Below are 115,343 nucleotides of genomic sequence, written 5' to 3'. Positions count from 1 at the left end.
ATGCACAAGATGGGAACATCGTTCTGGGAGGCGTGGTGGGCAACGCGTGCGGGTAATGTATTCACAACGCATACGCCAGTGGCTGCGGGTTTCGACTCATTTCCACCCGCGCTTATTTACAAGTATGCGCGCGAGTTTCTCGAAGACTGTCGCATTTCATTGCGCGAACTGCTTGCGTTGGGCCGGCGTGATCCGGCGAACGACGATGAGCCTTTCAACATGGCTTTTCTGGCATTGCGTGGGTGCGCCCAGTGCAATGCCGTGAGTCGTTTGCATGGCGAGGTCAGCCGTCGATTATTCAGTGATCTTTATCCACGCTGGCCGCTTCAAGAGATACCCGTAGGGCATATTACCAACGGCGTCCATGTGCCATCCTGGGATTCAGTGTGGTCCGATCACCTGTGGACCAGCACCTGTGGCAAGGAACGTTGGCTCGGCACGGTGGAGTCTCTCTCAGGGACGGTCTCCAACAGTGATGACAGGGTCTTGTGGACGATGGCCGCCGAGCAACGCCGCGATTTGGTGCATTACACGCGTCACCGTTTGGCATGGCATCTTGGACAACGTGGCGAGTCACCGCTGCACGTCGAAGAAGCCGCGCAGGTGCTCGATCCCAATTGCCTGACGCTCGGCTTCGCGCGGCGATTCACCGAGTATAAGCGACCGAATCTGTTGCTGCATGACCCGGAGCGCCTGAGTCGCCTGCTAACCGATGAACATCGACCGGTCCAACTGATCATCGCCGGTAAAGCCCATCCCAATGACGAGCAGGGCAAGCAGCTGATCCAGGCATGGATGGAGTTTGTTCATCGTCCAAATCTACGAAGGCATGTCGTGTTCCTGGAGGATTACGACATTGAACTGGCCCAACAGTTGGTGCAAGGCGTCGATGTCTGGATCAATACACCGCGACGACCATGGGAAGCCTGCGGCACCAGTGGTATGAAGGTTCTGGTCAATGGCGGACTGAACCTGTCCCAACTGGACGGCTGGTGGGCGGAGGCGTACCAGTCCACCTGCGGTTGGGCGATCGGCGACGACGCCCCCAGCGACGATGTCGCCGACGCCGAGTGCTTGTACCGCTTGCTCGAAGAAGAAGTAGTCCCCACCTTTTACATGCGCGACACGCAGGGAATTCCACGTGGATGGGTGCAACGCATGCGCGCCAGCATGTCGCAATTGGGGCCGCAATTCAGTAGCAATCGCATGCTGCTCGAATACCTGGATGGTTGTTACCAACCGGCGATCCAGGCTTTCCGACGCCGTAGCAAGGATAAGGCCGAGCTCGCACGTGCGCTTCATGCCTGGCAGAAGGCGGTTGCCTTGGGATGGGACAACATTCATTTCGGCACGGTCGATGCGAAACACGACGGCGAGCGGCTGTACATCAGCGTGCCGGTCTACCTGGGGGAGATCGCACCGGAGTGGGTAAGGGTGGAACTCTATGCCGCCCCGTACGATGAACACCCGGCAGAATGCCTGCCGATGAACGCTGTCGGGCCCATTCCCGGCGCCATTCAAGGCTATATCTTTTCTATCTCGGTCTCTGCCACGCGGCCCGTGGATGGCTACACCCCTCGGGTACGCGCCTGGCACTCAGACGCCTTTCTGCCAGCGGAAAATGCACTTATTGCATGGCAACGTTGACGCTGACCCGCCTTCACTCGACCGATCTCAATGTATTTCACCTGGAAGATCAGCACGACGATGACGAGTCCATTTGAATGGGTGATTGCGCACGACCACTAAACACCTAGACACCCTCTGGAAGCTTCGACTGCATCCTTTCTCTTCTATCCAGTTTGCGTCCGTCCACGACGAAGGAACCATCACCCACTGAATGAATGGTTCGTGTCTCTTTGCGTGAATCGTCGAAGTAGGCGGCGAGGCCTTCGAGGACAACAATATTGTGTTTCTCGATGACATCGATAACGTTGCATTCGATATTGGCCACGCACTCCTTAATCAAGGGTGACCTGACATGTTTGCCTTTCACGGGCGTCAATCCGAATGTTGCAAACTTGTCTGTGTCCGCACCGGAACAGGTCCCCACACCAATAACGCAATCGATCAAATCGACGGTGGGGATTGAAATGACGCACTCCTTGGTTTTCAGGAGCGCGGCGTATGAATAGTTCCAGGGGCCGGTGGTCATGGCGAAAGTCGGCGTGAAGCCCATCACCATGGTCCACGAAATGGTCATGATGTTGTTCTTCTGGCCGTCATTTGTGGTGACGAAGACCACCGGGCCTGGCTCCATCAGTGTGAATGCTGTGTTGATTTTCATCTTTTTCAACGTCAGGCACTCCCATTGGCTCTGATCGACAGCTTCCGCTCAGACGGAATCGAATGCTCCATTTTCAGCCAGCAAGGTGGCTATCTGGGCGGTGCTGTCGAGTACGTGCACGTGCTGCGTCACACACTCGGGCAGCAGGCGAAATGGCGGCACGCTGTCAGAGATCGCAATGTGCTCGAAAAGCGGCGGGTCGAACAGTTGGCTGCCCGCCGTAAACAAACCATGGGTCGCCGCGGCGAATAATCGGGTGGCTCCACCCTTTTGACAGGCAAGGCCCGCATGCTTCAGCGTTTCACCGGTACTGATCAGGTCGTCGAAAACAATGGCTGTCTTACCCGATACGTCGCCCACCAAGAGGGTGCCCGTCAGCGTCGCGTGAGCACGGTGCTTTTCCATCAGCGCACTGCCCACTGAGCGTCCCAGTTGTCGTTCGAGGGCCTGACGAAACTGTTCGGCGCGCTTGGCACCACCGGAATCCGGGGACACCGCTACCACGTCGGCGTCGCCGACGAACCTGGCGAAATGCTCGGCGAATAATTCTGTGCACTGCACGTTCCACGCAGGAATGCGAAAGGCATTGTCGAACGCGGCCGGATTATGCACCTCCAGGGCAACCAGACGATCAACGTGGCAGGCTTCAAAAATGGTCGCCAGGTAGCGGGTGATCGTTGGGTCTTGAGGTTGGCTGCGACGATCTTTGCGTCCGTAACAGAGGTAGGGTGTTACGACTTGCACATGGCGAGCACCGGCATCCTTGAGTGCTCCGCAAAAGAACAACAGGCGACACAACTTATCGTTAGCGCTCTGCCGATCATCCCCATACAAGGAATGGAACACCACGACCTCGCGACCGTTAACCGACGCCAGCGGTCGGCATTTATGTTCGCCATCTTCATAGTTGCGTTCTTCATGAAGGGCCAGTTGGCAGCCAAGCCGCTGCGCGACGCGGGTTGCATAGTGCTCACTGCCTTGCAGGGCAAAAAGAAGCGGGCGGTCAGTGAGCATGCATTGGCTCCTTTGAGGCTTATCGAACAGTTGCGCCATCATCGGACAGCGCCATGCCGTAACACTTCAATGCAGAACTCCATTTCGTAGGGCGGGACGTTGCATTCGACGATGTCATGGGCGGCAACTTGCAGATGCACGCCGATAATGTCGGCACGGATCGGTTGCTGGCAAACATGCCGATCAACCAATACCGCCGTGTAGACCCGACGGGCCCCCAGTTGCGCCAGATAGGCACAGGTGCGCAGGAGTGAATGGCCCTCAAAAAGCACATCGTCGACAACAAGCAGGGTTGTATTGGCAAGGTCCAGCGCGCCCAGAAGCGGGTTCTCGGTCAATTCCGTGTGTGCATGCAGGACCTTGAGGTCATCGGCATAGCGCTTGACCTTCAGGGGGTACAGCGGCAGTTCTGGCTGGCCGGTCTGACGCGAAAGATGCTGCTGTAAGCGCTGTGCCAGAGGCTCGCCGCGGCGCTGGATGCCAATCAGTGCCGATTGAGCGGGCGGCAACAATATCGCCGCTTGGCGCGCCATCGCCTGCAGCACGCCATCGAGTTCATCGCTGTCGTACAAGCGCAACCGCTGACTCGCAAGTGGGGCAGACATTGCCGTCTCCTGTCGAAACCGATCAACCGCAAAAAAGTGCGGGGCCACTGCCAACGTAATCCCGCTCGGCTCGGCCCTATTGATATTGATCAAGTACGGAGAAATGAAATGTCAATCCATGAGCGGCGTTAGTCCATTGATCGGTCTTGCGCAGGGATTTGATATAAATCAACGCCTGGGCGACATCAACGGAGGACTCTGAATCAAACGCTGGCGTCTGATCCGGCGCGTCAAGTCCCCCCTGTCTGGAGTCAGATCATGAGCCAATATCAACGCTTGTTACTCATCATCAACCCGGCCCTGCGCCATTCCCCTGCGATAAACCATGCGGCCGCCCTGGCCAAGGCCAGCGGCGCGAGCTTGCATATTGCTGCGTTTATAAAGCCGTTGAAGATACTGTCACTGCTTGACGAAGGCGAGCAGGAAAAGGCCCTGGAAAGCTATCGTCAGGACCATCGCGACTGGCTGCAGAACCAGGCCTCCAAACTCCACGCTCTCGGGCTCGAAGTGACGACGGAGGTGGCGTGGACCGATGACATGAAGCAAGACATTCTTGATCGCGTCACGGAAATGCAGCCCGACCTGTTGATCAAGGAAGTGCAACACGAATCAGCGCTCAAACGCGCGTTCTTCACTCCGCTGGATTGGCATTTGTTGCGCCACTGCCCAATACCGATCTATCTGGTGGGCGGCGGTGGCCATGCCTTGCCGCGCAAGGTCGTGGCGGCGGTTGACGCTTCGGATACGGCGCCTGCAAACAGCGAGCTGAACGAGCGGATCATTCAGCAAGCCACCAACCTGGCGTTGCAGTGCGATGCCGAGTTGCACCTGCTGTATGCCTGCGATCTTTCTGGGGTCTATCTGGCGGACATGGGGGGGCTGGCGCTTCAAGACATCACCAAAGAGTTGCGCACCACCGAGGAACAATCGTTCATTAAATTGGCCGGTCGGTATGGCGTCCCCTCTGACCGTCGGCATTTTGTTCTCGGACACCCGGTCTCGGCGTTGAGCGATTTTGCCAGCGAGCAGAAGGTGGATGTGATCGTGATGGGCAGAGTCCAGTATCACGGCCTGGAGAAGCTGCTGGGCAGCACGACCGAACACATTCTGTACCAGGTGCCTTGCAGCGTTCTGGCCGTCTAGATCGGGCCAGGCCATGTTGAAACGAAACGACAGGCGTCATCGCCTGGGGAGGTTTTTCATGAGTCAAAGCCCCTCATTGCAAACCACGTTGAAGGACCGGAAAGAAGCCGGTCGACGTCTGGTGGAACCGTTGCTCAAATACGCACAGCGCCCCGATGTCATCGTCCTCGCCTTACCCCGTGGCGGCGTTCCGGTCGCCTATGAAGTGGTCAAGGCCCTGGACGTGCGCCTGGACCTGATGCTGGTGCGCAAACTGGGCGTGCCGTCCAACCCGGAGTTCGCCATGGGCGCCATCGCCAGTGGCGGTATCCAGATCCGAAATGAAGAAGCGCTGCGGGCCCACCCGATTTCCCCGGCCGCATTCGACGCCGTGGTCGCGCGTGAAACACGGGAACTGCAGCGGCGCGAGTTGCTGTACCGGGGCGCCCGGCCACCCTTACAGCTCAAGGGGCAGGTGGTGATTCTGGTGGATGATGGCCTGGCGACGGGCGCCTCGATGATGGCGGCGATCCGCGCGGTGCGTATGCAGGCACCTGCTCGTATCGTCGTTGCCGTGCCGGTTGCGCCGCTGGAAACGGTGGACACGCTGAGCTTCGAAGTCGATGAGGTGATCTGCCCACTCATGCCTGAATGGATGATGTCGATCGGGTATTGGTACTTGAATTTCCCCCAGACCTCGGACGAAGAAGTCATTGATTTGTTGCAACTGGCCTGGCAGCGAGAAGCCGCCACCAGCGCCAAGGTTCAGGGGAACGTCGATGACTGAGTCGCACTATCGACAGCTGGACCTGAAGGACGTTGAGTTATCAGCCGACTTGCGTCTGCCGGCCAACCCCTGCGGTCTGGTGGTCTTCGTGCATGGCAGCGGCAGCAGTCGTACAAGTCCGCGTAATCAGTATGTCGCCGAGTCGCTGGCCAGCAGGGGGCTGGCGTCGCTGCTGTTCGACCTGCTCACGGAGCCAGAGCAACGACTGGACAACCTCACCCGGGAGCTACGTTTCGATATCGCCTTGCTCGCCAGGCGACTGGTGGAAGTCATCGACTGGGTCGGTCGGGACGTGAAGTTGCACTCGCTACGAATCGGCCTGTTCGGCGCAAGCACCGGTGCTGCGGCGGCGTTGTTGGCGGCGGCCGTGCGCCCGGAGGTGGTGCATGCGGTGGTCAGTCGGGGAGGGCGCACCGACCTGGCGGGGGCTGCATTGTCGCAGGTGAGGGCACCCACTCTGCAGATCGTGGGCGCCCAGGACCCGGTGGTGCTCGAATTGAATGATCAAAGCAGTCATGCCTTGCGGTGTGAGCAGCAGCTGGAAATCGTGGCGGGCGCGACTCATCTTTTCGAAGAACCGGGCGCCCTTGAAGAAGTCGCCAGACTCGCTGGCGACTGGTTCGAGAAGCATTTGCACGGCCCCGCCTGACAACGCCTGATCGGCCTCACACGCCAAACGGATAGGTTTCGTCTTCCGGTTCGAGTCTCTGGCTTTTCGGCAGCGCCAGTGCTGTCACGGGTTGGGTCTGTTCAATCCAGATCATGGCGTCGAACTGTTCGGCCAGCGTCGCTTCGAAGTAGTGACTGCCACGCTCGGTTTCAGGGCGGTAAATCACCCCGATGGCCCGCTCCAGCAATGGTTTGGACAACACACGGCGCAGTGCTTTGCGCGTTGGGTCTCGCCAGTCGGTCAATGACGCCGGCACACCCGCCATTAGGAACTGGTGCTCCCAACTGTCCGGGCGAGAGGGCCGGATGTCCTTGATGAGCATGTCGCCGTCCCAGTCATCGGCCGCGGCCACCTGGCCACGGTCGGTGCTCATGCCGATCAGAACAGCATCGCGCCCATAAGCACTGCGGCACAGCTGACCGATGTTGAACTGACCCTTCCAGCCCATTTCCGTCGCAGCCGCGTTGCCAATATGAGAATTGTGCGCCCAGACCACGGCTTTGGCTTGTGGACCCCGGTGCTCAAGCAGTGCCCGAAGTGTGTCGAACATGTGCCGGTCACGCAGGTTCCACGAGGCGGTCGACCCTCGATAAATCGCACGGTAATACTGTTCCGCCGCCTGCACCACCCGAGCATTTTGCGCCGCATTGAAGAATGCCTCGTCGTTCTGGATGAGCCCGGCCAATTGTTCAGCCAGCATGGCGTCGAGCTGTTCGATCACCGGTTGCTCACAAGGCATCAAGCCGGCACGTTCGACGAAGTGACCATACAAGGCGGGATCATCCTGCCAAGGGGTCAGACAGCCATAGCGCCGCCGGGCTTCGTGGGCCAGCTGTGGGTCGACCCGGTCCAGATAACTCAGCACCTCATGGATGGAGTTGCGCAAGCTGTATACGTCCAGCCCGCGGAACTCGACGCGACGTTCAGTGGCGAGGGTATGGTTGTATTGATGCAGCCAGTGGGCGAATGCTCTCACGTCGGTGTTACGCCACATCCAGGTCGGGAATCGGCTGAAGATGTGACGTTTCCACGCCGAGTGTGCCAACCCCCGGACATACTGGTCGACATGGCCTGCGTCCGGCCAGTCGGCTTCAACGGCCACAATGTTGAACCCGTGTTGCTCAATCAGCCTTTGGGTGATCGCTGCCCGGGTTCGATAAAAATCACTGGTGCCATGACTGGCCTCACCAATCATCACCACGCGCGCATCGGCATAGCGATCGAACATTTCACCAAAGGCGGATGAGTCCAGCGCCGGCAGAGGCTCGGCGTATTGGCGCAGAAGCGGTGCGATGGCAGCCTGGTCAATGTGCCGAGGTGAGCCATACAGGTTATCCAGCATGTCTTGGGAGGGTGTGTTCATGACCGTCGTCCCCGTAAGGGTGGGTTACCGCCAGCGGTATTGCGCTTGCGCACAACTGCCGGAAATCGATCCGCAGGTCCTTGACACATTGTGTTTAAACGCAAGCTTTTGTGTCGCTTCATCACCTGTTTGAGTATTCCTACACCTTGCTCCAGATAAACAATTGAGTTTCGTCAATAAAGGGTGCAAAGCCTTAAGAGAAGGTGTCGTGATCCAGTATTCGCTGATTGCCGAATATGACCTGACGCGATGGGCGTTATTCTGAATGCAGGCTCGCAAGGCTCATTCTGCTCTGACCTTGTAAATGGTCTGCGTCTAGCTAGGCTCCAGCCTAGGGCTGTCATCAGCAGAGGGAATTGAACGGCAGGTGAAGGACGCGTATTGATCCGCTGAACACAGGGGCGTAGATCATGGAAGCATTTGGCATGAAGAGTTTTTTCAACCGATCACATCTTGCTCTTGCCCTCTGCTTGGCAGCGCTCATGGGGTGTACCCGTACGAGCGAAGAGCCATCGCAAACAACCTCGCCCATGTCCGGTATCGTCATGAACGACCAGGTTTGCGCCCAATGCCATGGACAGACGGGAGAGTCCTTCTCGCCATTGTTTCCCAAGTTAGCCGGGCAGCAAAAAGAGTACCTGAAGTTGCAGTTGGCTGACTTCAAGGACCATGCACGCAGTGATAAAACCGGGACTCAGTACATGTGGGGATTTAACCATCTGACGCAGACCCAGATAGCCGAACTGGCCGACTATTTTTCAAGTCAGAGCCCCATGAAGGCGGATGCCGACACACCCGATGCCCGCGGTGAATTGATCTTTCGCCAGGGCTTACCTGAGGCGGGCATCGCGCAGTGCAGTTCGTGCCACGGTGCTGACGGTCAGGGAGATGGCCCGATTCCCCGCCTGGCGGGTCAACATGCCGCTTATATGAGTCGCCAGATCAAGGTGCTTCAACAGACCGAACTGCGCCCCCGGGACGCCCTGATGAAGCAACATCATTCACTGTCGGATGCGGATGCCGAATCTGTCGCCCATTACATGGCAACACTGGGGGCAAAAAAATAATGGCTTTCGCTGACAGCGCTCAAGTCGTTTTACAGGTACAGGCCGTGAATCACCTGACGGGTATCAAAGGGATCGTTGCGCGTTTCGAAGCCCAGGGATCTGGCCAGCTCGCGCATCGGGGCATTGCTGGAGGCGTCGACCGCATACATCTGGTGGAAACGGTTCTTGCGCGCGGCCCTGATCAAATGTGCCATCAATAGCGTCCCCAGCCCCAGATGCTTCCATTGATCGGCGACTGTCACCGTACATTCACATTTATATTCGCCCGTGGCGACATAACGGCTGACGCCGATCTCGATCAATTGGCCATTTTCGTGGACCAACGCGATGTATGCCAGGCACTGCTTGTTGCCGGGGTCGTTGATCTGCGTGAGAAAGCGCATGTGCCGGGACTCAGGGCACAGCTGTTTGATGAAGCTGTACTCTCGCTCGCGGTCTTTTTCCGTCAGTTGCCGGATCAACACGTGACGACCATCCTTGAGTGCTTCGATCCAGTATTTCCCAGTGACTTTGGAATAGGCTTCAGAGGCCCGATCATCAGGGTCTTTGACAGTGATCATGATGCGATCCTCCAGCCGTCTTCAAAGGTTGGCGCGCAGTGGCAAATCTCGCGATTCACTTCTTTCTACTCCGCTGACTGCGCCTGAATATGATCTGGATCAGCTCTCTTGTGACAGCGCGCTCAATTGCCTGGATTTGATGTAAATCAAACAGGCAAAGGGCGCAACAAGCGCAGTCTTTGAACATGGCCACGCTATGGGCCGGTGTAGAGAGGAGGTGTGTCATGGCCCACTATCAACGCTTGCTGCTGATCGCCAACCCAAACCTGAAAGAGGCCCCAGCCTTGCTACGTGCCATCGCCCTGGCCAGGGCCGGTGGAGCCATGCTGGATGTACGAGCCTTTATAGAACCGGCGCCCATGGCGCCAGTGTGGGAAGAGAACAGAGACGAGGAGGGGGATCAGCGATATCAGCGCCATTATCTCCACTGGAGGGACCAGACACTTCAGCGTCTCAATGCACAGGGATTAGAGGTGAACGTGCAAGTTGTCTTTACCTGCGATCCAGTGCTCGACATCTTGAAATGTGTAGAAGCGCTCAAGCCCGACCTGGTCATCAAGGATGTCACGGCAGACCCGGTACTTGGACGGGTGTTCGTTACACCTTTGGATTACCATTTGCTGCGTGGATGTCCCGTTGCGTTGCACCTGGTCAACCAGGTCCATCATGAGTTGCCTCATCGGATCGTCGCCGCTGTGGACCTGTTTGATACGGTCACACAAATCCATGATGTGAACGATGCCATTATTCAGGCAGCTCATACGCTGGCCGTGCAATGCGACGCATCGCTGCACCTGCTTTACGCCTATGATTTATCGCCTGCATTCAATGGCGATACGCCGCTGATCACCGGCGGCTGGAATGTGGCCTTCATGGATGGGTTGCGAGAGTCCCTTCATCAGGCCTTCAACACCCTGGCTGAGCGCTATGGCATTGCTCCAGAGCGCCGGCATTTTTTCATGGGGCTGCCGATGCCGGTGATCAGTGCAGTTGTCGATGATTACCAGGTTGACGTCGTGGTGATGGGCACCGTGCATCGGGTGGGCACTCATCGATTCATCGGCAGCACTATGGAGCGCGCGCTGTATTCGTTGCAGGGCAGCATTCTGGCGGTGAGACAATCAGATTCCTGGGTCGAAGAAAACATGTGATCGCAGCATTAACGCGCGCCTTGTTTCAGTCTTTTGCAATGAACATAAAAAAGCCCCCACCGGTTTCCCGACAGGGGCAGGGCAGCCTGGGACTCACTCGCCTTTGATTGGCACGACTTTATCCGCTTTCATGGCCTCGGGCTTTTTCGGCAGCGAGATGCTCAGCACTCCCTTGCTGAAACTCGCGTCGATCTTCTCGGCATCGACACCTTTGGGCAAGTTGAACACCCGCTCGAAGGAGCCGTAGTGACGCTCGCTGAGGTGATAACCCTTTCCTTTCTCTTCCTTGTCCTCTTTCTTTTCGCCCTTGATGATCAGGCTGCCGTTGGACAGTTTGATCTCAATGTTTTTCTGATCCATGCCGGGCAGCTCAGCTGTGATTTCGTAGCTTTTGTCTTTCTCGCAGATGTCCACGGCAGGCAGGCTATGGCCGATCAGTTCCCGTCGCCAGAGCGGCTCGACATCAAACAGCCCGCGACCGAATGGCGACAGCCCCGAGCCGCGATTGAAGTCTTCGAACAGGTGATCAACCTGTTGCCGAAGCTTTTCCAGGGGGCGCCAGACGTCTGTTGTCACTGGATGCTGACTGGCTTTGTCGTCGCTATGAACCGGTACTTTTTTTTCACTGTTGCTCATTTTGATTTCCTCCTCTTGGGTAATAGAGATGGATCGCGAACACCCGTTTGGCGGTCCACCACGACAGAACAAACACGTGATACTGACCTTACAAGGCCAGTGTCCCGGACCACAGCATCCAGCCGGCGAAGGCTGCGGCCGTCCAGATAATGATCAACAGCCCGGTCTCAGGGCCGCTGAGCGGTTGTCCCTGGCGAGACCTGATGGTGGCCAGGTAAATCAACGAACCGGGGGCGTAGAGCAAAGCGCTGAGCAACATGTATTTAGGCCCGGCGGCATACAGCAGCCACAGGCAATACAGCGTCGCGACCGAGGCGATGGCCATGTCACGCAGTTGCAAGGCGCGGTGGCCGGCGTAGGTCTGGCCCTGCAAGGTCAGTTTCAGCGCATACACACCGCTGAACAGGTAGGGCAGCAGAATCATCGAGGTGGCCAGGGAAATCAGCGCAAGGTAAGTGGCGCTCGAGTACAGCGTCAGTAACAGGAACAGTTGAATGCAGCCGTTGGTGATCCACAGTGCATTGGCCGGTACACCTTGGGTGTTTTCCACGGCGAGCGTACCTGGCATCACCTTTTCCTTGGCTGGTGTGAACACCGACTCCGCTGCGAGCAGCGTCCAGGCGAGCAGGGCGCCCCCCACCGAAATGATCAAGCCGATGCTGATCAGCACTGCGCCCCATGGCCCGGCGGCAGCCTGAAGTACGCCGGCCATCGAAGGGTTTTTCAGGGCGGCTAACTCCGGTTGTTTCAAAATGCCCAGTGACAGCAGCGACACCGCAATCAACAGCAACAGGGTGATGACAAAACCGATGACGGTGGCGCGACCGACGTTGGCGCGTTCTGCGGCGCGGGCGGAGAACACGTTGGCGCCTTCGATCCCGATGAACACCCAAACGGTGACCAACATAGTGCTTTTGACCTGATCGAGGGTGCTGCCCAGCGCGGGCGAGCCCCAGAAATCGACAGTGAAGGTTTCACGCTGGAAGGCCGCGATCACCAGGCCGATAAACAGCAGCAACGGTACGATCTTGGCTACCGTGGTCAACGCGTTGGCCCGGGCCGCAGTGCGCATCCCTCTGAGGATCATCCAGTGCAACGACCACAGCACCACGGACGCGCCGGCAATCGCCGCTTTGTTATTGCCTTCACCGAACAGCGGGAAGAAATAACTCAGCGCCGCGAACAAAATCACCAGGTAGCTGACGTTGCCGATCCAGGCGCTGATCCAGTAACCCCAGGCTGAGTTGAACCCGAGGAATTCGCCACCCAAGGCACGCGCATAGGCAAACACACCGTTATCCAGAGCCGGTTGACGGTTGGACAAGGTTTGATAAACCAGCGCCAGCGACAACATGCCGACACCGGTGATCAGCCAGCCAATCAGAATGGCTCCGGCGCCAGCACTGGCCGCCATGTTTTGCGGCAGGCTGAAAATGCCGCTGCCGATCATCGAACCGACCACCAGCGCAATCAGCAAACTCAAGGACAAGCGTTTGGGCTCCACCTTTCGCAAACTGCCTGCAAGTGGGTGGGCAGTCGGCGGGATGACCGGTTGGGTGCCTTGCAGGTGCGTAGCCATGGGAGCCTCCACGAAACGAGAGTTTCTGCACACATCGAATGCGATGTGTACGAATGCTGACTCTAATGTCCACGTGTCCGTCCAACGCCTGATTGATTTAGATCAGAAAGAAGGCAAACACCCGATTTGCCCGGGCACAACCATGACTTGTGTTGTATCGAACGCCGAAATTGCGGCGCCCCGGGGACACGAAAGGCATTCGAGTCCTAAGCTCTACCTCGATGAACGACAGATGTTTTTACAGCGAGGCATGCACATCGCTTTTAAGGAACTCACTTCAATGCTCAGTAAGTGGCTGGACCCCGTTCTGTTGCTGCTCACCGCACTGACGCTGCTGGCCGGCGGCATTGCGTATGTTGCGCAAGCACCTGATTGGGCATCGAGGTGCTGGGCCGCGGGAAGTCTGGTGATGTCTGCGGTACTGCTCGTTGAAATCGTCAGGCGCCTGGCCCGGCGCGAGGCCGGTGTCGACCTGATCGCGCTGCTGTCGATCACTGCCGCCCTGGTCTTTGACCAGACACTGGTGGCGGCGGTGATTGCCTTGATGCTGGCGACTGGACGGACCCTGGAGTTTTTCACCAAGCAACGCGCTGACCGTGAGCTTCGTGCGCTCATCGACCGGGCGCCACGTTTTGCCTGGCTGCAGGAGGAGGGCGGCTTGCGCGAGATTCCGGTTGAGCAGGTCCAGCTGCATCAAACATTGTTGGTGCGAATGGGAGAGGTGATCCCGGTCGACGGTCGGCTGCTAAGTCCTGCGGCCATTCTGGACGAATCGGCGCTCAGCGGTGAGTCGCTGCCTGTCACCCGTCGAGAAGGAGAGCAACTGCCCAGCGGCGTTTCCAACGTCGGTGCGCCCATCCTGCTAATCGCCACGCGAACGGCCGCGCAGAGTACCTACGCGGGCATCGTGCGGCTGGCCGAGGAGGCACGTCGTTCGCGCGCACCTTTCGTGCGCCTGGCCGACCGCTATGCCTTGTTCTTCATCCCACTGACATTGCTGATCGCCGGATTGGCCTGGCAATTGAGTGGCGATCCTTTGCGCGCGCTGGCCGTGCTGGTGGTGGCCACACCTTGCCCTTTGATTCTGGCCGTACCGATTGCCTTCATGTCGGGTATTTCGAGGGCCGCGCGGCGCGGGATCTTGATCAAGGACGGCGCGACCGTGGAAGCGCTGGCCGGGGTCAAACAAGTGTTTCTCGACAAGACCGGCACGCTGACCAGCGGCCATGCGCGCCTGCAGTCGATAGAGGTCAACGGACTGGGCGATCCGCAGCGCCTGCTTGCCCTGGCCGCTTCGCTGGCACAGGCCTCGACGCATCCTGTTTCCCAGGCAATTGTTGAAGCGGCCCATCAGCGCCAGTTGCCGCTCAGCGTCCCGCAGACAGTAGAAGAAAGCCCAGGCTCTGGTCTTTGTGGGCGCGTCGATGGCGTGCAGGTGCGTTTCGGCACATTGTCTTTTGTTCACAAAGCGCCCCCTGAAACCGACTGGGTCGCCGCCATGCTGCGCCACATGGATTACCTGGCGTGCAGTGGAAGCTTCATCGACGTGGATGGCAAACTCGCAGGCCTGCTGGTTTTCTCGGACAAAGTTCGACGCGAAACCCCGCAGACGCTGCGTCGACTGCGCAACAGGGGCATCGAAAAGATCGTCATGCTCACCGGGGATCGCCTGGAAACCGCGGAGATGATTGCGCTGTCTGCCGGGATTGACGAGCTGCGTGCCGGTTTGACCCCCGAGGATAAAGTGCGTGCCGTACAGCAAGGTTGCCTGCGCGCTAGCACACTGATGGTCGGCGACGGCATCAACGATGCCCCGGCGCTGGCGGCGGCCAACGTCGGCGTAGCCATGGGGGCGGGCGGTGCCACGGCTTCTGCGCAAGCCGCTGGCGTTGTGCTGTTGGTGGATCGTCTGGATCGCCTGGTCGAGGCGTTGGACATTGCCCGACGAACCCGCTACATCGCACGCCAAGGTGTGCTGGTCGGGATGGGAATGTCATTGCTGGCCATGGCGGCAGCCGCCTTTGGCTACTTGCCGCCGCTGATTGGCGCCGTGGTGCAGGAGGGCATCGACGTCGCGATCATCATTAACGCCTTGCGGGCATTGGGGCCGTTATGGGCGTTGAGGAAACGAGACCTTACCGCAGAGCACATCGATCACCTGCAAGACGAACACCAGCAACTCTCCACCGTGCTGAGCGATCTGCACCAACTGGCCAGCGACTTTGCCCAGCGCCCACTTGCGCAAGCACAGACAGACTTGCAGGAACTGGTCGACAAGCTGCAAACATCACTGGCGCAGCATGAACACGAAGATGAAAACACACTGTACCCGCTGCTGACGCAAAGCATGCCGGGGGAGGATCCGATGTCGGCCATGAGTCACGTGCATCGAGAGATTTTTCGCCTCATCCATTTACTGGTGCGCATGAGCGGCGACTTCAGCGCCGACCCTGCGACAACGCCTGCTGATGAGATTCAGCATCAGCTGATCCGTCTGGATACCCTTGTGCGACTGCACTTTGATCAGGAAGAGGAACTGTTCCGTTATCTGGACGGGCGCTAGAAGGTTGCCAACTCGACTAAATGGGTATTTAGTCGAGTTATGTCGCTAAATACTGCAAACATGCAGATATATACGTCGATAACGCTAAATAGGGGGTTCCATAATGGCTTTAAAGACACCCAGCATAGAAGAACTGGTCGCAGCGCTCGATCTGGAGCCCCATTTGGAAGGCGGCTACTACCGCAGAACGTATCAGTCAGACGATCAAAGCATGGTCACAACAACCGGTGGCCAGCGTTACCGAATGACGTCGATTTTCTATCTGCTAACGAAAGATTCTCCCGTTGGCCATTTTCATCTCAACCAGTCCGATATCGTTCATTACTACCATTTGGGTGACGCCATCGAGTACTCGCTGATTTTTCCGGACGGCACGTTGAAGACTGTCTTGATGGGTAGCGATGTCATCGCAGGAGAATGTTTGCAGCTGAATGTACCTGGCGGCGTCTGGAAAGCTTCGCGGCTTGTAGAGGGATCGGCAGGATTCGGTTTGATCAGTGAAGCGGTGTCGCCCGGGTTTGATTACGCGGATATGGAATTGGGTGCTCGAGAAAAGCTCAGTGAGCGGTTTCCTGAGTATTCGATGCTGATAGAAAGGCTTACACGCGGATAAGGGCTTGAGGTGAATTGAGGGCTGCGAAATCTGCGTGCAACCGGGCTGATCCTGAAATACGTTGTTGCGCGTAATGTGTATTATGTTAAATCAGATGCTATGCTAGAAATGTTCATGAGGCTCATAAGGTACTGATTCGACAAACCCGCTTCTGACGTCCAATCTCTCAACGGGCCATGTCCTTCGTGTTCATGGCGAGTCCTTGAATGAGGTGGCTGCCGATGAAGCTGATTCAGTGCCGTTTCTCTTCAGGTCAGCGTGTGCCGCTGCTCGTGCAAGCTGGTTACGCAGCGCCATTACCCATACTCATTCCGTTCATCTACGTCCAACTTAAACTCAGGCACCGCGCTTACAACACGGCTGCGGCGCACCTGCGCGCGATCCAGGCTTTCTACGCCTATGCCAAAAGCCGAGATCTGGATATCTATCAGGCCATCTTGGCCTGCCACTTTGAGGCGATTCTGTCTTTATTAGACGGTTATGCAATCTGGCTCCAAAGCGGCCGTCAAGCCGATAGTCTTTTCGCCCGAATCGGCAAAGCTACAACGGCACCTTTTCCACAGATTTTTCCGCGCACCCGTGACCAGTACCTGCGGTTGCTGAAGCAGTACCTGTCCTGGTGCGTCACCCGTTACATTCCGCGCGCACGTCAGAACTCAACCACCCTGGCTAACATCGAAGTTGTATTTGCAGATGTCGCCGACGTCATTGAGCGGCGCTTTGAGAGCCATATCATCAATGTTCGTCCAGACCGCACTCGTTACCGCAGCCTGACAGATATGCAACTCCAGATCATTCGCACATTGATTGTCCCAGGAGCTGCGGAGAATCTCAGCATCAATGACCGCGAACATGACCCAGGAGATCCGCGCGCTGAAGAGCCTGCACTGAAAACACACGGCCGGACCGTAGGTATCTCGACACAGTTGTATGAGGTCTACGAGCGCTATATTCAGAGCGAGCGACGCCCAAAGCGTGACGGAAAACCTACGAAATTGCTGTACCGCTATTTGTTCATCTCGGATCGAGGCCGCCCGCTGTCGATCCGCGCGTTGTCGAACGTCCTAGATCGGCTGTTTCTGACCATTGAACTGGCTCATCCGGGGTTGTTGCCTACACTATCCGCGCATGACTTTCGCCACACCTTCGCCGACCAGTTTTTGGCTTATCTGGTCGAGAAGCGTGGGTATGACCTCGAGCGGGCCACGGACGAACTCCGGCGAGTCTGCGGTTGGTCTGACACATCGACGATGCCACGCCGTTATGCAAGTCGTTATCTAGCTGAGTCGGCCAATCTCCACAATGCCCAGCGTGCCTCGGCAGCCTGGAGCCGGCTTGACAGTGAGGGAGGTTCGCCATGACCAAATCAGCCGATCAAGAACACGCGTTACCCTCCTCCTCTTTTGCGGCCTACGTGTTCGAGGGCCCGGCTCAGGTTGCGATTCGAACTCGCACCAATGATCAGCCAAAGTACGTCGATACCCGTCTGCCGGTGTGGGTTAGTGAATTGACGAAATCGCTAGATAGTGAAATCGCTTGGCATCACCCACACCGTAGCCGAGGGCGAACGTGCCCCATTGCGCAGCGCACCAGGTGTGCATTCGATAATATTTCAATACGGGAGATTGAAGAATCCACGGTGCTGCCAGCGATAAGCATCGCTCATAAAGCAGCGGCACGAAAATATCAGCCCAGCGAACCGAGGACATAAAAAATGGCGATGTTAATTTTTGACAGCTCGGAAGATTCCATAGTCGAGGCCCGTGTCCTGGTCGAGGCGCTGAATGAATGGTTGGCGGAACAGCAGCCCAGTTGCCCGCTAAGGTCCGCCCGTGCGCAATGTTGCTATCGGCCCGATGGCACGCTGGATTCTGTATTGACCGTACTAACAGACGTGGTGGTGGATTAAAGAGGTGCACACGGAGCCGGCAGCGAATGAAATCTTTGAAGTATTATGAAAAGAATCGACACGCCACATGGTTAGAGTTGTTTTTTGACCTGATTTTTGTTGTTGCAATTGGCAAGGTTACGCATACTCTCGGACATCTTCATCACGGCCATTTTGAACAGGAGCAATTATGGACATTTTTACTGCTTTTTGTTCCATTATGGTGGATCTGGTCCAGCCACACGATTTACTCAAATAGGTTTGATACAGACAGTAACCTTCACCGCTTGGCAACTTTATTTTTAATGTTGCTGCTCATTGTGCTGTCTGCACGGATTGGGGAAGAATTGGAAGTAAACTATGCGCTTGTTATTGCCTGCTATTTTGGTATACGTGCCATCATCAGTATTATGTACATTTCGTCCATAAATAAATTCGATCATCGTAGTGAATTCTCCTCCAGGCTTGGCTTCGCCCTGTTAGTTAGCGCAGCTGTTAGTCTTTCATCCATTCTTTTTGACCCACCTATGCGTTACCTTGTCGCTTACATTGGGATTTCTCTTGATATTCTGCTCCCTTTATTTTCTTGGGGTAAGCTAAAGCCATTGCCCGCACATACAGAACACTTGGTTGAACGACTAGGTTTACTCACCCTCATCTTATTGGGCGAGTCGGTAATTAGCCTTTCTGGAGGGTTATCTGACATTCAATGGGATCGTTATAATGTGATGGCGGCAATCACCGGATTTATCATGATTTGCAGTATCTGGTGGATATATTTTGATAGCTTTTACTTGTTGAGCAAAAATGAAAGTAGTATGAGTGGACACTCCTTAATCTACTCGCACCTTTTTCTATTTATGGGGCTCGCACTTCTCGCAAATTTGATCAGGCATGCGATCTTGAACGACATTGCGATGCGCGATTTCCAGATTACGTCAATCATCGGCATGGCCTTATTTTTCTTAGGCAAGCAATATGGCTACTTCATAGCGGTACCTAAAATAAGGAAATACATACTACAAAACACCTTGATCGTGTTTTCTCTAGGTGGGTTGGTTATATTCCTACCCCGTATTGAGTACATATTGGTCGGCCTGACAGCAACCATGATCTGTTATGTTTTACTAAACTTCAGGTATCGTTGAATCTTTAAAGTTTGGCCATATCCCGGGTGGATCAGCTATCCGCGCACATCAACACATCCCTACCAACCAAAGCGGGTGGTCGCCTGGAAAGCATGGGGGCAAACACCGCGCGGCGTGAGGCCCGCGGCAAGCGGCAAAAACCTAATCAAAGAAGGCCAGGGTGCGAACTTCGATACTCTCGCGCGGCGGGGCTCCCGGCGGCGTGTTGGGATCTTTGAAGGCGGTATGGGGCGTGAAGCGGGCACGGCCGTCGTGACGTGAGTCATACCCCTTGATCAGCAAGACTTCGTCACGGCGCATGTCCGGAAAATAGTACCAGCGCTGTTGCGGATTGTAGGCCAGGTGGTAGATCTCACCGATACGATCCGGATAGACCAAGTCGGTGGCCAGCAGGTCATTGGGGTCGAGCGTCGAGGCGTCCAGCACGGCCAGCGGTGAGCGCTTGACGGGTCCGCTCATCGGGCGCCAGAGGTTAATCTGGGCCACCGACACCTGTGCGCCGGCCTGATCCTGGCCCAGCATGTCGCGAATACGCTCAGGCCCCGAGCGGTCGGTGTAGTCATTATGCACACGGCTGGCTGGCCCGCGAATATCCCGCCGCTCGGCGTCGCTGCGCCTGGTGTGGTCGAAGATGACGACCCGGCTCGCGCCCGTCAACTCCTTGATCAAGGCCTTGACCTCGTCATAGTAGACGCTTTCCACTGAGGTATCGTCGTAGAGATCGTCGACCACCGTAGCCCGCCGATGGAGTTCAAACCCCTGCTTGTCCAGGGAAAGGCTGTCTGCCAACGGACGACCGTTGTGTATCGTGACCTCGCGCTCCTCCTGCTCAGCAAAGTAGTGCGGTTCACTGTCACCGGTCAGAGCCTCGGTATGCACATAGGGCTTCGCATCGTGCTTGACCAGGTAGGTGAGTTTTGTGATGACGCTGGCGGGCATATCAGTTGTGCACTTCAAGTAACACCTCCCGGTCTGCTGAGCGCATCCGGCGTAGTGTCACCGTGGCGGCGCTGTAACTTGCATGTAGACACCTTCAATCTCGATCGTATGCCTTCGAACGGACACTATCAAATGCAGCCCGAGGTGCACGGCACACGACCGATAGAAAAGGACCTCTCTAACCTCGGCATCGACGACCAGCTTGACCATGACTGGCGTGTCGCACTGCGGGTCTGCGCCGATCATGAGCATCCGATATCCCTAAACTTCCCGCACCGCTAACTAGAGAAGCGGAATGCTATAGGTCACAAAAATACGATTCTGATCTACGTTACGAGATGCTTCGCTGTTGGACTTGCCGTTACGCCAGCCGAACCCAACGCCTTTTAGCGCTCCCGACTGAAGGACGTAGTCCAGGCTAATGTCTCTTTCCCATTCCTTTTGGTTGGCGCCTGACGTCGTTTTAATGTTATCGCCAGAGAGGTACATGACCGAGCCTTTTAGGCCAGGGACACCCAGAGCGGCGAAGTCGTAAGCATACTGACCGAAAGCTGTGCGCTCGCCTGCGCGGGTGAAAGTTTGGATAAAGCGGTCTGTATACAGATACAGGCTTGCTCCACCGGCGCCCTTGTCTGGCAGGCTACCCTGACTGAGTTGAGTGAAGTTGCTGCCATCCGACACACTTTGGTACCCCGCAGTAATCGCGTGGCCACCCAGTGTGTAAATTAACGCGGCACTCCAGGTACGGTTATCGATTTCTCCATCACCGTTTTTGGTGTAGCCACTCATTCTGTAGCCTGACGTACCGGAGCTATTTGCACCTGACGAGTCAGTTTTGAAGTAGCGCAGGTCGGTTTTGAGGGACTGATTGTCCGAGATGGCAAGGGTGTGAATAAATCCCAAAAAATGCTGCGTATAGTAGTTATCGAGGCCGGCGTAGTAGTACTGAGCTGTCAGATCCTTGGTGACTTTCCAATCGCCCCCGGCGAAGTCAAACTGATTGCTTTCACGCGTACCACCAGTAACGGCCAACCCCGTCTGATCGCTCGAACCACGTCCTGTTGCATGTTCAATCCGACCTCCAGTCAAGGTCAGGCGATTGAGCTCGCTCGAGGTGATTTGAACGCCCTCGAAGGTTTGCGGAAGCACGCGCCCATCGTTGGCGACCAGAATGGGGAGTTTCGGAATCAAGGTGCCGTAGCGAAGTTCAGTTTTCGACATTTTGACTTTTCCGGTCAGCCCCAGCCTGCTCCACTCGTCGACGGCACGGTTGTCACTGTCAGAAGGCATCATGCTGCTGCCGACATGCCGTCCTTTGCCGCTATCCAGGTTAACCCCCAGCAACCCCAGGCCATCGACACCAAAGCCAACCATGCCGTCGGTATAGCCCGATTTGAAGTCCAGCATGAAACCCTGCGCCCATTCTTCAGTTTTAGAAGGGGCGGCAACGCCATCGCGGTTGTCGTTATTGAAGTAGAAGTTTCTCATTCCCAAGGTGGCTTTGCTATCACTCAGGAAGTCAGCATGCGCCTGGACACTCAGGGTGATACTAAGAAACACCGAACTTGCAGTTATTGTTTTTCCACTCATTTATATAGCGCTCCATTTGTTATTTTGAAGTAATAGAAGCAACGCAAAATTTTCCAGGTGCGCGTTTTTATTATTCTTAATATCCTGCTAAAGACGAGAAATCGACGATGCCTAGCCCCTCCTGCATCAAGCTAATATCGTTAATGCAAGTTCCAAAGTCGCTCATCGCACCTGTTTCTGTTATGCAGCGCGATAGCGTTAGAGCCGATTGTGTGAGAAAGGCGCAGGGAGTGCCTTGCCTGGGGAAATGGAGTTCTGCGTTGGGGTCTGAAAATTTATCTTATCGTCTGAATTTCAGGACTGGGGCCGGACACAATTGTCGGTCGAGTACCCAAAGGATCAGTGGGCTGACCTGACGACTGTCCTCTATAGCAACCCGCAGCGCGCCGATCACGACGCCCAAGGCCCAGACTGCGGTGTATCTGCGACAGGTACCGAGACGGACGACGAACATGGCGGTTCCCCGCAAAGCCGCCTACTCTTGGTGGATGGTCCCCATGCTTTTGCTCAGGCGATGTATCGGGCTGGAACGATCTGATTATTTTGACCGTCCGCTCATCGCCAATCCGGACCTGCCCGCGCGTATTGCCAGCAACTGGCCCCTCACTCCGGTCGACCCGACCGCAACGGGTGAAGACTGCACCCATTACCCCACCTGTCGTTCCCAAGCGACCGATGCCGCAGCACCTCCTAAACAGGGGCGCTGTTCACGTTTCTCCCATTGAGGAAGATGAGTATGTATCGGCCGAGCACGATTCCTTATCAGCAGCACCGAGGGTTCAGCCGAACCTTCACTCAGGGTCATTTGAGCATTGGATTGTTCTTTCCTTTGGAGGCCTTCGATGGGGACACTCCGAGCATGCTCAACCAGGTCGAATTGGCCAAACGAGCGGAGGCTCTGGGCTTCTGCGCACTCTGGTTTCGCGACGTGCCTCTTCGGGACCCTGGCTTCGGCGATGTTGGCCAACTGTTCGACCCTTGGGTTTACCTGGGCTACATGGCTGCTCATACGTCGGAGATAGCGCTTGGCACCGCATCCATTGCCCTCCCTGTACACCATCCTCTGCACACGGCCAAGGCATCAGCCAGTGTTGATCAGTTGAGCGCAGGTCGCTTGATACTGGGGGTAGCTTCCGGCGATCGCCCAGTGGAGTTTTCGGCTTTTGGCGTCGATCCCGAAAGGCGCGGAGAAATCTTTCGTGAGCACTACGAGGTGATTCGCAGAGCCCACAGCACCAGCTTTGAGCCCATTCGCTGGAGCGGTGGTGAGATGCGGGGCGCAGACCTCATTCCGAAACCCACAACCCAAGTCATTCCAATGTTCGTGACCGGCAATAGCCGCCAGTCACTGGATTGGATCGCGCGCGAAAGCGTCGGATGGATCAACTATCCACGCATTCCGAACATGCAGCGAATGATCGTGGAAGATTGGCGGCAGGAGGTCATGAAGCAATGTGGCCCCGTCTATAAGCCCTTCACTCAGTCGCTCTACATCGACCTCGATGAGACCCCGTCTACGCCGCCCACTCGCATTCATTTGGGGTTCAAACTTGGACGCTACCATCTCCGGTTTTTGCTGGAGTCGCTTGAGGAAATCGGAGTGGACCACGTTATCCTTAATCTCAAATACGGAAAGCGCCCTGCTGCGGAAGTCATTGAAGAGCTGGGTACTCACATCGTTCCGCAATTCGGAGTACAGCCGCGTCCTGAAGCGAATTGATACGCCGGCCGCTTCCACGCCCGTCGAGGTGGTGCGTTTCAACAGGTTGAATCATCAGGCCGTTACCTGCTCAAGGAATATCAGTTGCAACGGCTCTTCGAGCAGGTCATCTGCCGTGGCGGTGAAGCGCTGATACCAATGCATCGAAAAACGCGCAACCGCCCTCGCCTGATGAGTGAAATCAGAACCCCTCAAGAACAATCTTGCCCCGGGCTTTGCCGCTTTCGACCAGCGCATGGGCACGACGCATGTTTGCCGCATTGATCGCACCAAAGTGCTCGCCCACGGTGGTTTGCAGAACGCCTTGGTCAATAAGAGCGCTGACCCGATTGAGCAGATGATGCTGGTTGATCATGTCCGGGGTTTCGTACAGCGAGCGGGTGAACATCAGCTCCCAATGCAACGACAGCGACTTGCGCTTGAGCGGCATCACGTCGAGGCTGTCGGGATCGTCTATCACACCCAGACGCCCTTGCGGCTTGAGCACGTCGATCAGTTGCGCAAAGTGCTGTTCGGTGTGAGTCAGGCTGGCGACATAGTCGATCTCCGGCACGTCGAGCGCTTGCAACTGTGCGAGCAGTGGTTGGCTGTGATCGATCACGTGATGCGCGCCCAACTGCCGCACCCAATCAGCGGTTTCCTGGCGTGAGGCAGTTCCGATGACGGTAAGACGGGTCAACTGTCGGGCCAGCTGCACCAGCATCGATCCGACGCCCCCAGCCGCTCCAGTGATCAACAGGTACTTGCCCTCCCCTGCCCCCTCGGCGACACCGAGCCGGTCAAACAACAATTCCCAAGCAGTGATCGAGGTCAACGGCAACGCGGCCGCATCGGCTGCACTCAATGTACGAGGCTTGTGCCCGACGATCCGCTCATCGACCAAATGGAATTCGCTGTAGCTGCCGGTGCGGGTAATCGAGCCGGCATAGAACACTTCATCGCCCGGCTGAAACAACGTCACTTCAGAGCCGACCTCACGGACAATGCCTGTGGCATCCCAGCCGAGGATTTTCGGCTCTTTTGTGAAAGTTCCGGCGCGCACCTTGGTATCGACGGGATTCACTGACACCGCGCGAACTTCGACCAGAAGGTCCCGTGGGCCAGGTTTGGGCACCGAGAGACTGATGTCGATCAACGCTTGTGGATGGTCGATGGGCAAGGCGTGCTGGGTAAAGGTGATGGCTTTCATGGACACTCACTGTCTGAAGGGTGATGCACTCGTTTGCAGCCATCTTCGACTTCCCAAGTACAAAGAAAAACAAGCAAAATGCGCCAACACTTTCACTGCAGGAGTGAAAATGATCCGCATCGATGATCTTGGTTTATTCATCCGCAGCGCCGCACTGGGCAGTTTCACCGCAGCGGCGCTGGAGGCTGATCTACTGCCTGGTCAGGTCGCCGCCGCCATCAAACGTCTGGAACGCGAACTGGATGTGCGCCTGTTCGCCCGCACCACTCGCAGCCTGCGACTGACTGCCGAGGGCGAGCAATATCTGCCCACCGCCCACTCAGTGCTTGAGACCCTGAAGCAAGGCAAGGAAAACCTGCGTGGTGAGAACGCCACGCTGCGGGGCGTACTGCAAGTGACAGCGCCGTCCGATCTGGGGCGCAACATACTGCTGCCGTGGTTGACGCTGTTCCGCCGTCAGCATCCAGAATTGACGTTGCGTTTTTTCCTGTCGGACCAGATGGCCAATCTGTTTCGCGACCCGGTGGACGTGGCGATTCGATACGGCCCGAACGAAGACGCCAACTACGTGGCACTGCCGCTTGCACCGTGGAACCAGCGGGTGCTGGTTGCCTCGCCGGAGTATGTGCAACGCTGCGGTTCTCCCCAAACGCCGGATGACTTGAGCAAGCATCACTGCCTGCTCTATCTGCAAAATGGCCGGGTCTACGACAAGTGGAACCTGGGCGGGCAAACCGTGCAGGTTTCGGGGCCACTGTTCAGCGATGACGCCGATGTCGTGCGACGCTGGTCGTTGGACGGTGAAGGTATCGCCTACAAATCCTGGCTGGATGTCAGTGCCGATATCGCCGCTGGGCGCCTGCTTGTGCTGCTGCCGGATTACCCCGGGGAAGCTTCTACTTTGAGCCTGGTGTGCCCACATCGCAAGCAGATCAGCCCTGCGGTTTCTCAGCTTTATACGTGGTTGAGTGGTCAGTTTTCTGCGCTGGAGCCGAAACCAAGGAAAGAACTTGAGTTGATGCGAGAAGAACGCATGAAAGAGATTTATGACTTTCTGGATAATTGATAGACCCTACAATTTTCGCAGCCTATAAAAGCCGCCAGCTTTAAAATAAAAGACTTACTTCATTGACGGGAGTATTGCCCAATCCCCCCGCCCTCCTCTCGGTTCAAACCGCCGCGTAACTATCCACTACACGCCGATACTGGCTGGGCGAAGCTCCGATGTGCTGACGGAAAAACCGTGTGAAATGACCTTGCTCGGAGAACCCGAGGTTCTCCGACAAAAGCCCCAGCGTTCCACTGCGCTCACGCTCAAGCCAGGCAAAAGCACGGCGCATGCGCGCGTCGTTAAGCAACAGGGTCGGCGTCATGCCGGTGTCTTTCTTGAACAGCGCAAAGAAGTGTGCCCGAGACAGACCACAGGCCCGCGCGGCGTTGTCGATCGGGTTCGGATCATCGAGGTGCTCAAGCAACCAGGCCGTGCCACGGCGCACGCGCGCATCCCGGAACTCACCTGTGTTGGGCGCACCCAGTAGAGACAAATGCCGCCAGCTGGAAAAGGCCTCGATCAGTTCGATCAGGAAGTCGAACAGCATGAACTCCAAGCGCTCTTTCGGCACGATCCCACAACCATGCGCTTCGGCGACCAGGATGTCGGCCAGGGTGCGATTTCGACTCGACAGCTCGATGCATGACTGGGCGAAAAAGTCCGGCCGACCGCTGAGCGCCAGCGACTGCTGGGCAGTGGCCAGCCAGGCGGGCTCGATGTAAAGCGCCAGGATAAGGGTGGCACCGGCACCCCGCTGCGGATCATAGAAATGCGGCTCCCAGGCGTTGACCAGCACCGCAGTGCGATCACTGAGCGGAACCCGCCGACCGTTAACGTTGAAGTAAGTGTCCTCGCCGGACACTTTGACCAGCACATGGCATTCGGAATGGGTATGGGTGACCAGCGAATGATCCATATTCAGCAAGGCGACCCGGCCAAACCTGCCGTGGAAAACCCGTTGGGCAATCGACATCAGATTCCTCCGCTCGCTTGAAGCGATATTGTTATCGGCCTCAATGCCTATCATCGGGGCGTTTATCTATTACTCAAGCCCGTCGATCGGTCCATGGTTCAGCAACACTTGGCTGGCCACTATCGCGCGCGACTGACCGAGCGTCTACCTCGACTTTCGCAGCCCCCACGTTCGTCGGAAAAACCGCTTTACAAGGCATGGCGTTCTTTGCCGTGATAAACACGCAGGATATCGGCCACCACCGCCAGAGCTATTTCCGCCGGGGCCTTGCTGCCCAGATCGAGGCCGATGGGCATGTGTAAACGGGCGATCTGTTCATCCGTCAGACCACCGATGCGCTTCAGCCGCTCGGCGCGTTTGGCCGAGGTTGCCTGAGAGCCCATGGCGCCGATGTAAAACGCCGGGGTGTGAACCGCTTCCATCAGCGCCAGATCATCGATTCGCGGATCGTGAGTCAGCGCCACCACCGCGGTCGCCGCGTGGCAGCCTCCGGCGGCAATGAACATCGAAGGCAGCACACGTTGCATCTCCACGCCTTCGAGATGTACATGCAGCATCTCTTCCCGGGGGTCGCAGGCGATGACTTCGCATCCGATGGCTCGGGCGAAACTGGCGCAAACTTCAGCGACCGGCGAGAGCCCTGCCAGAATCAGGCGTAACGCCGGGCCAACGCTGATGCGCACTCTTTCGTGGTCGACTTGTACCCGTTCGCTGCCGTGTCCCGCGTCCGGGTCCAGGCGCAAGGCACCGCTGCTCAGCTCGATATGACGCTGCAGACGTCGCTGACCGAGTAACGCCGCTTGCAGACTCTCCAGGTGTGCGATCCATTCAAGGCTGGCAGCGCGGTGTTCGACCAGCACGATCAGCACACCACCACAGGGCAATCGCAGACGGTGGCGTTGCTCGACGCTGTCGCCATAACTGACGATCTGCGCCGGTTCGCGTAATTCACCGCGCGTCAGGCTTTCGAGAAACTCCTCTTCGACGCAGCCACCCGACAGCGAGCCGACGTGTTCGCCCGCGCCATTGGTCACCAGCATCGCACCCGGCGCACGCGGCGCCGAGCCATAGGTGGAGAGCACTGTGCACAGCCATTGGGCCTGCCCGGCGCGAGCCCATTGCAGTGCCTGGTCGATCACCTGAACATCGAGATGACGCATGTTTTCAATACCTCAAGCAAAAGCGTGGTGCTGCATGCGGGGTTACGTTTACGGTAATCTGCGAGCAATCTTGTTCAATTGTTGATTCAACATGTCGCCACAACAGTTTTTGCAACTTGGGCCGCTGCGCCTGGAATATCGCCAAATCCCTGCGGCTGAACCTTCGCGACCGACGCTTGTGCTGTTGCACGAAGGCCTCGGCAGCGCCGAACAATGGAAAGACTTCCCCCAACGCCTGGCCCAGGCCAGCGGTTACGGTGTGGTCACCTACAGCCGTCAGGGTTATGGGCAATCGAGCCCGGTAACCCTGCCGCGTCCGCTGAACTACCTGAGCAGCGACGGCCCTCGTGAACTGCGGCAATTGCTCGATGCCTTGCAACTGCCGCAAGTGGTATTGCTCGGTCACAGTGACGGCGCATCCATCGTCCTTGCCTATGCCGCCGCCAACGATCCACGCGTGTTGGGCAGCATTGCACTGGCGCCTCATGTGATTGTCGAGGCCGAGAGCCTCGATGGCATTCGCCATACCACCGAGGTGTGGCATCAGGGCGAATTGCGCGAGCGCCTGGCACGCCACCATGGGACCAATGTCGACGGCGCTTTTCACGGCTGGAGCGACAGTTGGTTGCACCCGGACTTTTCCCTGGACAATCTCGAAGCGCAGTTGGCGAATATAGAAAAGCCGCTGCTGGTCATTCAGGGTCGCGAAGACCACTACGCCACGCCCGAGCAACTGGCAGTCATCCAGCGACAGGTCCCTGGACCGTGTCGCTGTGTGTTGCTGGATGACTGTCGGCACTTTCCCCAAACCGAAGCTCCCGAGCGGACCTTGCAGCTGATCTGCGAATTCCTGGAGCACCTTCCCGCCTTTATTTGAAATTGCCTTGGGTTTCTGGAATCACCATGCTGCCGATCAGGTAGATCACCGACAGACCGGCAGCGAAAATCGCCAGTACCATGGGGATCTCCGCCGGGCTGCTGCTGACCAGGGACACAAAGGTCGGCATGGTTCCGCCGAGAGCGAAACCGATATTCCAGGACAACCCGGTGCCGCTGGCTCGCAGTTCGGTGGCAAAGCGTTCGTTGAGGAAGATCAGAATCGGCGCGATGATCGCCCCGCCCATGAAGCCTATGCCCACGCAATACAGCGCAGTGCGAGTCAGCGAACCCGGCTCGGCGACCCCAAGGAACATCATCGGCAGGCTCACCAGGTTGATCACACCCAGCAGCAAGAACGTCTTCTTGCGACCGATCAGGTCACTCAGGTAACCGAAGGCCAGTGCCCCGACAATGGTTGCCACCGACCCGTACATGAGCAGCTGCGAAGTCTGCGTATGGGGCACTTTGGCGACCACGTTGAGCAATGTCGGCAGATAACCGCAGGCCAGGTAATACGTGGCACCGCCTCCGAACGTAATCAGCAGATTGACCAGCATCACGGCGCGGTACTCACGACCGAACAGACGCTTGAGTGGCGACACGACCACTACCGCCGGCCCCTTTGTTTTGCGGGCTTGTTGCAGTTGCCGCCAGACCGGGCTTTCATCCAGGTAACGGAACATCACCAGACCGAACAATGTGCTGAGCAGGCCGCAGAAGAACATGAAGCGCCAGCCCCAGACGTCAAATTCCTCCCCGGGAAAGATCTCTGACAACACCAGATAGGTGAATGACGCCAACAGCGCGCCCATGCCGGCACCGGCGCCACCGATCAACCCGGACATCAAGCCGCGATAGCGCGGCGAGATGGATTCGGTGCCGATGGTGTGAGTGGAGGCAACGATGCCGCCAACGAAAATGCCCTGAATTACACGTAATAGCAGGAACAGTATCGGGGCCAATATGCCGACCTGGTGAATGGTCGGCAAAGCACCAAACAGTGCCGTGGAAATACCAACGCCGACCATGGACACCATCAGCGCACGCTTGCGACCATGTTTGTCGGCATACGCGCCAAAGATCGCCGAGCCCAGCGGACGTACCAGCAAGGCCACGGCGAACGAGGCGTAAACGGCGGCCAGCGACAGTGTCGGGGTGTCCGAGGGGAAGAACAGGCGGCCGATGATCGGCGCCACATAGAGCAGAATGAACAGGTCAAACAAATCCAGCGCCCAACCGAATGTCGAGGCAAATGCCGCGAGCAAAGCCTTGCCCGGCGGAATCTGTGGTGTATCGATAGCGGCGCTGGTGGGTGATGCAGTTATTGTTGTTGTCGTCGTCATGGTTGCCTCACACAAACGGTGAATCGAAACGTTCTGCATCCCGGTGAACGGGTGCGGGTATTCAGCAGGTCAGCGGTAATACCTTGATGTGCCCTTTCAGTTGCATTGAAGGGGCGGCAGGCCCTGCTCCGTAAGGTGTACGCCGTTACCAACATACTCCCGGGCCTGTTCGCCGGTACGATTTACTCGCCGATAAACACGGCCGCACGCTTGCTGTGAAACGCTTCAACGCCTTCCTTGAAGTCCTTGGAGCTACGCAGACGGCTGTAGCAATGACCTTCCATTTCGATCGCGACGGTCAGCGGCGCATCTTCGTTGTCGTTGATCAGTTTTTTCGCCGTGCGTTGAGCCAACGGCGAGAAGCGGCGCAATTCATCGACCAACGCGTCGACGGTGCTTTCCAGTTCGGTATCCGGCACGACCTCGGTCGCAATACCCCAGGCGTAGGCCTGGTCGCCCGTGATGCGTTTGGCGCGCATCACCATGTGTTTGGTGCGGGTGATGCCGATGATTTTCTGCAGGCGCGCGGAGCCACCCGAGCCCGGGATCTGACCCAGGTTCTGCTCAGGCAAGGCGTAGCGAGTGGTTTGCGAAGCAATGCGGAAATCGCAGGCCAGGGACAGTTCGAAACCGACGCCGAAGGTGTAACCACGGTTGGCGACGATCACCGGTTTTTCGCAACGTGCCGGTGCCGCGACGTTCCAGGCCAGCTTCGAAACGTGCTCGGGCGAGGCTTCGAGGAAACCCTTGATGTCGCCGCCGCTGGAGAAGTGTTCACCCACCGAGCGCAGCACGATGACGCGCACGTCTTTGTGTGCATCGAGGGCTTCGAAGACCAAGCGCAATTGATCGCGCTGCCCCATGGAAATGACGTTCAATGGCGCGCGGTTGAGGATGATGTCGGCGCGCTCGCGGGACACATCGACTTCAACCTGGAAGCCATCGAACTGAGTGTCGAGAAATTGCTGGATCGCTTGTTGTTGCATGAGAGTGTCCTCTGGATGATTAGCTGATGGCCTTCAAGGCCTGTTCCTGAAATTCGGCCAGCAGCACGCGCCGCAGCACCTTGCCCACTGGAGATTTGGGAATCTGATCGATGAACTGGTACCGCCGTGGCCGCTTGAACTTGGCCAGGCCCGAAGCGATGCAATGGGCATCGAGGTCGCCTTCCGAGACCTCGGCGCGCGGCTTGATAAACGCGGCAATGATCTTGCCCCACTGCTCGTCGGGCAGACCGACCACCACCACTTCTTCCACTGCCGGGTGCAGAGAGAGCATGTTTTCGATTTCCGCCGGGCTGACGTTTTCGCCGCCGGTGATGATCAAGTCATCGACACGCCCCGTGACGAACAGATCGCCCTCCAGATCGAAGTAGCCGATGTCACCGGTGAAATACCATCCATCACGCAATGCCTTGGCGGTTGCATCGGGACGGTTCAGGTAGCCTTCGAACGCCTCGTCACTTGCCAGGTCGGCGATGATCTGGCCTTCTTCCAAGGGGTTAACCTGCACGTCGGCCGTTTCAGCATCGATCGGCACCACGCGCACGCGCTGGTTCATTGCACTGCGCCCTGAAGAACCGGGTTTACGGCTGGCCTGCTGGTCGATGGTAAAGGTGTAGATCTCCGAGCTGCCGTAATGATTGACGAACAATTGCGGCTGGAACGCCTGCTCGACACGACGCATCAAGCCGTCGCTCATCGGCGCACCGGCAAAGCCGATTTTCTCCACACTGGCAACTCGCTCGCGAGCAAAGGCCGGGTGTTCGATGAGCATGTGGTAGAGCGTCGGCACCAGGTAAAGGTTGCTGACTTTTTCCCGCTCGATGGCCTGCAGCGTGGCTTCCACGTCGAACTTCGGCACACAGACGAAATGTCCGTCGATCAGCGCCATGGACAGCAACGAACGCACGCCCATGGTGTGGTAAAGCGGCATGACACCCAGCGTGCACTCGCTCTGGCGGTAGAGGTTTTGCGCCACGTGGGCAACCGCCGCGGCGCGTTCGCAACGGTGCCGACGGGGCACGCCCTTGGGCTTGCTGGTGGTTCCGGAGGTGTAAAGCAGCAGTGAATAGTCTTCGGCATCGGCCTGCAAAATGATGCCGGAGGGGGTCTGCGAACACAGTTCCTCGAAACTCAGGTCGGTGTTGGCGGCACGAAGTCCGGCGGCGATCCGAGGCAGCCTTGTGGCGGCGCTGCAACCGGCCACGGCGGTCACGGTAGCGTCGTCGTAAGCCACTGCCCGGATTTGCGCATCTTCGATGCAGTAACCCAGTTCATCGGCCGTCGAACGCCAGTTCAACGGGGTCATGACGATGCCCGTAAACTGACAGGCCCAATGCAAGGTTGCCATCTGCCAGCGGTTTTGCATTGCTACCAGCAGTCGATCACCGCGTTGCAGCCCAAGGCATTGCAAGCCCCAAGCGGCGCTCTGGATATCGACGAACCAGTCTTCATAGGTTTTCTTCAACGCACCGTCACTGACCGCCACGGCGTGCGGCCGGCGTTCAACAGCAGCGAGGAAACTGCGTCCGAGATCGAACATTATTGTTATACCCCTTTGTTCGTTTGGCGCTGGGCAGCGACTTCGAGCACGGCCTGGACGATGCCGGTGTAGCCGGTGCAGCGACATAGATGCCCCGAAAGCATGTCGCGTACCTGGGTCTCGTCCGGGTTGGGTACCCGTTCGAGGAAATCCACGCAGGACATGAGAATGCCCGCAGTGCAAAAGCCGCACTGCAAGGCGTGATGACGGCGAAAGGCTTGTTGCAGGTCGCTCAGTGTGTCGTCGTCGGCCAGGGACTCGACGGTCTCGATACGCCGCTCGTGTCCCTGTACCGCGAGCATCAGGCAGGAACGCATGGCGACTCCGTCCACCAGCACCGTGCAGGCACCGCAGACACCGTGTTCGCATCCGACATGGACACCGGTGGCACCGAGGTCGTGGCGCAGGAAGTCGCACAGTTGGGTCCGCGGTTCGGCCAGCGCTTCGCGGGAGCGGCCATTGAGTTCCAGGCGAATCGGAAAGGTTTGGTCGGCAGTTACACGCATGTTCAGACTCCTTCGATCAGCTGATGACCCAGCTCGCGAATCAGTTGGCGGCGATAGGCAGCGCTGGCCTGCACGTCGTCTTGTGCATCGAGCGACCAGGCGGTTTGATTAAGCGCGTCCGGCAGCGCCGCACCACGAGGCAGGCTGCGACGTTGCGGACGGTCGGCGACGCCGCCGATGCCCAGTTCGACCTGATCCGCGCCGATGGCCGCGGCCAGGGAGACAATTGCAAAGTCGCCGTGGCGCATGGCGATCTCGCGGAAGCGATAGGTAATGCCTTCGCGTTTGAGCGGAAAACGCACCTCGACAACCAGTTCATCCGCACGCTTGTCTGTGGTGAGAATGCCTTGAAAGAAGTCGGCAGCCTTGACGGTGCGCTTGCCTTTTTTCGACTCAAGAACGATCTCGCCACCCAGCGTCACCAGGCACAGCGGTAACTCGGCGCTCGGGTCGGCATGAGCCACCGAGCCACAGACTGTGCCGCGATTACGCGTCTGGAAGTGACCGATCCAGGGCATCGCCAGTGCCAATAAAGGCACCTCGTCCATCAGGGTCGAACGCGCCAGCAACTGCGCCTGCCGCACCCCGGCACCTACCGCCAGACAATCCTTGCGCAGTTCGATATAGGCCAGGTCAGCCACATGATTGATATCGATCAGCAACTTGGGTTGAGCCAGTCGCATGTTCAGCACCGCCATCAGCGATTGGCCTCCGGCGATGATGCGAGCTTCCTGGCCATACTCGGCGAGCAACTCAACGACCTGACGACGGTTTTCAGCCCGAACGTAATCGAAAGCAGCCGGTTTCATTGCGCACCTCCCTTGCCAAACAGCGCGCCAAGCGAGGCCCGCAGGCGAGCCCACCAGCCGGTGGAGATGGCTTGGCCGCTGACCCGTTGTGACAGGCGAGTAAATATTTGTCCGATGATCACCTTCGAGGCCCCTTGCAACATTCGGCCGCCGACCGCGGCGACTTTGCCGCTGACCGCCACCTGGTATTGGTATTCCAGGCGTGTGTGGCCATTTTCCAGTTGGACGAACCGCACCTTGGCCTGCCCCTGGGCCGACCCCATCGAGCTGCTGCCGGAACCGGACAGACGCAATGAATGCGGCGGGTCCAGATCACTCAGGGCAACCTTGGCCTCGAAGCGCGCGCGGATCATGCCGACGCCGACGGTGACATCTGCGCGGTAGCGGTTTTCGCCTTCAAGCACGAGGTCGTGACAACCGGGAATGATCGCCGCCAGCGTCTGCGGGTCGAGCAAGGTATCGAAGACCTGTTGCGGCGAAGCAGGAATCACCACCGAGTCGTTGGCCCGCAGTGCCGGTCCACCGGCAGGTGCTGCGTCGAGGTTGTCATCGGCCTCCATACCGGCTGGCCGTGGCGGCTCGTCGATGCCGATGAGCGTGCGTACTTTCGATGGCGTCAGTGGCAGGCGGATGTCCGAGCGAGCGAGGGCGTCGGCCACCGCGTTGGCGATACACACCGGCGTGCTCATATTGTTGCCCTCGCCCACACCCTTGGCGCCCAGCGGGGTGAATGGCGATGGCGTTTCCATGTGCAGGATCATCGGTTCGATCACTTCCGGTGCGGTCGGCACCAGATAATCGGCGAAGGTCCCGCTGAGGAAGCTGCCGTCCTCGCCATAGGCGAACTCTTCCATCAGCGCCGCGCCGAGGCCTTGGGTGAAGCCGCCACGAATCTGGCCATCGACCAGCGCCGGGTTGAGCAGGCGGCCTGCGTCATGGCAGGTGACATAGCGATCGATGTGGATCTCGCCGGTCATGCGGTCGATTTCCAGACCACAGATGTCGAAGACAAAGCCGTAGCACAGCGAGCTATTGACCTGATCCTGGTCGTCCGGTGCCACCAATTGCGGCGGGCTCCAGAAGGCGGTTTCTCGCAGACCGCCACTTTCACCTTCCGGCAGCAGGCCCGGCGACCAATGGGTCGCACCGGCAATCCGATGGAATGGCGCTACCGCCCCGCCATTGACGACAAAAATCTTGCCGCCGGCGAAACGAATATCTTCGGGACTGGCCTGCAATTGTTCGGCGGCAATCGCGGCGAGGCGATCGCGGATCTTCAGCGCGGCCTTGTAGACGGCACCGGCCACGGCGCCGGCGAAGCGGCTGGAATAGTTGCCCGAGGCAATCGACCAGGCGTCCTTCTGGGTATCGAGCTCGACGTTGACCACGATGGACTCCAGCGCAACCCCAAGCACTTCGGCGACGACCTGAGCGACGGTGGTTTGATGGCCCTGCCCTTGCGGTGCCGAGGACACGTGCACACTGACGTCACCCAATGGGCCGACGTTGATGGTGGCGGTGGCGACAGCGCCGTTTTTCGGACCGGCCTTGCGCCGCTCTTCGGGTGTCATCGCGGTGGTGATGTAGCCCATGTTGGAAATCGAAGGCTCGATGACGGCGGCATAACCGATGCCGTAGATCCGGCCTTCGGCACGCGCCTGATCACGACGTTCGAGCAACTCGTCGAGTCCACCGTCAGCCGCCGCCAAGGCAATGCCTGCCTGGTAATTGCCGGAATCGAGCAACGCACCGGCGGCCGCGCGATAAGGGAAGGCATCGGCCGGCACCAGGTTGCGACGGATCACGTCCAACGGATCAAGCTTCAACTGCACGGCGATGTGTTGCAACAGCCGCTCCAGGGCGAAATACACCTGCGGGCCACCAAAACCACGGTTCAGGCCGGAAGGGGTTTTGTTGGTCAGCACTACCCGGTTGCGCACTTGCAAATTGCGGATTGCGTAGGCACCCGTCAGGTTGCCGTGCATGCGGTAGAAAGTCGCAGGTTCAGGCGCTCTCAGATAGGCACCGCAATCGTCGATCTGGTCATAGCGCAGAGCCGTGATGCGGCCGTCTGCTTCTACCGCCGCTTCGATTTCGGTCACCCGATTGGTCGCCGAAGAAGCCCCCTGCAAATGCTCCAAACGGTCCTCGACCCACTTCACCGGCGCGCCGACCTTGCGTGACGCCAGGCCCATCATCACCACGTAAGGGAAAACCCCTTGCTTGATGCCAAAGCTGCCGCCGGAATCTTTCGGTGTACGCAAACGCAAGCGGTTGCCGGGCACATTCAGTGCCCGGGCCATGACCGTGTGCAACGCATAGGGGCCCTGGAAATTGGCCAGCACGTCATAAATGCCGGTGGCGCGCTCGTACTGCGCCAGCACCACATAGCATTCAATGGGTGTGCAGGAACTGCGTGGAAACTTCACTTTGAGCGAGACCTTGTGCGGCGCCTGCTCGAACGCCTGCTCCGGCTCGCCATAACGAAAGTGCCGTTCGTTGACCACGTTGCTGCCGACCGCTTCGTGCAGGATCGGCGCCTGCTCGGTGGTGGCCAGTTCAGGGTCGATGATCGGTGGCAGCGGCTCGTATTCAACGCGCACACCTTCGATGGCGTCCTCGGCCAGATAGCGGCTCTCGGCGATCACCACCGCCACCGGCTCCCCGACGTAACGCACCTTGTCGACGGCGACGCACCAGTGCTCCATCGGCTGACGCACTCCCACCGGGAACGGCAGCGCCCAGCGTTTGACGTCTTCGCCGACCAGCACGCCGTGCACGCCTTTCATCAGTAGCGCACGGGAAAAGTCCACCGAGGTGATTCGTGCGTGAGCGTGGGGTGAACGGATGATCGCCGCATGTAGCGTACCCGGAGGAATCGCAGCGTCATCGGCATAGCAGCCGAGGCCGCGCAGCAATGCGGCGTCCTCGACACGGGTCTGACGGGCGCCGATGTGGCTGGTCGGGCTTTCGGTAGCAGGCTGGAAAGTAGTCATTTTTTTCGCGGCTCTTGTTGTTGTGCAGCGCGATAGCGTTAGAGCCGAGTGTGTGAGAAAGGCGCGGGGAGCGCCTTGCCTGAGGACAGGGAGTTCTGCGCTGGGGTCTGGAAATTTGCCTTAGCGTCTGATTTTCAGGACTGGGACCCGACAGAATGGCCGGTCAGGGATGGGACGCTGGATGGCTCAGGAAAGCTTCGATTTCTGCACAGGGCATCGGTTTGGCGAAGTAATACCCCTGAAAAATATCGCAGCGGCTGCCCTTCAGGAAATCCACCTGGGACGCCGTTTCCACGCCTTCGGCGACCACCGTCAGGCCGAGGTGATGAGCCATGGAAATAATGCCTTGAGTGATCGCTGCGTCGTGATGGTCGGTGGCGATTTCCTGGATGAACGAGCGGTCAATCTTGATCTTGTCGATGGGCAAACGCTTGAGGTAGCTGAGGCTGGAAAAACCGGTGCCGAAATCATCGAGCGCAATGCGCACCCCCAACGCCTTGAGCCGGTGCAACGTGTCGATTGCCTGTTCAGCGTTATGCAACAGAAGCGACTCGGTGATCTCCAGCTCCAGCTGCTCACCACGCAGACCATGTTTATCCAGGGTGGCTTGAACACACTGGACGAACTGGCCACGCTGAAAATGCATCGGCGAAATATTCACGGCCATCGAGATGCCCGTGATGCCCTGCTCGCCTAGCTGGCGCAGCTGCGCGCAGGCCGTATCAAGTACCCAAAGGCTCAGCGGGATGATCTGACCACTGTCCTCTGCCACCGGCACAAACACCGCGGGTGAGATAAATCCTTTTTCCGGATGCTCCCAGCGCAGCAACGCTTCGATCCCGACCACCCGACCCGTGCGCGCGTCTATCTGCGGTTGATAATGCAGCTTGAACGACTGAGTTTCGATAGCCTTCTGCAGGTCATTGCGCAGGCTCGCATGCTCGCAAACCCGCTGATTAAGATCGCTGGTGTACCACTGAAAGTTGTTGCGCCCTTGCTGCTTGGCTTTGTACATGGCCATGTCAGCCTGCTGGATCAGCTGCATCGGCTGCTCGATGTGACCATCGCTCAGGGTGATGCCGATACTTGCACTCACATGCAGGTCAATGCCCTGGATGCAGTAGGGTCTGGCAATGCTGGCCATCAATCGCTCGGCCACCGGTACAACGTCCTCATCACGAAGCAGGTCCGGCAGCAGAACGATAAATTCGTCACCGCCCATGCGCACGATGGTGTCACCGGGGCGAACCTGCCGGGTCATACGCTGCGCCACCTCAATCAGCACCTGATCGCCGAAGTAATGCCCGATCGAATCGTTGATGGATTTGAATCCATCCAGATCAATGCACATCACCGCCAGACGACGCTTGCGCCGACGACTGATGTGACAATCCAGCATAAGCCGGTCTTCAAGCGAAACACGGTTAAGCAAACCGGTCAGGCGGTCATGGCTGGCGTTGAAACTCAATTGGCGCTCGAAATGCTTTTGCTCGCTGATGTCCCGGGCAATGCCAAATACCCCGACGATTTCTCCGTTGACCATAATCGGCAGGTTAGAGATGTCCATGGTCAGCAGTTTTTGACTCTCATCGAGAACCCGCGCCTCGAAACGCTGAGGTTCTCCAGCGCGGGCTGCGGAAAAATGCTGACTAACCCGTTCCAGGTCTTCTTCGAGTACCAGATGGGAAAAATGATGACCAATGAAATCGCTCGCAGTGTGCGGTTTCAGCTTCAGGCCCGCCGGATTCACACTCTGGATGTTGCCGGCCAGATCGAGGGCGAACACCGGGTTGGGGTTGTAGGTGAACAATGAACGAAACCGTTGTTCGCTTTCCTCCAGACGTTGGCCGTCGCGCTCATGGCGGATCGCGATGACTGCCAATTGGGCCGCACAGGCCAGTTGTTGAATCTGCGCCTCGTCCGGCGAATGGGCGCGGTTCTGGTACAGGGCAAATGTGCCCAACACGCTTCCTTGATGGGAGAGCAACGGCACCGACCAGCAGGAACGCAGGTTATGCCCCAGCGCCAGGCCGCGAAAACGCTCCCAGTTTGGATCTCGGGCGATGTCTTCGGTGACCACAAGCTCGCGCCGGAACGCTGCGGTGCCGCAGGTTCCTTCGTGTGGACCAATGGCCATTCCATGAATCGCGTCACTATATTCGACCGGCAGGCTGGGCGCCGCGCCGCTCAGCAAGTGCTTGCCCTCGGCATCAGTGAGCAGGATAGAGCAGAAGGTTTCGGGGGCCTGATCGTCAAGCATCTGGCAGATGGCGCAGAGTATGTCGCCCAGGTGATGATCGGTCGCGATCATGCCGAGAATGTCACGTTGCGACTCGGGGAAGGTCTTGCTGTGAAAGCTTGGACGAGTATTCATGGTGTTTCCTGAAGACTCTCGAGGTCGTCCGGTCTTCAGAGAGCCTGAAACAGTGGGCGGCCGATCACTGTCCACTAGTGCGTCGGACGCGCACTCTATAGAGCACCGGCTAACTAATAAAAGGCTCAGATCCAACATAAAAAACAGTATCAGATTGCCGCCGTTTGGCTGACTTCGCTTTCTCGACTCGCGGCAATTTCTCGACCAATTCTCCACCTCCTGTACGGCATCGCGTTCGCTGTACTGGAAATTCAAAGCCACATGGTTGACACCGGCCGCCCGCAGGCTTTCGAGAAACTACAGGATCACGTTGTGCCCGGCGCGCAAATCCAAGTGACTCGGGCACGGGTAAATGGTTGGGGTGTACGGCCGTTTCGATGTTCTGCTGAGCCGCACAGTTCGCAGGCTGCTGCCCGGTTTCCATGAACTTGAACCGATGAACATTTCCATGCCATTAGCCTTCGGACGTGCCGCAGAACATGGTAACGGCCTGCCTATGAACATATGACATGGCCCACTTGTTCAATGATGTGTCTGAGTGGAACCTCTACCGAGGTCTTCTCTTGTATTCATGAAATACCAAGCTCATGAACACAAACCCTGGCAACGAACTTCGCCTACGTGACACCGAAGTACTTTATAGATCTCAGAAACCACCTGCATCGTTGCCTCTTCGATCGTTCCTTCATTACGGCATAAAACCCAGCCGTGATCTGCAATCGCTTGCTCGAACGCCTCAGTACACGCGACATGTTCTTCCAGCTTATGGATCACCGTACTGCTCAGCCCACGCCGTCGTGCTGCTGCCCTTGCCCACGAAATTTCAGGGTTGGTGACAACCCCGACATGCAGGTCTGGCACTTGCACGTTTCGATCAATGTTCAACTGCAGAATCTCTGCAAACGGGATTGTCCGGCGAAACGCGGCATCAGATGGGTACCAGCGATCGATCAAGATGATGCTGTCCGTTGGCTGTTTGGCCAGAACGTGCTGCGAAATCCAGATACGGCTATCAGCAAGGCGCTCACAAACCTCCAACTCCAAGTCGCGGGTGGGATTTCTGACGAGCTTGTTTACCAGGGCCATTGTTTCACCCCGATAGGGATCGCTTTTTTGCTCGGAAAGCCGGATCACCTTTTTGTTGTCGGCCCTCAGTGCTTTCGTAACGGCTTCCAACAGTGTGGTTTTGCCAGTTCCCTTGGGCCCATCTAGAGAAACAAACAGCGGACGATTCATTGTTGAGTATCGATTGATATACGGTTTTTTTTGCCTGATTCGTGCGCAGGAAACGCTTGGCGTGACGACACGAATCGAGTGGAGGGCCTTGTTAACAGGCGTTGATGAGCACTCTAACTTAGTTTCTGCGTCGGGATCACGTCCTGGATAGCCCTGACCTTACTGGAAGAAAGAAGACCAGCAGCTGTTTGAAACGCTGCGGTTGTTTGGGGTATTGAAGCGGACTCATTCAGTCCCGAGGGCGGATTCGAAAAAAGAACATCGCCCAGACGATGTGTCTGGGTGGAACTTCCTTCGCTTGGGGTTATAGTCCCCTACGGAAAATGATCTGAGTGACGTCAACATGAAAACGCTCACGGCCCTTTTCACCTGCCTGCTCGCCAGCATCAGCGCGGCGACATTCTCTTGCGCCAATGCCGCATCACCTTCGCGAACCTACAAGACCAGCTTCGACTGTGCCAGCGCCAGAGCCCCCGTAGAAAAACTCATTTGCCGCGATCCACAACTGGCACAGATGGACGTTGAACTGACGCGTCTCTATCGCCTGGCGCTTACGGATGAACACTCCGTACCGCCTCCCGACAAAGTCATCATCGACCAGCAGTTCTGGATCGACGCCCGCAACCAGTGTGGCGCCGGGTCCGAGGGCAAGGCATGCACGATCCGCAGTTATGCCCAGCGTGCCTACCAGCTGCGTCAAGGCTCGGCCATTGTGCGAACCAAGGATCCAGACCGGCTGACCGAAGGCCCTCAGGTGTTTCGTTGCGCCGGGTTTAACGTGCCGGTTGCCGCGACTTTCTTTAATACGCAGCCGGGTGTCGTGTACCTGAAATGGGCGAACACCTCGGTCACCCTCATCCAGGTGCAAAGCTATTCAGGAACTCAATACACCGGCAAGGATGTCTTGGGGAACTACAGCTTTCGGCAAAACGAAAACGGGGTGTTTTTCCAGAAACCGGGCTCTGGAGAAATGAACTGTACGGCCGAGCCGGTCAGCTGAAGGCTCTGGCGATATCCGGTCTGCATCTGTCGCTCCAACCGCTCTGGGACCATGATCTTGCTCGCTTGATCAGGCGACCGCACATCGCATGCATTTAAGTGACGCCTCAAATGTGTCGACAATACTGTTGATGCGCCCCGCATAAATCATTATATTCCGCCTAGATAACGAGATAGTGTCGACAATCGGCATCGAAGCTAGCTCAGAACAGCTTTTGTAGGAGCCGTTGCTCCAGTGGTTACGGTGGTCACCCTCGATCGCTGAGCAACGGCTCCTACTTTTATTTTTTCGGACACAACCCGGGCGGCTTTTCGCCCAACACGCGGTATGACAGGAGAAACCCAGTGCTTGAGACCTACGTACAACAATTACAAGCACGTGCCGAGCAAGGGCTTCCACCCTTGGCGCTGAATGCCGAACAAACGGCAGGCCTGGTTGAGCTGCTGAAGAATCCTCCGGCTGGCGAAGAAGCTTTCCTCGTTGACCTGATCACCCATCGCGTTCCACCTGGCGTGGACGAAGCGGCCTATGTCAAGGCCGGCTTCCTGTCTGCCCTCGCCAAAGGCGAAGCCAAATCCCCCCTGATCGACAAGAAGCGCGCTGTAGAACTGCTCGGCACCATGCAGGGCGGCTACAACATCGTGACCCTGGTCAACCTGCTGGACGACGCCGAACTGGCACCCGTGGCGGCCGAAGAACTCAAGCACACCCTGTTGATGTTCGATGCCTTCCACGATGTCGCTGAACGCGCCAAAAACGGTAACGTTCACGCACAAGGCGTGCTGCAATCCTGGGCTGACGGCGAGTGGTTCAAGAACCGCCCTGTTCTGGCCGACAAGATCAGCCTGCGCGTGTTCAAGGTCACTGGCGAAACCAACACCGACGACCTGTCCCCTGCCCCGGACGCCTGGTCCCGCCCGGACATCCCGTTGCACGCCCTGGCCATGCTGAAAATGGCCCGCGACGGCATCGTACCGGACGAGCAAGGCGTCACCGGTCCGATGAAGCAGATCGAGGAAATGCGCGGTCAAGGCTTCCCGATCGCTTACGTCGGTGACGTGGTGGGTACCGGTTCGTCGCGTAAATCCGCGACCAACTCGGTGCTGTGGTTCTTCGGCGACGACGTTCCGTTCGTGCCGAACAAGCGTGCCGGCGGTTTCTGCTTCGGCAACAAAATCGCCCCGATCTTCTACAACACCATGGAAGACGCCGGCGCCCTGCCGATCGAATTTGATGTGTCCAACATGCACATGGGCGATGTGATCGACCTGTACCCGCACGCAGGCAAAGTCTGCAAGCACGGCACTGACGACGTCATCACCACCTTCGAAATGAAGACCCCGGTGCTGTTGGACGAAGTCCGTGCCGGCGGTCGAATCCCGCTGATCATCGGCCGCGGCCTGACCGAAAAGGCGCGTGCCGAGCTGGGCCTGCCGCCTTCGGATCTGTTCAAGAAGCCTGAGGCGCCGGCAGAAAGCACCAAGGGTTATACCCTGGCGCAGAAAATGGTCGGCAAGGCGTGCGGCGTAGCCGGTGTGCGTCCTGGCACCTACTGCGAACCGAAGATGACCACCGTGGGTTCTCAGGACACCACCGGCCCTATGACCCGTGACGAACTGAAAGACCTGGCGTGTTTGGGCTTCTCGACCGATCTGGTGATGCAGTCCTTCTGCCACACCGCGGCTTACCCCAAGCCTGTCGATGTCACGACTCACCACACCCTACCGAACTTCATGCGCAATCGCGGTGGCGTATCGCTCAAGCCAGGCGACGGCATCATCCACAGCTGGTTGAACCGCATGCTGCTGCCAGACACCGTCGGCACCGGTGGTGACTCGCACACCCGTTTCCCGATCGGTATTTCATTCCCGGCCGGCTCCGGTCTGATCGCGTTCGCCGCGGCCACCGGCGTTATGCCGCTGGACATGCCGGAATCGGTTCTGGTGCGTTTCAAAGGCAAGATGCAACCGGGCATCACCCTGCGAGACCTGGTCCATTCGATCCCTTACTACGCCATCAAGGCCGGTCTGCTGACCGTGGAAAAGAAAGGCAAGGTCAACGCTTTCTCCGGCCGCATCCTGGAAATCGAAGGCCTGGACAACCTGACCGTCGAGCAAGCGTTCGAGCTGTCTGACGCTTCCGCTGAGCGTTCGGCTGCCGGCTGCACCATCAAGCTCCCGGAAAAGGCCATTGCCGAGTACCTGACCTCGAACATCACCCTGCTGCGCTGGATGATCGGCGAAGGCTACGGCGATGCACGCACCCTGGAACGCCGTGCTCAAGCGATGGAAGCCTGGCTGGCCAACCCTGAGCTGCTGGTGGCGGACAAAGACGCCGAGTACGCCGAAATCATCGAGATCGATCTGGCTGAGATCACTCAACCGATTCTGTGCGCACCGAACGACCCGGACGACGCCCGTCTGTTGTCGACCGCTGAAGGTCAGAAGATCGACGAAGTGTTCATCGGTTCGTGCATGACCAACATCGGTCACTTCCGCGCAGCCGGTAAGCTGCTGGAGCAGGTCGACGGTCAGTTGCCAACCCGTCTGTGGCTGTCGCCGCCGACCAAGATGGACGCACACCAGCTGACCGAAGAAGGTTACTACGGCATCTATAACAAGGCCGGCGCGCGCATGGAGATGCCGGGCTGCTCGCTGTGCATGGGTAACCAGGCACGTGTAGAGCCGAATTCGACTGTGGTGTCGACGTCGACCCGTAACTTCCCGAACCGTCTGGGTGATGGCGCGAACGTCTACCTGGCTTCGGCCGAGCTGGCGTCCGTGGCGTCCATCCTGGGTCGCCTGCCGACCGTCGAGGAGTACATGGAATACGCTGGCAAGATCGACAGCATGGCGGCTGATGTCTACCGCTACCTGTCCTTCGACCAGATCGCCGAGTTCCGTGAAGCTGCTGCGAACGCGAACATTCCGGTGGTTCAAGCCTAACGCTGCAACGCAATGGAAAACGCCGCCCATCGTGAGATGTGCGGCGTTTTTTTATGCCTGCAAGATGGCTATGTGAGCCTGCTCGCGATAGCGGTCTCACATTCAATATCAATATCAATATCAATATCAATATCGACTGACACACCGCTATCGCGAGCAGGCTCACTCCTAAGGGGATTTGTGGTGTGCTTGCCATGCCACTCGTCAGCGCCTCAGCACCTTCCCCCGCCCGGCTCTTCCAACGTTTTATACCCCTCGCAGGAAGATCCGGATGATGAACAGAACAATCACCGCCCTCGCCGTCGCGAGCCTGTTGTCGACGGGCTCGTTTTTCGCCATGGCCGCCGAGAAGGCAGACGTTCCGCCAACCGCCGTTCCCGGCGTCAACCAGGCCCAGGGCGCCGAATCCAATGAGCAGAAGGCCGACAAAAAGGGTGAGGAAGCCTCGGGCTCAAACTCCGGCGCCGATTCGCAGGCCACGGAAAAAGACGCCGCTACGTCGAGCGGTTCGAAGGGCGAAGAAAAAACCGAGTAAACGCAGTCAACGGAGGTACACGACATGCACAACGATGACGATGTGAATGAAGCATCCAACGCCCCTTCCACTGATGTGTCGGGCAAACCGGTCAACGTGGTCGAAAGGGACCTGCACGACACATCAAGAGAAACCGAGGGCGTCGATGAAGCCATCACGCCCTCTTCCACCCGCGCCAAGGAGCAGGACGCTGAAAAGCTCAGCGATAAAATCGCGGAAATAGAACGCAAAGTGGCGGATGGTAATTAGCGACCTGGGGAAACGGGAGGCCGATGGCCGACCTCCCATCCCCTGTCGTTGCTCAGCGTCTGTCATCCGATAGCGGAGTTGGCTCATCCGCCTCCGGCATGTCCCTGTCCGGGTCTTCCCAGTCGTCAGGTCGCTGGTCGTCTGGCCGTGTCAGCGGATCATATCGACCGGGATCGTCAGGATTGGCCATCGGGTCATCAGTGCCTGGCTCCGGTCTGGATGGAACCGCGTCTTGCACCGGGTACTGGTGTTGTTGCTGGAAAGTCGAATCGTCGGACATACCCACCTCACCGCTCAAGGGTCCGGATTCTCCGGGCCGTACAAATTGGAAGTGGACCGAGTTGCAGCGTGCGTTCGAACAGACGAGTGGCTAGCCCTCGGCGCCGGTGGCCGGACCGGTTGCGTCCTTGGCGGCGCAGCACAGCAAGATGTCGGACACGCGCATGATCGGCAGCGGGTCGGTCTGGCGACGTTCTTTAAGCCATTGGCGGCTGCGTCCAATATCCAGTTGCAGATTCAACAACATCATCAGGCTTAGCAGTTCTTGGGAAATACGTCCCTGGCCGCATTCAGGGCAATGAAATTCCTGCCCAACGCCTGCGCAGAGTGTTCGTGCAAAAGGATTTTCACAGATCAAACAAGACATAGTCGGTCTCCACCCAATAAAAAGTAGAGAGCCGCGAGCGCTCAAAGGTGTTCATCGCGGCCGACGAACGGCCCTGCCCCCCTCAGCGGAGCAATGCCGAGAGCGTTAGCGCGCTGCCCAATGCAGCACCACTGGCAGTGTTGTCGAACATGCACCACGTCGCTTCGCTGTCGGTGGTGGCTGTTTGAAGAGTGATTGCCAGGCTTTGCAGCGTGGGCAGTTCGTAGGGGCTGAAGTAAGTTCGGGGCGATCCTTGCAGTCGCCAATACTTCAATCCCGGCCAGCCCCCCGGCAGCGCGTCATGGCTGACGCGTGATGGATCAACCGCGGCCCGGGCAATACGGTGATGGATCAACAGCCGCTCGGCATCGAGCCAGGATTCGTGCCGGGGTTCGAGCACTACGTGGCCGGCATACTGCTGTCTGAGTTCAATGAAAAAGCTGTCAGCTACTGAATGAACAAATGCCAATGAGGGCGGCAACTGCACGAGCAGGCAGTCCAATCGATCATTTAACCCTGAACACTGCGAGATAAACTCGATCAGCCCAATGGAACCTAAAGATTCAGCTCGCTCTCTATTGCAGGACCAGCAGACGGAGGAATTCACCATGATCGACCCAGCAACCGGCATGAGGGCGGGCGAGCGCTATAACGTCGAGTGCCTCGAACGCACGCCGCATTTCCCCGGCTTCTTTCTCGATGGAAAGTATTACCTCGGACCCGAGTTGCAGACGGCGGTCGGCTGGGTTGAAGGGCAGCAGTTTCTGTATGACCAACTCGATCCGACGGGCGAACCGGTGTATCCCGGGCGTGTCGCCGGCACTATTGAAAACCTGACATTGGTCCTCGCCGATGGCACGCGCCTGAAACTGAACGAGATGGCATACGACGCCCCCAGATACCTGCCCACCGAAATGACTGACGACATTCTAAACACCTCCCCGTTGGCGCCCGTCAGGCCCATCCGACCTTCGCCGCTGCTGGTCATCGGCGCCGCACTGTTGATTGGCGGTTGCCTGCTCGCGATTAATCGTCTGGGCCATCGCCGGCCCGTGCGCTAGGTTCGCGGGCAATCATGGCGATTGCCCGCGACCTCGCTTTATAGATACCAGCGATATTCCCGCGCACTGATTTCCTGCATGAACGCCAGGTGATCCTGACGTTTGTTCTCGCAATAAACGTCCACAAACTCCGCTCCCAGCCCTTCACGCAATTGCGGCTGATGCTGCATTGCGCGCACGGCTTCGAGCATTTCCTTAGGAAAGTCGACGCCACTGTTGCGGTCTTCGTTCAGCGGCAGAATCGGTTCCTTGCCGGACTCCAGCCCATGTTCCAATCCGACCAGAATCGCCGCCAATACCAAATAGGGGTTGGCATCGGCACCGGCCAGGCGATGTTCGACGCGCAAGTTCTTCGAGTCCGATTCCGGAATGCGCAGGCACGCATCGCGGTCTTCAAACCCCCAGCTCGCTTGGGTGGCGATGTTGGTCGTGCCGCCCAGGCGTCGATAAGCGTTCTGGTTCGGGGCGAAAACCGGCATGCAATGCGGCAGCAATTGGAGGCAACCCGCCACTGCGTGACGTAACGATTGCTGCTGGTTGGCCGCCAGAATGTTATTCCCGGCCGTATCGTAAAGGCTGACATGCACATGCATGCCGCTGCCCGGATGCTGCAAGTAAGGCTTGGCCATGAAACTCGCACGGTAACCGTGCTTGAGCGCCACGCCACGGCTGCTGCGACAGAACAGCGCTGCCCAGTCGGCGGCACGCAAGCCATCGTCCAGGTGGCCGAAGTTGATTTCGAACTGACCCGGTCCGAGTTCAGCCGTGATCACCGTGCTGTCGATGCCCTGGGCCCGCGAGGCTTCGACCATGTCATCAAGTACCGGCGCAAAGCGCGACAGTCGTTCGATGTGCATGTTGGGTTGATCGTCGGCATCGTCCGTCAGGTCATCGCGGGGAAATTGCGGCAGCCCGTCGCGCAGCTTTTTATCGAACAGGTAGAACTCCAGCTCGAACGCCACCACCGGATGAATGCCTTTGCCGGCAAGCCTGTCCAGGACCTGCGCCAGCACTTGGCGCGGTTCGAACACGATGGGTTTTGCGGTGCCGTCCGAGGTGATCAGCATTTGCCCCAGCGGTTGCGCTTCCCAGGTCACTGGCTTGAGCGTGCCCGGTACCAGCCGACGCACGGCGTCCGGGTCGCCATCGTTGAAGCAGTAGTCGCCAATCTTGAACAACCCGCCTTGCACGCCCAGCAGCACGCAGTTCTGCGGCAGTTTCAGCGCACTGCCGGCCGCGACCTTTTCCAGCATGTCCACCGGGTAGCGCTTGCCGTAGAAATGCCCGGGGATATCGAGGGAAATCAGGTCGACATAACGCACGTCAGGGTAGCGTTGGCGAAAAGCACGCACCTCGGCCAGCAGGTCAGAGCAGGTAGCATCCATCATTGTGGGTCCTTGTCTTGTTATCAGGTGTAAACCCAGAGCACTCGCGTGAGTTGTCCGGTGAGGTTGCCGTAGCGGCAACGGGTATGGCTGTCGAACTGGAAACTGTCGCCAGCCACCAAAGTCACAGGTTCTTCGTCGTCGCCCAGCCACAGCGTCAACTCGCCTTCGAGCACATAGCCGCCCTGCTCCGAGCTGTCACTCATGTGCCGGTCGCCGCTGCTGGCACCCGCTTCCAGATGACTTTCGAGCATGGAAAATGACGCGCGCATTTTTGGCGAAACCAGAATGTCGGTAATGCCGTTGGCGTAGTACAGCGTGCGGCGTTCATCGGGCCGTGTGACCCATGGCAACTCCTTGGGTTTTGGCAGGCTGTAGAAGTACGTGGTCGGTACGCCCAGGGTTTCGCTGATCGCCGTCAAGTCGGCCACGGTGGGCCGTGACAGGCCGCGTTCGACCTGCGAAAGAAAGCCGACGGAGCGGCCGATTTTGTCGGCCAGTTCCTTCAAGGTGTATTTCTTGTGCTTGCGCAAATCGTGAATCAGGATCGCCAGCGCAGCGATTTCTTCTTGCTTGTTCATGCCTGGAATTCCGTTAGATGACTCATCAGATACTGTCGCGCAGTCGATACCAGGCTTTGCCGATGGCTTCCAGTGGCGCGGCGAGGTATTTGCCGCCGGGAAAGCTGCCGTTGTCCAGGCCCTGATACAAGGACAATTCATCGTCCTGGCCCAGAATGGCGTCGGACACCGCACGGGCCGCGGCCAGTGTCGGCAGCACACCATGCCCGGAATAACCTTGCATCCAATAGCGATCACCGGAGCGGCCAACGTCGGGCGTTCGTTTAAGCGTCAGGTCGATGTGCCCGCCCCAGGCGAACTCCAGTTCCACACCTTTGAGCTGCGGGAACACCCGTTCCAGGAACGGTCGTGTGGCACCGGCGATGTCCTTGGGCATGCCGCCCAGATAGGTGCAGCCGCCGCCGAACAGCAGGCGGTTGTCGGGTGTGCGACGGAAATAGTCGAGGACAAACTGGTTGTCGGTGACGCAGACATTACTCGGCAGCAGCGCAGTGGCTTGCTCCGGCGTCAGGGGCGCGGTCGCCACTTGATACGTCCCGACAGGCAATACGCAACTGGCCAGTTGTGGGTCGAGCCGATCGAGATAGGCGTTGCAGGCCAGCACCAGAACGTCGGCGCGAATCGCCCCGCGCTCAGTGTTCACCACGAAGCGGCCACCCTCCTCGCGATAACTCAACGCTTTGCTTTGCTCATGGATACGGCCACCCGCGCGTTCGATGGCGGCGGCCAGGCCGATGGCCAGTTTCAGAGGGTTCAAATGAGCGCCCTCTGGGTCGTACAACCCTGCCTGATAGCGCTCGCTGGCGATCCATTCCGGCAACTGTTCACGGCTGATGAGCTGCAAACCGTGGTGCCCCCACTTGTGACTGGCCTCGCGCTGCCACTCGGTCAGCAGGCCGACACGTCGTGGCAACACGGAGGTCCACACATGGCCGGCGCGATAATCACAATCGAAGCCGTGGCGAGCTGGCAATTCACGCAGTTCCTGCGCCGCCCAGCGCATGCCGTCCCACAACCGCCGTGCACGCTCATAACCCAGCGCGGCTTCCAGCGGTGGCATGTCACACGACCAGCCGAGGATGGCCTGTCCACCGTTTCGACCCGAGGCGGCCCACGCCACGCGACTGGCTTCCAGCAGTGTCACGCGTTTGCCGGCCAGCGCCAGGCGCAACGCGGTGTGCAGGCCACTGAAACCGGCGCCGATGATCAGGATGCCGGTGTCGTGTTCACCGGCGAGTGCGGGCCGAGTGGTCAGGCGATCCGCGCAGCTGTGGGCGTAGTAGCTGGCGACATGCTGCGTGGACTGTTGGAACATACAAGCCTCATGAAATTATGTTTTTATAATTTCATGAAAAACTACAGGATTAATTTCATATGGGCAACCAGCGTAATTTTTCTATGCCTGGGCTGACGCCATCGCGAGCAAGCTCGCTCCCACAGTAGATCTCCATCAGACGCAGATTTTGTGCGCGACCAAGATCACCTGTGGGAGCGAGCTTGCTCGCGATGAGGCCAGCCCAGACCACCCAAAATCCCGACGTGTCTCAGGCATTGGGCGACTTATGCCACGGATACCCCTTCGCACTCTGCTCAAAGGCGTAATCAAACAACCGCTTCATGTACTCGCCATCGAACTGGCGATTGCGCAGGTGAAGAAAATCCGCCCCGATGTACGCCAGATTGAAATCCGCCCCGTCCTGCTGTGCGATTCGGTAGATCCGTTCCAGGTCGCTGATACCTTGCATCTGAATCAATGCGCTGATGGCGCGACCACCAATGCTCAACGTGCGGCGTTTGGTCCCCGACCACTGCGGTTCCATCTTGCCGTTACGAATCACATAAAAATGCCGATCACGGCGCAAACGCGCGCCGGTCACGCTGTTCAGTGCCATGACGGTGCCTGGCGGATAAAGGAAGACCTGTGTAATGACGCCGCCGTCGACGTGCATCTCCTGAAACGGTTGGCCGTTCACTTCCACGTCGATCATGACTGGAGAAACGGCGCCGGGAATACTCATCGACGCGATCAGGATCCGCCGGAACAAGTCGAGCGCTCCTGGTGCGCCGCTGGCAGCAATGGCGCCCATGTTCCAGGTCACGGGCCGCCCCGCATCGAGGTCGGTGGTGCCGATCATCAGCAAGCGTCCGTTGGCGTATTGCGCGGCAATCGCCGCCAGTATGTCCGCAGAAATGCACTGCGCGACGAGCCGCGCCAATGGCTTGCTGTCCGCAATGCCGTCGCTGGCAAGCCGGGTCAGCACACTGCGTGAATGGAAGACGTCTTTGGGGCCGATGGCACTGCACATGCGCAGGATGATGTCGTCGTACTGAGGCCCCAGGTACGCGAACGGGGCCACCAGGGCCCCGGCGCTGATGCCCGTGACGACTTTGAAAGGTGGACGCGAACCATGCAACGTCCATCCCGCGATAATCCCCGCCGCAAAGGTGCCGGCATCACCACCACCGGAAATCGCCAGCATGTTGGCCAGTGGCAAGGTGTCATTCGGCTCCCCTGCCCTGGCCAGCGCTTCGGCCTCACGCAGGTTGGACTGGTGCACATCCCGAATCAGCGGCGCGAGGTCCCGGTCCAGCCAGTAACGCGCCTCGGGAATGCCGGGGACGACCGCCAGTTCCGTCAAGGTCGGCGGCACGGCATCCCGGCGTTGCAGGCACGCCTGGCGCAACATGTTCCACGTTGACGCACCGGGTCCGGGCTGGAATGGTTTCAACACACCTCCTCATGACCTGAGGACGTCAGACACCCTCCGGTCGATCCTTAACCCACTGCCAGAATAATTGGTAACCCACCGCCAGCACCACCGGCCCGATGAACAGCCCGAGGATGCCGCTGGTGACCATGCCGCCCAACGCGCCAATCAACACGACCGGCATCGGCACATCCACACCGCGCCCCAGCAACAGTGGTTTGAGGACGTTGTCCACCAGGCCCGCAACGAACACAAAGACCGAGAAGATAATGGTCCTCGTGTTGGGCCCTTCGGTGGCCATGACATAGGCGATCACTGGCAGCGTAATGAGCGTGGCCGGCAACTGCATGATGCCCAGCAGCAATACGCCGATGGCCAGCAGACCGGCACCGGGGATGCCTTTGAGCACAAAGCCGATCCCCACCAGCATCATCTGGATAAACGCGATACCGACCACACCGAGCGCAACGGCACGGATGGTCGCCGTGCAGAGCTCGGCGATCTGCGCCCCCTTGTCCGGACCGCTGATGCGTGACGCGATATCCACCGCACAACGGCCGCCGGCTTCGCCATGGGCCATGAAAATACCGGCGATGATCAAGGCAACAATGAACATCAGCAAACCTGCCCCGACGCCCGCGATTTTGGCCAACACGCCCAGCGTGACGCCTTTTATTTGCGGCAGGTATTTCACCATCAGGTCGGGCAGATCGGTTGAGGCCTGCAGCCATATCGCCGAGATCGATTTACCCACCAGCGGCCAGGTTGCGACCGTATCCGGTGGCGGCGGGATATGGAAACTGCCCTCCTTCACCAGGTCGACGACCTTGGCCACCGACTCCGCAATCGAGGTCCCCAACAGATAGACCGGCACCACCAGAATCGCGATGGAAATCACCACAATTACGGTTGCAGCACGCCCCTCGCTACGCCCCATCGAGCCCATGAGTCGCAGTTGCAACGGATAGAGGGTGATTGCGAGGATGACCGACCACAGCATCAGGTCGCGAAACGGACGGAAAATCTCGAAGCAGAACAGTACCAAAACGACAATCAACCCGGCACGAATCAGGACATCGAGCATGCTGCGGGTCAGCGATTTTTCGGACAGTGGTAAGGGCACCATGGATGCCTCCTTGCTGATAGCTGCAAAGAACAGTTGGGGAACGGTTAGGGCAGCATAGACGCTGATTTCACCGTGCGACATCCACAATGTGCTCTGTATCGCTGCGCTGCGAAAAAAACCGCAAAAACAGCACATGGACTCAATATCCGCTGCTCAAACCACGCAACCATGGCCCCCTCACTCACCCCGTAAGGACCTCATCATGGCCATTGCGAAAGCAGTTCCCGGCAAAACCCTGCTGACCCCCTCCGACCACACCCTGATCATGATTGACCACCAATCGCAGATGTCCTTTGCGACCAAGTCAATCGACGCCGTGACCTTGCGCAACAACGCCGCGCTCGTGGCCAAGGCGGCTCGTGGGTTCAAGGTCTCGACCCTCCTTACCACTGTGGCCGAGAAGAGCTTTTCCGGGCCGATTTTTGATGAAATCAAATCGGTGTTCCCGGATCACAACGTGATCGACCGCACCAGCATGAACACCTGGGAAGACGAGCGCATTGCCGTTGAAGTCAACAAGTTCGGCAAGCAGAAAATCGTCTTGGCCGGTCTCTGGACCTCGGTGTGTATTGTCGGCCCGGCGCTGTCGGCCATCGACCAGGGTTTCGAGGTGTACGTAATCGCCGACGCCTGTGGCGACGTCACCACCGAAGCCCACGAAATGGCTATGCAGCGCATGATCCAGATCGGCGCTCGCCCGATGACGTCCCTGCAATACCTGCTGGAACTGCAGCGTGACTGGGCGCGCAGCGAAACCTATGACGAAACCGTCAAAACCTCGATCGCCAACGGCGGTGCCTACGGTCTGGGCCTGATCTATGCCAAGAGCATGTTCGGTGCCTCGGAAGCCCATTAAGCAACAACCAGCGACTCCGTAATCGCGGAGTCGCTGCCCGGTGGTGATTGATCGATGACGTTTTCCAAGCGCAAATCCGGTCTGCCTTTCTGGTTATCGGTGATAGTCGCCAGCACGACCGCAACGGCGCACGCGGATGAAGCGATGCAAACCGGGCAAGGGTTCCTCGACGGTGCGACGCTGAATGTGCTCAGCCGCAACTTCTACCTCAACAGTGATTACCGGTCCCCTTCAGCGTCCGGCAAAAGCTACAAGGCGGAATGGGCGCAAGGCTTCATTGGCGCTTTCGAGTCTGGATTTACCCCCGGCATCCTCGGATTTGGCCTCGATAGCCACGCCTTTTTGGGCGTGAAGCTCGACAGTGGCAAGGGTCGTTCCGGCACCGGATTGCTGCCGGTGGACAGTGACGGCCGCAGTGAGAACACCTATTCCAGCGCTGGCGGCGCGCTGAAAATCAAGGCGTCTAAAACCACCGTGGCGTACGGCGAAATGATGGTTGAAACACCGGTGTTCGATACCGCCGACAAACGCCTGCAACCGGAATACGCCACCGGTTTCCTGCTCAACAGCCGCGAAATCGATGGCATGAATGTGCAGGCCGGTCACTTCACGGCGTTCAAGAATCAGGACAGTTCATCGAGCAAGGGCAATTTTTCCGGTTACGGGGCCAACACCGACGCTGGCGGCATTTCGTTTGTCGGCGCCGACCTGTTCACCCAAAGCCCAGTCGGCGGCGCGCTCTATGCGTCAACGCTGACCGACACCTGGCACCAGTACTACGGCAATCTTCACCTCAAGCAGCCCGGTGTCTTCGTCGACGCCAATCTCTACCATACGCGGGACACGGGTGAGGCATTGGCCGGCGCCATCGACAACACTGCGTTCAGCCTGTCCGGCAAATACACGGTCAATGCCCACGGCTTCACCCTGGCCTATCAGAAAGTCAACGGTGACACCCCCTTCGATTTCGTCGGTGGCGACTCCATCTACCTGGCCAACTCGATCAAGTACGCCGACTTCAACGGCGCCCACGAACAATCCTGGCAAGTGCGCTACGACCTCGACCTGAGCACCTTCGGCGTCCCCGGCCTGGCCTTCATGACGCGTTACGTCAAAGGCACGCAGATCGACGGAACCCATGCGCCCCAGGGTGGCGCCTACAACCCCTTCGATGAGGCGACCGGCACCTTCGTACCGCAACAAGGCGACGGCGGACGGCATTGGGAGCGCGACATCGATTTGCGTTACATCGTGCAATCAGGAGCGGCCAAGGATTTGTCGCTGCAACTGTCCCATGTGTCACACCGTGCCAACGCGGCGCAGGCAGGCGATGACATCGACCGGGTGTATGTGGTGATCCAGTACCCGTTGAACTTCGGGCCTTTTTGATCGGGAAGTTGGCGGAAGTACGAAACGCGAAACTTCAACGCAGTTTCAGCGGGTCGACCATCTGCGCCGCGATCGCCATGCCCACCAGGTCCGGCAAGGTAGTGGCTTGCATACGTTTCATCACACGCGAGCGGTACAGGTCGACGGTTTTTGCGCTGACGCCCAGTTGCTCCGCTATTTCCCGGGTGGTGTAACCCTGTACCAGCGGCAGCAAGACATCGCGCTCACGTGGGGTCAGCGTCAGCAACCGCGCCTGCAACGCATCGTGCTCCTGGCTGCCGGAGCGGTTGGCCGCGCAGTTGCTGAGCGCCTGTTGCACGCTGTCCAGCAGCAACTGCTCGTTGTAGGGTTTCTCGATGAAGTCATGGGCGCCGGCCTTGAAAGCGCGAACCACGATCGGCACATCAGCGTGCCCGCTGACAAAGATGATCGGCAGATTCAGTTCACGCGCGCGCATTTCCTCCTGCACGTTCAGCCCGCCCATGCCGGGCATGCGAACATCGAGCAGCACGCAGGCATCGAGCGTGGCATCACAAGCATTGAGAAACGCCACACCACTGGTAAACGGCAAGGCCTTGAGCCCGACCGATTCCAACAACCAGACGGTTGAATCAAGCATGCCCTGGTCATCGTCGACCACATACACCACGTGCTCCGTCACACCTGCCATTACGTTATTCCTGTTGTTGTTTTGTTGGGCCGGCCAGCGGCAGACGGCAGCACATCAGCAGCCCGACCGGTTGGCGCAGGGCCTGCAATTCGCCACCGAAACCTTCGATGATGCTGCGGCTCATGGACAAACCAAGCCCCAGGCCATCAGCCTTGCTGGTATAGAACGGGGTAAATATCTGCTCCAGCTCCGGCTCGCTGACACCCGGCCCCTGGTCTTGCACACTGATTTCCACGGTTGCACTAGCACCCTGCCCCGCGGCCATCACAATCAGTGACGGTTGCCCCGGATGTTGTTCGCGGTTGGCGTCAATGGCATTGCGCAACAGATTGAGCAGCACCTGCTCCAGCAACACCCGGTCGGCATAAACGGGCGGCAGATTATCCGGCAGACAATCCTCGATTGTCACTTGGCAATTGCTCGCCTCCCAAGCACACAAACGCACGGCCTCGCGGGCGACGTCGGTGAAATTCAAGGCTTGCATGCGGCGTTGGCCCTTGCGCAGAAACGCCCGTAGACGGCTGATCACTTGCGAGGCATGGGTGGCATGCTGGGTTATGCGCTGCAGCCCCTGTGCCACTCGTTCGGCGGCCTGAGGATTGGAATCCAGAGTCTGTAAATAGCGCTGGCTGGCATTCGCATAATTGACCACCGCGGCCAATGGCTGGTTGATTTCGTGGGCAATGCCCGAGGCCAGTTCACCCAGCGTTACCAAACGTGCGGTGTGCGCCAGTTCGTCTTGATGACGGCGCTGTTGCACCTCACGCAATTCGCGTTCGGTCATGTCCCGCGCCACCAACGAGTAGTAGCGCTCACCGCCTGCAGATCGGTGCGCCAACAGCACCAGCGACACTGGCACGGACATGCCGCCACCGAGGGGTTGCAAGCGTGCATCGGTGCTCCAGACTCCATCACGTTCGGCGCTGCTCCAGCCATCACGCTGCAGACGTATCAGGTCCGCGCTCGCGAACAGTTCGGCAAGCGCTGGCATCGCCTGTTGCTCCTCGATTCCGAGGATGCGGCGCGCCGCCGGGTTAAGGTAGGTCACTTGCCCTTCAGGGGCGATGAACAACACCGGGTCGATGTTGGCCTCGACGACTTCGGCCAGGCGTCGCTTGTTCTCTTCCGCCTGCACCCGCGCCGTAATGTCCCGAGACACGCTGACCACTTCGACCACCGCACCGGTGTAGGTTTCACGAATCGCCCGGCTCGCGGTTTCGAACCACAGGTAATGCCCGTCTCGATGGCGAATGCGATAGGTCATCGTGTGATAACCGTCCTGCTCCAGGGCATCCCGTGCGCGCTGCACCAGGCTGGCCAGGTCCTGACCATGGAACAGGCCTTGGGCCATTTGCCCGCGCAACTCTTCCGGCCAGTAGCCGAGCAAGGTCCAGGACGCGGGCGAAGCATCCAGAAAGCGCCCGTCTGGAGTGTGCCGGGAAATCAGGTCGGTGGTGTTCTCGATGATCAACCGGTACAGCCGGCGTGCCGTGGCCGCTTCACGTTCGGCCAACACCTGAAGGGTGGCGTCGCGGCAACGGGCGAGCACGCGGTTGTCCTGAGGATCGGGGATAAACGTCCAGATCAGAATCTGTGTTTCGAACTGCGCCTCAACCCCTTCGATGGCACGCTTCTGGTCCAGGCAGGCGCGCACCAGCACGCGGTGATTGACCGGCAAAAAGCCCAGCACATCAGTCAGCGGTTTTTCGGCGAGCAGTGCCAGTAGCGCTCCGTTGAACTCCAGCGGCCGGCCCTGCGCGTCGAGCAACAGACTCGGTTGCGGATCGTGACCCAACAGCGGCGAGCCGCGCAGCATACCGTTGACGCTACTCAGCAAGGTCGTCAGCAAATCCTGGACCCAACCCAGCCAACCAAGGCTCACGCCGTCGCACACCTCCACCAGCAACAACCCCGGCAGTCCCGATTGCAAGGCCAGATCAAACACCTGGCCATGGCTGATTGCGGCCCGACGCAATCGACCGGACAACCAGCAATCGAGTTGCCGCACTTGCGCCAGATCGAGTCGCCCCGCTTCGACCAGCCGATCAAACAACAACTGATCGCTGGCCAGCGAAGGGTCGCCCAGCCCCGGTGGAAAGTGCTGGGCAGCACCCTCATGGCTGTAAATCCGGGCATTGGGTTGCCAACTCAAATAAACCGCGCGGCGCACCTCGGGACATTCCTGCAAGGCACGGCACAACGCATCAGCCCGGGCGGCCAGAGACACACCCTCGCGCTGCAGGCGCAACCAGCTGTGCAATCGAACGGGAGTCAGGGTCATCACAGGTCCGCTTCGTTGGGGAAGCCAAGGATATACCGGCCTTGGCGGTAAGACTGTATTGATTTAGAACGGCTGGAATCAAATATAGTACATATCCTATATGACGTAGGTTGTACTTCCATATCTGTAGCTGAATGTTATATAAAGCAGATCGGACATAAAAGATGCCCTCAGCGGCGACGCTGCAAGGTCATCTATAGAGCTAACAATCAGCCACCGAGTACCCGCACATGTCGATCTATGAACAAGGGCTAGGCCCTGCGGCTGTCAACCATATTGCCTTGTCTCCGCTCAGCTTCATCGAGCGCACCGCCAGCGTTTATCCGGACTACCCCGCCGTCATCCATGGCTCTATCCGCCGCACCTGGGCGCAGACCTACACCCGCTGCCGCCGCCTGGCCTCGGCATTGGCTGGTCGCGGCATCGGCAAGAACGACACGGTGGCGGTGATGCTGCCCAACATTCCCGAGATGCTTGAAGTGCACTTCGGCGTGCCGATGATTGGCGCGGTGCTCAACCCGCTCAACGTGCGTCTGGATGCCGAAGCCATCGCCTTCATGCTGCAGCATGGCGAAGCCAAGGTGCTGATTACCGACCGCGAGTTCCATGATGTGATTCACGCGGCGATTGGGATGCTGGATCACCCGCCGCTGGTCATCGACGTCAATGATCCGGAATACGGCGAAGGCAAGCCGGTCAGCGATCTGGATTATGAAGCGCTGTTGGCCGAAGGCGATCCAGCCTTTGCCTGGCAGTGGCCGGCGAACGAATGGCAAGCCATCTCGCTGAACTACACCTCAGGCACCACCGGTAACCCCAAAGGCGTGGTTTACCACCATCGCGGTGCTTATCTGAACTCGTTGGGCAACCAGATGACCTGGGCCATGGGCAACCATCCTGTGTACCTCTGGACCCTGCCGATGTTCCATTGCAACGGTTGGTGCTACCCGTGGATTATTACCGCCATGGCCGGTGTGCATGTGTTCCTGCGCCGTGTTGATCCACAGAAAATCCTCACGCTGATCCGCGAGCATCAGGTCACCCATCTGTGCGCTGCGCCGATCGTGCTCAACGCCCTGGTCAACATGCCGGAGTCGGCTAAAGCCGCGATTGATCACCCGGTCAACGCGATGGTCGCCGGTGCCGCGCCACCGGCCAAAGTAATCGGTGCCGTGGAAGAAATGGGCATCAAGGTCACCCACGTGTATGGCCTGACCGAAACCTATGGTCCGGTGACGCTCTGCGCCTGGCATGCCGAATGGGATGAGTTGCCGCTGGACGAACGGGCGCAAATCAAATCCCGTCAGGGCGTGCGCTACCCGACGCTCGAAGGCGTGATGGTCGGCGACTCGAAGACGCTGGAGCCGACCCCGCGAGATGGCCAGACCATCGGTGAGATCTTCATGCGCGGCAACACCGTGATGAAGGGTTACCTGAAGAACCCGACCGCCACGGCCGAAGCGTTCGAAGGCGGCTGGTTCCACACCGGCGACCTGGCGGTGTGTCATCCGAACGGGTATGTCGAGATCAAGGACCGACTCAAGGACATCATCATTTCCGGCGGCGAGAACATTTCCACCATCGAACTGGAAGGTGTGCTTTATCGCCATCCAGCCGTCATGGAAGCGGCCGTTGTCGCCCGTCCCGATGAGAAGTGGGGCGAAACGCCCTGCGCCTTTATCACGTTGAAGGCTGATCACCAGGACGTTCGCGAGGCCGACATCATCAGTTTCTGCCGCGAGCATCTGGCCGGTTTCAAAGTGCCGCGCACGGTGGTTTTCACCCTGCTGCCGAAGACTTCAACCGGCAAGATCCAGAAGTACGTGCTGCGCGACAGGGCCAAGGCGCTCTAACCGAATCGACGTTGTACCCGTCAAGCGGCCGGTGTATTTACCGGCCGCTTCGGGCTCGTGCGGGCCGGATTCGGCGCTGCCCTGCCCTTAAATGCCAAAAGCATCGATAACAATAACAAGGTGGAGCCACCCATGATCGACATCCATTCAACCGATACCCAACGCTGCGAACGCATTCGGTCCAATCCGAAATTCCTTCAATTGGTGAGCAGCCGTTCGCGCCTGGCCTGGTCGCTGAGTGCTGCGGTGCTGGGCACTTACTACGCGTTCATGCTGGTGGTGGCGTTTGCCCCGCAGTGGCTGCATGCGCCGCTCGCCGAGCATCGGATGTTGACCCTGGGCATGCCGGTTGGCGCGGCGATCATCATTTTTTCCTGGCTACTGACCGGTTGGTACGTCTACAGCGCCAACACGCGTTTCGATGCACTGGGTGCCGCCATTCTCGAGGAGAGCAAGTAATGACTCTTCTGCGTAAACTTCTCCTTGCCGCTGCCGGGCTATTGCCGGCCTCCGTCGTGCTGGCTGCACCCGCGCTGGGTGCGGTGGAAAAACAACCCCTCAACCTGCATGCGATCGGCATGTTCTTCGTCTTCGTGCTGGGCACGCTGGCCATCACCTGGTGGGCCGCGCGACAAACCAAATCCACCTCTGACTTCTACACCGCAGGCGGTGGCATTACCGGGTTCCAGAACGGTCTGGCGATTGCCGGCGACTACATGTCCGCCGCCACGCTGCTGGGGCTGTCCAGCCTGGTGTTCGCCAAGGGCTACGACGGCTTCATCTATACCATCGGTTTCTTCGTCGGCTGGCCGATCATCACCTTCCTGATGGCCGAGCGCTTGCGCAATCTGGGGCGCTACACCTTTGCCGACATCGTGTCCTATCGACTGGACCAGAACAAAGTGCGGATCTTCGCCGCGTTTGGTTCGTTGACGGTGGTGTGCTGCTACCTGATTGTGCAGATGGTCGGTGCCGGTCAGTTGATCAAATTGCTGTTCGGCCTCGACTACCCGGTTGCCGTGGTGATCGTCGGCGCGTTGATGCTGGTGTACGTGATTTTCGGCGGCATGATCGCCACCACCTGGGTGCAGATCATCAAGGCAGTGTTGCTGCTTGCCGGCGGCACGACCCTGGCGTTCATGGCCATGTCGCAATTCGGCTTCAGCTACGAAACCCTGGCCACCAAAGCCGTCGAAGCCCACGCCAGCGGCTGGAACATCATGGGCCCTGGCTCGATGCTCGCCGACCCGATCAACACCGCGTCGATGTCACTGGGCCTGGTGTTCGGGATTGCCGGTCTGCCGCACATCCTGATGCGTTTCTTCACCGTGCCTAACGCCAAGGAAGCGCGTAAGTCGGTGTTCTACGCCACCGGTTTCATCGGCTTCTTCTTCCTTGTTGTCTGCACCCTGGGTTTTGCCGCGATGGTCATCATCGGCACCGACCCGCAGTACTACGTCAATGGTGAAGTCGGCGGCGCCTTGATTGGCGGCGGCAACATGGTCGCCATGCACCTGGCCAAAGCCGTGGGCGGCAACCTGTTCTTCGGTTTCCTCTCGGCCGTGGCCTTCGCCACTATTCTGGCGGTGGTCTCAGGTCTGGCCCTGGCCGGTGCTTCGGCGATTTCCCACGATCTCTATGCCACGGTGTTCAAGAAAGGCAAAGCCAGCCAGAAACAGGAAATGCGCGTGACCCGCATGGCCACTGTCGGCCTGGGCATCATCGCGATTCTGCTGGGCATTCTGTTCGAGAAGATGAACGTCGCGTTCCTGGTGGGCCTGACCTTCGGCATCGCTGCGTCGACCAACTTCCCGGTGCTGATCATGGCCATGTACTGGAAAGGCCTGACCACCAAAGGCGCAATCACCGGCGGTTTCGCCGGCCTGATCTGTGCGCTGGTGTTGGTGATCCTGTCGCCAGCCGTCTGGGTCACCGTGCTCGGCCATGCTCACGCGATCTTCCCGTACGACCACCCGGCGCTGTTCTCCATGCCGCTGGCGTTCTTCGTGATCGTCGTGGTGTCGAAACTCGACCGCAGCGTGCGCGCCGACAAGGAACGCGACGCTTACGCCGACCAATTCGTTCGCGCCCAGACCGGCCTCGGTGCCGCCAGCGCTTCCGCTCATTGATAGAAAGGGCACGGCCTGCTCTAGCGGCGCCGTGCCTATCGCACAACCTTTTGAGGTTCACGCTATGCCCGAATTCAACGCCCCGCTGCGCGACATGCGCTTTGTCTTGCATGAAGTATTCGACGCCCCGGCACTGTGGGCACGCCTGCCAGCCCTGGCTGACAGCGTCGACGCCGCCACCGCTGACGCGATTCTTGAGGAGGCGGCCAAAGTCACCTCGCACCTGATTGCGCCATTGAATCGCAGCGGCGACGAGGAAGGCGCCCAGTGGGTCGATGGCCAGGTCAGCACGCCAATCGGTTTCAAACAGGCTTATGCCACCTACATCGAAGGCGGCTGGGTGGGTCTTTCCGGTAGCGCCGATTTCGGCGGCATGGGCATGCCGAAGATGCTCGCCGTGCAGTTCGAAGAAATGCTCTATGGCGCCAACTCAAGCTTTGCACTCTATTCAGCGTTGAGTTCCGGTGCCTGCCTGGCGCTGGATGCCCACGCCAGCGACACCTTGAAAAAGCTCTACCTGCCGCCGATGTACGAAGGCCGCTGGGCCGGTTCCATGTGCCTGACCGAAGCCCACGCCGGCACCGATCTGGGGATCATCCGCACCCGCGCCGAACCTCAGGCCGACGGCAGCTTCAGCATCACCGGCAGCAAGATCTTTATCACCGGTGGCGATCAGGACCTGACCGAAAACATTGTCCATCTGGTGCTGGCCAAATTGCCGGACGCACCGGCGGGGCCGAAAGGCATCTCGCTGTTCGTCGTGCCCAAAGTGCTGGTCAATGCCGACGGTTCCCTCGGCGATGCCAACGCCGTAAGTTGCGGTTCGATCGAACACAAGATGGGTATCAAGGCTTCGGCCACCTGCGTGATGAACTTCGACGGCGCCAGCGGTTGGTTGGTCGGCGAGCCCAACAAAGGCCTGGCGGCGATGTTCACCATGATGAACTACGAGCGCTTGTCCATCGGCATTCAAGGCATTGGCTGCGCCGAAGCGTCCTATCAGAGCGCTGTCACCTATGCACGCGAACGTGTGCAGAGCCGCGCGCCGACGGGTGCCATTGCTGCGGACAAAGTGGCCGACCCGATCATCGTTCACCCCGACGTGCGCCGCATGCTGCTGAGCATGAAAGCCATGACTGAAGGTGGCCGTGCGTTTGCCAGCTATGTCGGGCAGCAACTGGACCTGGCGAAGTTTTCCGATGACGCCAAGGAACGCGACAGCGCGCAAACCCTGGTTGCGCTGCTCACTCCGGTGGCCAAGGCGTTCTTCACCGACACCGGCCTCGAAAGCTGCATTAACGGCCAGCAAGTGTTCGGCGGCCATGGCTACATCCGCGAATGGGGCCAGGAACAATTGGTCCGTGACGTGCGCATCGCGCAGATCTACGAAGGCACCAACGGCATTCAGGCCCTGGACCTGCTCGGACGCAAAGTGCTCGCCGACAAAGGCTTCGCGCTGCGCCAGTTCACCAGCGAGATTCGTCATTTCGCCGATCAGCCTGATGCGCCCTACTGCGCTCAACTGCTCGATGCCGTGCAGCGTCTGGAAGACCTGAGCGACTGGCTACAGGATCAGGCCGCGACCAACCGCAACGAAGTCGGCGCCGCTTCGGTGGAGTATTTGCACCTGTTCGGTTACGTCGCCTACGCCTGGCTTTGGGCGCGCATGGCACAGGTTGCCAAGCAAAAGCTGCCCGAAGACGAAGGGTTTTATGGCGCGAAAATCGCCACCGCCGACTTCTATATCCATCGCCTGCTGCCACGCATTTTGAGTCTGGAGCAATCCATCCGCGCGGGCAGTGCCTCCTTGTTTGGCCTTTGCGCCGAACAGTTCTAACGATTGAACCGCACGCGGCGCCACGCTCCTCTCTTTTGGCGTTCGCGTTTTTTATTGATAAGCCCTCGCCCACCTGGCGAGGGCCGCGGGACCTGTCTTTCCATAATAAAAATAAAGGGGCTTCACCATGGACCGCAACACCCGCATCCTCGCTACCCGACTGTTGCTATCCGGCGGCGTCATCAGCCTCTCGGCCCCCGCCGCTGCTGACTTTGTCAAAGACAGCAAGGCCAGCCTTGAGCTGCGCAACTTCTATTTCAACCGTGACTATCGCCAGGACAACGCTGCGCAATCCAAACAGGAGGAATGGGCACAGGGTTTCCTGCTGCGCTATGAATCGGGATTCACCGAAGGGTTGATTGGCGTGGGATTCGATGCGATCGGACTGGTCGGCGTCAAGCTCGATTCCAGCCCTGATCGGGCAGGCTCTGGCCTGTTGAAACGCCACCGCGACACGAGCCAAGGTGCGCAGGACGAGTATGGCGAACTGGGACTGACCGCCAAAGTGCGCGCCTCAAAAAGTACGCTGAAACTCGGCACGTTGCTGCCGAAACTGCCAACGGTACTGGCCAACGATTCACGGCTGTTGCCACAAACCTTCAAGGGCGGTCAGTTGACCTCGCTGGAACTCGAAGGCTTGACCGTGGATGCCGGGCGACTGACGCAGGTCAATCAGCGCGACTCCTCGAACTACGAGGACATGGGCATCACCCGCACTGGCGCCAAGGGCATCACCACACGTCATGTCGATAGCGACAGCTTCGATTTCGCCAGCCTGAACTACAAATGGACCAGCAACCTCGCCACCGGCTACAGCTACGGTCACCTCGACAACTTCTACAGCCAGCACCTGGTCAACCTGACCTACGTGTTGCCGGTCACAACCGGCCAGTCGCTGAAGACGGATCTGCGCTTCGCCCGCTCCACGGACGATGGTGGCAGCAATGTCGATAACAATGCCATTGGCGCGATGTTCACCTACAACCTTGGCGGGCATGCGTTGGGCCTGGGCTATCAAGGCATGAGCGGCGACACCGGCTACGCCTACATCAACGGCACCGACGCCTTCCTGGTGAACTTCGTGCAAATCGGCGACTTCGCCAGCAAGGACGAAAAGTCCTGGCAGGCGCGCTACGACTACAACTTTGCAGCCATCGGCGTTCCGGGCCTGACCTTCATGACCCGCTACCTCACCGGCGATAATATCGATCTGGGTGGCAACCGTCCGGAAGGCAAGGAATGGGAACGGGATACCGACATCGGTTATGTCGTGCAGAGCGGGCCGCTGAAGAATGTCGGCGTGAAATGGCGTAATGCGACGGTTCGCTCGACCAACTTTGGCAACGATCTGGATGAAAACCGCCTGATCGTCAGCTACACCTTGCCGATCTGGTAAGCCGATTCAATTTCTCTGAGGGGGGGTACGCTACCGGCGGGCTCCCCTTTTTACGACTTGGGAATCTTCGATGTGCTGGAGGGCCTCATCGCGGGCAAGCCCGCTCCCACAGGGTTCTTCTTTGAATGCAGAATTTGTGAACAACAGAGAATACTGTGGGAGCGGGCTTGCCCGCGATGGCGGCCTGAAGACCACCAATGTAGGTTAAGATGCCTACAAACCAGGCCCGCCGCGAGACGCCCCGCATGACTGATACCTCCCCCCGCCTGATCAAGAAGTACCCCAATCGCCGACTGTATGACACCCACACCAGCAGTCATTTAACACTGGCGGACATACGGCAATTGGTGGTCGACAAAATTGCCTTTCAGGTGGTCGATGCCAAGAGCGGCGAGGACTTGACGCGCAGCATCCTGCTGCAAGTGATTCTGGAAGCTGAAAGCGGCGGTGAGCCGATCTTCACTACCGAAATGCTGATGGGGATTATCCAGTTCTACGGCCCTTACCAGGGTGTACTCGGCAGTTACCTGGACAAGAGCATTCAGACCGTAATCGACGTTCAGTCCCAGACCGGCGCGCAGTCGTCCGAAGCCTGGAGCGACTTCATGCATCAACAGGCCCCGGTGATGCAGGACCTGATGCGCCAGTATGTCGACCAGTCCAAGGCGTTGTACCTCAATACCCAGAACCTGTTTGGCATGTTCGGCGGTAAGCCCGGCACCGATAACGGGCCGAAAAAAAATGGCGATGGGGAATAAACCCATCGCCATTGGCGCCGCTTGCTTGACGTGACTTACTTGTTACCGCTGGTAGCCTTGGCGCTTGCTTCCGGGGCCGCTTTGGTGGCCGCGGCAGTCGCTGCGTCGAAATTGCTCTGAGCCACATCGGCAGCCTGTTTTACGGCTTTCTGTGCGCTTTCGAACACGGTACCGGCATTCGCCAGGCTCGACTTGAACGCTGCCACAACGGGTTCGGAGCCGGCCGGTGCATTCTTGCCGATGGTTTCAACGAACTCTTGCACCTGTTGGGTGCCCGCTTCGACCTGACTCGAAGTCAATTTGGCGATGTCCGACTGAGTACCGACGATCAGTGCTTGAACCTGACGATTGAACTCGGCCAGACGTTCGGCCTGCGCGCTCGGCTGGGTGAAAGAAGCCTGCAGATCGGCGAAACCTTGTGGATCACGGACGGCCAGCAGCTTGCGAACGCCTTCGAAGTGCTCTTCGGTGGAGTCGCGCAGTGCCTTGAACTGCAACTGGCTGAGCTGTTCAACGCTGGCGAAGACTTTGCCGCTGATTTGCTGCAAAAGATCGAGGTTGGCTTTCTGAGCGGTTTGCAGTTTTTCCGTATTGAAAAAAGACATGCTTGAATCTCCTGGTACTGGAAGGCCCTGATGGGCCTGAGGACGCGATAGCGATCCGGCCAGTCATCGCGCTAGCCTTGATATTGCAGTGCACAAAACCATTTGGCAACGCCTATTTTGTGCAGTGCAAAATATACTTTGCTAAAGCCCTCCTTATACGCTGTAGACTCCTGCTCATCGAACGGCCAGGCTAGCGCTCTTTAACCAAAGGGTTCAGACGGGCCGGCCCCCATGCACCGCGTCAGGAGATTACGATGGGTCAGGAATTAAATATTGCGCTGCAAGATGAAAAATTCTCCGAACCCGCTGGCTTGTTCGAACACCTCAATCATCTGCAACGCCTTAATACCCGCAACGTCCTCGACGCCGTACAGAAGCGCCAGGCAAAAACCTTCGCGCCTTTAAGCCTTGGGCAACTCCGGCAGCCAACGCCTGCTGACTGGCAGGAATACTTCACGGACCTTGGTCAACGCAGCGTGCTGTTCTGGGATACCTTGCGTCAGCGCGGCGACAACACCCTGGCCCACGAACGCGCCGGGTATCCGCTGCTGCTCAAGTTCAATCATGAAACGCTGGTCGCCGGGGAAGCCCTGCCCCGTCCAGTCAACTATTCGTTGTTGCAAATCCTCGGCGGCCCAGGGCAACCGATCGACAGTAAGAAACAGCCCGTGATCATCATTGACCCTCGCGGCGGTCACGGCTCGGGCATCGGCGGTTTCAAACAGGATTCGGTCATCGGCGAGAGCCTGAGAGCCGGCCACCCCACCTACTTCATCTCCTTCAGTCACTCGCCTCGCCCAGGGCAAACCCTTGCCGATATCACAGACGCCCAAGCGAAGTTCATCGAGGTCGTCAGCGCCCGCCATCCGGACAGCGCCAACCCCGTGCTGATTGGCAATTGCCAGGCCGGTTGGGCATTGATGGGGCTGGCGGCTACCCGACCGGAGCTGCCGGGGTTGATCATCGTCAATGGTGCGCCGTTATCGTATTGGGCCGGTGTCAATGGCCGCAATCCGATGCGCTACACCGGTGGTTTGCTAGGCGGTGGCTGGATGGCACGCCTCGGTAGCGACCTCGGTAATGGCCGTTTCGACGGTACCTGGCTGGTCAGCAACTTCGAAAGCCTGGACCCGGCCAATACGTATTGGGGCAAGTACTACCACCTGTTCAGTGAAGTCGACAGCGAGGCCGCACGCTTTCTGGATTTCGAACGCTGGTGGGGCAGCCCGACCCTGCTCAATGGCGAAGAGATCGAGATGATTGTCGACGACCTGTTCATCGGCAATCGGCTGTCTGGTGGCCTCGGTCGCAAGAGCACCGGGCTTGACCTCAAGCTGATCGAAGCGCCGGTGGTGGTGTTCTGTTCGTATGGCGACAACATCACCTCCCCGCAGCAGGCACTGGACTGGATCACCGACGTCTATCCCAGCGATCTCGCGTTGCAAAATGCCGGGCGCACCATCGTGTACCTGCGACACGCGAGCATCGGTCACCTGGGCATCTTCGTGTCCGGTGAAGTGGCGCGGCGTGAACACCGTGAATTGCTCGGTGCGGTCGATGCGATCAATGCGCTGTCGGCCGGGCTGTATGAGATGCTGATCGAAGACCTGCCGGAGAATTCGGCGACGCCGTATGCCGTGCGTTTCGAACGCCGGCGGATCGCCGACATCCATGGCCAGGTGCAGCCGCCCCGTGATGACGATCGGGAATTTGCGCTGGTCCAGCGCGCGTCCACAATCAACAATGGCGTGTACGACGAATTCATACGCCCGTGGTTGCGCCAGCTGATCAACGAACCGAGCGCCGAAATGCTGCGCCGGACCCACCCTTTCCATCAGCAGCAAGTGGCCTGGAGCAGTTTGAACCCGGCGCTGTGGTGGCTGGCAGGCAGTGCTGCTCAAGTGAACAAGGATCGTCACCCCGCCAGCCAGAACAACCCGTTGCTGGTCTGGCAGGAACTGTTTTCCAACCAGGTGCAGGACGCCTTGAACGGCTATCGAGACCTGCGTGATGCAGCACAGGAAATGTGTTTCTATGGCGTATATGGCGTACTCAATAGCCTCGCCGGCAATGCGCCTGGGCGAGATCTGCAGGCGCACGCCGAGCAGCACGACAAGGTCTTGATCGATCGTCTTCAGGACGCGCTGCCCCTGGGCGGTCTGATGGAAGCCTTGGTACGGATCCTGTTTCTGCTGGACCGCGACAGCGACGAGCCTGGCAAGGAAATCGTCGAACGGTTGATCCAGCAATTACAGGTATTGCTCCAGGACTACAGTGCCCAGCCGTTGGACCTGCGCGAAACGTTGCGCCTACAAAAACTGCTGGTCGCCACTCACCCGCAAGAAAGCCTTAACAGCCTGTCCTTGATGCTTGTCGAGGTTGAGGAACGCCAACAAGTGCTGGCGGCCGTCGCCAATTTGTTGCCGGAACTGTTGATCAGCGGCACCCATAACGCGTTATGGTGTGAACTGCACGCACTGCTCGACGTCCCGCTGCCTGGTTTCATCCTGACCCAGCCAGCCGCTGAAGACGATGTCATCGCAGCACCGGTCCCGGTCATGACGCCTGAGCCGATCGTGCAGATACTCGCCGCGGAGCCCCCACAACCGACGCCCGTCGCCAAGGTCAAGAATCCGGTACGCCCCCCTGCCAAGGGCAAAAAAGGCGCGAAGAAACCGCCGGTGACATAACGCTGAGTGGTTGGCGAGAAGCGCGTCAGACGGGCGCGGCTTCTTCCATCTCGAACGACTCGTCAGCCCGATACTGGCCCGGGGTCATGCCAAACCATCGGCTGCACGCTTTGTTGAAGCTGCTGTGGTCATGAAAACCAAGGAGGTACGCGACATGCTTCATGTTGAAGTGAGAATGGCGCAGGTAGAAATCGGCCAATTGCCGGCGCACAGCGTTCTGCACGTCCTTGAATTGCGTCCCGTCTTTTTCCAGGGCCCGTTGCAGCGTGCGCTTACTGATGTTCAAGGCGGCAGCGATCGATTCCATGTCGCATTGCCCCTGTCCATGGCTCAATCGCTCGGTAATCAGCGCCCGAATCCTGCCGGTAATGGACAAGCCGAACAGCAGATCCAATTGCGTCTCGGCAAAACTGTCATGCAATACCGCTAAGGCCTCATTGGCCATACTCAATGGTCGCAGCAGCTCCTGCCCGTCAAACAGAATGCTGTCGTAGGCCGAACCAAAAGTCAGGTCGCAATCAAAAAGCCGTTGATGCACGGAAATGTCTTTCGGTTCGGGGTAACTGAACTCGACGCTCAAGGGTTGCGGTAACTTGCCACCGCCCAGCCAACGGCAGAAGCCGAGCAAAGAAGCCAACCCGGCATCGGCATACTGACGGGGCTTGATGGAACCGGACTGTTGATGATCGAGCGAGGCGAGCCGGTAATGCTGCTGCTCCGGAACAAAAAACAGACTGAACCCGTTACCGATCAATGGGCTGAAGCGCACCAGGCGCTCCAGCGCCCGTTTGAGGTTGAGGCTCGACATCATGGTGTAACCGACGATTTGAAAACTGCCCGGATGAAAGTGCCCGTAGGCCTTCAAGCCGATGTCCGGATCACCGCTGGCCTGGGCGGCCAGTTGCCACAACCGATAGATCACCCTTCGCTCGCAAAGCGCCCCGGGCGTGTTCGCGATCTGCATGTCCAGTCCGGCTTCCCGACACAGGCTGGCAACATCCAGTCCTTCGGCCGAAAGCGTATTGACCAACACGTTGGCATAGCCTGAACTCATTCTGTACATGGGGTCCTCACTGACCTGTGGAACCGGACATCCTGTCCGGAGCCATGACTGATCTACGTTGAATCAAAGAGTAACCGACCGTTCAATGCCATGAATTGATCCCGGTACCGGTAAAGGTCATTGACTGCCAGTGATCCGAAAACACCTGCATGGCACCTATGGACACCAGACAGTCACCTCCCAACACTTCCGCACACCCCGCCAATACCGAACAATCTTCCCATCTTGCAGCGCAAAAAATAAAAGGGAAGCAATCTATGAAGTCGCTTGGTCGTATTGCGTTGGTCACCGGTGGTATGGGTGGGATTGGTACGGCAATCAGCCGACGCCTGTACACCGAGGGATTCAAGGTCATTGTGGGTTGCAGCGCTGATTCAGCCCGCAAGAACGATTGGATCGCCGCTCAGTTGGTAGCGGGTTATCCGTTCGAATGCATCTATGGCGACATCACCGATTGGGAATCAACGCGAAAGGCCTTTGAGGGCGCGCGGGAGCAATTCGGACCGGTCGATGTGCTGGTCAACAACGCCGGAATCACTCGCGATGCCTCCTTTCGCAAACTCACCCCCGAAGACTGGAACGCCGTGATCGGCACTAATCTCAGCGGCTTGTTCAACACCACCAAGCAGGTGATCGAAGGGATGTTGGCCAAGGGATGGGGACGGGTCATCAACATCTCCTCGATCAACGGTCAGCGTGGCCAGTTCGGCCAGACCAATTACTGCGCGGCCAAAGCCGGCATCCATGGTTTCACCATGGCACTGGCCCGGGAAGTGTCCGGCAAGGGCGTGACCGTCAACACCGTTTCGCCAGGCTATATCCAGACCAGCATGACCGCGGCCATCCGCCCGGACATTCTCGACACCATGATTGCGTCCACACCGGTCGGGCGCCTCGGTCAACCCGAAGAAATCGCCTCGATCGTGGCCTGGCTGGCGTCCGGCGAGTCGGGTTACAGCACGGGTGCCGACTTCTCGGTCAACGGCGGCATGAACATGCAGTAGACCTGTGGGCATGGCCCCCAGCTCTCGCTCGATGCTAAAGACTCAAAACTGCCTGCGTGCTTGCTGACGCGGTGCCGAAGTCCGGCGCCGCTGTTTTTTTTCTGCCCGTTTTACGTATATGGGCAAGGAGTTCCATGGACAACAACGCACACACCTTCAACACCTACTGGTCAGGCCAGGTTCCGTTCATTGCATCCTTTGCAGTGCAACAATTACGTGTGTGGGTCAGCACTAATCCGTGGTTTGACGGCCAGGAGTACAACGAGTGGTTCGAGCTGCCGCGCGATGTCCTGGACAGCCTTCAGTCGGACTATCAGCTGCAATGGAGTGACCTCGGCCACCGTATGTTGACCGGTCAGCCCTTCGCCTTTGAAGACCGCCGTTTCGCCAGCGGAAACTGGAGTGATCCCCTGTTCGGCTCACTCGCCGCGTTTTACCTGCTCAACGCCGGTTTTCTGCTGAAACTGCTCGACAAGCTGCCGATCAAGGACAAGAAGCCGCGCCAGCGCTTGCTCTACCTGGTGGAACAAGCCATCGCTGCCGGCGCCCCCAGCAACTTTCTGGCGAGTAATCCCGATGCGCTGCAACGGGTCGTCGACACCCAAGGCAGCAGCCTCCTCACCGGCATGCTGCACCTGGCCAGCGACTTGCAAGAAGGCAAGATGCGCCACTGCGACAGCGGCGCGTTCAAGGTAGGCGTCGATGTGGCCAATACCCCCGGCGACGTAGTGTTCGAGAACGCACTGTTCCAGCTGATTCAGTACTACCCGCAAAGCGAAACCCAGTACCGGCGCCCGGTTTTTGTCGTACCGCCCGCCATCAACAAGTTCTACATACTCGACCTGCGACCGGACAACTCGATGGTTGCCCATCTGTTGAAACAAGGGCATCCGGTGTTTCTGATGTCGTGGCGCAACTTCGACCAGGAACACGCAGGCACCACCTGGGATGATCTGATCGAAACCGGCATCATCAAAGGCTTGCAGGTCACCCGCGAAATCAGCGGCGAGCAACGTCCCAACTGCGTGGGTTTCTGCATCGGCGGCACACTGTTGAGTACGGCGCTGGCAGTACTGGCGGCGCGCGGGGACAAAGAGGTCGGCAGCATAAGCCTGTTGACCACATTCCTCGATTACCTCGACACCGGCCCCATCGACATCTTCGTCGACGAACAACTGGTGGCCTACCGCGAGCGCACCATCGGCGGCGTGAATGGCCCCCTCGGCCTGTTCAAGGGCGAGGACATGGGCAATACCTTCTCGCTATTGCGTCCCAACGATTTGTGGTGGAACTACAACGTCGACAAATACCTCAAGGGCCAGAAGCCGATGGCTCTGGACCTGCTGTTCTGGAACAACGACAGCACCAACCTGCCTGGGCCGATGTATTGCTGGTACCTGCGCCACACCTATTTGCAGAACGACTTGAAGTCAGGCGAGCTGGACTGTTGCGGGGTCAAGCTGGACCTGCGCGCCATTGATGCGCCCGCCTATATCCTCGCCACCCATGACGATCACATCGTGCCGTGGAGAAGTGCCTATGCCAGCACCGAGCTGCTCTGCGGGACCAAGCGCTTTGTGCTCGGCGCCTCGGGGCATATCGCCGGGGTGATCAATCCACCGGCGAAGGAAAAACGTCACTACTGGACCAATAACCGACTCTCCAAAAACCCCGAAACCTGGTTCATGAACGCGCAGCAGCATTCCGGCAGCTGGTGGAATGACTGGTTCGCCTGGCTCGACGAACATGCCGGTGAGCGCCAGCCGTCGGTGCTGCACACCGGGAATGCGCAATACCCGGCGCTGGAGTCGGCACCCGGGCGATATGTGATGCAATAAGCCACGAGCCTGTTCGGCGCCTCGCAAGCCCGCTCAGCAAAAAAATGGCGGAAGGCAGCCGGAGTCGAACCTGCCCGGGAACGGATGCCGTCCCCAACCGGGTTTGAAGCCCGGCCGCGCCACCGGGCGCGATTGCCTTCCTTGAACTCAGTGGTGGTCTTTTTGCGCCAAGGCACTGTCGAGACGGATCTGGCGTTTGTCGCCCAGGCGTCGAGTCAGGCCGATGCGGTCAAAGTACTCCAGAATCTGAATGCTGCGCTTGCGGCCCAGGCCGACCACATCGCGAAACGCCGCGACCTGAATCACCGGGTCGTGCTCGGCCAGTTGCAACAGCATAGCCGCCAATCGACGGATCATCGCGTCGGTGTAGAACAGGTCCCGCACCACTTGATGCAGCAACCCCAGCCGCGCCATTTTGCGCAACAGCAGGCGCACGCTCGCCTCGTCATGCCCCAGTTGACGCACCCATGGCGGATCGAAAGCGGCCTGTTCAAACAACGGTTGCAAGCGCTGCCACAGGGCCTCGTCTTCTTCACTCAGGCGCACTTGATGACCGGGTAAATGCAGCCAGGGTCCGCTGGTGGCGATAGCGCCGCTGGCGAGTAAATCGTCGAGCAGACGGAGGAAGGTCGGGCGTTCCAGCGTGGTGGCGGTGAAGCGACGCAAGCGATCACGGTCCGGGCCCATTTGATCCGGCTCAAGTTCATGAAAGCGTGCGAGGTGTTCCAGCAAAGGGGCCTTCAGGGCTTCCCAGCGGGCCGAACTGAACAGCAGCGGACCTTGGCGGGTCTCGATCAAGCGCACGTCATCGGGTAACACCCAAGTCCCGCGCGGACGGTTGAACTGGCGCTCCAGTTGCCGTGGATCGAGGCCGCTGTCGCTGTTGGCCAACAAGGCCGGCAGGAGTTCCTCCAGCGAATGGCGGGGGGCGAGCGCCTGAAGTTGCGCCAGTCGTTCGGGGCTGCGACGGTGTCGGGTCGGGGCAAACGGATCAAGCACCCGACCACCGCCGAGGGTACGCTGGGCGCTCTGATCCCGCAGGATCAACGGATCGCCTGTCACCGCGTGCACCGGGGCATTCAGCAGGATTTGCGCAAACATTCGCCCACCCGGCGCGAGGTTCGCACCTTCCAGCAACGCCACCCGCCCCGTCACGTCTTGAGTGCCAAGGTGAACATGCACCGGTTGAAAATGTTCGAAGGCTTTGGCTTCGCTGGCCAACAAACGCAGCTTGATGTCCAGTCGTTGAGTCGGCGCAGAGAGCCACTCCGCCAGCAACCATTGACCACGGTGGATGTGCTCCAGCGCCAGGCGCTCTGCACTCAGGTTCAATGCCACGCGTTGGCCGGCAACCGCGGTGTTCGCCGCCTGATTCTGCGCATGCAAACCGCGCACTCGAACAGGTTTGCCCAATGGACTCAACACCAGTGTGTCGCCCACCGTCACTTGCCCCGACAACGCCGTACCCGTCACCACAATGCCGGCGCCGGCGACGCTGAAGGCGCGATCAATTGCCAGACGAAAACCGCCGTCGGTACTGCGTTGATGCACGTCACGCTGTGCGTCGAGCAATGCCTGACGCAGCGTCTCGACACCTTCCCCGCTCACACTCGACAGCGCGATTTGCGGCGCATCGGCATAGGGGCCGGGCGCCAATAGCGTGGTCATCTGCTCATGGACGACTTGCACCCTGGCTGGCTCGACCCGGTCGCACTTGGTGATCGCCACCAGCGCCCGGGGAATGCCCAGCAGTTCAACAATCGCCAGGTGTTCGCGGGTCTGCGGCATGACGCCGTCATCCGCCGCGACCACCAGCACCACCAGATCAATGCCCTGCGCCCCGGCCAGCATATTGTGGGTGAAACGTTCGTGACCGGGCACGTCGATGAACCCGGTCAATTCCGCGCCCGGTTCCAGCGCGGCATACAGGTAGCCAAGATCAATCGTCATGCCGCGTTCACGTTCTTCCCGGCGCCGGTCACCGGCCTGCCCGGTCAACGCCTGCAACAGCGCAGTCTTACCGTGATCGATGTGCCCTGCGGTGCCGACGATCACCCTGCCCGTCCCTCGACGGCTAACTGATCGAGTTGCTCCAGCCATGCAACTTCATCGTCCAGTTGGCGCAGATCCAGCCACAGCGCGTCGTCGTCGATGCGACCCAGTACCGGAATGGCCAACCGACGGAACGCGGCTTCCAGCCCCAGCAACTGCCGGCCGCGCAGACGTTTGGACACGTTAGGCCGCAGGCATAACGCGGCACTCGGCAAGCGCGCCACCGGTTGGCTCCCGCTGCCGATCATGCCCAGCGCCGGCAGCGCACTGACGCTCCAGCCTTCACCCAAAACGTGGGCCAGCGACGGTTGCAGCCGTTCGGCTTGCGCGAGGATGTCGGCGTGCGGGCGAGTCAGCAGGCGCAGGCTCGGCAGGCGTTCGGCCAGGCGATCCGGGTCGCGGTACAACCCCAGCACCGCTTCGAGCGCGGCCAGGGTCAGTTTGTCGACCCGCAGCGCACGCTTGAGTGGGTTCTTCTTGATCTTCGCAATCAAGTCCTTGCGCCCGACAATCAACCCCGCCTGCGGGCCACCCAACAATTTGTCGCCGCTGAAAGTGACGATGTCCGCGCCATCGAGCAGCGCCTGGCGCACCGTCGGTTCGGCGGGCAGGCCCCAGCGGGTCAGGTCCAGCAGGCTGCCGCTGCCGAGGTCTTCCAGCAGTGGTAATCCATGCCGGTGTGCCAACTGCGCAAGTTCGGCGGTCGGCACCCGTGCGGTGAATCCTTCGATACTGTAGTTGCTCGCGTGCACGCGCATCACCAGACCGCTGCGCGGGCCGATGGCCGCCTCGTAATCACGGGCATGGGTGCGGTTAGTGGTGCCGACTTCATGCAGGCGAACCCCGGCCCGCGCCATGATGTCGGGAATGCGGAACGCACCGCCGATTTCAATCAGCTCGCCCCGGGAAATGATCCCTTCCTTGCGCGCACCCAGACTGTTGAGCGTCAGCAGCACCGCCGCCGCGTTGTTGTTGACCACGGTCACCGCTTCGGCGCCGGTGAGTTCGCGGATCAGGCCTTCGATCAGGTCATCACGGTCGCCACGTTTGCCGCTGCTCAAATCAAATTCAAGATTGAGCGGATAACGTGCGGCCATTTGCACGGCTTCGATGGCGACATCCGGGAGCAGCGCTCTGCCTAGATTGGTGTGCAGCACCGTGCCGGTCAGGTTGAACACCCGGCGCACATGACTTTGGTGATGCCGGGCCAGACGCTCACCGGCCCGCCCCGCCAAGACCTGCGGGCTTATTTCCACGGCATCGAGTTGCCCGGTCAGCACCGGTTCGCGCAAGTCATCGAGCAATTGCCGCAGGCTCCCCAGCAGCGCGTCACGCCCATAACGCTCGGCCAGGGGTTGGCAGGCAGGATGGCGCAACAGACTGTCGATGGAAGGCAGCCGCAAGGTTTGACTGGCGGAAGGTGAAGGCATCAGGCGCTCCTGGAAACGATAGACCGTCGCGCCTGAGTGTAGCCGTTGAGTGTTCAGTCGCCTCCGGGGGCCAGCAGCAAGTTCGGCGCCGGACGCAGGTAGCCTTCCTGTTCCAGGCGCATGTCGAGCATCAGGCTGCTCAAGTCTGCCGACAGCGCTTCCGCTTCTGCGTCGTTTTCCAGGTAGAGCTGTTTCAGGTAACTGCGACAGCCGGGGCAGGTTTCGGCGCGCAATGGCGCTTGATTGGCAGCGTGGCGGTCGTCATCGAGGCTGACGTATTCCAGGCCTTTGCTCTGCTCGCAATACACGCACTTGACCCGCACCACGTGCCATTCGCAGGCGCACAAGGAGCACACCAGATAACGCAAACCGTTGTGTTTGCCGCGATGGCGAATCACCCCGGCCATCGCCGGTGAACCGCAGGCCGGGCATTGATTGAGGCTGTCGCCGGGTTTCAGCGCGAGGTCCGGCGTGCTCAGCAGCCAATGACTCCAGGCCGCTTGCAACGCGGCGCCAAGAAACGGCACCAGCGCCGCGGGCAACAGCGTGAACTGGCCGCTGACCAACGCCACCGCCCAGGCCTTGCGTTGCCCGGCGTCGGTACTGCGCAACGTCGCCAGGGCTTTTGCTACCGCCGGTTGCGGCGCTGGCGGGCAGTGCTGCAACAAGGCGTCAAGGTACGGCAACCAATGGCCCTCGCGCACCAATGTGTCGGCGGCCAACGGTGGCAGGCCGTGCGCCTGGCAGACCTTGATACGTTCAGGATCAGGCAAGGTGGTGACCGGCGGAGCGTCGATCAGGCGCTGCTGCACATGACACAAACCGGCCACCAGACGCAGGTAATCGGCCAGCGGATGCCCTTCGGCCAATCGTTCCAGCCTCAAGGCACGCAAGGTGAACAGGTTGTGCGGCGGCAGGTACAGAAACGGCGGTGAACTCGCCGCCGCTTCAATCTCTCCAGGTTCAAGAATCGTCGCCAAGGGCTTATCCTTTTTTGCTGATCGGCGGATCGGGGTGTTCGTCGCGCGTCACTTCGCGGTACCAGAGTTCATGGTGTTTTTTTGCCCAGGCGCGGCTGACCCAGCCATGCACCATGGCGCTGACCGAGCCCTTGATCCAGATACCGGCGTAGATGTGGATGATGATGCTCAACACCAGCACAAACCCCGCCAACGCGTGCAGCAGCATGGCCCAGCGAATCGCAGTGATGCCGAAATAATCGCTGAAATACGCGCGCCAGATGACCAGTCCGGTCAACAACAGCGCAAGCATGCAGGCCAACAAGGTCCAAAACAGGAGCTTCTGTCCGGGGTTGTACTTGCCAATGGGCGGCACGCCCTCCTCCTCGTTTTGAATCACCCTGTCGATCCGCTTGAGCCACAAGCCGTCATTGCGGATGAAGAAGTTGGCCCGCCAGAAGCGAAACACCAACCCGAGGAACAGCACGAACATCACCACGCCCATGAAGGGATGCAGGATCCGCGTCCACGGACCACCACCAAACAGGTTGCTGAGCCAGAACAGCGCCGGATGAAACAGCGCCAGCCCGGACAATGCGGCCATGAAAAACAGGATCGCCACCAGCCAGTGATTGGTGCGCTGGCCAGCGGTGTAGCGCAGGATCTGTTTGCGGATCATGGTCTGTCCTCCCCGCGCGGATCAAAGGTATGCACCGATGGATCGACTTCGTGCACCGCATTGTCCTTGAGCGGCGGCAACTCATCCTCCTCCACCACCTGCGGCCCGGTGCGCACGTAATGGAAGAACCCGGCCAGCACCGCCAGGCCCATCGCGAGCAAGCCCAAGGGTTTGCTCACGCCTTTCCACAGCCCCACCAACGGACTGATCGCCGGGTCTTTCGCCAGCCCGGCGTACAGCTGCGGCGTGTCGGCGTGGTGCAGCACGTACATCACGTGAGTACCGCCGACACCGGCCGGGTCGTAGAGGCCTGCGTTTTCAAAACCACGGCTTTTAAGATCAACGATCCGTTCGGCCGCATGTTCCTTCATGTCTTCCTTGGTACCGAAGACGATGGCGCCGGTCGGGCAGGTTTTCACGCAGGCCGGTTCCAGTCCGACTTCAACCCGGTCCGAACACAAGGTGCATTTGTACGCCTTGTGATCCTTTTGCGAGATCCGTGGAATGTTGAACGGGCAACCGGTGATGCAATAGCCGCAGCCGATGCAGTGGTCCTGGTCGAAATCGACTATGCCGTTGGCGTGTTTGATGATCGCGCCGGGGCTGGGGCACGCCGCCAGGCAACCGGGTTCGGCGCAATGCATGCAGCCGTCCTTGCGGATCAGCCATTCAAGGTTGCCGGCGTCGGTTTCATGCTCGGTGAAGCGCATCAGGGTCCAGGTTTCTGCGCTCAAATCCTGCGGATTGTCGTAGGTGCCGAGGTTGTGGCCGACGTCGTCGCGCAGCTCGTTCCATTCAGAACAAGCCACCTGACACGCCTTGCAGCCAATGCACTTGGTGGTGTCGATCAGCTTGGCCACTTCCTCCTGATTGCGCACCGAAGGCGGGACAGTCGTGGTGGCCGAACGGGCAATGATGTCTTGGCTGGCCATCTAGACTTTCTCCACGTTGACCAGGAATGACTTGGATTCCGGGGTCTGTGTGTTGCCATCGCCGAGGAACGGCACCAGGGTGTTGGTCAGGTAACCGTGACGCGTGAGCCCGGTAAACCCCCAGTGCAGCGGGATACCGATCTGGTGCACCACTTGGCCGTTGACCTGCAACGGACGAATCCGCTTGGTCACCACCGCTACCGCTTCGATGTGCCCGCGCTTGCTGCTGACCCGCACACGGTCGCCGGCGACGATGCCTTTTTCCTTGGCCAGCACTTCGCCGATTTCGACAAACTGCTCCGGTTGGGCAATCGCGTTGAGCTTGCAGTGCTTGCTCCAGAAGTGGAAATGCTCGGTCAAGCGGTAACTGGTGGCCGCGTACGGGTAATCCTTGGCCACGCCGAGGGAATCCCACACCGAATCGAAGATCCGCGCCGCCGGGTTGCTGGTGGCTTTTTTGTTGGTCGGGTGCAGCGGGTTGATGCCGATCGGCGTTTCGAACGGCTCGTAGTGTTCGGGGAACGGGCCTTCGTTCATCTTGTCGACGGCGAAGAACCGCGCCACGCCTTCGGGGTTCATGATGAACGGATTCATCCCTGCTTCCGGTGGCACGTCGGCTTTGTAGTCGGGCACGTCGGTGCCGCCCCAGACCTTGCCGTTCCACCACACCAGGCGTTTTTTCGGGTCCCAGGGCTTGCCTTGTGGATCGGCCGAGGCGCGGTTGTAGAGAATTCGCCGGTTCGCTGGCCAGGCCCACGCCCAGCCTTGGTGCTGGTGCATGCCATACGGATCGCTGTTGTCGCGCCGGGCCATCTGGTTGCCGGTTTCGGTCCAGCTGCCACAGAAAATCCAGCAACCGGACGCGGTGCTGCCGTCGTCCTTGAGCTGGCTGAACGCGGCCAGTTGCGCATTGCCCTTGATCGCCGCGCCCGTGGCATCGGTGAAGTCAGTGGTGGCGTAGCCGTTGATTTCCTTGGCCAGTTCTTCCGGTGAAGGTTCATCGGGGACCTTGTACTGCCACGACAGTTTCAGGATCGGATCGGGATAGGCGCCGCCCTTCGATTCATAACGCTGACGCAGGCGCAGGAACAGTTCGGCCATGATCCGGATGTCGGTTTGTGCTTCACCCGGCCCGTCGGCACCTTTCCAGTGCCATTGCAGCCAACGACTGCTGTTGACCAGCGAGCCGTCCTCCTCGGCAAAACAGGTGGTGGGCAGGCGAATCACTTCGGTCTGGATGTCGGCGCTCTTGACATCGTTGTACGGCCCGACATTGCGCCAGAACTCCGAGGTTTCGGTGGACAGCGGGTCCATCACCACCAGCCATTTCAACTTGGCCAGCGCCGCCATCACCCGGTTTTTGTCAGGCAACGCCGCGATGGGGTTGAAGCCCTGGCACATGTAGCCATTGACCTTGCCCTGGCCCATCAAGTCGAACACTTTAAGGATGTCGTAGTTGGGAATGTCCAGTTTCGGCAGGTAGTCGTACGCCCAATTGTTCTCGGCCGAGGCGTTACCGCCATACCAGGCTTTCATCAGGCTGACGTGGAACTTGCTGTAGTTCTGCCAGTAGGACAGTTGCCCCGGACGCAACGGTTTTTGCGTGCGTTTGGTGATGTAGGCGGCGTATTCCTGCTCGGCGTCGGTCGGCAAGGTGAGGTAACCCGGCAGCGAGTTGGACAGCAAGCCAAGGTCAGTCAGGCCCTGAATGTTGGAGTGTCCGCGCAAGGCGTTCACGCCACCGCCGGGCATGCCGACATTGCCCAGCAGCAATTGCACCATTGCCGCGCTGCGGATGATCTGCGAGCCGATCGAGTGCTGGGTCCAGCCCAATGCATACAGGATGGTCATGGTCTTGCCCGGCACCGAGCACGTGGCGATCTCATCCCAGATTTTTTGCATGGCATCGACCGGCATCCCGCAAATCTGGCTCGCCAGGTCGATGTTGTAGCGACTGTAATGCTGCTTCATCAGTTGATAGACGCAGCGTGGGTCTTGCAGGGTCGGGTCGATCCTGGCAAAGCCGTCCTCACCGAGTTCATAGCCCCAGCCGGATTTATCGGTGTAGCTGCGCTTGGCCACGTCGTAACCGCTGAAGATCCCGTCCTCGAAGCCATAACCGGCTTTGACGATGAACGACACGTCGGTGTAGTTGCGCACGTATTCGTGCTGGATCTTGTCCTCGGTCAGCAGGTAATTGATCAGCCCGCCCATGAAGGCGATGTCGGTGCCGGTGCGAATCGGCGCGTAATAGTCGGCCACCGAGGCCGTGCGGGTGAATCGCGGGTCGACCACGATCAGCCGCGCCTTGTTGTGCGCCTTGGCTTCCGTCACCCATTTGAAACCGCACGGGTGCGCTTCTGCTGCGTTGCCGCCCATCACCAGAACCAGATTCGCGTTGGCGATATCGGTCCAGGTATTGGTCATGGCACCACGGCCGTACGTCGGGGCAAGACTTGCCACCGTCGGGCCGTGTCAGACACGCGCCTGGTTATCAAACCCCAGCATGCCGAGACTGCGAATGACCTTGTGGGTGAGGTAGCCCGCTTCGTTCGATGCCGCTGAGGCGGCGAGGAAACCGGTGGTCAGCCAGCGGTTCACCGTTTGGCCTTGGGCATTCTTCTCGATGAAGTTGGCGTCGCGGTCGGCCTTCATCAGGTCGGCGACGCGGTCCAGCGCTTCATCCCAGGAGATGCGCGTCCACTCGCTGCTGCCGGGCTTGCGCACCTGCGGGTATTGCAGGCGACCGGGGCTGTGAATGAAATCCAGCAGGCCCGCGCCTTTGGGGCACAGGGTGCCGCGGTTGACCGGGTGGTCGGCGTCACCTTCGATGTGGATGATGCTTTGCGCGACATTCTTGGCCGTATCGCCCTGGCTGTACATGATCAAGCCGCAACCGACCGAGCAATACGGGCAGGTGTTGCGGGTTTCATGGGTGGCGGCAAGCTTGAAGTGACGCACCTGCTCGGCAAAGGCCAGCGTCGGGGCCATGCCCAACGCGCCCAGGCTCGAGCCTGCAAGGCCGATACCAGCGACCTTGAAGAACTGACGACGGCTGAGGTCCATCGTGCACTCCTGATCAGGTGGAAATCCGGGACGTTGCCGGACTTTTCAATCAATCACGGTGACGGCAGCCGGGCTGCCGACACTAGAAACTCTAGACAACGCCGACGCGCCCGGTGTGAAAACCGACCGTCGGGCACGCCGGGACATCAGCCAAACCACAAAACCTGTAGGAGCCGAGCTTGCTCGCGATAGCGGTGTATCAGCCCCCCTCAATGCCGACTGTAGCGGCCTCATCGCGAGCAAGCTCGCTCCCACAGGGATTGGCGATTATCATGGCGACCATTACCAGCCCGTAGTTACGAGACCGCGCATGACTTTCGATTTTGATCAGGTGTTCGACCGCCATAACACCGGTAGCACCAAATGGAGCCGCTACCCGGCCGACGTGCTGCCGATGTGGGTGGCCGACATGGATTTTGCCGCGCCGCCGATGATCATCCGGGCCCTGCAAAAACGCCTGGAACACCCGATGGTCGGCTACAGCGTGGCCCCGGATGACCTGCGCGACGCCATCGTCGCCGACCTCTGGAACAAATACGCCTGGCGCGTCGAACCGCAAGAGCTGATCTTCCTGCCGGGGGTCGAGTCGGGTTTCAACATGGCCCTGAAAGCGCTGGTCCAGCCGCCCCAGAACGTTGTGGTGCAAGTGCCTAACTATCCGCCGCTGCGTCACGCGCCGGGGCATTGGGGCCTGAACAAGGTCGAGCTGAATTTCGATGCGCAGGCGGACGGCACCTACACCACACCGCTCTCCACCCTCAAACAATCGCTGCAAGGTGGCGGCGCCTTGCTGCTGAGCAACCCGCACAACCCGCTGGGCAAAGCCTTCCCGCGCGAAGAGCTGCAAGCGATTGCCGACATCTGCCTGGAACAGGGTGCCTGGATCATCTCGGACGAGATCCACGCCGAGCTGTGTTTCGACGGACGCAAGCATGTGCCGATGGCGACCCTGAGCGCGGACATTGCCCGGCGCACGATCACGCTGATGTCAGCAAGCAAGGCCTACAACATCGCCGGCCTGAAAACCTCGTTCATGATCATTCAGGACCGCGCCCTGCGCGAGAAGGTCAACCACGCCCGTTGCGGCATGGTCGACAGCGTCAACCCGCTGGGCCTGGAAGCCACCCGCGTCGCCTACAGCGAAGCCGGGCCGTGGCTGGCGGAACTGAGCGCGTACCTGCAAAGCAACCGCGATTACCTGGTCGACGCCGTTCGCACCCGCCTGCCGGGCGTCACCATGAACGTGCCGCAAAGCACCTACCTGGCGTGGCTCGATTGCTCGGCGCTGGGCCTGGACAACCCGCAGCAGTTCTTCCTCGAGCAAGCCAAAGTCGGTTTGAGCCCGGGCCTGGACTTCGGCGATGACGCCGGGCAGTTCGTGCGTCTGAACTTCGGTTGCCCACGGGCGTTGCTCGAAGAAGGTATCGCGCGGATGGAGCGCAGCTTGCGTAATCGCAGGACCTGACCCACACCACATTTCCCTTGTAAGAGTGAGCCTGCTCGCGATAGCTGAGAGTCAGTCGACATAAATGCTGACGGGTGTACCGCTATCGCAAGCAGGCTCACTCCTACAGGGGGATGTGTGGGGAATTTGGAATTGTCGGCACCTCAAATCCAACCGAACTCAAGACAAAACCCCAGGGTCAACCCTTTGACCCGATTGCCTTGAATCCGGAGATTGAAGATGACTGACTATCCAAAACCCCCCTTCCCCAAACAACCGCAAGCCGTCCCCGGTTCGCAGCGCAACATGCACCCGGTGCCTGACTGTGGCGAGCAGTCCTATAAAGGCTCGGGCCGGTTGCAGGGCAAGATCGCCTTGATTACGGGAGCCGACAGCGGCATCGGCCGTGCGGTGGCCATTGCCTTCGCACGTGAAGGCGCAGACGTCGCCATTGCTTACCTGAATGAACACGAAGACGCGCAGGAAACTGCGAACTGGGTCGAACAGGCCGGTCGTCAAACTCTGCTGCTGCCCGGCGACATCGCGCACAAAGCCCAGTGCCAGGCCTTGGTCGACAAGACGGTCGAGCGGTTCGGGCGCATCGATATTCTGGTCAATAACGCCGCGTTCCAGATGAGCCACGACAGCATCGAGGACATCACGGACGAAGAATGGGTGATGACCTTCGACGTGAACATCACCGCCATGTTCAGGATCTGCAAGGCGGCACTGAAACACATGAAGGCCGGCAGTTCGATCATCAACACCAGTTCGGTGAACTCGGACCTGCCCAAACCCACTCTCCTCGCCTACGCCACCACCAAGGGCGCGATTGCCAATTTCACCGGTGGATTGGCGCAGATGCTCGGGCCGAAAAACATCCGGGTGAACAGCGTGGCGCCGGGGCCGATCTGGACGCCATTGATTGTCTCGACCATGCCCGATGACGAAGTGCAGCATTTTGGTTCAGAGACCCCGCTCGGGCGGCCAGGGCAACCGGTGGAAGTGGCGCCGATTTATGTGTTGCTCGCATCGGATGAGGCCAGTTACATCACCGGCCAACGCTACGGCATCACGGGCGGCAAGCCGATCCTGTGAACCCGACCTGTAGCAGCTGCCGAAACCGGCCCCTGTAGCAGTTGCCGAAGGCTGCTACAGGGCGTGGGTTTCAGCGGAAAAAATGAACCCCCGGCGAATATCCCCCCTCAATAGTGTTAAGCCCCCATCACGGGCCGCTGAGGAGGTCGTCATGTCCGCACCTATCGTGAAACTCTTCACCCAACCGAACTTCGCGTGGACTGATATCCGTCGCGAAGAAGAAGCGCAGCCGCGCCACTATCTCGCTCATTTGCTGCTGCTCGCCTTGATCCCCGCCGTGTGCCTGTTTATCGGGACCACCTATGTCGGCTGGAGCCTGGCCGAGAACGAAACGGTCAAGCTCAGCAGTGCCAGCGCCCTGCAGCTCTGCGTGTTGCTGTACATGACTATTGTTGCCGGCGTCGCGGTGATGGGCGGTTTCATCCGCTGGATGTCGCGCACGTTTGACGCGCGCCCTACCCTCAATCAATGCATCGGGTTTGCCGCGTATACCGTGACGCCGTTCTTCCTGGCAGGCATCGCCGGGCTGTACCCGAGTCGCTGGCTCGCGATTCTGGTGCTAGGCGCCGCGTCGATCTACTCGACGTTCTTGCTGTTTGTCGGCTTGCCGACCTTCATGCACGAGCGCAAGGAACAAGGCCTGCTGTATGCCGCCAGCGTGTGGGGCGTGGGCTTGCTGGTTTTAGTGACTATTCTGGTGGAAATGATTCTGGTGTGGTTCAACCTGCTGTCGCCTGAATACCTGCGCGCAACGGTTGGGTGATCGCCTCAATTCCTGTACCGCACCTCCTGCCCGGCGAGTTAAGACATGAGCTTCATTCTATGGGTGGCGGTGCTGGGTGCCGTGCTGTTGACACTGGCGTTGACGTCGTCGTACCTGCGCTGGATGCCGGTGACCACCTCGGCGGTGTGCCTGGTGCTGGGCGTGGCCATCGGACCGGGTGCACTTGGCTTGCTGAAGCTCAACACCAATGACGCCGCTGACTGGATGGAGCACCTGACAGAAGTCGCGGTGCTCTTTTCGTTGTTCGTCTGCGGGCTGAAATTGCGCCTGCCGCTCAAGGACAAGACCTGGCGAATCGCTGTCGGGCTGGCCGGGCCGGTCATGGTCTTGACCATTGGCGGCGTCTGCCTGCTGTTGCACTACGGCTTCGGCGTATCGTGGGGCGCCTCGGTCCTGATCGGCTCGATTTTGGCGCCGACCGACCCGGTTTTGGCTGCCCTCGTACAGGTCAACGATGCACGGGATGACGACCGGGTGCGCTTTGGTCTGTCGGGCGAGGCCGGACTCAACGATGGCATCGCGTTTCCGTTCGTGATTCTAGGATTGCTGTTGTTGCAACACGACGGCGATCCCGGCTGGCTGGGCCACTGGGCGCTGAACAGTCTGCTCTGGGCCGTCCCTGCCGGTTTACTCACCGGTTATTGGATGGGGCGCGGCATCGGGCGCGTGACGCTGACGCTGCGTATCCAGAATGATGACAGTACGCTGTCGCCGAATGACTACCTCGCCCTTGCATTGATTGCCCTGGCCTATGTCGGGGCCGAAGCTATTCATGCCTATGGATTTCTCTCGGTGTTCGCCGCCGGCCTCGGCTTGCGTCAGGCCGAAGTCAGTACCACGGGCGAATCGCAAGAGCCCGCCGAGCATCTGGTCCAGCCCGTGGTGGGTCATCAGAATGTCGAACCGCAACATGCGATGCGTGGCAACACCGACCATCTGGAGGACGGCCAGGTGGCGGCGGGCATCATGATGAGTGACATGCTCGCCTTCGGCGGCCTCGTGGAGCGGGCCATGGAGGTGTTTCTGGTCACGCTGCTGGGCGTGGTGCTGATTGCCCACTGGGATTGGCGCGCCCTGCCCATCGGTGGTGTGCTGTTTTGCCTGATCCGACCACTGAGTGTGGCCGTCATGCCTTGGGGCCGCTTGCTTGACTGGCGTCAGCGAGCCTTGATCGGCTGGTTCGGCATACGCGGCATCGGCAGTCTTTATTATCTGTTTTATGCGTTGAACCACGGGCTCGGGCAGTCGGTTGCGTCGCTGTGCACTGATCTGACCTTATCGGTGGTCGCGCTGAGTATCCTGATTCACGGCATCACCACCCAGCCGACCCTCGCCCGTTACGAACGCCTGAAAAAACAGATTATTTGATTTTTTCTCTGCATTTCATCTGCGGATTTATCGAATTTTCGCCTGCAAAAAATTGAAATCCCTTTTTCTCCCGGCAGTCACATATTCAATCCCGCTGTGTTTGTGTCGCGCGGGCTCCGACAGGTTCGGTTCCACTGTGGCAACGACGCCTATTCAAAGGAACCCTGGAAAAGAAAAAGGTGCCGGTCATGATCGAATGTTCCTCCCCCGATGAAATCAAAGCCTGCCGGGCATTCGCCCTGGAACGTAACCGTCAGATGTTCGAAGAGGCCCAGGACCTGAGCCGATGTGCGTTCGAGATGCTTGATGGCGGCGATCTGGATGTGGAACTGTTTGATCGCTATCGCGCATTACGCCGTAAAGCCGATTTGAAGTTTCAGGAAGCGATTGAGCATTTGCGCCTGCTCAACGAGGACTTCCCGCCGATTCCGCTGTCCGTCAGCAATTCTCATCCTCTGCGCCAGCAACTTGAACACCGAGCCTGAGCGTAAAAGAAGCCCGGCGATTGCCGGGTTTTTTTTGCCTCCGAAACGACGCGTTGCCCGGGTTGCTCGTGCGGCACTGCGAACTGCATGAGGCAAATGCCGGACTCATGCAGCCTGCACGGGTGAAGTTGCCCATTAGGCGGCTTAACTAATTGATTTAAAACACGGTTGATTCCAGCCAAAAATCGGCACGACTCCTGCTCTATTCCCTCAAGCGACTATCGGCCACTGAGACCGTGTGCGCTCATCCCCGTGACGACTTGAGAGACTTGACCATGAACGCCATCGATCTGTTGAAAGCTGACCATGAACGTGTAAAAGGCATCTTGAGCCAACTGAGCGAATCCACTGAACGCGCCGTTAAAAAACGCACGGAGTTGCTGGCCAAGCTTGAGATGGAAATCAGCATTCATACGCGACTTGAGGAAGAAGTCCTGTACCCGGCTTATAAAAAGGCCGGCGGCAAGGAGCAGGACGTGATGTATTACGAAGCCAAGGAAGAGCACCGCACCGTGGACTCGCTGGTGCTACCGGACCTGAAAGTCACCGACCCTTCCACCCCGGAGTTTGCCGGTCGAGTCAAAGTGGTCAAGGAACTGCTGGAACACCACATCGAAGAGGAAGAAACCGAGATGTTCCCGCAGGCGAAAAAACTGCTGGGCAAAGCGACGCTGGACGAACTGGGCGCGCAGATGGAAACGCTGAAGGTTCAGTACAAAAAAGAACTGAGCGACCGTAATCTCGCCGCTTGAACATTCACTTAAACTCGACGCTGTATCGGTGGCGAGGGAGCAAGCTCCCTCGCCACAAGTTACCCGTTGTCACTTCATGGCCTGGGCAATGATTTCAACAAGGTTGAGTTGAGTAAACGGTTTGGACAACCGCGGCAGTTCGACCGCAAAGCCTTCCAGCCGCTCGGCATACCCCGTGGCAAGGACAATCGGCTGGTCCGGCTGCAGGATCCGGATCGCGTGTGCCAGTTGTGCGCCATTCATCAGCGGCATGGCCATGTCGGTAATGACCAGATCGATACCCGGCGTGCTCGCGAACAGCTCCAACGCTTGGGCGCCGGATGTCGCACTGATCACCCGGTGGCCGAGGTCTTCGAGCAACAGGCCGGTGCTGGTCAACACCAGGCTGTCGTCGTCCACGACCAGGACGCACAGCCTGTACTCGGGGGACACTGCCTCGTCATCGGCAACCTCGGGAATGATCGAAGCCGTCGTGGCGGCAGGTATCCACAGTTCGGCTCGAGTGCCACTGCCCACCTGGCTCTTGAGGATAAATCGCCCGCCCAGTTGTTCGAGAAATCCATGAACCATCGACAACCCGAGGCCGGTGCCTTTGCCGACGCCTTTGGTGGTGAAGAAAGGGTCCATTGCCGACGCCAGGGTAACGGCATCCATGCCATCGCCCGTATCGGTGATGCTCATGCAAACATATTGGCCCGGCGCCAGGGCTAGCGCGCAATGTTCGTGAACCTCTTCAGTCTGGGCGCCGATGACGATTTTGCCACCATGAGGCATGGCATCGCGGGCATTGGTGGCAAGGTTGAGCACCGCCAGTTCGAGCTGATTATTGTCCGCCATGACCGGCACCAATCCTGGTGAAAAGCGGGTCTCGAGTTGCACTGACGGGCCGAGAGCGCTGCGCAACAGACCGCTGATTCCCTCGATCAATCCGGGTATTTGAAGTGATTCGGATTTGAGTTCCTGACGTCTGGCGAACGCCAGCATGCGCTGGGTCAGGGAAACACCGCGCAACGCGCCTTGGGTGGCGTTGTCGATCAGCTGCATGACCTTCGGATCATCAGCGACGCGTTTGCGCACGATCTCAAGGTTACCAAGGATCACCGTCAACAAGTTGTTGAAGTCGTGGGCAATCCCGCCGCTGAGTTGGCCGATGGCCTGCATTTTTTGCGCCTGGAACAACGCCTCGCGGGTTCGCTCAAGGTCTTGCTGGGCCAGGGTCGCCTCCGTGATATCGCGGGTAATCTTGGCAAAACCCAGCAGCGTGCCGGTATCGCCCCAGATCGGGTCCACCACGACATGAGCGTAAAACCGTGTACCGTCCTTGCGCACGCGCCAGGCCTTGTTTTCGAATCGTCCCTCTCGTATGGCCGTTTCCAATGCCCGTTGCGGTTCACCGGCTTCTCGGTCTTCAGGGGTATAGAACATCGAGAAGTGTTTACCGATGACCTCTTCGGGCCGGTAGCCCTTGATGCGCTGGGCGCCCTGATTCCAGTTGGTCAGGCATCCATCCGGAGCGAGCATATAGATGGCGTAATCAGTGACGCTTTGCACCAGCAACCGGAACTGTTGCTCGCTTTGCTTGAGGGTTTCCTCGGCCATTTTACGGTCGGTGAGATCCCGGGTGATTTTGGCGAACCCCAGCAACTTGCCGGTCGGGTCGAGAATGGGGTCGATCACCACGTGCGACCAGAAATGCGTACCGTCCTTGCGCACCCGCCAGCCCTCGCCTTCGAAACGGCCTTCATCAATGGCCGTGTCCAGTGCGCGCTGGGGCAAACCGGCACGTCGATCTTCTTCGGTATAGAACCGCGAGAAGTGCTGGCCGAGAATCTCCGCTTCCTCGTAGCCTTTGAAACGCCGGGCGCCGGAGTTCCAGCTGGTGATGATGCCATCGGGATCGATCATGTAGATCGCGTAGTCCACCACAGCATCAATCAGCAGGCGAAAACGCATCTCCTCGATGGAGTTGGTTTTGGACGGCACATCACTCATCGATCACACTCGCGACTATCGTTTTTATGGAGTATGCGGCAAACCATGGGTTTGGAAAGCCACAACTCGCTTGTTCAGTGGAGTACAGGCTGCAGACCACCTATGCTCGACGCCAACGGCCATTTCCGGCAGATAAAAGGCGCCTCCATGATCCTGATGTTATTGCCGACCTGCGACTACGACCCGACCGAGAGCAGCGTGCCCTGGCAAGCGATGCGCAGCGCCGGGATCGAGGTACGTTTTGCCACACCGCAGGGGTTGCCTGCCTACGCCGATTCGCGCCTGGTGGAGATTGGCTTTGGTCCGCTCAACCCGTTGCTGATGACACGCAAGCCCGACCTTGCCAGCTACAGGCAAATGACCGAAGACGCATCATTTCGTAAACCGCTGTCCTATGACGCTGTGGACCCGAGCAAGTTCGACGGGTTGTTGATTCCAGGTGGCCATGCCAAGGGCATGCGCAGCTTGCTGGAATCTGCTCAGGCACAGCGGATCGCCCTGCACTTTTTTTACGCAGACAAACCGGTGGCCGCAGTGTGTCACGGTGTTCTGCTGCTGGCCCGCACCCTCTACCCCGAAACTGGATTATCTGTACTTCGGGGGCGCAAGGTTACCGCGTTGGTAGCCAACACCATGGAGCTGCCTGCCTGGGCAATGACCGCGCCCTGGCTTGGTCGTTATTACCGAACTTACCCGCAGACGGTCGAGGCGCAAGTCACTGCCGCCCTTTCCAGCCCCGCAGATTTCCTGCGGGGCCCCTTTCTCGCCGTACGTGATTCGGCGGACCAGCCACGACGAGGTTTTGTCGTCAGCGATGGCCAGTTATTGACCGCTCGCTGGCCGGGAGACTGTCATCGCTTTGCCGCCGAATGGGTACAGCTCATCGGTACACGTATTTGACGATGTAGGCATACAGGTCGTTGTAAACGAAGTCAGGCACCAGTGTGGCGTGTGCCTGGGTTTTGAGTAATGCCAGGTGGCATTCCTTCAGCATCTCGTCACGCTCCCTCTTGGTGTAGACGTGGTTATTGATGATGTCGGCATAGGTGCTGTACGCGGTCGGAGCCGTTGGAGGGGTTACCTCGGTCGCGTCTTTGGTATAAGTCTTCTGGAAGCGCGACACCCGCTCTTTCAACCCGCCGAGGCCGCGTTCATACACCGTGATCTGTGAGCCGCTCACCGCTTTGGAAGCGGTTTCAAAAGCCAGGATGATCGCCTGTGCATTACTCATGCTGGCGTCGAGCGAGGCGAGCGTGACGAACCTTTCCAGTTCCTTTTTTTCCAGGCTGCTCAGCGCTCTTTTGATGCTCGACACGTGAGCGAACGCTTGAATGCATCCAACGATATGTGTCTCGAACTGATAGCCGGCGGCGGTTGCCAAGGGAGGAAAAGTGGCGAAGTCGAGGCTGTCGAACGCGCATTCCATGATGATGTTGTATTTGAGGGTGAAGGCTTCAGTGAAAATCTTACCGCTGACCTCCCGGACAAAAGCTTCCGTATGCTTATACGCATGCAGGACGCCACGCTTGATCATCTCGGCGTATTGGGGGTGTTTTTCTCGATACTCGGGCAAATAAAGGCGAACAAAATGCTCATAGCGCTTTGAAGGCAGAAGGTTTTTTTCCAGTAGATAAGTTTTGCCCGAGCCTTGCAAACCTGCAACGATCAGGACTTTGGGCGTCGCCTGGGCAGTGATGCCGCGAAACAACGTCGCTTTGATCTCATTGAAGGCGGCAGTGACCTGCTCCTGGGTGTAAACGTATTGCGGCGTTAGTGACATACCTTGATTTCCTTATCAAAGAATCGCTTGGAAGTGATGACCTGCCCTTTCAATAAAGCGCTGATTGGGCGTTTGTTCAAATCGGTGTGTCTTTCAAGATATATCACTGTTTTTTAAAAGGAATGTTCCTACTCGATAGCGCGAAAATGCGTCGGTTCAACCGACCACCAACGTGGGAACAGCTGTTTAACCTTGCTCTCGCCAAACCGGTCATCAATAAGCATCACCACCCCCTGATCCTGCTGGGTGCGGATCACCCGTCCTGCCGCCTGCACCACTTTTTGTACGCCTGGAAACAGGTAGGTGTAGTCATAACCGGCACCAAAAATGGCGGTCATGCGGTGTTTAATCTGTTCGTTGATCGGGTTGAATTGCGCCAGGCCCAGTGTGGCGATGAACGCGCCGATCAACCGTGCGCCCGGCAAATCGATACCCTCACCAAATGCACCGCCCAACACCGCAAAGCCGACACCCTGACTGTGCGCGGTGAACTGGTCGAGAAAGTCCTGGCGCTGCGCTTCACCCATTCCCCGGGATTGCGACCACAGCGTGATATGCGGATGACGCTCGGCCAGTAACTGCAAGACTTGCTGCAAATAGTCGAAGCTGCTGAAAAACGCCAGGTAGTTGCCGGGGCGCTGGCCAAACTGTCGGGCGATGAGTTCGACAATCGGCTCAAGCGACGCCTGCCGATGAACGAAGCGTGTGGAGATCTGGCTGACGATGTGCACCTGCAACTGGTCGGCATGGAACGGTGATTCCACGTCGATCCATACCGTGTTCGCCGGGGTGCCCAGCAAATCGCTGTAGTAATGTCGCGGGCTCAGTGTCGCCGAAAACAGCACTGTGCTGCGCGCAGCGGTCAGGCGTGGACGGATGAAACCGGCCGGCACGACGTTACGCAGGCACAGTTGCGACAACGGACGCTGGCGGTCGAGGTCGCGTTTGCTGATGTCGAACAGGAATTGTTCATCAAAAAGTTCGGCGACCCGACAAAACTGCAGCATCTCGAAGTAGAAACTTTGCAACGTGCTGTCCAGCCCCTGCGGGTGATCATTGAGGTAGTCGCCAATGCTCGCGTTGCATGTAAACAAAGCCTGGAGCAGTTTTTCCGGTGCCTTGTCGTACGCCTGATACGCACCGGGTTGCTGGTTATGCAGGGCATTCCATTCCCGGTTGACCCGCTGCAAGGATTTTTTCAGGACTTCAGGCGCGGTTTTGCGCACGCCGTTGAGGGTCGACTGGTCGAGACTGGCGCTGTACATCTGCCGGCCGCGCTCCACCAGATTGTGGGCCTCGTCGACCAGCACCGCGACCGTCCAGTTGTTGGCTTGGGCGAGACCGAACAGCAACGCACTGAAATCGAAGTAATAGTTGTAGTCTGCGACCACCACGTCTGCCCAACGGGCCATTTCCTGGCTCAGATAATAAGGGCAGATCTCATGGGCCAGCGCCACCTCGCGCAAGGCCGCCTGATTCAACAGGCTCAATTGGCTGGCAGCTTGGCGAGCGGCGGGTAATCGATCATAGAACCCTCGCGCCAACGGGCAGGATTCGCCGTGGCAGGCTTTGTCCGGGTGCTCGCAGGCTTTGTCCCGGGCGATCATCTCCAACACTCGAAGCGGCGGTGCACCGGTGCTTTGCAGGATCACCTGCGCCGCATCCAGCGCGAGCTTGCGTCCCGGCGTCTTGGCGGTGAGAAAGAACACCTTGTCGAGTTTTTGCGGCGCCAGAGCCTTGAGCATCGGGAACAGCGTGCCCACGGTTTTACCAATGCCGGTCGGTGCCTGCGCCATCAGGCAGCGCCCGGTACTGACGGCTTTGAACACGGATTCGGCCAGGTGACGCTGACCCGGACGAAAGCCCGCATGGGGAAACGCCAATTGTTGCGCGGCCTGATTGCGCACATCGCGATGGGCCATTTCCTGCTCGGCCCAGTGCAGAAACAGCGCGCAATGTTGTTCGAAGAACGGCTGCAGTTGCGCCGCGCTGAACGCCTCGACCAGACAGGTTTCCTTTTCGCTGACGATGTCGAAATACACCAGCGCCAGGTTGATCTGCGCCAGGTCCAGCTTGCGACACATCAACCAGCCATAGATCTTGGCCTGCGCCCAGTGCAGCTGTCGGTGGTTGGCCGGTTGTTTGCTCAGGTCGCCACGATAGGTTTTGACTTCTTCCAGGCAGTTTTGAGCTGGATCATAACCGTCCGCCCTGCCCTTCACGCTCAAGGTTTTGTACGTACCTTCCAGGGCCACTTCGCTTTGATATCCGTCACTGCGCCGGGACGCGACCGTGCGGTGCCCGACGATGCCTTCCAGCGCCGTCGGTGACGGGGTGAAACGCAAGTCCAGGTCGCCGACCTTGGCGGTGAATTCACACAGGGCCCGGACCGCGATGCTATAGCTCAAGCGCTCTGCTCCGCCCATTGCACGTAGCAGACCGCGATGGGCATCTGATGCTCATGACAGAATTCCAGCCAGCGCAATTGGTTGTCTTGCAGGCGGTCTCCCGGGCCTTTGACTTCGATCATGCGGTAGGTTTTTTGCTGCGGCCAGAACTGGATCAGGTCGGGCATGCCGGCGCGGTTGGCCTTGATATCCAGCAGCAGGCGGTTGAACCAGTGCTTCAGATGTTCTGCCGGCAGACAATCGAGCGCCTGATCCAGCAACGTTTCGTTCAGGATGCCCCAAAACACGAACGGTGACTGCACGCCCCACTTGGCGGCATAACGTTCGCGAATCGTCTGCCGGTAACGAGCGTCATCGAGTTCGGCCAGGCATGCCTCGAACAGCTCGGCACGGCGCGCGCAAAAGTCTTCATTCAACAGGTCAACCGGCCCACGCTGGAACGGATGAAAGAACGCCCCCGGCAGCGGCGCGAAAATGGCCGGCCAGCACAACAACCCAAACAGCGAATTGATCAGGCTGTTCTCGACGTAATGCACCGGTGCCTGTTCTTCCTCCAGATGCGCCTGTACATAATATTCCACCGACAGCGCCAGATCGGTTCTGGGCAACTGCAGATCCAGCCGTTGCATGGGCCGCGGGGCGGCTCGCTTGAGCGCCGGACCGCCGAGTTTGCGACGCAGTCTGGGCAGTACACGCAGTAAATGCTGATGCTCGGTGGCACTTTCCGGCAACTGCTGTGCGTGGTTCGCCAGGTCCAGGGCGAGCGGGTACTCACCGCAGCGCTCCAGCACACGAATCATCCGCACCCGAGCGCCGGGATAGGCGCAATCGCGGTAAATCGCCAGCGCGCTGGAGAAATCGGCAATACGCTCACAGTGCTGACCGATCTGGAACAGCAACTTGCCACGTCGACGCTGCAACCACGGGTTGCCGAGTATCAGCCCGTTGACCTGCTCGACGATGGCTGCCAGCGGCTCACCCGCTTCGAAATGCTGTTGGCACTGATGGAGGAACAGACAGGCGTCCACGTCGTCACGGCTGCGCAAACCCCGGGATTCGGCGCTGAATTCAACTTTTTCGTAGGTAAAGATGCCAAGGTCGGCCAGCACGAACTCGGACCAGTCCTGATAGAGGTTGCCGAAAAACATCAGTCGGAGCCGGTCACACAGGTCCATGATGGTCAGGGTGAACAGTCGGTCATCCAGTGCCGGGCACCATTGGGCAAAGCTTTTTGGTTCTGGAAACTGCTCGCTTAACAGCGGCAGCCAGTCACTTTTCTTGCCTTTGGGCTGATCAATCGCAGCGCCAAGACAGTGAACAATCTCGGCCTTGAGCAGCACGTCGAACAACTCCCCGATGTGCAACGGCGACTCATCAGAGATCCAGCCTGCCGCCAGCAACGGTTCGGCCGCGCTGACGATGTCACCGATTTCGGCATAACTCAGTTTGCCGGCCCTGAAATGCACACCCTTACGCATCACCATCCTGACCAGCAGCCCCCGCGACGCCTTGGGTAGCCGAATGAAATCACCGATGAACGCTTGCTCTTCTACACTTAATACATCGGCATAACGATGTTCAAGCCAGTCAAGCACTTGCATGAAGTTGTTGAGGTAATAGAACGGGTCATCGAGGGGATTTGCAGTCACAAGGAAAAGCGCCATGGCAAGCGAGTACTGGTTATGCGTACAGATAACAGCTACCCACCGTGTGGTGCAAACGGAAAAAGATAAGCGGCGGCGTTATTCGGTCATTTTCGGGCGGGCATCGAACTTTCTGCCAATCGATGGCACCAACCGGCATAGAGGTTTTTTTCAGCATTGTGAGAGGTGGACATGAACATCAAAGCCCTGGGTTTTCCGCTGGCCGCAGCGGCCTTGTTGGTGCTGGCCGGTTGCTCGACGCCAACGGTGGTAACCCTGCAGAACGGCACCCAGTATTTGACCAAGGACATGCCGAAAACCAAGACCAAGGACGGCTTCTACGAATTCGAGGATATTTCCGGGGCGAAAATCAAGGTCAATGCCAAGGATGTGGCGACGGTTCGCGAGGAAGACTGAGGACCCAGTTATCGTTCTTCGCGAGCAGGCTCACTCCTACAGGGGTTTTGTGCCGTTCACAAATCCCTTGCAGGAGTGAGCCTGCTCGCGATGAGGCCCTTACCGGCGCCCCAAAAGCATCAGGCAATCACAATCCCTGTACCAGCCAGACTGTCCAGCCCAACCCCCACCAACGTCACCGAATCTCCACCAAACGTCAGCACCGTGTCATGCCCCACCGCCGTGGCGTGCGCCCTAAAGTCATCATTGGCCACCACGCCCTGAACGCCGAGAAACACCAGTTTGTCGTTCGCCTGATAACCCACGACCCGATCCTGGCCAAACGAACCACTGAACAGGAACGTATCGACCCCGCCGCCCGACTCCATCACGTCATTCCCTGCGCCGCCAACAAACACATCGTTGCCCTTGCCGCCGATCAAATGGTCATTACCGTCCAGACCAAACAGCCAGTCGCCCGTCGCCTGCGCCTTGAGCGTATCCGCCCCGCCACCGCCCTTCACCGATGAGGCGTACGCGGTCAAATGGTTACCGACCGCCAGGCCATTGGCCGTCACGCTGTGCGACACGTCATCCTTGAACAGCCCCCAGAGAAATCCCGGTTCCTTGCTGACAATGCTGCCAATGTCACGGGTAATGCTGATGCCGCCATTGGCGTCGCGAAGGTACAGCGTGCCGGCGCCGTCATGGGCAAATTCGACGGCTTTCACAGACTGCTGCAAGTCCAGGACATTGTTGCCCTTGCCACCCAACAGGATGTTGTAGCCGCCGCCATCACGGAACGTGTCGTTACCGTCGCGCCCCTCCAGGTAGTCGTTGCCGTTGCCGCCCTGAATCAGGTCGTTGGCGTCGCTGCCGATGATGAACGTGCTGCCCTTGTGGGTTTCAGCGTTGCGATTGAGGTCTTGCACCCAAGTGTTGGCCCGTGCCGGGTCGGACAGGTTGGCCACGACGATCGTCGAGTCCTTGCTGGTGAGGTCGTAGAACTTCGATTCAATTACCCGGTTCATGCCGTCGCCGTAAGCGGTGGGCAGATGTGAGATCCAGGTCGGAATGTTGAGGATGGAATACGGCAGTACATTCCACGCCGTCGAGGCGTAGTGATCGTTGAAGCTGACGATGTTATCGGTGGCCGACTCTTTGGGCGCATCGTGAACCCCCACCGACGACAGGTTGAACGATGAACCATCGAGCGCACGAAACACCGGATCGTTTTCATAGCCGACGTTGAGCACGTTGTCGGTGGCGCTTTGGGTGGGTGATGCGTAGGCGATGTAGTTGGAGTCCTTGAAGAACCCGCCCCAGGTGTCCGTGCTCAAGTCCGCCAGGCTGTTGACCGCCAACCCGCCGAGGCTATGGCCGCTGACCAGGACGTCTTTTCCCGACAAGCCATTGGCCTGGGCAAACGCCACAACGTCGCCGAGCAGGTTGCCGAACGCTTCGCCGACGTAATTTTTCGCGTAATCCTTGGGACCCAACGCTGCCAGCAGATCGTTGATCACGTCGCCAATGGAATCGCCGATCAGGGTTTCCCGTGGGCCGCTGGTGCCGCGAAAGGCGATGCCGATTTCGGTCAGGTGCCCCTGGGCATCGTACTTGCCGAGGATCTCGACTTGCGCCGTGTTGTAGCCGGCTTTTTCACCGAAGAAGGTTCCGTGCGCATCGACCTTGCCGTCATAGCCCAGTTGGGAGGCGGTGATGGGTGTCCAGCCGGCTTTTTGCACGGCATCCAGTGCGGCTTTTTCCGAATCGGGGTTCCAGGGGATGCCGGGAATGACGCCCTGGGAATCGGTGCCGCCGAGCAGCGCGGTGACCAATGTCGCGGGCAAGCCCAGGCCAAAACCGTTGTGCTGATACCCGGTGGCAAAGCCGTTGTCGAGGTTGTGATAGGAATACAGCGTGATTGCCATGGCGTCAGTAAACAACGCTTTGGAGTCCGCAGTACTGAAGTTTTTGTAGTCGTACACACCCATTGGTATTGCCTCTCTTTTGTTGGAGTTGTCAGAGATGGCTCACAACCAGGACGCCTCGATCACGACGCGCCCCGGAGCCTTTAGTGCATGATCAGAACCGCCAGTCCAGCGTCAGGCCTACACCGTGGTCTTTCTCGTTGGAACCGATCAGACCGTTGTAATCCAGGCTCACGCGAACATCCTGCGCCACCGCCAAACCGGCGCGGGCACCGATCACGGCGGCGTTGCGGTCCAGCGACACGCTTTGCACGCTGAAGGCAGTATTGCCATTGACGAACGCCAAGTGATCTTCGGACTGGGTACTGCTCAAGTTGTGCTGCCAGCCCAGGGTGCCGGACAGTTCCAGCTGTTGTTTGTCCGACAGGGCAATCGCTTTGCTCGCCCGCAGGCCCAGGGTTGAAAGCACCGCATCACGGTTGTCTTCACCGCCCTTCAGGGCGGCGGCATCGCCTTTTTCGGTGAAACTGTCGCTGTTCAAGTGCACGTAAGCCAGGTTGGCGAACGGCTCCAGCGACAACGGTTGCACGTCGAGGCGATAGGCCGCTTCGGTGAACAATTGCGCCGTGGTCGCATCGCGTTTGGATTTCTGTTTGCCGCTGACGTCGCCGAATTGCAGGTCACGTTTGACGTCGACGCGATGCCAGCTGTAAGCACCGCCAACGCTCAAACGCAGGGCGTCGATTTCATGGCCCAGATACGCGCCCAAGTGATAGCTGTCGACCGAGGCCGACGAATGCGTGCCATCACCCATGCTCAACGAGCTGTCGCTGTAACCGGTGACAAAACCCAGTCGCGTGTGGTCAGCGATCAGACCATCAACCCCCGCCAGCAAACCGCCGATGGAGCTGTTGGAACTGGCGTTGTCGTGCCCGCCATCGCTCTTGCCCCAGGCGCCGAGGACTTTGAGCCAGGCGTTGCTGCGGTCATCGGTGGGTGCGGCGGCGTTGAACAGGTCCCGCTCACGCAGGCGTTCGCCGACGGCATCGCGCAGGTAACGGCTGTCGTTGATCAGCAGCGTGCCAATGGCCGGATGAATCTCGCCGGACAGTTGCTGGAAAGCCTGCTGGGCCACGGCGGCGGTGGGTGACAGCAGCAAGGTTTCGTACAGCGCATTGCCGGCGCCAAGTTGCTCGGCAGCCGCGGCGACCGCGCGTTGGTTCGGTGTCTGGCCAGCGCTGCTGAACGAAGTGGCGTTGCGTACTACCGACAGTTGAATGCCATTGGCCGAGTAATCAAGGGTGCCCCCGAGGAACAGGTAGTTCGGCACCACCGCGCCGAAACGCCCTTCGATCCCGCCGGCCGCCTGCAGAATGGTGTATTGATGGCCGAGCAGGGATTTCACTTCGCGGGTAGTCAATAATGTCGGGCTGTTTTCCAGGGACAGGCTGACTGTGGCGTTGTCGATGACGGCTTTGCCACTGGCGACGATCTCGTCACTGCTCGTCGGCGACAACTCCACGGCGTACGTCGAGCCGCGCTCGAAGGTCACGTCGCCCGCCACTTGCAAGGTCCCGATAGAGTTGCCCGGCGCCACAGTGCCGCCGCTTCTGGCGATCAACCCGCCGATGCGACCGTTACCGCCGAGAATACCGCTGTCATTGACGGTGACCGTCGAAGCCAGCGAACCGTTGATGGCCAACCGGCCCTGATTGACCAGCGTCGGGCCCGCGTAGGTATTGGCGCCGGTCAGGACCAGCGTGCCGATGCCCTGCTTGGTCAGGCCGCCATGGCCCGAAATGTCGTTACGCCAGACGTCGAGTCCGCAGTGCACGTCCGTGCACACACGTTCGGTCGGTTTGCCGGCGTCGATGATCGCGCCGATGCCCGGCAAATCGGCCACAAACTGGCTGGAGCCGTAGGCGCCCTGAATGCGAAATTCCTCGGGAATGTCCTGCTCGGTGACAAACATCCCCGGGCCATCAATGCCTTTGCGCAGGTTGATCATGCCCCAACCGTACAACGCGTCGACACCCGGTGCCCCGAGGTCAGTGGCCGTGGTGCGCAGAACACTGGCGACCTGCGCACCGGTCATGTACGGGAAGCGTTCCATCAGCACCGCCATGGAGCCTGCAACATGCGGCGCGGCCATCGAGGTGCCGTTGTAATTGGCGTAACCGGTGGTGAGGTTATCTGCGTTGGTGCCGCCGATGATCGAGCTGTAGATTTTGCTGCCGGGCGCCGACACGCAAAAACTGGCGGTGTAGCCGCAGCGCGACGAAAACGTACTGATGTTGTAGAGGTCCGGGCTGGTGAGGTCCGGGTTCTTCTGCAACGCCGCGACGGTCACCCAGTTCGGCGCGATCTGCGGTATGAAATAGCCGAGGCCGGCGATGGCGTCCGGGTTATTCAGGTTGTAGTCGTTGCCGGCGGCGAAGATCGTGACGATGCCGCTGCGGGCGGCGGCGATCGCACCGTCGTAGGCACCGCCCGGTTTGGTTCCGAGCAGTGGCTGGATCTCGTTGAACTGCAACTGCGCATCCTGCACGGTGAAGTGCGGGTACGCCGGATCGCGTCCGCCGAGGTCGAAGCGATCGGTAATGCCGATGCCCCAGCTGTTGTTGATGATCCGCGCGCCGCTGGCGATCAGGGCATCCCAACCTGCCTTGTACACCGCACCGTCGTTGCCACGAATAATGCCGTCCTCCGGGCCCGGGTCGCCGTTATCGGCGCTGATGATTTGCGCGTTGTACGCCACGCCGTGCATCGGCCCGCCATCGCGGCTGCCGGCAGCGATCCCGCCGACGTGGGTGCCGTGGGAGCCGAGCTTGCCGTCGTAGCCCACCGTGGGGGCGCCGTCATAGCGAAACGCATCCCCGGCTTTGACCGGGATGTACGGATCGGTGTATTCACGGATGCCGCTGGTGATCAGGGTGACGACTTTATTGGCGCCGGAGAACTCCGGGTGCTGGGCGTAGACCGGTTGGTCGAAGATCCCCAGTTTCACGCCTTTGCCGCTGTAACCGGCGGCGTAGGCATCCTGTGCGTTGATCGCGCCTACGCCCCAATCGGCGTTGAATTCGGCGCTGCGCCAGCTGTTGGGGTCGCCAGCGCGTCCGCTTTCCACGTAAGGCGCGGCGTGCGCCTGACCGAGTGCGGCCAGTGCGCAGAGCACGGCCAGTGTGTTGTGCTTGTTATTCATCCAGCTACCGTCCTTAGTTGTGTTGCCAAAATCCCTTTTTGCCTCGAAAGGCGCCTGCAAATTCACACGTCCCGTGTCGCAGCCGAACGCAGCCTTCGGCAGCTGCTACAGATCCATCATTGAGTCTTTGGGCCCTGGCCGAACGCTTCGTCTACCTTGGCAAGGTCCTGCTCGCTCAAGGTTCCGGCGTAGTAGTGCAATTTGGTCCAGGCCATCAAGTAGTCATAGCGTGCCTGCGCCAAATCGCGGCGGGTGGTAAATAGTTGTTGTTCTGCATTCAAAGCATCCAGGTTGACGCGTTCGCCGCCCAGAATGCTTTGCTTGGTCGAGACCACCAGCGCTTCGGCAGACACCAACGCCTTTTGATAGGCGCGCAATTTGTTCACGCCCGACAGGCAGGCGCTGAACTGTCGGCGCAGCTCGATCATGGTTTCGCGGGTCTTGCCGTCCAGTTCGTACTCGGCCTGTTCCATGGTGCGGCTGGCCTGACGGGTGGACGCCGACACCCCGCCACCGGCATACAGCGGCACGTTGACTTCGATGCCGATGGTGTTGGTGTCGTAACGTTGGTTGTAAGTGTTGCCGCTTTCCGATTCGTTCTGGCGCACCGAGGCGTAGGCACTGACTTTCGGCAGATGCCCGGCGCGATTGCGTTCAACTTCGTAACGCGCGACGTCCACCGCATGGCGCTGGGAGGCCAGGTTCGGGTTATTGGCCACGGCCATTTCGTGCCAGGTGTCGTAATTGGCCGGTTGCAGGCTGAAGGTCTGGAAATTCTGGTCCAGCGGCGCCAGGTCGGCGATGTCGATCGTCGGTACACCGATCAACGCGCCCAGTTCACGCAAGGACGCGTCCTGTTCGTTGCGGGCCTCGATCTCCTCGGCGGTCGCCAGTTCGTAACGGGACTCGGACTCAAGTGTATCGGTGCGCGTGCCCTCGCCTTGGCGAAACATCTGCTCGTTCTGCTGGAACTGCTGCTCGAAGGCTTTCTTCTTCGCCAGCGCAATGTCGATCTGATCCTGAGCGAACAGCGCCTTGGTGTAGTTCTCCAGCACCCGCACCAACAACTCCTGGCTCTTGCCGCGAAAGGCTTCATCGGCAAACAACGACTGCGCCACGCCTTTGCGGTACGCCGCATAGGCTTCGTAATCGATCAGAGGCTGTTGCAGGGTCAGGGTCGAGCCGTAACTGCTGTAGTTGCGGTCATCGGTCTGGTTTTGCCCGCGGTCATTGAGGTAGGTGGCCTTGGACGAGTTGCGCCCCTTGTTGTAGTTGTATCCCAGCTTTGGCAGCAAGCCGGCACGGCCAATGAGGCGGTTTTCCAGGCCGGCATCGCGTTCCTTGAGCGCGCCGAGGAACACCGGATCATTGCGCAACGCTTGCTCGTAAATGTCGAACGGCCCCATGGCCATCACACTGTTGCACGTCAGCAACGCCAGGGTCGCTGCGAGCAGGGAAAGCTTATTCATACAGCCGAACATCCTTATTCCTCGGTCAACGCGGAGCCTGCCCGGTCGAGCAGCGGTTTGAACAGATAGTTGAGGAGTGAACGTTCACCGGTGCGCACGAACATTTCCGCCGGCATGCCGGGCTTGATCACCAGGCCATTGAGCTTTTCCATCGCCTGATCGCTGACGCTGCTGCGCAGCACGTAGTACGGCGCGCCGGTTTTTTCGTCGACCATCTGGTCGGCGGAAATCAGGCTGACTTCACCGGGCACTCGCGGTGTGCGGCTCTGATTGAACGCGGTGAACAGGATATCCACGGGCAAATGGGTGCCGACTTTGTCGATCAGGTTGATCGGCAGGTGCCCTTCGACTTCCAGCCGAGTGCCCTGCGGAACGATTTCCAGCAAGGTATCGCCCTGACGCACCACGGCGCCTTCGGTGTGCACCCCGAGGTTGACCGCAATGCCATCAGCCGTGGCGACGATCTCGCTGTGTTGCAGGTTGAACCCGGCGGAGGTCAGTTGCTCTTTGAGGGTCACGCTCTTGAGTTGCGCGTCAGCCAGTTGGGTGCGGACTTCTTTCTGATATTCCTCGATGTGCTGTTGCAGCTTGAGCTTCGCTTCGAGGATGCCCTGCTCCACCCGACCGCTTTCACCGGTGTTCTCGGCCAGTTGCTGCTGCACTTGCGACAGCTGACGCTGGTATTCCATCAAGCGGTTGCGCGGAATGTAGCCGTTGTCCGCCAAGGGCTGAAGGTTACTCAGTTGTTGTTGCAGCGAGTTGGCTTGGGCCGTCAGGTCGGTGCGCGCACGACGCATGCCGGCCAATTGCGCGCTGGCGCCTTCCATGTTGGCGCGCAACGCACCCTGCTCGCGGAAAAACGCCTCGCGGCGGCTGCTGAACAATTGCCGCTGGCCTTCGAGCACCAGCGCCAGTCGCGGGTCGGCATCCTTGCTCAGCTCGGCCGGGAAATTCACTTGCTTGAGGTTATCCCGTTCACTTTCCCAGCGCGCAACGCTGGCCCAGGCCATGCGGTACTGCGCCTGCAGCGAATCGACGTCGGCCGCGACCTGGGTCTGGTCGAGCTGGAACAGCGGCTGCCCCAACGTCACCACTTGACCCTCGCGCACCAGGATCCGGCTGACCACACCGGGGCTCATCGATTGCACGGCTTTGCGCTTGCCCGACACCACGACCGTGCCCTGCACCGGTATACCTTGATCGAGCGGCGCGAGGCTGGCCCAGGTGAAGAAGCTGCCAGCGCCGACGATGGCCAGTATCCAGCCCATGCGCGCGAAGAATCGCGCATCACGCTCGGGCCGTTCGGCGATGTAATCGTGTTCCATCAGGGCTTCGCTTTCAGTGTTCATGCGTGCGCTGCTCATACACCCGAATTCCTTGTCGTGGGCTGATACTGTCGACTCATGCTGAGCCCGCCCGGCGCCTGCGCGGCTTTTTCACGGTGTTGTTCCTGAGCGCCGGACAGTGCCTTGAGCACGTCCTGGCTCGGGCCGAAGGCCTGCAAGCGCCCTTCGTTGAGCACCAGCAATTTGTCGGCCTGGGCCAAGGCCGAGGACCGATGGGTCACCAGAATCACGCTGGTGCCCTGGGCTTTCAGGTGCGCGATGGCGCTGGCCAACGCAGCTTCGCCCACGGTGTCGAGGTTGGAATTGGGTTCGTCCAGCACCACCAGGCTCGGGTTGCCGTACAACGCACGGGCCAGTGCCACGCGTTGTTTCTGGCCACCGGACAAGCCGCTGCCGTCTTCGCCGAGCAGCGTGTCGTAGCCTTGCGGCAAGCGCAGGATCAATTCATGCACGCCGGCCTGTTGCGCAGCCTCGACGACTTTCTGCGGATCAGTTTCGCGAAACCGGGCGATGTTTTCGGCAATGCTGCCGCTGAACAATTCGATGTCTTGTGGCAAGTAGCCGATGTAGGGCCCGAGGTCGTCGCGGTTCCAGCGATGAATGTCCGCGCCGTCGAGCCGAACCGTGCCGCCGAGGGTTGGCCAGACGCCGACGAGTACCCGGGCCAGTGTCGACTTGCCTGAGCCGGAGGCACCGAGCACGCCCATCACCTCCCCGGCACCGAGGTTGAAGTTGACCATGTGCAGCGTCGCCGCACGTTGCCCCGGAGGGCCGGCGCTGACCTGTTCGAAAGTGATCTGTCCTTTCGGTGCCGGCAGCGCCATGGCTTCGTCAGACGGTGGAAAGGCTTGCAGCAACGCATCCAGGCGACGGTAGGCCAGCTTCGCGCCACTCCACTGTTTCCAGACCGCAATCAACTGATCGATGGGACTCAGGACGCGGCCCATCAGGATCGAACCGGCGATCATCATCCCGGCAGTCATCTCGCCCTTGATCACCAGCAACGCACCCAGCCCCAGTACCAGGGATTGCAAGCACAGACGCAAGGTTTTGCTCAGGGAACTGATAACCGCGCCGGTGTCACTGGCCTGATTCTGCAAACTGAGAAAGCGCGAATGCACTTGAAACCAGCGTTTGCGCAACACGCCGAGCATGCCCATCGCCTGGATGGTCTCGGCATTGTGCAAGTGGCTGGTGGCCAACTGGCTGGACTTCTGGGAAAAACCGGCGGCTTCGCCCAAGGGCTTTTTGGTCATCGTTTCGTTGAGGAAAGCGAGGCCGATCAGGACCACAGCCCCCACCGTCGCGAAGACACCCAGCCAGACATTGAACAGGTAGATCACGAACAGATAGACCGGAAACCACGGCGCGTCGAAGAAGGCAAACAGCGCGGGTCCGGTGACGAATTGGCGGATGTGCGTCAGGTCCCCCAAGGATTGCCCGGCATTGCCCTCGCCTTTGAACAGGTTGCGCTCGAACGCGGCTTGATACACCCGCAGGTTGAAGCGTCGTTCCAGTTGGCTGCCGATGCGGATCACGATGAAGCTGCGCACGATCTCAAGCAGGCCGATGAAGGCAAAGAAGCCGACCACCATCAGCGACAACATGGCCAAGGTCGTTTCGTTCTGCGAAGACAACACACGGTCATAGACTTGCAGCATATAAATCGACGGGACCAGCATCAGTACGTTGATCAATGCGGTAAAACAACCGACGCTGATCAAGATGCTTTTATAGTCGCCCAGTGCCTTGAATAACGGAGCGGTGGCTGGGGCCTTAGCCATCTTCATTGATTTTTCCCGAGGTGAAATTCCCCGTCCTGATCTGACGAGGTTTAATTAACTGTGTGTGCGCGGTTCGAGACATTTTTTGTCGGTAATCGCTTACAAATTAACAACCCACTTCCATGCTCGCTAAAGAGTTGGCGTATTGTTTTGCTACTTATAACTACAACAGCGGGCTCTCTATTTAAATTTGCACGGTCCGCCCACTAATTGCTCTTACGCGCAGCGCGCTCAAGCGTAATGATCAGACCGGACTTCAAATTGCCTTGATAAAGCCCATCATGCTGTCGGCTGAAAAAGAAAATTCTTGAGCCTTCCTTGCCGGTGATCGCAATCCCGTCCGGTTCTGTGAACCAGCCAATGGCCGACACTTGCAGCCAGGCCCCAAGGCACTCGGCGCCCTCGGCCAGGGTCTGGTTGGGTTGAAGGTCAATCAGGCAAACGTTCGACGGTTTGTCCTGCACAGTGCGGGGCTCGGACGCATCCTCTTTGGTCATCAAGGTGGCTCGCCAATGTCCGGCGAGTTCAGAGGGGTCCGCTAATTTCAGGCTGCTTGCCATGGCTACATCTCCAAGAAACATCATCAGCGTCGCCAATAGCCACGCGGTCATTCTGTAGGTAAAGGCGTCAGGGGCCATAGGATCTGTCACTCCGGCGCGTAGCCTTACGCAGTGCGCGCATCGATGCAAGGACAGAGCGCGGCGCAACGTGCACCGCGCTCCTTTTCAGCCTTGAATCAGGCCACGATGTCCGAGAACGCCGCCTGGCCTACGGTGCTGACGAGGAAATCCGCCACACCATGCCCTGAGAAGTCCACCGACAGCAGGCTGTTCCCGCCCGAGTTAGTCAGCACGGCATCACCGACCGCCCCCGTGAACGAACTCACGAAGTGCAGGCCCGCGCCTTTGGTAATACCGGTCAGGTCGATCTTGTCCAGGCCACTGACAAAGTCGAGGATCTGATCGGCAACACCTGGCTTGGAGTCACTGCTGGCGGCGAACACAAACGTGTCCGAACCGGCACCCCCCCACAGTTTGTCCGCACCGCCGGCACCGTAGAGGATGTCGTTGCCGGCACCGCCCTTCAGCTCGTTGGATACGCCATTACCGATCAACAGGTCGTTGCCCGAACCGCCGATTGCGTTCTCGATGATCGCGCCCTTGGCAATGGAGACGTTGCCCACCAGGCCGCCAACGTCGGAGAACGAGGCCTCATTGAGGTTGATTTTCTGGTTTTGGGTGAAGCCGGAGAAATCCAGAGTGTCCTTGCCGCCCGCGTCCCACACCGAAAACACGACCTTGTCCGACGACGAAGACGCGCTCAGGAAGTCGCGACCGGCGTTGGAGTTGAAGCCGTAGGTAGTGTCGCCAGTACGGGTGGTGGTGTTGGCCCCGTAGAGTTTCTGAATGGCAGCAATGTCGTCCATCAGCGGGCCGGACGAATACGCCTCGACACCGCCCTTGCTGAAGTTCTGGTTGGTATTGCTTTCGCTCCAGTAGCTCATGACGCTGTAACCGCGGGTGTCTTGCCCGTAGGTGGCGTCGTTGTAAGTCGGCGCGCCTTCACCGGCGTTGTAGTCGCCAGGGTGGGCCAGGCCCAGGGTGTGACCGATTTCGTGGGTCAGGGTTTGACGACCATAGTTGTTCAGGTCCGGCGTCTTGTTCGGCGTATAGCTGCTGTTGGTCAGGTACCAGGAGGTCCCGTCGTAACCCGCGCCCGTGCCCGGCAGATAAGCAAATGCCGCAGCGCCGTCCTGGCCACCGCTGTAGTTGCCGAAGGTCATGTGCCCGTCGCCGCCCGTGGCCTTCTCGGCGAAGGTGACGTTGGCGACATCGGCCCAGGATTGCATGGCGAGCACCGCCTGGGCTTTTTGCTGAGCACTGAACTGACTGAAACCGGTAATCCCGTGCTTGTTCATGGTGCTCGACGACGCCGAGGTCAGGAACGTATAGGTCAGTTCGATTTTGCCGCTGCCATCCTTGTCCTGGTAGGCAGCACCGTCGCGCAGCAATTGGGTCGCTGCCTGGTCGACGGAATAGGAGGGTTTGCCATTGACCGTGAGATTGCCGCCGCGGTCATACTGATGGCTGAAGCTGTCGATCTGGCTGAAAGCAGAACTCGGTGCTGCCAATGCATGCGAGGGGGCAAAGGCCAGTTCAGCAAGATCAATAGCGTTGTTTTTTACTTTCGACATAAACACACTTCCTTGTTTGGCTATGGAACAGTTTTTTCAGATAGCGACAATCTCTGGCGAGATCGTCCTATCACTCGCCCAATGCAGGCGAAAGAAAACTGACACAATTCGAAATCAAACGTCTACATTTTTTTTGACGTCAAATTGTGTTGTTCCAGCAAGTGCCCGTAAACAATGCCTGAGGTGTCGAAAGTTTGTTTGGAGGCATGTGCGTTTGCGCAAATTGTCTGACGATTTGATATTTAAATATTAAATAGTGGTAAGTTTGTTTTTTGTCTAAGAGGTCTCACTTTTGTTGGACTTATTAATAGGAGTGCCAGCGGATTGATATCAGTTAAATGTGTGTTGAATTTGATTATTTACGACTGCTGCGCAGCCGAACGCAGCCTTCGGCAGCTGCTACAGGATTTTCGTACGCCGCGATCCTTGTAGCAGCTGGCGCAGCCTGCAGTCGGTGTGCCACCAATCACTACAAAATATGAACCCTCAACTCCCCGTCCGAATCTTGTTCCACACCCGCGTACGCACCCGGTCAATGTTCAGCGGCATCGCCTCGAGCGCGAACAGTTTGCCCATCATCTCTGGGCTCGGATAAACCTTGGTGTCGTTTTTGATCGTCGGGTCGATCAGGCTGTCGGCCTGTTGGTTGCCGTTGGCGTAGTGCACGTAGTTGCTGACACCGGCCATGACGTCCGGGCGCAGCAGGTAGTTCATGAAGGCGTAGCCGGCCTTCTCGTCCGGTGCGTCGGCGGGCATGGCAACCATATCGAACCAGATGGCCGCGCCTTCCTTGGGAATCGAGTAGCCGATGTCGATACCATTGTGGGCTTCCTTGGCGCGGTTTTCGGCTTGCAGGATGTCACCGGAGAAGCCGACCGCCACGCAGATGTCGCCGTTGGCAAGGTCGCTGGTGTACTTGGATGAATGGAAATAACTGACATACGGCCGGACTTTCAGCAGCAGCGCTTCGGCCTTTTTATAGTCTTCCGGTTTTTTGCTGTGGTGCGGCAGGCCCAGGTAATTCAGGGCGGCGGGCAACAGTTCCGGGCCGTTGTCGAGGATGGCAACGCCGCATTTCTGCAGCTTTTGCATGTTTTCGGGTTTGAAGATCAGGTCCCAGGAATCCACGGGCGCGTTGTCACCCAGTACGGCCTTGACCTTGGCGATGTTGTAGCCGATGCCAGTGCTGCCCCACAGGTACGGAAAGCCATGTTCGTTACCCGGATCGTTGGTCTGCAACGCTGTGAGCAATACCGGATTGAGGTTCTTCCAGTTCGGCAATTGAGCCTTGTCGAGCTTCTTCAGCGCTCCCCCTTCAATCTGTCGCGCCATGAAATGGTTGGACGGGAACACCACGTCGTATCCCGATTTACCGGTCATCAACTTGCCGTCGAGGGTTTCGTTGCTGTCGTAGACGTCGTAGGTGAAGGCGATACCGGTTTCTTTCTGGAAGTTCTTGGTGGTGTCCGGGGCGATGTAGTCTGACCAGTTGTAGATTTTGACCGTTTCAGCAGCGTGGCCAAGGGTCGCGACGAGTGCAATGGGCGCCAGTGTCAGTGTCTTTCGGATCATGAGTCGATTCCTGTAGGGGCTTTTGTTATTGGCAGGCAATCAGAAGATCAAAAAATCAAAACGTAGGTCTTGCGCACGGTTTCCTGGATATCCCAGATGCCGAGACTGTTGGCCGGCAACATCAGTGCATCGCCGGCTTCTATGAAAAGGGTTTCGCCATCGTCCGGGGTGAAGGTGCAGCGCCCCTGGATGAAGTGACAGAATTCCTGGGCGACGATCTGCCGACGCCAGCGTCCGGGCGTGCATTCCCAGACACCCGTTTCGACACCATCGTCGCGTTCGACGCTGGTGGTCGAGGCCACGGCCACCGGTGTTCCCAGTGGCACGGCAACCGGGTTGGACTCTTCGAGCTTCAGGGTGGCGGTATTCTTCAATTGCGTGATGCTCATGGGCGTACCTGTCGATGGATAAAGCGCTGTTCAGTGCATGAAGCCTTCCATGAACCCCGCAACCCCGCTGGCCAGCTTTCGGCGCCAGGGTGCGGTGGTCGGGTTGGCCAGGGTCTGGTCTTCGTGGACGAAGCTGCGAATGATTGCGTTGTAACCGAGCCAGCGGCAGGGTTCCGGCTCCCAGGCCTTGAGCGTGTCGAGCCCGCCCTGGGGCATGACCCAGGGCTGGCGGACCAGTTCGGTATCGCGTTCAAGCATCAGATCGGCGAGGGTTCTGCCACCCAGGTGGCTGGCCCCGACACCCTCCCCGCCATAACCGCCGGACAAGGCGATGCCGCTGGCGTGATCACAGAGCATGTGCGGCTTGAAGCGCCGCGACATGCCCAGGTTGCCGCCCCAGGCGTGGGTAATCCGTACATTCTTGAGTTGCGGGAAGAGCTCGCCGAACAGATAGCGCCGTAGCTCCACTTCATTAGTGGTCAGGTCGAAGTCATGGCGCAGCTTGCCGGCAAACTGGTAGCCGCCCCGTGCCCCGAATACCAAACGGTTGTCGGCGGTGCGCTGGCCGTACGTCACCTGACGGCTACTTTCGCTGAAGGCCTGGCCGCGATCCAGGCCGATGTCGTCCCAAGTCGCGGCGGACAGAGGCTCGGTGGCAACGATCAGGCTTTGCACCGGCAATTGATAGCGACCCAGCGGCGGTAACGTCGTCGCATAGCCTTCTACCGCCGGGACGATCCAGCGACTGCGAACCGAGGCCTTGGCCGTGCGCAGACTCCCCGACTGCCACTGCGTGACCGGGCTGTTTTCATAGATCTTGACCCCCATGTTCTCCACCGTGCGTGCCAAACCTCGCACCAACTTTGCCGGGTGAATGGTCGCGACGTGCGGTGCATAGATACCGCCATAAGGCTTCGCAACTCTGATCTGTTGCGCCAGTTGTTCGGGGCTGAGCCAGCGGTAGTCACTTTCGGTCAGGCCTTGGCGGTAGAGATCGTCCAGATAACGCCGAAGGCTGGTTTCTTGCTCGGGGTAGCGTGCGGCGCAGTAAAGCACCCCGCCTTTGCGATAATCGCAGGCGATACCTTCACGTTCGACGACAAGTTCTACTTCATCAGGGATGCTGTGCAGCAGGTCAAATGAAGCGCGGCGATGGTCGGGAGACAGGCCGGCCAGCAGCCGGTCTTCACCGAGGATATTGCCCATCAACCAGCCACCGTTACGGCCCGAGGCACCAAAGCCGGCGGTTTGCGCTTCGACAATGGCAATGTTCAAGCCCGGCGCCTGGCGCTTGAGGTAATACGCGGTCCAGAGCCCGGTGTAACCGGCGCCGATGATGGCCACGTCGACATCCAGATCGTGTTCCAGCGCCGCACGCGCCGCTAACGGCTCGTCGAGTTGATCCATCCATAAACTGATAGTGCGCCACGCTGACATGCAGGATTCCGCCACTCAAACTTCGATGGCGTCGATCCTAGTGCGTGAACTCAGGGGCTGTCTTGCGCGCGGGCACGCAAGGAAATTTGTTTGGCATAGGCCTTGGGCGACAGGCCGGTGTGCTGACGGAAACACTTGTAAAACGCCGACAGCGAATTGAATCCCGCCGCAAACGCCAGTTCGTCGATACGCAGCGGTTGCGTCGCGGTGTCCAGCGTGTCGAGCAGATGTTGCAGGCGCGCCTGGTTCACGTAGCGATAGAAACTCTGGCCCAACACTTGATTCAACAGGTAGGAAATCTGATTGCGACTGTAGCCGCACTCCTTCGCCACCCGTTGCAGGTCGAGTTCGGGGTCAAGATATGGCTGCTGGCGCTGGAAATACTGCTGCAAGTCGTCGGCCATGAAACTCAATTGGCGCGGGGACAGCCCGAGTCGACTGACCGCCGGGCGCAAAGTTTTAGTCGCCGTGCTGGACGGCTGCTCGTGGACCAGCGTGGCGTATTCGTTGACCCGCCAGATCAACCCGTCGCGGACCGTGATTGCTTCGCTGGTGTGGAAGGACACCAGCCCCTCACCGCCACGCAACGTCATTCGGTACTGGATAAACGCGGTATTACCGTCCAGGCGAATCCGGTCCGAGTGCTCCAGCGCTTCGCCCGGATTGCGCGGCATGCTGACGCGCACGTACTCGCGCAGTTCGTCGAGCCCCATCACGCGGTTCTGGAAAAAATCGTGGTACTGGATGCCTGGGTGATAAAGCGCCATGACGCCGTCCAGGTCGCGGTGCTTCCAGCACAAGTGGTAACGCATGACCGTCTCGCCCGTGGCCCGGGTTTGTTGCGGCCCATCATCATCGGCGTGCATAAAGGTCTCGAGGGGAAAACGCCGAGCTTGCCGAAGTTCTCCACCGGGTTCAATTGCTGAAATACCAACCCGGCAAGACCCGTCGCCGAGCCAATGCGTGCCGGGACATGACCTCGATCATGAAAATCCCATTAACTGCCGAACGGCCCGAAAAAAATCACATGGTTTTCACATACCGATGCTACTTTTAAAGGCAGTCACCGGTTGAGCCATTGAAGGCTCTTCCCTCCTAACATGAGCTAAAGGAAGCGCTCGATGAAGAAGGCGGGCAACATATGAATAAAGGATCTTTCAGCAAAGTCACGTTTCCAAACGCCTGCCAGCTGATGCGCTGGCATTTTCATCCCATGGGATTTGAGGCGAGCATGGACGCACCGGGCAGCATGATCGCCCGGCTGTTTGATCGTGCCAGTGGCGAGACCATGATTGCCATTGCCGGTATCCCTTGCGCAACGGTCATGAATGCAGCGGATGTCGAGCGAATCATTGAAGCCGTCGAGGATGAACTCGAGGCATTCATTCCACCTGTGGCCCTCAGAAGTTATGCCTGAAGGCTGAACACTTAACAAAAAGCCCACGTCATGTGGGCTTTTTAGTGGGAGACGACTCAGGATCACGCCCCTTTCTGGCCGACCCGATGATCGGCGAAAAACGCTTTGCCGCTGCCGATCCGGTCAGATGCCTTGGGCATATTCGCCGCCGTGTCCTGCCCCTCGACATACCAGTAGCAATGACTGACGGCACGGGTGATGCCGACGTAAGCCAGTCGCAGGATTTCGTCCCTTTGCGCGCTGTCATAGGGCTCGCTGTCCCCGGACTTGCCGAGTCCCGCCATCCTGTACACCTGATTCTTGTACGGTGAGCTGGTCAGATGCTGGCAATCGCCGAGCAAGAACACCGCGTCGGCCTGCAAGCCTTTGGCACTGTGATACGTCAGTTGTTTTAGTCGGCGTGACTCATAAGGTAAGCTCGAATCCACATTAACTACAGGCTGAATATGATGTTCAATCAATAACTTATCGCTGCTTTTTCGATAAAGCATCAAGATTGAATCACCCTTTCGGTAATGCTCCATCAAGCGCTGGGCCATGCCTTGATCGTCCCGGTCCAGGACGTTTACCGGCAATAGCGCTTTAGGCTCGCCGTTGGCTTTGGCTTTCTTGCCAGCGATGGCCGGTGCCGCGCGAACGATATGCTCGGCGGCGTCGATGATGTGTTGATGGCTGCGATAGTTGTCGCTGAGCATGACTTTGGTGGTGCTGGGCGACCGGAACTCTTTGTTGAACTCCATGAAGTACGTCGGCGAACTGCCGCGCCAGCCATAAATGGACTGCCAGTCATCCCCCACACACAGCAGAGATGAGCGTTGCGCACCGCGCCCAACGTGCATTGCCGGGCCTCGACTGCGGATCTCGGTCAGGCTGGCGCGAATCCAGGAGACGATTTGTGGCGATACGTCCTGAAATTCGTCGATCATCAGGTGTGACAGTGGCCGCAGCAGTTCATCGCTCAACAACTTCAGGTTTTCCGGTGAGTGCTCGCTGAACAAGGCAAACATCCGGTTGTAGGTCATCACCGGTGGTTTCTGATCGAGCAGATGATCTTCCAGCGCTCGCCAGAACAAGCTCAAGGCCTCGAAGAAGAATCGGTCAGGGTCGTCCTTGGCGAAACTCATCTGGCCAACAGCGTTCGGAACATCCAGGCCGAGGTTTTCTATAAAACCGGCAGCCGCGACAAAACAGTCGAGTAACGGCGCCGAAGCCAGCTCACCTTTGACCTTGTAATCAAAGCCCGGACCGGCGCTGGCATCACCTGCCAGCGAGGCCAAAACACGCTTTGAAGACTCGTAACTATCCAGCCATATCAATGGTTTACGGCAGAAAGCTTGAAACAGGGTACGCTTTACTGCCCATTCTGCACGGACAGTCAACTTGGCATTCGGGCGGCAGACCTGCGGGTTTTCCCGCGGATCAAACCCCAGCACGACCCACGCATCGAGGCTTGGGATGTAACCGTGACAATGGAACGTCGCGCCGTTGATATCGAAGGATTGCCGATTGGGTTCGATACCCTTGATCGGCCAGGCACCCGCGCGAAACCACAGGTCTTCAATGGCGTCGCACAGTTCTTCATCGCGCCTGGCCGCCAGTTCGGTCACGGCCACGCGTTTTTGCACGTCGGGATGGTCGCGTTCCAGCTCCTTGAGCTGCAAGGCATGGCGCGACAAAGGCCTGATCAACTCGCGAAAGCGTTCATTGCGGGTATGCAACTGGTGATAGCAGGCATTGAGCTGCTGTCGCTGAGCGTCATTGATTCGCAGGTCGAACGGATTGCTGTCGACGTCTTCGTCGGCGTTTTGCGTGCGGTTGCTTAGGTTTTCGAAGGCTTGCAGGCGCTCGAACCCCGGCAGGCTGCGAACCATCGGCAGAATGCGCGAATGGAAGGTGCGCACCAGATCACGCGCCTCTTTGAGGCTCAGCGGCCGGCCCCACAGCGCGAACAGTTCGATCAGCTTATTAATGAAGTCTTTGCGCGATTCGCGGGTAAAGGTCACGACGGTCATCGAATCCAGTTCGAAGCCCAGATAATGGGTCAGCAACAGGATACGCAGCACCAGCGTGGTCGACTTGCCGGCGCCTGCCCCGGCAATCACCGACGTTGACGGCGTGTCGCTGAAGATCATCTTCCACTGCGCAACGCTCGGCTGGGCATGGGGTGGCAGCAGCCGGGCCACATCGGCCTTCATGCGCTTCTTTAACTCCGCACTTAATGGCAGGCGCCAGTCGTCAAACAGATTGTCATCGACATTGGGCGGCCGATGTTCGGTTGAGCGCGAATCGCGGATCAGCAGCACTTGCCGGCCTTGCTCCAGCCCTTCGTCCTTGCCTTCCTTGAAGCCGTAATCAAACCCCGCGCTG

At 58.9% G+C, this 115,343-nt stretch carries 94 protein-coding genes and 1 tRNA gene (2 of these 95 only partly in view); 40 read left to right on the top strand and 55 right to left on the bottom strand.

Going from position 1 to position 115,343, the window contains the following annotated elements; genetic code table 11:
* Window positions 1–1,647, top strand: the 3' portion of a protein-coding gene (glgP, locus tag H8F22_RS10150) for an alpha-glucan family phosphorylase (RefSeq protein ID WP_194940066.1). Its footprint begins 855 nt before the window's first position; the window shows 1,647 of its 2,502 coding nt (coding positions 856–2,502); its start codon lies off the left edge, out of view; its stop codon occupies window positions 1,645–1,647.
* Between the two features lie 106 nt (window positions 1,648–1,753).
* On the opposite strand, the gene H8F22_RS10145 is transcribed toward glgP, so the two are convergent.
* Genes H8F22_RS10145 through H8F22_RS10135 form a run of 3 tightly spaced genes read right to left on the bottom strand, consistent with a single transcriptional unit; the run spans window position 1,754 to window position 3,906 of the window.
* Entirely contained in the window at window positions 1,754–2,287 is a 534-nt protein-coding gene (locus H8F22_RS10145) for a flavin reductase family protein (RefSeq protein WP_228758778.1), read from the bottom strand.
* Window positions 2,288–2,335: 48 nt separating this feature from the next.
* Entirely contained in the window at window positions 2,336–3,301 is a 966-nt protein-coding gene (locus H8F22_RS10140; protein ID WP_194940064.1) for a ribose-phosphate diphosphokinase, read from the bottom strand.
* A gap of 38 nt (window positions 3,302–3,339) precedes the next feature.
* Window positions 3,340–3,906, bottom strand: coding sequence for a phosphoribosyltransferase family protein (locus H8F22_RS10135; protein WP_027923134.1), 567 nt, complete (start codon window positions 3,904–3,906; stop codon window positions 3,340–3,342).
* Window positions 3,907–4,164: 258 nt separating this feature from the next.
* On the opposite strand from H8F22_RS10135, the gene H8F22_RS10130 reads away from it, so the two are divergent.
* The 3 genes from H8F22_RS10130 to H8F22_RS10120 are packed head-to-tail and all read left to right on the top strand — an operon-like array spanning window position 4,165 to window position 6,464.
* Window positions 4,165–5,049, top strand: coding sequence for a universal stress protein (locus tag H8F22_RS10130; RefSeq protein WP_194940063.1), 885 nt, complete (start codon window positions 4,165–4,167; stop codon window positions 5,047–5,049).
* A gap of 58 nt (window positions 5,050–5,107) precedes the next feature.
* Window positions 5,108–5,815 (top strand): phosphoribosyltransferase, encoded by a 708-nt coding sequence (locus H8F22_RS10125; RefSeq protein WP_027923136.1) that lies wholly within the window; start codon window positions 5,108–5,110, stop codon window positions 5,813–5,815.
* On the top strand, window positions 5,808–6,464 hold the full coding sequence (locus H8F22_RS10120; protein ID WP_027923137.1) for a dienelactone hydrolase family protein: 657 nt from the start codon (window positions 5,808–5,810) through the stop codon (window positions 6,462–6,464). The genes H8F22_RS10125 and H8F22_RS10120 overlap by 8 nt, the downstream gene beginning before the upstream one ends.
* A gap of 16 nt (window positions 6,465–6,480) precedes the next feature.
* On the opposite strand, the gene H8F22_RS10115 is transcribed toward H8F22_RS10120, so the two are convergent.
* Window positions 6,481–7,848 carry an erythromycin esterase family protein gene (locus H8F22_RS10115; RefSeq protein ID WP_027923138.1) on the bottom strand — a complete coding sequence of 456 codons (1,368 nt, stop codon included), beginning with the start codon at window positions 7,846–7,848 and terminating at the stop codon, window positions 6,481–6,483.
* 410 nt (window positions 7,849–8,258) lie between these two features.
* On the opposite strand from H8F22_RS10115, the gene H8F22_RS10110 reads away from it, so the two are divergent.
* Window positions 8,259–8,915: a c-type cytochrome gene (locus H8F22_RS10110; RefSeq protein WP_194940062.1), complete on the top strand. Its 657-nt coding sequence runs from the start codon at window positions 8,259–8,261 to the stop codon at window positions 8,913–8,915.
* A gap of 29 nt (window positions 8,916–8,944) precedes the next feature.
* On the opposite strand, the gene H8F22_RS10105 is transcribed toward H8F22_RS10110, so the two are convergent.
* Entirely contained in the window at window positions 8,945–9,475 is a 531-nt protein-coding gene (locus tag H8F22_RS10105; protein ID WP_027923140.1) for a GNAT family N-acetyltransferase, read from the bottom strand.
* A 224-nt stretch (window positions 9,476–9,699) separates the two neighbouring features.
* On the opposite strand from H8F22_RS10105, the gene H8F22_RS10100 reads away from it, so the two are divergent.
* Window positions 9,700–10,626, top strand: a complete 927-nt coding sequence (locus H8F22_RS10100) for a universal stress protein (RefSeq protein ID WP_194940061.1) — start codon at window positions 9,700–9,702, stop codon at window positions 10,624–10,626.
* 93 nt (window positions 10,627–10,719) lie between these two features.
* Here H8F22_RS10100 and H8F22_RS10095 read toward each other — a convergent pair whose 3' ends face one another.
* Both H8F22_RS10095 and arcD read right to left on the bottom strand, forming a co-directional pair.
* On the bottom strand, window positions 10,720–11,262 hold the full coding sequence (locus tag H8F22_RS10095; protein ID WP_027923142.1) for an Hsp20/alpha crystallin family protein: 543 nt from the start codon (window positions 11,260–11,262) through the stop codon (window positions 10,720–10,722).
* 88 nt (window positions 11,263–11,350) lie between these two features.
* Window positions 11,351–12,841: an arginine-ornithine antiporter gene (gene arcD / locus H8F22_RS10090; RefSeq protein WP_059182950.1), complete on the bottom strand. Its 1,491-nt coding sequence runs from the start codon at window positions 12,839–12,841 to the stop codon at window positions 11,351–11,353.
* Between the two features lie 280 nt (window positions 12,842–13,121).
* Between arcD and H8F22_RS10085 the strand changes: the two genes are divergently transcribed.
* The 6 genes from H8F22_RS10085 (at window position 13,122) to H8F22_RS10060 (ending at window position 19,053) form a co-directional block, all read left to right on the top strand.
* Window positions 13,122–15,404, top strand: a complete 2,283-nt coding sequence (locus H8F22_RS10085) for a heavy metal translocating P-type ATPase (RefSeq protein WP_194940060.1) — start codon at window positions 13,122–13,124, stop codon at window positions 15,402–15,404.
* A 103-nt stretch (window positions 15,405–15,507) separates the two neighbouring features.
* Window positions 15,508–16,017: a cupin domain-containing protein gene (locus tag H8F22_RS10080; protein ID WP_194940059.1), complete on the top strand. Its 510-nt coding sequence runs from the start codon at window positions 15,508–15,510 to the stop codon at window positions 16,015–16,017.
* A gap of 221 nt (window positions 16,018–16,238) precedes the next feature.
* Entirely contained in the window at window positions 16,239–17,378 is a 1,140-nt protein-coding gene (locus tag H8F22_RS10075; protein ID WP_194940058.1) for a site-specific integrase, read from the top strand.
* Window positions 17,375–17,728, top strand: coding sequence for a hypothetical protein (locus tag H8F22_RS10070; protein ID WP_194940396.1), 354 nt, complete (start codon window positions 17,375–17,377; stop codon window positions 17,726–17,728). Before H8F22_RS10075 ends, H8F22_RS10070 begins: the two co-directional genes overlap by 4 nt.
* A gap of 3 nt (window positions 17,729–17,731) precedes the next feature.
* Window positions 17,732–17,926, top strand: coding sequence for a hypothetical protein (locus H8F22_RS10065; protein WP_010459439.1), 195 nt, complete (start codon window positions 17,732–17,734; stop codon window positions 17,924–17,926).
* A 26-nt stretch (window positions 17,927–17,952) separates the two neighbouring features.
* The gene (locus H8F22_RS10060) at window positions 17,953–19,053 is read left to right on the top strand and encodes a low temperature requirement protein A (RefSeq protein ID WP_194940057.1); all 1,101 of its coding nucleotides are present in this window, start codon (window positions 17,953–17,955) and stop codon (window positions 19,051–19,053) included.
* Window positions 19,054–19,194: 141 nt separating this feature from the next.
* Here H8F22_RS10060 and H8F22_RS10055 read toward each other — a convergent pair whose 3' ends face one another.
* Window positions 19,195–20,010: a CmcJ/NvfI family oxidoreductase gene (locus H8F22_RS10055; protein ID WP_228758751.1), complete on the bottom strand. Its 816-nt coding sequence runs from the start codon at window positions 20,008–20,010 to the stop codon at window positions 19,195–19,197.
* 264 nt (window positions 20,011–20,274) lie between these two features.
* Complete coding sequence (locus H8F22_RS10050; protein WP_194940055.1) at window positions 20,275–21,582, bottom strand: OprD family porin; 1,308 nt, start codon at window positions 21,580–21,582, stop codon at window positions 20,275–20,277.
* Between the two features lie 736 nt (window positions 21,583–22,318).
* On the opposite strand from H8F22_RS10050, the gene H8F22_RS10045 reads away from it, so the two are divergent.
* Window positions 22,319–23,302 (top strand): LLM class oxidoreductase, encoded by a 984-nt coding sequence (locus tag H8F22_RS10045; protein WP_194940054.1) that lies wholly within the window; start codon window positions 22,319–22,321, stop codon window positions 23,300–23,302.
* A 181-nt stretch (window positions 23,303–23,483) separates the two neighbouring features.
* On the opposite strand, the gene H8F22_RS10040 is transcribed toward H8F22_RS10045, so the two are convergent.
* Window positions 23,484–24,491, bottom strand: a complete 1,008-nt coding sequence (locus H8F22_RS10040) for a zinc-binding alcohol dehydrogenase family protein (RefSeq protein WP_194940053.1) — start codon at window positions 24,489–24,491, stop codon at window positions 23,484–23,486.
* Window positions 24,492–24,600: 109 nt separating this feature from the next.
* On the opposite strand from H8F22_RS10040, the gene H8F22_RS10035 reads away from it, so the two are divergent.
* Complete coding sequence (locus tag H8F22_RS10035) at window positions 24,601–25,557, top strand: LysR family transcriptional regulator (RefSeq protein ID WP_228758750.1); 957 nt, start codon at window positions 24,601–24,603, stop codon at window positions 25,555–25,557.
* A 103-nt stretch (window positions 25,558–25,660) separates the two neighbouring features.
* Here H8F22_RS10035 and H8F22_RS10030 read toward each other — a convergent pair whose 3' ends face one another.
* Together H8F22_RS10030 and H8F22_RS10025 are read right to left on the bottom strand one after the other, a co-directional pair.
* Window positions 25,661–26,515: a helix-turn-helix transcriptional regulator gene (locus H8F22_RS10030; protein ID WP_194940052.1), complete on the bottom strand. Its 855-nt coding sequence runs from the start codon at window positions 26,513–26,515 to the stop codon at window positions 25,661–25,663.
* Between the two features lie 188 nt (window positions 26,516–26,703).
* Window positions 26,704–27,675, bottom strand: coding sequence for an XdhC family protein (locus H8F22_RS10025; protein ID WP_194940051.1), 972 nt, complete (start codon window positions 27,673–27,675; stop codon window positions 26,704–26,706).
* A 91-nt stretch (window positions 27,676–27,766) separates the two neighbouring features.
* On the opposite strand from H8F22_RS10025, the gene H8F22_RS10020 reads away from it, so the two are divergent.
* Window positions 27,767–28,552 (top strand): alpha/beta fold hydrolase, encoded by a 786-nt coding sequence (locus H8F22_RS10020; RefSeq protein ID WP_194940050.1) that lies wholly within the window; start codon window positions 27,767–27,769, stop codon window positions 28,550–28,552.
* Here H8F22_RS10020 and H8F22_RS10015 read toward each other — a convergent pair.
* The 8 genes from H8F22_RS10015 to H8F22_RS09980 all read right to left on the bottom strand — a co-directional run bounded on the left by H8F22_RS10015 (window position 28,545) and on the right by H8F22_RS09980 (window position 40,362).
* Entirely contained in the window at window positions 28,545–29,897 is a 1,353-nt protein-coding gene (locus H8F22_RS10015) for an MFS transporter (protein ID WP_194940049.1), read from the bottom strand. The genes H8F22_RS10020 and H8F22_RS10015 overlap by 8 nt on opposite strands.
* A gap of 182 nt (window positions 29,898–30,079) precedes the next feature.
* The gene (locus tag H8F22_RS10010; protein WP_133839517.1) at window positions 30,080–30,883 is read right to left on the bottom strand and encodes an enoyl-CoA hydratase/isomerase family protein; all 804 of its coding nucleotides are present in this window, start codon (window positions 30,881–30,883) and stop codon (window positions 30,080–30,082) included.
* 19 nt (window positions 30,884–30,902) lie between these two features.
* On the bottom strand, window positions 30,903–32,441 hold the full coding sequence (locus H8F22_RS10005) for an AMP-binding protein (RefSeq protein WP_194940048.1): 1,539 nt from the start codon (window positions 32,439–32,441) through the stop codon (window positions 30,903–30,905).
* A 5-nt stretch (window positions 32,442–32,446) separates the two neighbouring features.
* The gene (locus H8F22_RS10000; protein ID WP_008060977.1) at window positions 32,447–32,947 is read right to left on the bottom strand and encodes a (2Fe-2S)-binding protein; all 501 of its coding nucleotides are present in this window, start codon (window positions 32,945–32,947) and stop codon (window positions 32,447–32,449) included.
* Window positions 32,948–32,949: 2 nt separating this feature from the next.
* On the bottom strand, window positions 32,950–33,756 hold the full coding sequence (locus H8F22_RS09995; protein WP_194940047.1) for an FAD binding domain-containing protein: 807 nt from the start codon (window positions 33,754–33,756) through the stop codon (window positions 32,950–32,952).
* Entirely contained in the window at window positions 33,753–36,752 is a 3,000-nt protein-coding gene (locus H8F22_RS09990; protein ID WP_194940046.1) for a xanthine dehydrogenase family protein molybdopterin-binding subunit, read from the bottom strand. Before H8F22_RS09990 ends, H8F22_RS09995 begins: the two co-directional genes overlap by 4 nt.
* 163 nt (window positions 36,753–36,915) lie before the next feature.
* Window positions 36,916–39,126: a putative bifunctional diguanylate cyclase/phosphodiesterase gene (locus H8F22_RS09985; protein WP_194940045.1), complete on the bottom strand. Its 2,211-nt coding sequence runs from the start codon at window positions 39,124–39,126 to the stop codon at window positions 36,916–36,918.
* 585 nt (window positions 39,127–39,711) lie between these two features.
* On the bottom strand, window positions 39,712–40,362 hold the full coding sequence (locus tag H8F22_RS09980; protein ID WP_194940044.1) for a dTMP kinase: 651 nt from the start codon (window positions 40,360–40,362) through the stop codon (window positions 39,712–39,714).
* 343 nt (window positions 40,363–40,705) lie between these two features.
* Here H8F22_RS09980 and H8F22_RS09975 point away from each other — a divergent pair, with 343 nt between their 5' ends.
* From H8F22_RS09975 to H8F22_RS09960, 4 genes are all read left to right on the top strand, one after another.
* Complete coding sequence (locus tag H8F22_RS09975; RefSeq protein ID WP_027923165.1) at window positions 40,706–41,362, top strand: MliC family protein; 657 nt, start codon at window positions 40,706–40,708, stop codon at window positions 41,360–41,362.
* A 344-nt stretch (window positions 41,363–41,706) separates the two neighbouring features.
* Complete coding sequence (acnB, locus tag H8F22_RS09970; protein ID WP_194940043.1) at window positions 41,707–44,307, top strand: bifunctional aconitate hydratase 2/2-methylisocitrate dehydratase; 2,601 nt, start codon at window positions 41,707–41,709, stop codon at window positions 44,305–44,307.
* Window positions 44,308–44,581: 274 nt separating this feature from the next.
* Window positions 44,582–44,842, top strand: coding sequence for a hypothetical protein (locus H8F22_RS09965; RefSeq protein WP_027923167.1), 261 nt, complete (start codon window positions 44,582–44,584; stop codon window positions 44,840–44,842).
* 24 nt (window positions 44,843–44,866) lie between these two features.
* On the top strand, window positions 44,867–45,091 hold the full coding sequence (locus H8F22_RS09960) for a hypothetical protein (protein ID WP_027923168.1): 225 nt from the start codon (window positions 44,867–44,869) through the stop codon (window positions 45,089–45,091).
* 52 nt (window positions 45,092–45,143) lie between these two features.
* Here H8F22_RS09960 and H8F22_RS09955 read toward each other — a convergent pair whose 3' ends face one another.
* From H8F22_RS09955 to H8F22_RS09945, 3 genes are all read right to left on the bottom strand, one after another.
* On the bottom strand, window positions 45,144–45,371 hold the full coding sequence (locus H8F22_RS09955; RefSeq protein ID WP_081743934.1) for a hypothetical protein: 228 nt from the start codon (window positions 45,369–45,371) through the stop codon (window positions 45,144–45,146).
* A 90-nt stretch (window positions 45,372–45,461) separates the two neighbouring features.
* Window positions 45,462–45,620 (bottom strand): hypothetical protein, encoded by a 159-nt coding sequence (locus H8F22_RS09950; RefSeq protein WP_155953718.1) that lies wholly within the window; start codon window positions 45,618–45,620, stop codon window positions 45,462–45,464.
* A 199-nt stretch (window positions 45,621–45,819) separates the two neighbouring features.
* Window positions 45,820–46,347, bottom strand: coding sequence for a DUF72 domain-containing protein (locus tag H8F22_RS09945; RefSeq protein ID WP_228758749.1), 528 nt, complete (start codon window positions 46,345–46,347; stop codon window positions 45,820–45,822).
* Here H8F22_RS09945 and H8F22_RS09940 point away from each other — a divergent pair.
* Complete coding sequence (locus tag H8F22_RS09940) at window positions 46,346–46,798, top strand: chitin-binding protein (RefSeq protein WP_027923169.1); 453 nt, start codon at window positions 46,346–46,348, stop codon at window positions 46,796–46,798. The genes H8F22_RS09945 and H8F22_RS09940 overlap by 2 nt on opposite strands.
* Before the next feature lie 38 nt (window positions 46,799–46,836).
* On the opposite strand, the gene H8F22_RS09935 is transcribed toward H8F22_RS09940, so the two are convergent.
* The 5 genes from H8F22_RS09935 to H8F22_RS09915 form a co-directional block, all read right to left on the bottom strand.
* Complete coding sequence (locus tag H8F22_RS09935) at window positions 46,837–48,183, bottom strand: glutamine synthetase family protein (protein ID WP_027923170.1); 1,347 nt, start codon at window positions 48,181–48,183, stop codon at window positions 46,837–46,839.
* Between the two features lie 23 nt (window positions 48,184–48,206).
* Window positions 48,207–48,764 (bottom strand): helix-turn-helix domain-containing protein, encoded by a 558-nt coding sequence (locus tag H8F22_RS09930; protein WP_027923171.1) that lies wholly within the window; start codon window positions 48,762–48,764, stop codon window positions 48,207–48,209.
* Window positions 48,765–48,789: 25 nt separating this feature from the next.
* On the bottom strand, window positions 48,790–50,079 hold the full coding sequence (locus H8F22_RS09925; protein WP_194940041.1) for an NAD(P)/FAD-dependent oxidoreductase: 1,290 nt from the start codon (window positions 50,077–50,079) through the stop codon (window positions 48,790–48,792).
* A 229-nt stretch (window positions 50,080–50,308) separates the two neighbouring features.
* Entirely contained in the window at window positions 50,309–51,493 is a 1,185-nt protein-coding gene (locus H8F22_RS09920) for a patatin-like phospholipase family protein (protein WP_059183095.1), read from the bottom strand.
* A gap of 25 nt (window positions 51,494–51,518) precedes the next feature.
* Complete coding sequence (locus H8F22_RS09915) at window positions 51,519–52,598, bottom strand: AI-2E family transporter (protein ID WP_027923174.1); 1,080 nt, start codon at window positions 52,596–52,598, stop codon at window positions 51,519–51,521.
* A 202-nt stretch (window positions 52,599–52,800) separates the two neighbouring features.
* On the opposite strand from H8F22_RS09915, the gene H8F22_RS09910 reads away from it, so the two are divergent.
* On the top strand, window positions 52,801–53,454 hold the full coding sequence (locus H8F22_RS09910) for a hydrolase (RefSeq protein WP_027923175.1): 654 nt from the start codon (window positions 52,801–52,803) through the stop codon (window positions 53,452–53,454).
* Between the two features lie 54 nt (window positions 53,455–53,508).
* The gene (locus H8F22_RS09905) at window positions 53,509–54,843 is read left to right on the top strand and encodes an OprD family porin (RefSeq protein WP_194940040.1); all 1,335 of its coding nucleotides are present in this window, start codon (window positions 53,509–53,511) and stop codon (window positions 54,841–54,843) included.
* Between the two features lie 34 nt (window positions 54,844–54,877).
* On the opposite strand, the gene H8F22_RS09900 is transcribed toward H8F22_RS09905, so the two are convergent.
* Window positions 54,878–55,513 carry a response regulator transcription factor gene (locus H8F22_RS09900; RefSeq protein WP_194940039.1) on the bottom strand — a complete coding sequence of 212 codons (636 nt, stop codon included), beginning with the start codon at window positions 55,511–55,513 and terminating at the stop codon, window positions 54,878–54,880.
* Window positions 55,514–55,517: 4 nt separating this feature from the next.
* Complete coding sequence (locus H8F22_RS09895; protein ID WP_027923178.1) at window positions 55,518–57,794, bottom strand: PAS domain-containing sensor histidine kinase; 2,277 nt, start codon at window positions 57,792–57,794, stop codon at window positions 55,518–55,520.
* Between the two features lie 230 nt (window positions 57,795–58,024).
* Between H8F22_RS09895 and H8F22_RS09890 the strand changes: the two genes are divergently transcribed.
* From H8F22_RS09890 to phaR, 6 genes are all read left to right on the top strand, one after another.
* Window positions 58,025–59,647 carry an acyl-CoA synthetase gene (locus H8F22_RS09890; protein ID WP_194940038.1) on the top strand — a complete coding sequence of 541 codons (1,623 nt, stop codon included), beginning with the start codon at window positions 58,025–58,027 and terminating at the stop codon, window positions 59,645–59,647.
* 132 nt (window positions 59,648–59,779) lie between these two features.
* Window positions 59,780–60,106 carry a DUF485 domain-containing protein gene (locus H8F22_RS09885; RefSeq protein WP_008146418.1) on the top strand — a complete coding sequence of 109 codons (327 nt, stop codon included), beginning with the start codon at window positions 59,780–59,782 and terminating at the stop codon, window positions 60,104–60,106.
* On the top strand, window positions 60,106–61,776 hold the full coding sequence (locus H8F22_RS09880) for a cation acetate symporter (protein WP_027923180.1): 1,671 nt from the start codon (window positions 60,106–60,108) through the stop codon (window positions 61,774–61,776). Before H8F22_RS09885 ends, H8F22_RS09880 begins: the two co-directional genes overlap by 1 nt.
* A 64-nt stretch (window positions 61,777–61,840) precedes the next feature.
* The gene (locus H8F22_RS09875; RefSeq protein WP_027923181.1) at window positions 61,841–63,613 is read left to right on the top strand and encodes an acyl-CoA dehydrogenase C-terminal domain-containing protein; all 1,773 of its coding nucleotides are present in this window, start codon (window positions 61,841–61,843) and stop codon (window positions 63,611–63,613) included.
* A 127-nt stretch (window positions 63,614–63,740) separates the two neighbouring features.
* On the top strand, window positions 63,741–65,009 hold the full coding sequence (locus H8F22_RS09870; protein WP_059182961.1) for an OprD family porin: 1,269 nt from the start codon (window positions 63,741–63,743) through the stop codon (window positions 65,007–65,009).
* 209 nt (window positions 65,010–65,218) lie between these two features.
* Window positions 65,219–65,767: a polyhydroxyalkanoate synthesis repressor PhaR gene (gene phaR, locus H8F22_RS09865; protein WP_155953719.1), complete on the top strand. Its 549-nt coding sequence runs from the start codon at window positions 65,219–65,221 to the stop codon at window positions 65,765–65,767.
* A gap of 35 nt (window positions 65,768–65,802) precedes the next feature.
* Here phaR and phaP read toward each other — a convergent pair whose 3' ends face one another.
* Window positions 65,803–66,372 (bottom strand): TIGR01841 family phasin, encoded by a 570-nt coding sequence (gene phaP / locus H8F22_RS09860; protein WP_027923184.1) that lies wholly within the window; start codon window positions 66,370–66,372, stop codon window positions 65,803–65,805.
* 254 nt (window positions 66,373–66,626) lie between these two features.
* Between phaP and H8F22_RS09855 the strand changes: the two genes are divergently transcribed.
* Complete coding sequence (locus H8F22_RS09855; protein ID WP_194940037.1) at window positions 66,627–69,062, top strand: DUF3141 domain-containing protein; 2,436 nt, start codon at window positions 66,627–66,629, stop codon at window positions 69,060–69,062.
* Between the two features lie 25 nt (window positions 69,063–69,087).
* On the opposite strand, the gene H8F22_RS09850 is transcribed toward H8F22_RS09855, so the two are convergent.
* Window positions 69,088–70,125, bottom strand: coding sequence for an AraC family transcriptional regulator (locus tag H8F22_RS09850; protein ID WP_059182963.1), 1,038 nt, complete (start codon window positions 70,123–70,125; stop codon window positions 69,088–69,090).
* Window positions 70,126–70,382: 257 nt separating this feature from the next.
* Here H8F22_RS09850 and phbB point away from each other — a divergent pair, with 257 nt between their 5' ends.
* A complete protein-coding gene (phbB, locus tag H8F22_RS09845; protein ID WP_194940036.1) occupies window positions 70,383–71,129 on the top strand; it encodes an acetoacetyl-CoA reductase in 747 nt (248 codons plus the stop codon).
* 134 nt (window positions 71,130–71,263) lie between these two features.
* Window positions 71,264–72,967, top strand: a complete 1,704-nt coding sequence (gene phaC / locus H8F22_RS09840) for a class I poly(R)-hydroxyalkanoic acid synthase (RefSeq protein ID WP_194940035.1) — start codon at window positions 71,264–71,266, stop codon at window positions 72,965–72,967.
* Window positions 72,968–73,012: 45 nt separating this feature from the next.
* On the opposite strand, the gene H8F22_RS09835 is transcribed toward phaC, so the two are convergent.
* The 7 genes from H8F22_RS09835 to fdnG all read right to left on the bottom strand — a co-directional run bounded on the left by H8F22_RS09835 (window position 73,013) and on the right by fdnG (window position 82,085).
* Window positions 73,013–73,108: transfer RNA gene (locus tag H8F22_RS09835), tRNA-Sec, on the bottom strand.
* 6 nt (window positions 73,109–73,114) lie between these two features.
* Complete coding sequence (selB, locus tag H8F22_RS09830) at window positions 73,115–75,022, bottom strand: selenocysteine-specific translation elongation factor (protein ID WP_194940034.1); 1,908 nt, start codon at window positions 75,020–75,022, stop codon at window positions 73,115–73,117.
* Window positions 75,019–76,449: an L-seryl-tRNA(Sec) selenium transferase gene (gene selA, locus H8F22_RS09825; RefSeq protein WP_194940033.1), complete on the bottom strand. Its 1,431-nt coding sequence runs from the start codon at window positions 76,447–76,449 to the stop codon at window positions 75,019–75,021. Before selA ends, selB begins: the two co-directional genes overlap by 4 nt.
* A 53-nt stretch (window positions 76,450–76,502) precedes the next feature.
* Window positions 76,503–77,429, bottom strand: coding sequence for a formate dehydrogenase accessory protein FdhE (gene fdhE / locus H8F22_RS09820; protein WP_027923191.1), 927 nt, complete (start codon window positions 77,427–77,429; stop codon window positions 76,503–76,505).
* A gap of 4 nt (window positions 77,430–77,433) precedes the next feature.
* Window positions 77,434–78,087, bottom strand: coding sequence for a formate dehydrogenase subunit gamma (locus H8F22_RS09815; RefSeq protein WP_027923192.1), 654 nt, complete (start codon window positions 78,085–78,087; stop codon window positions 77,434–77,436).
* Window positions 78,084–79,019, bottom strand: coding sequence for a formate dehydrogenase subunit beta (gene fdxH / locus H8F22_RS09810; protein WP_059182968.1), 936 nt, complete (start codon window positions 79,017–79,019; stop codon window positions 78,084–78,086). The genes H8F22_RS09815 and fdxH overlap by 4 nt, the downstream gene beginning before the upstream one ends.
* Window positions 79,020–82,085 (bottom strand): formate dehydrogenase-N subunit alpha, encoded by a 3,066-nt coding sequence (gene fdnG, locus H8F22_RS09805; protein ID WP_194940032.1) that lies wholly within the window; start codon window positions 82,083–82,085, stop codon window positions 79,020–79,022.
* Between the two features lie 310 nt (window positions 82,086–82,395).
* Here fdnG and H8F22_RS09800 point away from each other — a divergent pair, with 310 nt between their 5' ends.
* The 6 genes from H8F22_RS09800 (at window position 82,396) to H8F22_RS09775 (ending at window position 88,016) form a co-directional block, all read left to right on the top strand.
* Window positions 82,396–83,550 carry a MalY/PatB family protein gene (locus H8F22_RS09800; RefSeq protein WP_059182971.1) on the top strand — a complete coding sequence of 385 codons (1,155 nt, stop codon included), beginning with the start codon at window positions 82,396–82,398 and terminating at the stop codon, window positions 83,548–83,550.
* Between the two features lie 219 nt (window positions 83,551–83,769).
* On the top strand, window positions 83,770–84,627 hold the full coding sequence (locus H8F22_RS09795; protein WP_194940031.1) for an SDR family oxidoreductase: 858 nt from the start codon (window positions 83,770–83,772) through the stop codon (window positions 84,625–84,627).
* 151 nt (window positions 84,628–84,778) lie between these two features.
* Window positions 84,779–85,390 (top strand): Yip1 family protein, encoded by a 612-nt coding sequence (locus tag H8F22_RS09790; RefSeq protein WP_194940030.1) that lies wholly within the window; start codon window positions 84,779–84,781, stop codon window positions 85,388–85,390.
* Between the two features lie 45 nt (window positions 85,391–85,435).
* On the top strand, window positions 85,436–86,779 hold the full coding sequence (locus H8F22_RS09785) for a cation:proton antiporter (RefSeq protein ID WP_059182973.1): 1,344 nt from the start codon (window positions 85,436–85,438) through the stop codon (window positions 86,777–86,779).
* 188 nt (window positions 86,780–86,967) lie between these two features.
* On the top strand, window positions 86,968–87,264 hold the full coding sequence (locus H8F22_RS09780; protein WP_059182974.1) for a hypothetical protein: 297 nt from the start codon (window positions 86,968–86,970) through the stop codon (window positions 87,262–87,264).
* Window positions 87,265–87,539: 275 nt separating this feature from the next.
* Window positions 87,540–88,016, top strand: a complete 477-nt coding sequence (locus H8F22_RS09775; protein WP_194940029.1) for a hemerythrin domain-containing protein — start codon at window positions 87,540–87,542, stop codon at window positions 88,014–88,016.
* Between the two features lie 69 nt (window positions 88,017–88,085).
* Here the strand turns inward: H8F22_RS09775 and H8F22_RS09770 are convergent, their stop codons facing one another.
* Window positions 88,086–90,008, bottom strand: coding sequence for a hybrid sensor histidine kinase/response regulator (locus tag H8F22_RS09770; RefSeq protein WP_194940028.1), 1,923 nt, complete (start codon window positions 90,006–90,008; stop codon window positions 88,086–88,088).
* 147 nt (window positions 90,009–90,155) lie between these two features.
* On the opposite strand from H8F22_RS09770, the gene H8F22_RS09765 reads away from it, so the two are divergent.
* On the top strand, window positions 90,156–90,908 hold the full coding sequence (locus H8F22_RS09765) for a DJ-1/PfpI family protein (RefSeq protein ID WP_194940383.1): 753 nt from the start codon (window positions 90,156–90,158) through the stop codon (window positions 90,906–90,908).
* Here H8F22_RS09765 and H8F22_RS09760 read toward each other — a convergent pair.
* From H8F22_RS09760 to H8F22_RS09750, 3 genes are all read right to left on the bottom strand, one after another.
* Window positions 90,889–91,788, bottom strand: a complete 900-nt coding sequence (locus H8F22_RS09760; protein WP_027923204.1) for a zeta toxin family protein — start codon at window positions 91,786–91,788, stop codon at window positions 90,889–90,891. The two genes, H8F22_RS09765 and H8F22_RS09760, sit on opposite strands and share 20 nt — an antisense overlap.
* 128 nt (window positions 91,789–91,916) lie before the next feature.
* Complete coding sequence (locus H8F22_RS09755; RefSeq protein WP_059183097.1) at window positions 91,917–94,196, bottom strand: ATP-dependent DNA helicase; 2,280 nt, start codon at window positions 94,194–94,196, stop codon at window positions 91,917–91,919.
* Window positions 94,193–95,860: a VRR-NUC domain-containing protein gene (locus H8F22_RS09750; RefSeq protein ID WP_194940027.1), complete on the bottom strand. Its 1,668-nt coding sequence runs from the start codon at window positions 95,858–95,860 to the stop codon at window positions 94,193–94,195. The genes H8F22_RS09755 and H8F22_RS09750 overlap by 4 nt, the downstream gene beginning before the upstream one ends.
* A 171-nt stretch (window positions 95,861–96,031) precedes the next feature.
* Here H8F22_RS09750 and H8F22_RS09745 point away from each other — a divergent pair, with 171 nt between their 5' ends.
* The gene (locus H8F22_RS09745) at window positions 96,032–96,256 is read left to right on the top strand and encodes a YgdI/YgdR family lipoprotein (RefSeq protein WP_059182977.1); all 225 of its coding nucleotides are present in this window, start codon (window positions 96,032–96,034) and stop codon (window positions 96,254–96,256) included.
* Window positions 96,257–96,375: 119 nt separating this feature from the next.
* On the opposite strand, the gene H8F22_RS09740 is transcribed toward H8F22_RS09745, so the two are convergent.
* From H8F22_RS09740 to H8F22_RS09690, 11 genes are all read right to left on the bottom strand, one after another.
* The gene (locus tag H8F22_RS09740; protein ID WP_194940026.1) at window positions 96,376–98,229 is read right to left on the bottom strand and encodes a polyurethane esterase; all 1,854 of its coding nucleotides are present in this window, start codon (window positions 98,227–98,229) and stop codon (window positions 96,376–96,378) included.
* 91 nt (window positions 98,230–98,320) lie between these two features.
* A complete protein-coding gene (locus tag H8F22_RS09735) occupies window positions 98,321–101,368 on the bottom strand; it encodes an autotransporter serine protease (RefSeq protein ID WP_194940025.1) in 3,048 nt (1,015 codons plus the stop codon).
* Between the two features lie 116 nt (window positions 101,369–101,484).
* Window positions 101,485–102,849 carry a TolC family outer membrane protein gene (locus H8F22_RS09730; protein WP_027923210.1) on the bottom strand — a complete coding sequence of 455 codons (1,365 nt, stop codon included), beginning with the start codon at window positions 102,847–102,849 and terminating at the stop codon, window positions 101,485–101,487.
* 2 nt (window positions 102,850–102,851) lie between these two features.
* Window positions 102,852–104,201, bottom strand: a complete 1,350-nt coding sequence (locus H8F22_RS09725; protein WP_194940024.1) for an HlyD family type I secretion periplasmic adaptor subunit — start codon at window positions 104,199–104,201, stop codon at window positions 102,852–102,854.
* Window positions 104,198–105,973, bottom strand: coding sequence for a type I secretion system permease/ATPase (locus tag H8F22_RS09720; RefSeq protein WP_027923212.1), 1,776 nt, complete (start codon window positions 105,971–105,973; stop codon window positions 104,198–104,200). Before H8F22_RS09720 ends, H8F22_RS09725 begins: the two co-directional genes overlap by 4 nt.
* 200 nt (window positions 105,974–106,173) lie before the next feature.
* Window positions 106,174–106,605: an AprI/Inh family metalloprotease inhibitor gene (locus H8F22_RS09715; protein ID WP_059182981.1), complete on the bottom strand. Its 432-nt coding sequence runs from the start codon at window positions 106,603–106,605 to the stop codon at window positions 106,174–106,176.
* 98 nt (window positions 106,606–106,703) lie between these two features.
* The gene (locus tag H8F22_RS09710) at window positions 106,704–108,161 is read right to left on the bottom strand and encodes a serralysin family metalloprotease (RefSeq protein ID WP_059182982.1); all 1,458 of its coding nucleotides are present in this window, start codon (window positions 108,159–108,161) and stop codon (window positions 106,704–106,706) included.
* Window positions 108,162–108,647: 486 nt separating this feature from the next.
* The gene (locus tag H8F22_RS09705; protein WP_194940023.1) at window positions 108,648–109,733 is read right to left on the bottom strand and encodes a polyamine ABC transporter substrate-binding protein; all 1,086 of its coding nucleotides are present in this window, start codon (window positions 109,731–109,733) and stop codon (window positions 108,648–108,650) included.
* Between the two features lie 47 nt (window positions 109,734–109,780).
* On the bottom strand, window positions 109,781–110,122 hold the full coding sequence (locus H8F22_RS09700; protein WP_027923216.1) for a cupin domain-containing protein: 342 nt from the start codon (window positions 110,120–110,122) through the stop codon (window positions 109,781–109,783).
* Window positions 110,123–110,152: 30 nt separating this feature from the next.
* Window positions 110,153–111,559, bottom strand: a complete 1,407-nt coding sequence (locus H8F22_RS09695; protein WP_027923217.1) for an NAD(P)/FAD-dependent oxidoreductase — start codon at window positions 111,557–111,559, stop codon at window positions 110,153–110,155.
* Between the two features lie 50 nt (window positions 111,560–111,609).
* Window positions 111,610–112,425 carry a helix-turn-helix domain-containing protein gene (locus H8F22_RS09690; RefSeq protein WP_194940022.1) on the bottom strand — a complete coding sequence of 272 codons (816 nt, stop codon included), beginning with the start codon at window positions 112,423–112,425 and terminating at the stop codon, window positions 111,610–111,612.
* A gap of 275 nt (window positions 112,426–112,700) precedes the next feature.
* Here H8F22_RS09690 and H8F22_RS09685 point away from each other — a divergent pair, with 275 nt between their 5' ends.
* Window positions 112,701–112,976: a DUF1652 domain-containing protein gene (locus H8F22_RS09685; RefSeq protein WP_027923219.1), complete on the top strand. Its 276-nt coding sequence runs from the start codon at window positions 112,701–112,703 to the stop codon at window positions 112,974–112,976.
* Window positions 112,977–113,038: 62 nt separating this feature from the next.
* Here the strand turns inward: H8F22_RS09685 and H8F22_RS09680 are convergent, their stop codons facing one another.
* Window positions 113,039–115,343, bottom strand: partial view of a UvrD-helicase domain-containing protein gene (locus H8F22_RS09680; RefSeq protein ID WP_194940021.1) — the 3' portion only. 167 nt of this gene lie beyond the right edge of the window; the window shows 2,305 of its 2,472 coding nt (coding positions 168–2,472); its start codon lies off the right edge, out of view; the stop codon is at window positions 113,039–113,041.

Source organism: Pseudomonas mucoides (assembly GCF_015461845.1).
GTDB classification, from domain to species: Bacteria; Pseudomonadota; Gammaproteobacteria; order Pseudomonadales; family Pseudomonadaceae; genus Aquipseudomonas; species Aquipseudomonas mucoides.
This window is presented reverse-complemented; position numbering and strand designations above follow the sequence as displayed.

Bases quoted from the DNA above. Each gene is read 5' to 3' on its own strand.
- H8F22_RS10145 (WP_228758778.1), bottom strand. From the start codon at position 2,287: ATGAAAATCAACACAGCATTCACACTGATGGAGCCAGGCCCGGTGGTC.
- H8F22_RS10140 (WP_194940064.1), bottom strand. From the start codon at position 3,301: ATGCTCACTGACCGCCCGCTTCTTTTTGCCCTGCAAGGCAGTGAGCAC.
- H8F22_RS10135 (WP_027923134.1), bottom strand. From the start codon at position 3,906: ATGTCTGCCCCACTTGCGAGTCAGCGGTTGCGCTTGTACGACAGCGAT.
- H8F22_RS10130 (WP_194940063.1), top strand. From the start codon at position 4,165: ATGAGCCAATATCAACGCTTGTTACTCATCATCAACCCGGCCCTGCGC.
- H8F22_RS10125 (WP_027923136.1), top strand. From the start codon at position 5,108: ATGAGTCAAAGCCCCTCATTGCAAACCACGTTGAAGGACCGGAAAGAA.
- H8F22_RS10120 (WP_027923137.1), top strand. From the start codon at position 5,808: ATGACTGAGTCGCACTATCGACAGCTGGACCTGAAGGACGTTGAGTTA.
- H8F22_RS10115 (WP_027923138.1), bottom strand. From the start codon at position 7,848: ATGAACACACCCTCCCAAGACATGCTGGATAACCTGTATGGCTCACCT.
- H8F22_RS10110 (WP_194940062.1), top strand. From the start codon at position 8,259: ATGGAAGCATTTGGCATGAAGAGTTTTTTCAACCGATCACATCTTGCT.
- H8F22_RS10105 (WP_027923140.1), bottom strand. From the start codon at position 9,475: ATGATCACTGTCAAAGACCCTGATGATCGGGCCTCTGAAGCCTATTCC.
- H8F22_RS10100 (WP_194940061.1), top strand. From the start codon at position 9,700: ATGGCCCACTATCAACGCTTGCTGCTGATCGCCAACCCAAACCTGAAA.
- H8F22_RS10095 (WP_027923142.1), bottom strand. From the start codon at position 11,262: ATGAGCAACAGTGAAAAAAAAGTACCGGTTCATAGCGACGACAAAGCC.
- arcD (WP_059182950.1), bottom strand. From the start codon at position 12,841: ATGGCTACGCACCTGCAAGGCACCCAACCGGTCATCCCGCCGACTGCC.
- H8F22_RS10085 (WP_194940060.1), top strand. From the start codon at position 13,122: ATGCTCAGTAAGTGGCTGGACCCCGTTCTGTTGCTGCTCACCGCACTG.
- H8F22_RS10080 (WP_194940059.1), top strand. From the start codon at position 15,508: ATGGCTTTAAAGACACCCAGCATAGAAGAACTGGTCGCAGCGCTCGAT.
- H8F22_RS10075 (WP_194940058.1), top strand. From the start codon at position 16,239: ATGAAGCTGATTCAGTGCCGTTTCTCTTCAGGTCAGCGTGTGCCGCTG.
- H8F22_RS10070 (WP_194940396.1), top strand. From the start codon at position 17,375: ATGACCAAATCAGCCGATCAAGAACACGCGTTACCCTCCTCCTCTTTT.
- H8F22_RS10065 (WP_010459439.1), top strand. From the start codon at position 17,732: ATGGCGATGTTAATTTTTGACAGCTCGGAAGATTCCATAGTCGAGGCC.
- H8F22_RS10060 (WP_194940057.1), top strand. From the start codon at position 17,953: ATGAAATCTTTGAAGTATTATGAAAAGAATCGACACGCCACATGGTTA.
- H8F22_RS10050 (WP_194940055.1), bottom strand. From the start codon at position 21,582: ATGAGTGGAAAAACAATAACTGCAAGTTCGGTGTTTCTTAGTATCACC.
- H8F22_RS10045 (WP_194940054.1), top strand. From the start codon at position 22,319: ATGTATCGGCCGAGCACGATTCCTTATCAGCAGCACCGAGGGTTCAGC.
- H8F22_RS10040 (WP_194940053.1), bottom strand. From the start codon at position 24,491: ATGAAAGCCATCACCTTTACCCAGCACGCCTTGCCCATCGACCATCCA.
- H8F22_RS10035 (WP_228758750.1), top strand. From the start codon at position 24,601: ATGATCCGCATCGATGATCTTGGTTTATTCATCCGCAGCGCCGCACTG.
- H8F22_RS10030 (WP_194940052.1), bottom strand. From the start codon at position 26,515: ATGTCGATTGCCCAACGGGTTTTCCACGGCAGGTTTGGCCGGGTCGCC.
- H8F22_RS10025 (WP_194940051.1), bottom strand. From the start codon at position 27,675: ATGCGTCATCTCGATGTTCAGGTGATCGACCAGGCACTGCAATGGGCT.
- H8F22_RS10020 (WP_194940050.1), top strand. From the start codon at position 27,767: ATGTCGCCACAACAGTTTTTGCAACTTGGGCCGCTGCGCCTGGAATAT.
- H8F22_RS10015 (WP_194940049.1), bottom strand. From the start codon at position 29,897: ATGACGACGACAACAACAATAACTGCATCACCCACCAGCGCCGCTATC.
- H8F22_RS10010 (WP_133839517.1), bottom strand. From the start codon at position 30,883: ATGCAACAACAAGCGATCCAGCAATTTCTCGACACTCAGTTCGATGGC.
- H8F22_RS10005 (WP_194940048.1), bottom strand. From the start codon at position 32,441: ATGTTCGATCTCGGACGCAGTTTCCTCGCTGCTGTTGAACGCCGGCCG.
- H8F22_RS10000 (WP_008060977.1), bottom strand. From the start codon at position 32,947: ATGCGTGTAACTGCCGACCAAACCTTTCCGATTCGCCTGGAACTCAAT.
- H8F22_RS09995 (WP_194940047.1), bottom strand. From the start codon at position 33,756: ATGAAACCGGCTGCTTTCGATTACGTTCGGGCTGAAAACCGTCGTCAG.
- H8F22_RS09990 (WP_194940046.1), bottom strand. From the start codon at position 36,752: ATGACTACTTTCCAGCCTGCTACCGAAAGCCCGACCAGCCACATCGGC.
- H8F22_RS09985 (WP_194940045.1), bottom strand. From the start codon at position 39,126: ATGAATACTCGTCCAAGCTTTCACAGCAAGACCTTCCCCGAGTCGCAA.
- H8F22_RS09980 (WP_194940044.1), bottom strand. From the start codon at position 40,362: ATGAATCGTCCGCTGTTTGTTTCTCTAGATGGGCCCAAGGGAACTGGC.
- H8F22_RS09975 (WP_027923165.1), top strand. From the start codon at position 40,706: ATGAAAACGCTCACGGCCCTTTTCACCTGCCTGCTCGCCAGCATCAGC.
- H8F22_RS09965 (WP_027923167.1), top strand. From the start codon at position 44,582: ATGAACAGAACAATCACCGCCCTCGCCGTCGCGAGCCTGTTGTCGACG.
- H8F22_RS09960 (WP_027923168.1), top strand. From the start codon at position 44,867: ATGCACAACGATGACGATGTGAATGAAGCATCCAACGCCCCTTCCACT.
- H8F22_RS09955 (WP_081743934.1), bottom strand. From the start codon at position 45,371: ATGTCCGACGATTCGACTTTCCAGCAACAACACCAGTACCCGGTGCAA.
- H8F22_RS09950 (WP_155953718.1), bottom strand. From the start codon at position 45,620: ATGATGTTGTTGAATCTGCAACTGGATATTGGACGCAGCCGCCAATGG.
- H8F22_RS09940 (WP_027923169.1), top strand. From the start codon at position 46,346: ATGATCGACCCAGCAACCGGCATGAGGGCGGGCGAGCGCTATAACGTC.
- H8F22_RS09945 (WP_228758749.1), bottom strand. From the start codon at position 46,347: ATGGTGAATTCCTCCGTCTGCTGGTCCTGCAATAGAGAGCGAGCTGAA.
- H8F22_RS09935 (WP_027923170.1), bottom strand. From the start codon at position 48,183: ATGGATGCTACCTGCTCTGACCTGCTGGCCGAGGTGCGTGCTTTTCGC.
- H8F22_RS09930 (WP_027923171.1), bottom strand. From the start codon at position 48,764: ATGAACAAGCAAGAAGAAATCGCTGCGCTGGCGATCCTGATTCACGAT.
- H8F22_RS09925 (WP_194940041.1), bottom strand. From the start codon at position 50,079: ATGTTCCAACAGTCCACGCAGCATGTCGCCAGCTACTACGCCCACAGC.
- H8F22_RS09915 (WP_027923174.1), bottom strand. From the start codon at position 52,598: ATGGTGCCCTTACCACTGTCCGAAAAATCGCTGACCCGCAGCATGCTC.
- H8F22_RS09910 (WP_027923175.1), top strand. From the start codon at position 52,801: ATGGCCATTGCGAAAGCAGTTCCCGGCAAAACCCTGCTGACCCCCTCC.
- H8F22_RS09905 (WP_194940040.1), top strand. From the start codon at position 53,509: ATGACGTTTTCCAAGCGCAAATCCGGTCTGCCTTTCTGGTTATCGGTG.
- H8F22_RS09900 (WP_194940039.1), bottom strand. From the start codon at position 55,513: ATGGCAGGTGTGACGGAGCACGTGGTGTATGTGGTCGACGATGACCAG.
- H8F22_RS09895 (WP_027923178.1), bottom strand. From the start codon at position 57,794: ATGACCCTGACTCCCGTTCGATTGCACAGCTGGTTGCGCCTGCAGCGC.
- H8F22_RS09890 (WP_194940038.1), top strand. From the start codon at position 58,025: ATGTCGATCTATGAACAAGGGCTAGGCCCTGCGGCTGTCAACCATATT.
- H8F22_RS09885 (WP_008146418.1), top strand. From the start codon at position 59,780: ATGATCGACATCCATTCAACCGATACCCAACGCTGCGAACGCATTCGG.
- H8F22_RS09880 (WP_027923180.1), top strand. From the start codon at position 60,106: ATGACTCTTCTGCGTAAACTTCTCCTTGCCGCTGCCGGGCTATTGCCG.
- H8F22_RS09875 (WP_027923181.1), top strand. From the start codon at position 61,841: ATGCCCGAATTCAACGCCCCGCTGCGCGACATGCGCTTTGTCTTGCAT.
- H8F22_RS09870 (WP_059182961.1), top strand. From the start codon at position 63,741: ATGGACCGCAACACCCGCATCCTCGCTACCCGACTGTTGCTATCCGGC.
- phaR (WP_155953719.1), top strand. From the start codon at position 65,219: ATGCCTACAAACCAGGCCCGCCGCGAGACGCCCCGCATGACTGATACC.
- phaP (WP_027923184.1), bottom strand. From the start codon at position 66,372: ATGTCTTTTTTCAATACGGAAAAACTGCAAACCGCTCAGAAAGCCAAC.
- H8F22_RS09855 (WP_194940037.1), top strand. From the start codon at position 66,627: ATGGGTCAGGAATTAAATATTGCGCTGCAAGATGAAAAATTCTCCGAA.
- H8F22_RS09850 (WP_059182963.1), bottom strand. From the start codon at position 70,125: ATGTACAGAATGAGTTCAGGCTATGCCAACGTGTTGGTCAATACGCTT.
- phbB (WP_194940036.1), top strand. From the start codon at position 70,383: ATGAAGTCGCTTGGTCGTATTGCGTTGGTCACCGGTGGTATGGGTGGG.
- phaC (WP_194940035.1), top strand. From the start codon at position 71,264: ATGGACAACAACGCACACACCTTCAACACCTACTGGTCAGGCCAGGTT.
- selA (WP_194940033.1), bottom strand. From the start codon at position 76,449: ATGCCTTCACCTTCCGCCAGTCAAACCTTGCGGCTGCCTTCCATCGAC.
- H8F22_RS09815 (WP_027923192.1), bottom strand. From the start codon at position 78,087: ATGATCCGCAAACAGATCCTGCGCTACACCGCTGGCCAGCGCACCAAT.
- fdxH (WP_059182968.1), bottom strand. From the start codon at position 79,019: ATGGCCAGCCAAGACATCATTGCCCGTTCGGCCACCACGACTGTCCCG.
- H8F22_RS09800 (WP_059182971.1), top strand. From the start codon at position 82,396: ATGACTTTCGATTTTGATCAGGTGTTCGACCGCCATAACACCGGTAGC.
- H8F22_RS09795 (WP_194940031.1), top strand. From the start codon at position 83,770: ATGACTGACTATCCAAAACCCCCCTTCCCCAAACAACCGCAAGCCGTC.
- H8F22_RS09790 (WP_194940030.1), top strand. From the start codon at position 84,779: ATGTCCGCACCTATCGTGAAACTCTTCACCCAACCGAACTTCGCGTGG.
- H8F22_RS09785 (WP_059182973.1), top strand. From the start codon at position 85,436: ATGAGCTTCATTCTATGGGTGGCGGTGCTGGGTGCCGTGCTGTTGACA.
- H8F22_RS09780 (WP_059182974.1), top strand. From the start codon at position 86,968: ATGATCGAATGTTCCTCCCCCGATGAAATCAAAGCCTGCCGGGCATTC.
- H8F22_RS09775 (WP_194940029.1), top strand. From the start codon at position 87,540: ATGAACGCCATCGATCTGTTGAAAGCTGACCATGAACGTGTAAAAGGC.
- H8F22_RS09770 (WP_194940028.1), bottom strand. From the start codon at position 90,008: ATGAGTGATGTGCCGTCCAAAACCAACTCCATCGAGGAGATGCGTTTT.
- H8F22_RS09765 (WP_194940383.1), top strand. From the start codon at position 90,156: ATGATCCTGATGTTATTGCCGACCTGCGACTACGACCCGACCGAGAGC.
- H8F22_RS09760 (WP_027923204.1), bottom strand. From the start codon at position 91,788: ATGTCACTAACGCCGCAATACGTTTACACCCAGGAGCAGGTCACTGCC.
- H8F22_RS09750 (WP_194940027.1), bottom strand. From the start codon at position 95,860: ATGGCGCTTTTCCTTGTGACTGCAAATCCCCTCGATGACCCGTTCTAT.
- H8F22_RS09745 (WP_059182977.1), top strand. From the start codon at position 96,032: ATGAACATCAAAGCCCTGGGTTTTCCGCTGGCCGCAGCGGCCTTGTTG.
- H8F22_RS09740 (WP_194940026.1), bottom strand. From the start codon at position 98,229: ATGGGTGTGTACGACTACAAAAACTTCAGTACTGCGGACTCCAAAGCG.
- H8F22_RS09735 (WP_194940025.1), bottom strand. From the start codon at position 101,368: ATGAATAACAAGCACAACACACTGGCCGTGCTCTGCGCACTGGCCGCA.
- H8F22_RS09730 (WP_027923210.1), bottom strand. From the start codon at position 102,849: ATGTTCGGCTGTATGAATAAGCTTTCCCTGCTCGCAGCGACCCTGGCG.
- H8F22_RS09725 (WP_194940024.1), bottom strand. From the start codon at position 104,201: ATGAGCAGCGCACGCATGAACACTGAAAGCGAAGCCCTGATGGAACAC.
- H8F22_RS09720 (WP_027923212.1), bottom strand. From the start codon at position 105,973: ATGAAGATGGCTAAGGCCCCAGCCACCGCTCCGTTATTCAAGGCACTG.
- H8F22_RS09715 (WP_059182981.1), bottom strand. From the start codon at position 106,605: ATGGCCCCTGACGCCTTTACCTACAGAATGACCGCGTGGCTATTGGCG.
- H8F22_RS09710 (WP_059182982.1), bottom strand. From the start codon at position 108,161: ATGTCGAAAGTAAAAAACAACGCTATTGATCTTGCTGAACTGGCCTTT.
- H8F22_RS09705 (WP_194940023.1), bottom strand. From the start codon at position 109,733: ATGATCCGAAAGACACTGACACTGGCGCCCATTGCACTCGTCGCGACC.
- H8F22_RS09700 (WP_027923216.1), bottom strand. From the start codon at position 110,122: ATGAGCATCACGCAATTGAAGAATACCGCCACCCTGAAGCTCGAAGAG.
- H8F22_RS09695 (WP_027923217.1), bottom strand. From the start codon at position 111,559: ATGTCAGCGTGGCGCACTATCAGTTTATGGATGGATCAACTCGACGAG.
- H8F22_RS09690 (WP_194940022.1), bottom strand. From the start codon at position 112,425: ATGCACGCCGATGATGATGGGCCGCAACAAACCCGGGCCACGGGCGAG.
- H8F22_RS09685 (WP_027923219.1), top strand. From the start codon at position 112,701: ATGAATAAAGGATCTTTCAGCAAAGTCACGTTTCCAAACGCCTGCCAG.